The sequence below is a fragment of the Herbaspirillum rhizosphaerae genome (assembly GCF_001189965.1).
In the GTDB taxonomy this organism is placed as follows: domain Bacteria; phylum Pseudomonadota; class Gammaproteobacteria; order Burkholderiales; family Burkholderiaceae_D; genus Herbaspirillum; species Herbaspirillum rhizosphaerae.
Map to the genome: position 1 here is coordinate 1 of NZ_LFLU01000012.1, position 113,721 is coordinate 113,721.

General features: G+C 61.1%; 108 protein-coding genes (1 of these 108 only partly in view). 49 read left to right on the top strand and 59 right to left on the bottom strand.

Going from position 1 to position 113,721, the window contains the following annotated elements:
• Both AKL25_RS16040 and AKL25_RS16045 read right to left on the bottom strand, forming a co-directional pair.
• Positions 1-951 (bottom strand): aromatic amino acid ammonia-lyase (locus tag AKL25_RS16040; RefSeq protein ID WP_167541895.1); only part of this gene is annotated, 951 nt, incomplete at its 3' end.
• A gap of 44 nt (positions 952-995) precedes the next feature.
• Positions 996-2,249 carry an allantoate amidohydrolase gene (locus AKL25_RS16045; RefSeq protein WP_050478709.1) on the bottom strand — a complete coding sequence of 418 codons (1,254 nt, stop codon included), beginning with the start codon at positions 2,247-2,249 and terminating at the stop codon, positions 996-998.
• Between the two features lie 233 nt (positions 2,250-2,482).
• Between AKL25_RS16045 and AKL25_RS16050 the strand changes: the two genes are divergently transcribed.
• Both AKL25_RS16050 and AKL25_RS16055 read left to right on the top strand, forming a co-directional pair.
• Positions 2,483-3,763 carry a C4-dicarboxylate transporter DctA gene (locus AKL25_RS16050; RefSeq protein WP_050478710.1) on the top strand — a complete coding sequence of 427 codons (1,281 nt, stop codon included), beginning with the start codon at positions 2,483-2,485 and terminating at the stop codon, positions 3,761-3,763.
• Positions 3,764-3,997: 234 nt separating this feature from the next.
• The gene (locus AKL25_RS16055; protein ID WP_050478711.1) at positions 3,998-4,684 is read left to right on the top strand and encodes a GntR family transcriptional regulator; all 687 of its coding nucleotides are present in this window, start codon (positions 3,998-4,000) and stop codon (positions 4,682-4,684) included.
• Positions 4,685-4,745: 61 nt separating this feature from the next.
• Here the strand turns inward: AKL25_RS16055 and AKL25_RS16060 are convergent, their stop codons facing one another.
• The 5 genes from AKL25_RS16060 to AKL25_RS16080 form a co-directional block, all read right to left on the bottom strand.
• The gene (locus AKL25_RS16060; RefSeq protein ID WP_050478712.1) at positions 4,746-5,762 is read right to left on the bottom strand and encodes a 2-hydroxyacid dehydrogenase; all 1,017 of its coding nucleotides are present in this window, start codon (positions 5,760-5,762) and stop codon (positions 4,746-4,748) included.
• Between the two features lie 96 nt (positions 5,763-5,858).
• The gene (locus tag AKL25_RS16065; RefSeq protein ID WP_050478713.1) at positions 5,859-6,071 is read right to left on the bottom strand and encodes a hypothetical protein; all 213 of its coding nucleotides are present in this window, start codon (positions 6,069-6,071) and stop codon (positions 5,859-5,861) included.
• A 105-nt stretch (positions 6,072-6,176) separates the two neighbouring features.
• Entirely contained in the window at positions 6,177-6,392 is a 216-nt protein-coding gene (locus AKL25_RS16070; RefSeq protein ID WP_050478714.1) for a DUF2970 domain-containing protein, read from the bottom strand.
• Positions 6,393-6,428: 36 nt separating this feature from the next.
• Positions 6,429-8,024, bottom strand: coding sequence for an MFS transporter (locus AKL25_RS16075; protein WP_083444740.1), 1,596 nt, complete (start codon positions 8,022-8,024; stop codon positions 6,429-6,431).
• Positions 8,025-8,042: 18 nt separating this feature from the next.
• Positions 8,043-8,558, bottom strand: a complete 516-nt coding sequence (locus AKL25_RS16080; protein WP_083444741.1) for a GlcG/HbpS family heme-binding protein — start codon at positions 8,556-8,558, stop codon at positions 8,043-8,045.
• Between the two features lie 135 nt (positions 8,559-8,693).
• Between AKL25_RS16080 and AKL25_RS16085 the strand changes: the two genes are divergently transcribed.
• Entirely contained in the window at positions 8,694-9,581 is an 888-nt protein-coding gene (locus tag AKL25_RS16085) for a LysR family transcriptional regulator (protein WP_050478715.1), read from the top strand.
• On the opposite strand, the gene AKL25_RS16090 is transcribed toward AKL25_RS16085, so the two are convergent.
• Positions 9,566-11,134, bottom strand: a complete 1,569-nt coding sequence (locus AKL25_RS16090; RefSeq protein ID WP_240475762.1) for a GGDEF domain-containing protein — start codon at positions 11,132-11,134, stop codon at positions 9,566-9,568. The genes AKL25_RS16085 and AKL25_RS16090 overlap by 16 nt on opposite strands.
• Positions 11,135-11,685: 551 nt before the next feature.
• Positions 11,686-11,967 (bottom strand): hypothetical protein, encoded by a 282-nt coding sequence (locus tag AKL25_RS16095; RefSeq protein ID WP_050478716.1) that lies wholly within the window; start codon positions 11,965-11,967, stop codon positions 11,686-11,688.
• 431 nt (positions 11,968-12,398) lie between these two features.
• Here AKL25_RS16095 and AKL25_RS16100 point away from each other — a divergent pair, with 431 nt between their 5' ends.
• The 3 genes from AKL25_RS16100 (at position 12,399) to AKL25_RS16110 (ending at position 16,039) form a co-directional block, all read left to right on the top strand.
• Positions 12,399-13,244 (top strand): CPBP family intramembrane glutamic endopeptidase, encoded by an 846-nt coding sequence (locus AKL25_RS16100; RefSeq protein WP_050478717.1) that lies wholly within the window; start codon positions 12,399-12,401, stop codon positions 13,242-13,244.
• A gap of 272 nt (positions 13,245-13,516) precedes the next feature.
• Positions 13,517-15,592: an ATP-dependent helicase gene (locus tag AKL25_RS16105; RefSeq protein WP_050478718.1), complete on the top strand. Its 2,076-nt coding sequence runs from the start codon at positions 13,517-13,519 to the stop codon at positions 15,590-15,592.
• Positions 15,593-15,649: 57 nt separating this feature from the next.
• Positions 15,650-16,039: an NUDIX hydrolase gene (locus AKL25_RS16110; protein ID WP_050478719.1), complete on the top strand. Its 390-nt coding sequence runs from the start codon at positions 15,650-15,652 to the stop codon at positions 16,037-16,039.
• A gap of 231 nt (positions 16,040-16,270) precedes the next feature.
• Here the strand turns inward: AKL25_RS16110 and gcvH are convergent, their stop codons facing one another.
• The 11 genes from gcvH to AKL25_RS16165 form a co-directional block, all read right to left on the bottom strand.
• A complete protein-coding gene (gene gcvH, locus AKL25_RS16115; protein WP_050478720.1) occupies positions 16,271-16,648 on the bottom strand; it encodes a glycine cleavage system protein GcvH in 378 nt (125 codons plus the stop codon).
• A gap of 29 nt (positions 16,649-16,677) precedes the next feature.
• Positions 16,678-17,268: a peroxidase-related enzyme gene (locus tag AKL25_RS16120; RefSeq protein ID WP_050478721.1), complete on the bottom strand. Its 591-nt coding sequence runs from the start codon at positions 17,266-17,268 to the stop codon at positions 16,678-16,680.
• A 13-nt stretch (positions 17,269-17,281) separates the two neighbouring features.
• Positions 17,282-17,803, bottom strand: a complete 522-nt coding sequence (locus tag AKL25_RS16125; protein ID WP_050478722.1) for a CMD domain protein — start codon at positions 17,801-17,803, stop codon at positions 17,282-17,284.
• Positions 17,800-19,146 carry an acyl-CoA thioesterase/bile acid-CoA:amino acid N-acyltransferase family protein gene (locus AKL25_RS16130; RefSeq protein ID WP_050478723.1) on the bottom strand — a complete coding sequence of 449 codons (1,347 nt, stop codon included), beginning with the start codon at positions 19,144-19,146 and terminating at the stop codon, positions 17,800-17,802. Before AKL25_RS16130 ends, AKL25_RS16125 begins: the two co-directional genes overlap by 4 nt.
• A gap of 43 nt (positions 19,147-19,189) precedes the next feature.
• Positions 19,190-20,770: an ABC transporter substrate-binding protein gene (locus tag AKL25_RS16135; protein ID WP_050478844.1), complete on the bottom strand. Its 1,581-nt coding sequence runs from the start codon at positions 20,768-20,770 to the stop codon at positions 19,190-19,192.
• 62 nt (positions 20,771-20,832) lie between these two features.
• Entirely contained in the window at positions 20,833-21,837 is a 1,005-nt protein-coding gene (locus AKL25_RS16140) for an ABC transporter ATP-binding protein (protein ID WP_050478724.1), read from the bottom strand.
• 16 nt (positions 21,838-21,853) lie between these two features.
• On the bottom strand, positions 21,854-22,858 hold the full coding sequence (locus tag AKL25_RS16145) for an ABC transporter ATP-binding protein (protein WP_050478725.1): 1,005 nt from the start codon (positions 22,856-22,858) through the stop codon (positions 21,854-21,856).
• Positions 22,855-23,790 carry an ABC transporter permease gene (locus tag AKL25_RS16150; protein ID WP_050478845.1) on the bottom strand — a complete coding sequence of 312 codons (936 nt, stop codon included), beginning with the start codon at positions 23,788-23,790 and terminating at the stop codon, positions 22,855-22,857. Before AKL25_RS16150 ends, AKL25_RS16145 begins: the two co-directional genes overlap by 4 nt.
• A 38-nt stretch (positions 23,791-23,828) precedes the next feature.
• Positions 23,829-24,803: an ABC transporter permease gene (locus AKL25_RS16155; protein WP_050478726.1), complete on the bottom strand. Its 975-nt coding sequence runs from the start codon at positions 24,801-24,803 to the stop codon at positions 23,829-23,831.
• Entirely contained in the window at positions 24,800-26,293 is a 1,494-nt protein-coding gene (locus AKL25_RS16160) for an NAD(P)-binding domain-containing protein (protein ID WP_050478727.1), read from the bottom strand. Before AKL25_RS16160 ends, AKL25_RS16155 begins: the two co-directional genes overlap by 4 nt.
• A gap of 108 nt (positions 26,294-26,401) precedes the next feature.
• Complete coding sequence (locus AKL25_RS16165; protein ID WP_050478728.1) at positions 26,402-27,331, bottom strand: LysR family transcriptional regulator; 930 nt, start codon at positions 27,329-27,331, stop codon at positions 26,402-26,404.
• 267 nt (positions 27,332-27,598) lie between these two features.
• Between AKL25_RS16165 and AKL25_RS16170 the strand changes: the two genes are divergently transcribed.
• Positions 27,599-28,813: an IscS subfamily cysteine desulfurase gene (locus tag AKL25_RS16170; RefSeq protein WP_050478729.1), complete on the top strand. Its 1,215-nt coding sequence runs from the start codon at positions 27,599-27,601 to the stop codon at positions 28,811-28,813.
• A 125-nt stretch (positions 28,814-28,938) separates the two neighbouring features.
• Here AKL25_RS16170 and AKL25_RS16175 read toward each other — a convergent pair whose 3' ends face one another.
• From AKL25_RS16175 to AKL25_RS16195, 5 genes are all read right to left on the bottom strand, one after another.
• Positions 28,939-29,487 (bottom strand): DUF4118 domain-containing protein, encoded by a 549-nt coding sequence (locus AKL25_RS16175; RefSeq protein WP_050478730.1) that lies wholly within the window; start codon positions 29,485-29,487, stop codon positions 28,939-28,941.
• The gene (locus AKL25_RS16180) at positions 29,484-30,383 is read right to left on the bottom strand and encodes an alpha/beta hydrolase (RefSeq protein ID WP_050478846.1); all 900 of its coding nucleotides are present in this window, start codon (positions 30,381-30,383) and stop codon (positions 29,484-29,486) included. The genes AKL25_RS16175 and AKL25_RS16180 overlap by 4 nt, the downstream gene beginning before the upstream one ends.
• A gap of 103 nt (positions 30,384-30,486) precedes the next feature.
• Complete coding sequence (locus AKL25_RS16185) at positions 30,487-32,022, bottom strand: ATP-binding protein (RefSeq protein ID WP_157050669.1); 1,536 nt, start codon at positions 32,020-32,022, stop codon at positions 30,487-30,489.
• Positions 32,023-32,024: 2 nt separating this feature from the next.
• Entirely contained in the window at positions 32,025-32,738 is a 714-nt protein-coding gene (locus AKL25_RS16190) for a response regulator (protein ID WP_050478732.1), read from the bottom strand.
• A 21-nt stretch (positions 32,739-32,759) separates the two neighbouring features.
• The gene (locus AKL25_RS16195) at positions 32,760-34,103 is read right to left on the bottom strand and encodes an ABC transporter substrate-binding protein (protein WP_050478733.1); all 1,344 of its coding nucleotides are present in this window, start codon (positions 34,101-34,103) and stop codon (positions 32,760-32,762) included.
• A 434-nt stretch (positions 34,104-34,537) separates the two neighbouring features.
• Between AKL25_RS16195 and AKL25_RS16200 the strand changes: the two genes are divergently transcribed.
• From AKL25_RS16200 to AKL25_RS16230, 7 genes are all read left to right on the top strand, one after another.
• Positions 34,538-35,809: an ABC transporter substrate-binding protein gene (locus AKL25_RS16200; protein ID WP_050478734.1), complete on the top strand. Its 1,272-nt coding sequence runs from the start codon at positions 34,538-34,540 to the stop codon at positions 35,807-35,809.
• A gap of 109 nt (positions 35,810-35,918) precedes the next feature.
• Positions 35,919-36,833: a carbohydrate ABC transporter permease gene (locus AKL25_RS16205; protein WP_050478735.1), complete on the top strand. Its 915-nt coding sequence runs from the start codon at positions 35,919-35,921 to the stop codon at positions 36,831-36,833.
• 9 nt (positions 36,834-36,842) lie between these two features.
• Complete coding sequence (locus AKL25_RS16210) at positions 36,843-37,778, top strand: carbohydrate ABC transporter permease (protein ID WP_083444743.1); 936 nt, start codon at positions 36,843-36,845, stop codon at positions 37,776-37,778.
• Between the two features lie 31 nt (positions 37,779-37,809).
• Positions 37,810-38,955, top strand: a complete 1,146-nt coding sequence (locus AKL25_RS16215; protein WP_050478736.1) for an ABC transporter ATP-binding protein — start codon at positions 37,810-37,812, stop codon at positions 38,953-38,955.
• 28 nt (positions 38,956-38,983) lie between these two features.
• Positions 38,984-39,895 carry a glucosamine kinase nucleotide-binding domain-containing protein gene (locus AKL25_RS16220; protein ID WP_050478737.1) on the top strand — a complete coding sequence of 304 codons (912 nt, stop codon included), beginning with the start codon at positions 38,984-38,986 and terminating at the stop codon, positions 39,893-39,895.
• A 12-nt stretch (positions 39,896-39,907) separates the two neighbouring features.
• Positions 39,908-41,047 (top strand): N-acetylglucosamine-6-phosphate deacetylase, encoded by a 1,140-nt coding sequence (gene nagA, locus AKL25_RS16225; protein WP_050478738.1) that lies wholly within the window; start codon positions 39,908-39,910, stop codon positions 41,045-41,047.
• On the top strand, positions 41,040-42,050 hold the full coding sequence (locus AKL25_RS16230; protein ID WP_050478848.1) for an SIS domain-containing protein: 1,011 nt from the start codon (positions 41,040-41,042) through the stop codon (positions 42,048-42,050). Before nagA ends, AKL25_RS16230 begins: the two co-directional genes overlap by 8 nt.
• 97 nt (positions 42,051-42,147) lie before the next feature.
• Here AKL25_RS16230 and AKL25_RS16235 read toward each other — a convergent pair whose 3' ends face one another.
• A complete protein-coding gene (locus AKL25_RS16235) occupies positions 42,148-43,059 on the bottom strand; it encodes a LysR family transcriptional regulator (protein WP_050478739.1) in 912 nt (303 codons plus the stop codon).
• Positions 43,060-43,315: 256 nt separating this feature from the next.
• On the opposite strand from AKL25_RS16235, the gene AKL25_RS16240 reads away from it, so the two are divergent.
• A complete protein-coding gene (locus AKL25_RS16240; RefSeq protein ID WP_050478849.1) occupies positions 43,316-44,098 on the top strand; it encodes a substrate-binding domain-containing protein in 783 nt (260 codons plus the stop codon).
• Between the two features lie 161 nt (positions 44,099-44,259).
• Positions 44,260-45,549: an MFS transporter gene (gene tcuC, locus AKL25_RS16245; RefSeq protein ID WP_050478740.1), complete on the top strand. Its 1,290-nt coding sequence runs from the start codon at positions 44,260-44,262 to the stop codon at positions 45,547-45,549.
• A 91-nt stretch (positions 45,550-45,640) separates the two neighbouring features.
• On the opposite strand, the gene AKL25_RS16250 is transcribed toward tcuC, so the two are convergent.
• The 7 genes from AKL25_RS16250 to AKL25_RS16280 all read right to left on the bottom strand — a co-directional run bounded on the left by AKL25_RS16250 (position 45,641) and on the right by AKL25_RS16280 (position 51,199).
• The gene (locus tag AKL25_RS16250) at positions 45,641-45,853 is read right to left on the bottom strand and encodes a hypothetical protein (protein WP_050478741.1); all 213 of its coding nucleotides are present in this window, start codon (positions 45,851-45,853) and stop codon (positions 45,641-45,643) included.
• Between the two features lie 44 nt (positions 45,854-45,897).
• On the bottom strand, positions 45,898-46,386 hold the full coding sequence (locus tag AKL25_RS16255; RefSeq protein WP_050478742.1) for a hypothetical protein: 489 nt from the start codon (positions 46,384-46,386) through the stop codon (positions 45,898-45,900).
• 134 nt (positions 46,387-46,520) lie between these two features.
• Positions 46,521-47,105, bottom strand: coding sequence for a TetR/AcrR family transcriptional regulator (locus AKL25_RS16260; RefSeq protein ID WP_050478743.1), 585 nt, complete (start codon positions 47,103-47,105; stop codon positions 46,521-46,523).
• A gap of 108 nt (positions 47,106-47,213) precedes the next feature.
• Positions 47,214-47,792 carry an HD domain-containing protein gene (locus AKL25_RS16265; protein WP_050478744.1) on the bottom strand — a complete coding sequence of 193 codons (579 nt, stop codon included), beginning with the start codon at positions 47,790-47,792 and terminating at the stop codon, positions 47,214-47,216.
• Positions 47,793-47,831: 39 nt separating this feature from the next.
• Positions 47,832-48,755 (bottom strand): aromatic amino acid DMT transporter YddG, encoded by a 924-nt coding sequence (gene yddG, locus AKL25_RS16270; RefSeq protein ID WP_050478745.1) that lies wholly within the window; start codon positions 48,753-48,755, stop codon positions 47,832-47,834.
• A gap of 301 nt (positions 48,756-49,056) precedes the next feature.
• On the bottom strand, positions 49,057-49,971 hold the full coding sequence (locus AKL25_RS16275; protein WP_050478746.1) for a glycerophosphodiester phosphodiesterase family protein: 915 nt from the start codon (positions 49,969-49,971) through the stop codon (positions 49,057-49,059).
• A 28-nt stretch (positions 49,972-49,999) separates the two neighbouring features.
• Complete coding sequence (locus AKL25_RS16280) at positions 50,000-51,199, bottom strand: porin (RefSeq protein ID WP_050478747.1); 1,200 nt, start codon at positions 51,197-51,199, stop codon at positions 50,000-50,002.
• A gap of 209 nt (positions 51,200-51,408) precedes the next feature.
• On the opposite strand from AKL25_RS16280, the gene AKL25_RS16285 reads away from it, so the two are divergent.
• The 8 genes from AKL25_RS16285 to AKL25_RS16320 all read left to right on the top strand — a co-directional run bounded on the left by AKL25_RS16285 (position 51,409) and on the right by AKL25_RS16320 (position 59,191).
• Complete coding sequence (locus AKL25_RS16285) at positions 51,409-52,281, top strand: DeoR/GlpR family DNA-binding transcription regulator (protein WP_050478748.1); 873 nt, start codon at positions 51,409-51,411, stop codon at positions 52,279-52,281.
• Between the two features lie 2 nt (positions 52,282-52,283).
• On the top strand, positions 52,284-53,405 hold the full coding sequence (locus AKL25_RS16290) for an ABC transporter ATP-binding protein (RefSeq protein WP_338034497.1): 1,122 nt from the start codon (positions 52,284-52,286) through the stop codon (positions 53,403-53,405).
• Positions 53,406-53,468: 63 nt separating this feature from the next.
• Positions 53,469-54,743, top strand: coding sequence for an ABC transporter substrate-binding protein (locus AKL25_RS16295; RefSeq protein ID WP_050478750.1), 1,275 nt, complete (start codon positions 53,469-53,471; stop codon positions 54,741-54,743).
• Between the two features lie 143 nt (positions 54,744-54,886).
• Entirely contained in the window at positions 54,887-55,798 is a 912-nt protein-coding gene (locus AKL25_RS16300) for a carbohydrate ABC transporter permease (protein WP_050478751.1), read from the top strand.
• Between the two features lie 10 nt (positions 55,799-55,808).
• Positions 55,809-56,687 carry a carbohydrate ABC transporter permease gene (locus AKL25_RS16305; protein ID WP_240475764.1) on the top strand — a complete coding sequence of 293 codons (879 nt, stop codon included), beginning with the start codon at positions 55,809-55,811 and terminating at the stop codon, positions 56,685-56,687.
• 32 nt (positions 56,688-56,719) lie between these two features.
• The gene (locus tag AKL25_RS16310) at positions 56,720-57,508 is read left to right on the top strand and encodes a phosphodiesterase (RefSeq protein ID WP_050478752.1); all 789 of its coding nucleotides are present in this window, start codon (positions 56,720-56,722) and stop codon (positions 57,506-57,508) included.
• Positions 57,465-57,992: a hypothetical protein gene (locus tag AKL25_RS24685; protein WP_240475765.1), complete on the top strand. Its 528-nt coding sequence runs from the start codon at positions 57,465-57,467 to the stop codon at positions 57,990-57,992. The genes AKL25_RS16310 and AKL25_RS24685 overlap by 44 nt, the downstream gene beginning before the upstream one ends.
• Before the next feature lie 20 nt (positions 57,993-58,012).
• The gene (locus AKL25_RS16320; RefSeq protein ID WP_167541896.1) at positions 58,013-59,191 is read left to right on the top strand and encodes an MFS transporter; all 1,179 of its coding nucleotides are present in this window, start codon (positions 58,013-58,015) and stop codon (positions 59,189-59,191) included.
• 47 nt (positions 59,192-59,238) lie between these two features.
• Here the strand turns inward: AKL25_RS16320 and AKL25_RS16325 are convergent, their stop codons facing one another.
• The 3 genes from AKL25_RS16325 to AKL25_RS16335 are packed head-to-tail and all read right to left on the bottom strand — an operon-like array spanning position 59,239 to position 62,026.
• A complete protein-coding gene (locus tag AKL25_RS16325; protein ID WP_050478755.1) occupies positions 59,239-60,261 on the bottom strand; it encodes an ABC transporter substrate-binding protein in 1,023 nt (340 codons plus the stop codon).
• 43 nt (positions 60,262-60,304) lie between these two features.
• Complete coding sequence (locus tag AKL25_RS16330; protein ID WP_050478756.1) at positions 60,305-61,177, bottom strand: ABC transporter permease; 873 nt, start codon at positions 61,175-61,177, stop codon at positions 60,305-60,307.
• A gap of 45 nt (positions 61,178-61,222) precedes the next feature.
• A complete protein-coding gene (locus AKL25_RS16335) occupies positions 61,223-62,026 on the bottom strand; it encodes an ABC transporter ATP-binding protein (protein WP_050478757.1) in 804 nt (267 codons plus the stop codon).
• 147 nt (positions 62,027-62,173) lie between these two features.
• Between AKL25_RS16335 and AKL25_RS16340 the strand changes: the two genes are divergently transcribed.
• Complete coding sequence (locus AKL25_RS16340) at positions 62,174-62,875, top strand: response regulator transcription factor (protein ID WP_050478758.1); 702 nt, start codon at positions 62,174-62,176, stop codon at positions 62,873-62,875.
• Between the two features lie 7 nt (positions 62,876-62,882).
• The gene (locus AKL25_RS16345; protein WP_050478759.1) at positions 62,883-64,262 is read left to right on the top strand and encodes a sensor histidine kinase; all 1,380 of its coding nucleotides are present in this window, start codon (positions 62,883-62,885) and stop codon (positions 64,260-64,262) included.
• Between the two features lie 123 nt (positions 64,263-64,385).
• On the opposite strand, the gene AKL25_RS16350 is transcribed toward AKL25_RS16345, so the two are convergent.
• Complete coding sequence (locus AKL25_RS16350) at positions 64,386-64,787, bottom strand: hypothetical protein (protein WP_050478760.1); 402 nt, start codon at positions 64,785-64,787, stop codon at positions 64,386-64,388.
• Between the two features lie 50 nt (positions 64,788-64,837).
• Positions 64,838-66,040 (bottom strand): methyltransferase, encoded by a 1,203-nt coding sequence (locus AKL25_RS16355; RefSeq protein WP_050478761.1) that lies wholly within the window; start codon positions 66,038-66,040, stop codon positions 64,838-64,840.
• 210 nt (positions 66,041-66,250) lie between these two features.
• Here AKL25_RS16355 and AKL25_RS16360 point away from each other — a divergent pair, with 210 nt between their 5' ends.
• Entirely contained in the window at positions 66,251-66,553 is a 303-nt protein-coding gene (locus tag AKL25_RS16360) for a hypothetical protein (protein ID WP_050478762.1), read from the top strand.
• Between the two features lie 39 nt (positions 66,554-66,592).
• Positions 66,593-67,051, top strand: a complete 459-nt coding sequence (locus AKL25_RS16365) for a universal stress protein (protein WP_050478763.1) — start codon at positions 66,593-66,595, stop codon at positions 67,049-67,051.
• Between the two features lie 121 nt (positions 67,052-67,172).
• On the opposite strand, the gene AKL25_RS16370 is transcribed toward AKL25_RS16365, so the two are convergent.
• The 3 genes from AKL25_RS16370 to AKL25_RS16380 all read right to left on the bottom strand — a co-directional run bounded on the left by AKL25_RS16370 (position 67,173) and on the right by AKL25_RS16380 (position 69,522).
• The gene (locus AKL25_RS16370; RefSeq protein ID WP_050478764.1) at positions 67,173-68,051 is read right to left on the bottom strand and encodes a pirin family protein; all 879 of its coding nucleotides are present in this window, start codon (positions 68,049-68,051) and stop codon (positions 67,173-67,175) included.
• A gap of 128 nt (positions 68,052-68,179) precedes the next feature.
• Positions 68,180-69,031: a pirin family protein gene (locus AKL25_RS16375; protein ID WP_050478765.1), complete on the bottom strand. Its 852-nt coding sequence runs from the start codon at positions 69,029-69,031 to the stop codon at positions 68,180-68,182.
• 110 nt (positions 69,032-69,141) lie between these two features.
• Entirely contained in the window at positions 69,142-69,522 is a 381-nt protein-coding gene (locus AKL25_RS16380; RefSeq protein WP_050478766.1) for a DoxX family protein, read from the bottom strand.
• A gap of 181 nt (positions 69,523-69,703) precedes the next feature.
• Here AKL25_RS16380 and AKL25_RS16385 point away from each other — a divergent pair, with 181 nt between their 5' ends.
• Positions 69,704-70,627 carry a LysR family transcriptional regulator gene (locus AKL25_RS16385; RefSeq protein ID WP_050478767.1) on the top strand — a complete coding sequence of 308 codons (924 nt, stop codon included), beginning with the start codon at positions 69,704-69,706 and terminating at the stop codon, positions 70,625-70,627.
• A 12-nt stretch (positions 70,628-70,639) separates the two neighbouring features.
• Here AKL25_RS16385 and AKL25_RS16390 read toward each other — a convergent pair whose 3' ends face one another.
• From AKL25_RS16390 to AKL25_RS24460, 3 genes are all read right to left on the bottom strand, one after another.
• A complete protein-coding gene (locus tag AKL25_RS16390) occupies positions 70,640-71,614 on the bottom strand; it encodes a GlxA family transcriptional regulator (protein WP_420840716.1) in 975 nt (324 codons plus the stop codon).
• A gap of 56 nt (positions 71,615-71,670) precedes the next feature.
• Entirely contained in the window at positions 71,671-72,852 is a 1,182-nt protein-coding gene (locus tag AKL25_RS16395) for an MFS transporter (RefSeq protein ID WP_420840717.1), read from the bottom strand.
• Between the two features lie 67 nt (positions 72,853-72,919).
• Positions 72,920-73,123 (bottom strand): hypothetical protein, encoded by a 204-nt coding sequence (locus AKL25_RS24460; protein WP_167541897.1) that lies wholly within the window; start codon positions 73,121-73,123, stop codon positions 72,920-72,922.
• 9 nt (positions 73,124-73,132) lie between these two features.
• On the opposite strand from AKL25_RS24460, the gene AKL25_RS16400 reads away from it, so the two are divergent.
• The 5 genes from AKL25_RS16400 (at position 73,133) to AKL25_RS16420 (ending at position 77,051) form a co-directional block, all read left to right on the top strand.
• A complete protein-coding gene (locus AKL25_RS16400; RefSeq protein WP_050478770.1) occupies positions 73,133-73,663 on the top strand; it encodes an isochorismatase family protein in 531 nt (176 codons plus the stop codon).
• 77 nt (positions 73,664-73,740) lie between these two features.
• Positions 73,741-74,514: a fumarate/nitrate reduction transcriptional regulator Fnr gene (gene fnr, locus AKL25_RS16405; RefSeq protein WP_050478771.1), complete on the top strand. Its 774-nt coding sequence runs from the start codon at positions 73,741-73,743 to the stop codon at positions 74,512-74,514.
• A 39-nt stretch (positions 74,515-74,553) separates the two neighbouring features.
• Positions 74,554-75,270: a phosphatase PAP2 family protein gene (locus AKL25_RS16410; RefSeq protein ID WP_050478772.1), complete on the top strand. Its 717-nt coding sequence runs from the start codon at positions 74,554-74,556 to the stop codon at positions 75,268-75,270.
• Positions 75,271-75,291: 21 nt separating this feature from the next.
• Positions 75,292-76,239, top strand: a complete 948-nt coding sequence (locus AKL25_RS16415; RefSeq protein WP_050478773.1) for a diacylglycerol/lipid kinase family protein — start codon at positions 75,292-75,294, stop codon at positions 76,237-76,239.
• Between the two features lie 2 nt (positions 76,240-76,241).
• Positions 76,242-77,051: a metallophosphoesterase family protein gene (locus tag AKL25_RS16420; RefSeq protein ID WP_050478774.1), complete on the top strand. Its 810-nt coding sequence runs from the start codon at positions 76,242-76,244 to the stop codon at positions 77,049-77,051.
• Positions 77,052-77,140: 89 nt separating this feature from the next.
• Here the strand turns inward: AKL25_RS16420 and AKL25_RS16425 are convergent, their stop codons facing one another.
• The 5 genes from AKL25_RS16425 to AKL25_RS16445 form a co-directional block, all read right to left on the bottom strand.
• A complete protein-coding gene (locus tag AKL25_RS16425) occupies positions 77,141-77,431 on the bottom strand; it encodes a hypothetical protein (RefSeq protein WP_050478775.1) in 291 nt (96 codons plus the stop codon).
• 162 nt (positions 77,432-77,593) lie between these two features.
• Positions 77,594-77,995 (bottom strand): nuclear transport factor 2 family protein, encoded by a 402-nt coding sequence (locus AKL25_RS16430; protein WP_050478776.1) that lies wholly within the window; start codon positions 77,993-77,995, stop codon positions 77,594-77,596.
• A 24-nt stretch (positions 77,996-78,019) separates the two neighbouring features.
• Entirely contained in the window at positions 78,020-78,913 is an 894-nt protein-coding gene (locus AKL25_RS16435; protein WP_050478777.1) for an alpha/beta hydrolase, read from the bottom strand.
• Between the two features lie 65 nt (positions 78,914-78,978).
• Entirely contained in the window at positions 78,979-79,989 is a 1,011-nt protein-coding gene (locus AKL25_RS16440) for an AraC family transcriptional regulator (RefSeq protein ID WP_240475766.1), read from the bottom strand.
• A complete protein-coding gene (locus tag AKL25_RS16445) occupies positions 79,986-80,948 on the bottom strand; it encodes a LysR family transcriptional regulator (RefSeq protein ID WP_050478779.1) in 963 nt (320 codons plus the stop codon). The genes AKL25_RS16440 and AKL25_RS16445 overlap by 4 nt, the downstream gene beginning before the upstream one ends.
• 130 nt (positions 80,949-81,078) lie before the next feature.
• Here AKL25_RS16445 and AKL25_RS16450 point away from each other — a divergent pair, with 130 nt between their 5' ends.
• Positions 81,079-82,098 carry a zinc-dependent alcohol dehydrogenase family protein gene (locus AKL25_RS16450; RefSeq protein ID WP_050478780.1) on the top strand — a complete coding sequence of 340 codons (1,020 nt, stop codon included), beginning with the start codon at positions 81,079-81,081 and terminating at the stop codon, positions 82,096-82,098.
• Between the two features lie 37 nt (positions 82,099-82,135).
• Here AKL25_RS16450 and AKL25_RS16455 read toward each other — a convergent pair whose 3' ends face one another.
• The gene (locus tag AKL25_RS16455; RefSeq protein WP_050478781.1) at positions 82,136-84,559 is read right to left on the bottom strand and encodes a DNA polymerase II; all 2,424 of its coding nucleotides are present in this window, start codon (positions 84,557-84,559) and stop codon (positions 82,136-82,138) included.
• A 236-nt stretch (positions 84,560-84,795) separates the two neighbouring features.
• Here AKL25_RS16455 and AKL25_RS16460 point away from each other — a divergent pair, with 236 nt between their 5' ends.
• Positions 84,796-85,335, top strand: a complete 540-nt coding sequence (locus AKL25_RS16460) for a hypothetical protein (RefSeq protein ID WP_050478782.1) — start codon at positions 84,796-84,798, stop codon at positions 85,333-85,335.
• A gap of 19 nt (positions 85,336-85,354) precedes the next feature.
• On the opposite strand, the gene AKL25_RS16465 is transcribed toward AKL25_RS16460, so the two are convergent.
• The 4 genes from AKL25_RS16465 to AKL25_RS16480 all read right to left on the bottom strand — a co-directional run bounded on the left by AKL25_RS16465 (position 85,355) and on the right by AKL25_RS16480 (position 92,713).
• On the bottom strand, positions 85,355-86,500 hold the full coding sequence (locus AKL25_RS16465) for a mechanosensitive ion channel family protein (protein ID WP_157050670.1): 1,146 nt from the start codon (positions 86,498-86,500) through the stop codon (positions 85,355-85,357).
• Positions 86,501-86,853: 353 nt separating this feature from the next.
• The gene (locus tag AKL25_RS16470) at positions 86,854-87,636 is read right to left on the bottom strand and encodes an enoyl-CoA hydratase (RefSeq protein ID WP_050478783.1); all 783 of its coding nucleotides are present in this window, start codon (positions 87,634-87,636) and stop codon (positions 86,854-86,856) included.
• Complete coding sequence (locus AKL25_RS16475) at positions 87,633-88,793, bottom strand: acyl-CoA dehydrogenase family protein (protein ID WP_050478784.1); 1,161 nt, start codon at positions 88,791-88,793, stop codon at positions 87,633-87,635. The genes AKL25_RS16470 and AKL25_RS16475 overlap by 4 nt, the downstream gene beginning before the upstream one ends.
• A 260-nt stretch (positions 88,794-89,053) precedes the next feature.
• The gene (locus AKL25_RS16480) at positions 89,054-92,713 is read right to left on the bottom strand and encodes an indolepyruvate ferredoxin oxidoreductase family protein (protein WP_240475767.1); all 3,660 of its coding nucleotides are present in this window, start codon (positions 92,711-92,713) and stop codon (positions 89,054-89,056) included.
• A 338-nt stretch (positions 92,714-93,051) separates the two neighbouring features.
• On the opposite strand from AKL25_RS16480, the gene AKL25_RS24465 reads away from it, so the two are divergent.
• From AKL25_RS24465 to AKL25_RS16515, 8 genes are all read left to right on the top strand, one after another.
• Positions 93,052-93,207, top strand: coding sequence for a hypothetical protein (locus AKL25_RS24465; protein WP_167541898.1), 156 nt, complete (start codon positions 93,052-93,054; stop codon positions 93,205-93,207).
• A gap of 55 nt (positions 93,208-93,262) precedes the next feature.
• Positions 93,263-93,931: a hypothetical protein gene (locus AKL25_RS16485; RefSeq protein ID WP_050478785.1), complete on the top strand. Its 669-nt coding sequence runs from the start codon at positions 93,263-93,265 to the stop codon at positions 93,929-93,931.
• Between the two features lie 52 nt (positions 93,932-93,983).
• Positions 93,984-94,316, top strand: coding sequence for an antibiotic biosynthesis monooxygenase family protein (locus AKL25_RS16490; RefSeq protein ID WP_050478853.1), 333 nt, complete (start codon positions 93,984-93,986; stop codon positions 94,314-94,316).
• A 104-nt stretch (positions 94,317-94,420) separates the two neighbouring features.
• Positions 94,421-95,365: an alpha/beta hydrolase gene (locus AKL25_RS16495; RefSeq protein ID WP_050478786.1), complete on the top strand. Its 945-nt coding sequence runs from the start codon at positions 94,421-94,423 to the stop codon at positions 95,363-95,365.
• A 436-nt stretch (positions 95,366-95,801) separates the two neighbouring features.
• The gene (locus AKL25_RS16500; RefSeq protein WP_050478787.1) at positions 95,802-96,452 is read left to right on the top strand and encodes a sugar dehydrogenase complex small subunit; all 651 of its coding nucleotides are present in this window, start codon (positions 95,802-95,804) and stop codon (positions 96,450-96,452) included.
• The gene (locus tag AKL25_RS16505; protein ID WP_050478788.1) at positions 96,449-98,101 is read left to right on the top strand and encodes a GMC family oxidoreductase; all 1,653 of its coding nucleotides are present in this window, start codon (positions 96,449-96,451) and stop codon (positions 98,099-98,101) included. Before AKL25_RS16500 ends, AKL25_RS16505 begins: the two co-directional genes overlap by 4 nt.
• A gap of 2 nt (positions 98,102-98,103) precedes the next feature.
• Positions 98,104-99,630, top strand: coding sequence for a c-type cytochrome (locus tag AKL25_RS16510; protein WP_083444747.1), 1,527 nt, complete (start codon positions 98,104-98,106; stop codon positions 99,628-99,630).
• A gap of 233 nt (positions 99,631-99,863) precedes the next feature.
• Positions 99,864-100,808 carry a GGDEF domain-containing protein gene (locus tag AKL25_RS16515; protein WP_240475768.1) on the top strand — a complete coding sequence of 315 codons (945 nt, stop codon included), beginning with the start codon at positions 99,864-99,866 and terminating at the stop codon, positions 100,806-100,808.
• A gap of 15 nt (positions 100,809-100,823) precedes the next feature.
• On the opposite strand, the gene AKL25_RS16520 is transcribed toward AKL25_RS16515, so the two are convergent.
• Entirely contained in the window at positions 100,824-102,548 is a 1,725-nt protein-coding gene (locus tag AKL25_RS16520) for an NAD(P)H dependent flavin oxidoreductase family protein (protein ID WP_050478789.1), read from the bottom strand.
• A 124-nt stretch (positions 102,549-102,672) separates the two neighbouring features.
• Here AKL25_RS16520 and pdxR point away from each other — a divergent pair, with 124 nt between their 5' ends.
• Positions 102,673-104,184 (top strand): MocR-like pyridoxine biosynthesis transcription factor PdxR, encoded by a 1,512-nt coding sequence (gene pdxR / locus AKL25_RS16525; RefSeq protein WP_205627263.1) that lies wholly within the window; start codon positions 102,673-102,675, stop codon positions 104,182-104,184.
• Between the two features lie 28 nt (positions 104,185-104,212).
• Here pdxR and blaOXA read toward each other — a convergent pair whose 3' ends face one another.
• From blaOXA to AKL25_RS16540, 3 genes are all read right to left on the bottom strand, one after another.
• Positions 104,213-105,049, bottom strand: a complete 837-nt coding sequence (gene blaOXA / locus AKL25_RS16530) for a class D beta-lactamase (RefSeq protein ID WP_050478791.1) — start codon at positions 105,047-105,049, stop codon at positions 104,213-104,215.
• Between the two features lie 303 nt (positions 105,050-105,352).
• Positions 105,353-106,474, bottom strand: a complete 1,122-nt coding sequence (locus tag AKL25_RS16535; RefSeq protein WP_050478792.1) for a sterol desaturase family protein — start codon at positions 106,472-106,474, stop codon at positions 105,353-105,355.
• A 198-nt stretch (positions 106,475-106,672) separates the two neighbouring features.
• Positions 106,673-107,152 (bottom strand): energy transducer TonB family protein, encoded by a 480-nt coding sequence (locus AKL25_RS16540; RefSeq protein WP_420840718.1) that lies wholly within the window; start codon positions 107,150-107,152, stop codon positions 106,673-106,675.
• Positions 107,153-107,486: 334 nt separating this feature from the next.
• On the opposite strand from AKL25_RS16540, the gene AKL25_RS16545 reads away from it, so the two are divergent.
• The 4 genes from AKL25_RS16545 to AKL25_RS16560 all read left to right on the top strand — a co-directional run bounded on the left by AKL25_RS16545 (position 107,487) and on the right by AKL25_RS16560 (position 112,842).
• Positions 107,487-108,641, top strand: coding sequence for a putative 2-aminoethylphosphonate ABC transporter ATP-binding protein (locus tag AKL25_RS16545; RefSeq protein ID WP_050478793.1), 1,155 nt, complete (start codon positions 107,487-107,489; stop codon positions 108,639-108,641).
• 5 nt (positions 108,642-108,646) lie between these two features.
• The gene (locus AKL25_RS16550; protein WP_050478794.1) at positions 108,647-110,413 is read left to right on the top strand and encodes a putative 2-aminoethylphosphonate ABC transporter permease subunit; all 1,767 of its coding nucleotides are present in this window, start codon (positions 108,647-108,649) and stop codon (positions 110,411-110,413) included.
• Positions 110,414-110,469: 56 nt separating this feature from the next.
• Positions 110,470-111,492 carry a putative 2-aminoethylphosphonate ABC transporter substrate-binding protein gene (locus AKL25_RS16555; RefSeq protein WP_050478795.1) on the top strand — a complete coding sequence of 341 codons (1,023 nt, stop codon included), beginning with the start codon at positions 110,470-110,472 and terminating at the stop codon, positions 111,490-111,492.
• Between the two features lie 177 nt (positions 111,493-111,669).
• Positions 111,670-112,842 (top strand): TIGR03364 family FAD-dependent oxidoreductase, encoded by a 1,173-nt coding sequence (locus AKL25_RS16560; protein ID WP_050478796.1) that lies wholly within the window; start codon positions 111,670-111,672, stop codon positions 112,840-112,842.
• A 138-nt stretch (positions 112,843-112,980) separates the two neighbouring features.
• On the opposite strand, the gene AKL25_RS16565 is transcribed toward AKL25_RS16560, so the two are convergent.
• Positions 112,981-113,721, bottom strand: the 3' portion of a protein-coding gene (locus AKL25_RS16565; protein WP_050478797.1) for a LysR substrate-binding domain-containing protein. The gene runs 213 nt beyond the window's last position; the window shows 741 of its 954 coding nt (coding positions 214-954); its start codon lies beyond the right edge, outside the window; the stop codon is at positions 112,981-112,983.

Below are 113,721 nucleotides of genomic sequence, written 5' to 3' on the forward strand. Positions count from 1 at the left end.
GACGGGGCCGTAGACTTGCGGGGCGCAGCGCAGCGAGTAGACGTCCTGGATGCGCGATGAGTAGGGAATGTCGGTGCGGCGCAGTTCGTCCGGCAGTTGCACCGAACGCGCTTCGTGGGTGGTGCGGGTGGAGCCCTTGAGCAAGCTGCGGATGACGGCGGCAGTCTTGATCTGGCCGGCATGCGGACGCGCTTGCTGGATACGCGGATCGAAGGCGGACATTTCGGCGCGCATGGCTTCCAGCGTGAGGCCGAGCGAGAGGCAGGCGTCGGTGAGCAGGTTGCGCGAGTCGTGGGCGGCCAGCACGGCCACGGCCAGCGAGGCGGTGCAGCCGTTGATGAGGGCCGAGGCGTCTTTGGCTTTGAGGTCGAATTTGACCGGGCCGATGTCGGCTTTGGTGATGGCTTCGGGCGCGCTCATGCGTTTGCCTTGGTACATGACTTCGGCTTCGTCGAAGCCGACGATGGCGGCGGCCAGGTAGGCCAGCGGCGCGAGGTCGCCGGAGGCGCCGACGGAGCCTTTCTGCGGCATGATGGGATGGATGCCGGCGTTGATGAAGGCGAGCAGGCGATCGACGACTTCCACGCGTGGTGCGGAGTAGTTGCTGGCGAAGGCGTTGGCGCGCAGCAGCATGGTGGCACGGCTGACTTCTTCGGAGAAGGGTTCGCCGATGCCGGCGCTGTGGGCCTTGATGAGCTGGGTCTGGAACAGTTCGATATGTTCGACCTTGATGCGGGTGTCTTTGAGCAGGCCGACGCCGGTGTTGAAGCTGTACATCATGGGCGCTTCGTCGTGCATCCAGGTGGATTCGATGAAGTCGCGGCTTTGCTTGAGGGCGGCGCGCGAGGATTCGGCGAGGGCGACTTTGGCGTAGGAGCCGTTCTTGGCGCGTGCGACGCTGACGACTTGTTCGGCGTTGAGCTTGAAACCGTCGATGGTGATGGTGGTCATGGGATTCCTTTGCAATGAAATAGAGAAGCGCGGCGGACTCGTCGTCAGGCCGCGAAGTTTTCAACGAAGCGGCTGAACACCTGCGCGGCGATCGCGGCGTCCTCCGGGGTCATGATTTCGTCCGGGTGATGACTGATGCCGCCGTTGCCGCAACGGACAAACAGCATGGCAACGTCGGCGATGGCGGCAAGCGCCATGGCGTCATGTCCGGCGCCTGACGGCAGATGGCGCAGCGGCAAGCCGCATGCCTCGATGGCGCTTGCCAGTTGCCGTTGCAGATGGGCGGCGCACGGGACGCTGCCGGCTTCATGGGTTTTGCGCAATCTGACGCCGACATTGCGGCGCGCGCAGATACGATCGATTTCGGAGATCACGTCTTCCACGGCGTCTTGCCGGATCTGGTCCTGCTCGGCGCGAATGTCGATGGAAAAGCGCGCGCTGCCCGGCACCACATTGGCGGCGCCGTTCGGCACTTCCATGATGCCCATGGTGCCAACCAGGCCGGCGCGGCCGCTGCAGCGCTGTTCGATGTACAGGCCGATCTCGGCCGCCGTCATCGCCGCATCGCGGCGCATGTGCATCGGCACCGTCCCGGCATGTCCGGCCAATCCTTGCAGCTCGCCCATGAAGCGCGTGGCGCCGGAAATCGCCGTCACCACGCCGACCGGCAGCGCTTCGTTGAGCAGCAACGGGCCTTGTTCGATATGCACCTCGACGAAGGCGGCGACCTCCGCAGCCGGCCATGCCGACGCATCCAGCCGGTCCGGATCGAAACCGGCGGCACGCATGACCTCGCGCATGCTGTTGCCTTGCTCGTCGAGGTTGTTCAGCACACTCTTGTCAAAGGTGCCGGCCACTGCACGGCTGCCGAGCAAGGTCGCCTTGAAGCGCACGCCCTCTTCTTCCGCGAAACCGATCACGTCGATAGGAAAGGGAAAACGCCGGCCGGCGCGATGCCACTCCGCAATGCACGACACCGGCAACAGGATGCCGAGGTTGCCGTCGTATTTGCCGCCGTTGCGCACCGTATCGAAGTGCGAGCCGGTGACCAGCGCCGCCGCCCCGGTACGGCCGGGAGCGGCCTCATAACGGCCGATCACGTTGCCGGCATGGTCGCGCCGGACCTGCATGCCGGCTGCCGTCATCCACTCGCTGAGTTGTTGCGCGGCGGCATGATGCATGGCCGTCAGGTAGGTGCGGGTCAGCATGCCCTCGGCCTCGGTGTGGACGGCAAGTGCATCGGCGCGCTGCATGATCTCTTGCCCGCAACGCTGGTATTGCTCTGGAACATTTTTCATGGCTGTCTCCTTGGTCTCGTCTGGATTGCATATTTTTATTGTATTCACATATTGTATGCAATATAGTGAGCTTGTTCCTGCGCGTCAAAAAATTTATTCAAATTAGTAAAGGAACAACAGCCGGAGGAGCGGCTGCGTTATTGAAAAAACACAAAAAGCTGAAACAGAGAAGCTGCACAGCGGACGCGCCATCGCTATGACGCGCCTATCCAGAACAACATCAGGAGACCAAGGTGAATCGATTTTTGAAATCTTTATTCGGGCAAGTCGTCGTCGCCCTCATTGCCGGTATCGTCGTCGGATTGTTTTATCCCGATTTTGCCCAAAGCCTCAAACCGCTCGGCGACGGCTTCATCAAGCTGATCAAGATGATCATCCCGGTGATCGTGTTTTGCGTCGTGGTGCAAGGCATTTGCGGCGCCAGCGACCTGAAGAAGGTCGGCAGCGTCGGCGTCAAGGCCATCATCTACTTTGAAATCGTGACGACCATCGCGCTCGTCCTCGGCCTGATCCTGGCCTTCGTGTTCCAGCCGGGCGCGGGGATGAACATCGATCCGACCAATCTCGACGCCAGCGGCCTGTCCAGCTATGTCGAGACGGCCAGCAAGGTCAAGGGCACCAGTTTCGCCGACTTCATCATGAAGCTGATTCCGAGCACAATCGTGAGCGCGTTCACCTCAGGCGACGTGCTGCAGGTCTTGCTGATTTCGGTCATCTTCGGCTGCGCCCTGCTGCTGATCGGCGACAAGGGCAAGCCGACGGCCGCCCTGATTTCTTCGCTGTCGGAAGCCTTCTTCAAGTGCATGTCTTTCATCATCCGCCTGGCGCCGCTGGGCGTGTTCGGCGCCATCGCCTTCACGGTCGGCCGCTACGGCGTCGGCTCGCTCAAGCAACTGGGCATGCTGGTGCTGCTGTTCTACGGCGCGGTGATCTTCTTCGTGGTGGTGGTGCTGGGCGCGATTCTGCGCACTTCCGGCCTGAGCATCTTCAAGCTGATGGCTTACCTGCGTGAAGAGCTGATTGTGGTGCTGGCGACCGCCTCATCCGACAGCGTGCTGCCGCAAATCATGAAGAAGCTCGAACATATGGGCATCAAGAAATCAACCGTCGGCCTGGTGATTCCGACCGGTTACTCGTTCAACCTTGATGCGTTTTCCATCTACCTCACCATGGCCGCAGTCTTCATCGCGCAAGCCACCAACACGCATCTGGCCATGGGCGACCTGCTGATGATCCTGGCGATTGCACTGATCACGTCCAAGGGCGCGCATGGCGTGCCGGGTTCCGCCATCGTGATCCTGGCGGCGACGCTGACGACGATTCCGGCGATTCCCGTGGTCGGCCTGGTGCTGGTGCTGTCGATCGACTGGTTCGTCGGCATCGCCCGCGCACTGGGCAATCTGCTCGGCAATTGCGTCGCTACCGTGGTAGTCGCGACATGGGAGAAAGACATCGACAAGACCCGCGCCCGCGCCGTGCTGAACGGTGAGATTCCAGCCGCGACGTTTGAATAGGAACCTGTTTGCGATCTGTAGCGAGAGGCCATCAGCCGGTGGCGGCCGGAGCGGACCTCAGTTGGAACTCTTGGAATGTACTTCAGTACATGAGGATTCGGAGCACCGCCCGACGCCGGATCATGGCCTCGCAGTAAGATCGCAGACAGGTTTCGGGATGGATAGCGCAAAATACAGGGGTACAATTCGGTGTCTCTCCAGAAACCACCTCATACAACAACGCCTGTCCATCCTATGACCGAAGCAGCTCTTCCCTCCGACAGCTCCGAAGCGATCGCGCGCGACATCACCATCGCCATCGCCGAACAGCGTCTTCCGCCCGGAGCAAAACTCCGCGAAGAAGCGCTGGCGCGCGTCTACCAGGTCAGCCGCACCAAGATCCGTGCAGCGCTGGTGATGCTGGCCAAGGACAAGCTGATCGACCTGATTCCGGACAAAGGCGCTTTCGTCAGCAAACCGACCGTGGAAGAAACACGCAACATCTTCTTCGTGCGCCGCACGCTTGAGGCCGCCATGGTCAGGGAATTCGTTGCGCGTGCGAGCGCCGACGACTACGCACGGCTGGAAGCGCATCTGCGCGAAGAACGCCGCGCCATCGAAGAGAACAATCCTCAGGTCCGGTCGACGCTGCTCAGCGACTTTCACATCTTGCTGGCCAATATCGTCGGCAATGAAGTGTTGACCGACATCCTGGTCAAACTGGCCGGCCGCAGCTCGCTGATCACCATGCTGTACCAATCCACGCGCGACGCGATCTGCTCGACGGAAGAGCATTGCGCCTTTATCGCTGCGGCGAAGGCTGGCAAGGCCGACGAAGCGGTTGAGCTGATGCTGCATCACTTGCATCATGTGGAGCAGGCATTGGAGTTCGACACGCCAAGCGATCCCAAGCGGGATCTGGCGAAGGAATTGTTGCTGTAGCTGCAGCTGTTGATCGGCACCAAGCCCGATCCGACGCGATGTCAGGATGGCGTTCGCATTTCTAACCCGCCGCGACTTCATTCGGACAGTTGCGCCCCTCCATATAGCATTGCAGGTTGCCCAGGGTAATAGCGGCGATTTCGCTCAATGCTTCTTTCGTGAAAAATCCCTGATGGCCGGTCACCAGCACGTTGGGAAACGTCATCAGTCGCTGGAACACGTCGTCGCCGATGATCTCGGACGAGTGATCGCGGAAGAACAATTCGCTCTCCTGCTCATAGACATCAATCGCCAATGCGCCCAGATGGCGCGACTTGAGCGCTTCAATCACCGCAGCGGTGTCGACGAGCGCGCCGCGCGACGTATTGACCAGCATCGCGCCCGGTTTCATCTTGCCTGCGCTCACGATGTTGATCAGATGATGTGTGGCCGGGCTCAGAGGACAATGCAGCGAAACGATGTCGGCGCGCGCCAGCAAGACGTCGAGATCGACGTACTCGCCGGTCTCCCGGAATGCCGCTGAAGGATAAGGATCGTGGCCCAGCACGATGCAACCGAAGCCTTTCAGAATGCGCGCCGTGGCCACGCCGATCTTGCCGGTGCCGACAATGCCGACGGTCTTGCCGTGCATGGTGTAGCCGAGCAGTCCGTCCAGCATGAAGTTGCCTTCGCGTACCCGATTGTAGGCGCGATGGGTATGGCGATTGAGCGTCATGATGAGCGCAATCGCATGTTCGGCAACGGCTTCGGGGGAATACGCCGGCACGCGCGCCACCTGCACACCCAGCCGGCGCGCCGCAGCGAGATCGACATTATTGAATCCGGCGCAACGCAGCAAGACCGTCTTCACGCCCAACCCAGCCAGTTGCGCCAGCACCTCGGCGTCGACCACGTCGTTGACGAACACACACACCGCAGCACAACCGTGCGCAAGGATTGCCGACTCTGCTGTCAATGCGACAGCCTGGTACGCAAGATGAAACTGCTGCCCGGCAAATTGCCGTGCATTGATGTCGTCGAAAAATTGCTGATCGTAGCGCTGTGCGCTGAACATCACGACCTTGACCGGATCCGGCATGTTTCGCTCCTCCAGGAGATCCGTGTCGCCGGTATCGGCAACGGGACAAATGAGGACGATCTTACCGCACGGCGAACCCGACAGGCATGCGCCAGATCAATAGGGCGTCACCGAGCACCAGGCGCAATTTGTGCCGAGCACGGCCATCATGTGCGTCATCGCAGCGTCCAGTTGCACCTCATGCGCAGAGAACGAGAACAGCAGCAAAGTCACCAGAATGAACGCACCGGCGCGCTGCCGATGATGCATGCCGTCCTGGCGATATCTTCCATAGGTCCGCAGGAATTGCCGCAAGTCTTGGGTAGCCATCTCAATTCTCCTATCAAGAAGACAACTGCATCATTGACGGCAGAACACGCAACATCCATGCCGGAAACCTTATGCAGCATGGCGAAACCGTAGTTTTACCGTACTTCAGCCGCTGACCGCCATGCGCACCGCGACCAGCAAAACCGCAATGAAAATGCCGACCGCAATCAATCCTGCTGCGATCACATAGAAAGGATTAAGCGAAGTCGCATCTTTTTCATAGTCGGCACGCCGGCGCAAACCGGCAAATGACCAGAATACCGCCGCCAGCGTGCTGAGAAAGGAGCGCTTCTGTGTCGCAAGGGATGGCAGCGGTTTCATGTTTGTTTCTCCGGATCGGTAGGTAGTTCGGATGACTCAGACAGCAACCGCGTCGGCTTGCGCCGTCCTGGCGCCGCTGCCCATCAGGCGGAACAGCAGCACGCCCGCGATCGCGGCAATCGCGGCGGCGGCCAGCATCAGCAGCGAAAACGCATGGGCAAAGCCGATCTGGCCCAGATGCAGCGCCTGCGCGCTGTTGTGCAACGCCGGCAATGCGGTCGCACTGTCGCCGGCGACGATGCGTCCGACCACATCATTGAGATCGGACGGTAACGGCAACCCGGCATGCCCCAAGGCATCTTTCAGGTAGCTGCCGGTGCGCACCGTCAATACGCAGCCGAGACACGCGATCGCCAGTACGATCGCCGAAAAGCGGGTCGTGGTGCTGATGCCAGAGGCCATGCCGGTACGCTCACGCGGTACGCAAAGCATGATGGCCTTTTGTGTGTTGCCGTTGAGCAGCCCCGCCCCGCTGCCGGTGACGATCATGCCGGCCAGTACCATCCAGTAGACAGCCTGGTACGCCGCAATCGCCACCAGCACGTTGCCGGCACAGACCAGCGCCATCCCCAGCCCCATCAGACCGTGCAAGGACATCCGCTGCGACAGCACGACGCCGACGCGTGGAAAAATCATCATCGCCAGCGCAAACGGCAACATCGCCAGTCCGGCCGCGATAGCCGAATACGAAAACGCATTCTGCAGGTACAAGGGAAGAAAGGTCATCATCACCTGCGCCGCGGCGGCGTAACCGAACATCGCCACTACCGCCCCGACGAAAGGCGGACGCCGGAACAGCCGCAGGTCGATCATCGGCCGCTGCTGCATCAATTCCACGGGAATGAACAAGGCCAGCAACACCAGCCCGCCGAAGACGCGCAGCATCGTGGCGTGGCTGCTCCATCCGGAAGCGTTGGCATTGATCAAGCCCCAGATCAGGAATGACAAACCGCCGCTGAGCAAGGCGCTGCCCCACAGGTCGAGACGCGCGGCGCCGGCATCGCCCGATTCGCCCACCTCGCGATATACCAGCGTGCCCAGGCACAGGCATACCGGCAAATTCAGCAGGAAGATCCAGCGCCAGCCGAGCAGTTGCGTGATCACGCCCCCCAGCAAAGGCGCCACCGTCATCGACACGCCCATGCAGGCGCCCCATACGGCCCAGGCGTGCGTGCGGTCTTTCTCGGTGTGAAAGACATGGCCGATCACGGCCAATGCCGACGTCAGCAACATCGCCGCGCCAACGCCCTTGAGCGCGCGCGACAGTTGCAGCACGTCCACCGACCACGCCAGCCCGCATCCCAGCGAAGCGATGCTGAACAAACCGAGTCCAAGCAGCATCATGCGCTTGCGGCCGAAGCGGTCGGCCAGGCTGCCGGCCGGCAACAGCAGCGACGCAAACGCCAGCATGTAAGCGCTGACGATCCATTCGATATCGCTGAAGTCGGCATGCAGCGAGCGCGCCACCGACGGCAGGGACACCGCCACGATATTGGTGTCGAGCACGATGAGGGCGCACACGCTGGAACAGATCAGCAGGATATTGCGTCCTTTGCGGCGCTCTGCGTCCGGACGCCCGCTGTCGTCAGTAGCGGCGGCGGCATGGCCGGGGATGGACGGATGCTTGCTCATGGCGGCGACTCCGAATGCTTATGGCTTCAACGATGGAAGCGCCGCCAGGCCGGCGCGCGCGATCAGGCTGTCGTGCACCTTGGTGTCGGCGCTGACGCCGATGGCGCCGACCACCTGGCCGTCCATCACAATCGGCAAGCCGCCTTCCATCATGACGAGGCCGGCGGTGATGGCTGCCGGGCGGCCGTTGTTGACGGCGTTTTCCAGATCGGCGGAGGGCCGTTTGAACAAGACGGCGGTGCGCGCCTTCTCCGTCGCCACGCCTGCGCCCAGCGTCGTCGCCGCATTGTCCATGCGCTCGGCGAGAATCAGCCAACCGCCGTCGTCCACCACGGCAATCGCACCGGGCCAGCCGTTCTTGCGTGCTTCTTCCTGCGCAGCAGCGACGATGGCTTTCGCCATATCGAGCGACAGTACGCGCTTGCTCGCGACAGCGCCCTCTTTTTGCTGAGCGGCGGCATTGCCGCTCAAGCTTGTCGACACCGCGCCCAGCAGGCACAGGGAGATTGCAGCAACAGTCCGGTTCAGACGCATGGTAATTCCTCGCAGGGAGAAGAGATGGAGAAGAAGATCGAGAAGAGATGCGGCTCATTCTAATCCTGCCTATAATTATCTTTATTACACATAAACTTCAATTTAATTTCTCTGTAGTTAATTAATGGAACCCTCATGGAACTGCGCCACTTCCGCTGTTTCGCCGCCGTTGCCGAGACCTTGCATTTCGCCCGCGCAGCGGAGCAACTCGGTATTTCGCCTCCGGCCTTGACCAAGCAGATCCAGGAAATCGAACGCCTGCTCGACGTGCGCCTGTTCCAGCGCACCAAGCGTTCGGTGCATCTGACCTCGGCCGGGGAAGTATTTCGCGAAGAGGTGTTGCGCACCCTGCATCAGGCGGCGCTGGCGGAAGACGCCGCGCGGCGCGCAGGCCGCGGTGAGATCGGGCGCATCGAGATCGGCTACATTGCCTCGGCGGCGTATTCAGGCTTGCTGCAAACCGAGGTGGCGCGCTTTCGCAGCACTTATCCGCTGGTCAAGCTGAATCTGATCGAAGCTCCGATGGACAGCCTCCCCGTCATGGTCAGCGACGGTCGCCTGGATCTGGCCTTCATTCGTCCACCCGTCGCCTGTCCGCCGGACGTCACGTTTCTGACGCTGCTGTACGATGATTTCGTCGCGGCGCTGCCGGCAGACTCGCCCCTGGCGCAGAAAAAAATCCTGCCGGCCGCCGATCTCGCCGCCGAACAATTCATCCTGCCGGAACAAGCCTCGGGAACCATGGAAGTCGGCCGGCGCGGACGCTTCGTACCGCGTACGGTTGCCAATCCCGGCGGCCTGGTGGCGGTCATTACCCTGGTGTCGCTGGGTCAAGGCGTTGCGATCGTGCCGGTATCGGTGATGCAGCGCGTGCATATGCCGGGCGTCGTATACCGGGAAATTGAAGGAAAGAGTATTCCCGGCGCCATTGCGTTGGCATCGCGCCGCCATGAGAAGTCGCCGGTGGTGCGCGCGTTTCTCAAACAGTTGAAATCGCGGCAGGCCGCTCAGGCGGACAAATAGCGCGTGCCGGCCGGCAGCCGGCTGACGTGTCCGCCGTGCATGCCCGAGTCGTGAAAGCGATAAGCGCCCTTGCCTGCTTTCTTGGCGACGTACATGGCCGTGTCGGCCTTGGAGAGAAGTTCGTCGACGGTATGGCCGTCGTCGGGGAAAAGCGCGATGCCGATGCTCAGGCTGGTGCACACCTCGTGTCCGGCAATATTGAGAAAAGGCGCGCCGACAGTCTTGACCAGCTTGTCGGCGATATCCGCAATCTGGCTCTGGTACTTGATATCCGAGAGCAGGACAACGAATTCGTCGCCGCCCAGTCGCGCCACCAGATCGTATTCGCGCAAGCTGGCGCACAGGCGCTGCGCGACCGATTGCAGCAAGAGATCGCCGACGGCGTGACCGAGCGTGTCGTTGATCGGTTTGAAGCCGTCCAGATCGATGAAGAACAGGGCGTAAAGATTCGGACTGCGTTTGGCGCGCGACAATTCAGCCGCAGCAAGTTCGTTGAACAGCATGCGGTTGGGAATACCGGTCAGATAGTCGTGCGAGGCCAGTTGATAGGCGCGGGTCTTCTCTTTTTCCAGCTGTTCGATGAGGCAGATTTTTTCCCGCTCGGAGCGTTCCAGGCGCTGGTACAGTTTTTTGCGGTGATAAGAAATGCCGATCAGGATCAGCGTCAGCGAGATGACGGCGATTGAAATGACAATCGCATAGCGCACATATTCGTAGTGCGATTGCGTCAGATCGGCGACGATGAAATCAGGGTCCAGGCTGACCGTGATGATCAGAGGATAACCAGCAAGCTTTCGATAATTGCTGACGCCCGGCGCACTCTGGGCGCTCCGGATATCGTCGTTGCCGTTGAATTTGTTGACCATGCCTCTCGCGCTGCCGCCGCTCAGCTTGCCGTCGCTGAGCACCACCAGCGGCGCACCCGATGCGCTATCCACCGAGACCCGATACCCGTCGCCGATCTGTTGATAGTCGGTAAGGAAGCGGCCGAGATCAAGCACCGCCACAAAGAATCCGTGCACGTTGTTCCTGGGACTGTTCAAGGGCAGCAGCAAGGGAATCCGCCAGGCGTAACCGTCTGCTTTGCCGAGCACGATGGCGCCGACCTGGGGCGCTGCGCCGTCGACGTTCGCAACTGCGGCAGGATGCGTTTGCCGGATCAGATCGGCAAAACCGCTCTCGGTCGGCGAGCCGCTCGATGAATAGCGCAGTTTCATATCGGCGTCGAAGACCGCCGAGCGGACATAGGCGGTATCGCCGTTGAAGAGCAAATTCAGGTAGTCGGCAGCACCGGCGTCGCCGTCCAGCACCTTGTTGGCGACGCTTCCGTACAGCATCGCGCGATCCAGTCTGTCGTTGAGATTGGAAGCCATGATCGCCGCCATGTTCTTGCTTTCGCCGGAGGCGCTCTCCATGGCCAGCTTCTTTTCGCTGGATACATGCATCATCGTGATGCCCCAGATCACCACCAGCACCAGCGACGACAGCAGCACGAAACAAACGGACAGACCCCATCCATCCTGGATCAGGGCGCGGGGCCATTTTGCTTTCAATGAAAATCCGGATCGCAATTTAACTCCCTGGCAACAGGGTATGTACATCGAGGAACATGTGTAGACATGCCGCGGACCGATGCCTATGCATAAGCAATATATCTGCCGGGTCCATTGTAGACACAAAGTTACGCGTGGTCTGTCACTCAAATGAACTACGTGACGCTTTTAGGAGTGCCTTGCAGCAACAATGTTCCGCGATTGCCGGCATGAATTTCGACGCGCCGGGATTTTCTTGTCGGCCCTGCCCGATTTTTATTCCCGGCTGCGACGGAGACAATGAGGTTCTTATTTCAGATCGACAACAAAAAGGACGCCATGCATTTTCAGTGACGGCGTGCGGCAAACGAAAGATGATCGCAGAACGAAAGGTCCAGACAGCAGCAACATGCGCGGTATATGCGACATATTGGTTATCAGCTGCACAAAGTTTGTCAGGCGCCATCGACGGGTCGCGTGTTTTGGTGCGCCGGCGGAAGACGAGAATCCATCGATCGTCCGGACACCCGGTCCGCAATCACCGTTCAGGCGATGCGGACCGGGTGGCGGGATCAGATGCTGTAAGCGACGGAAGGAAGCTGCTGTTTGCCGATCGGCATGACCGTCTGCAAGGCATCAAACTCGGCAAGGATCAGCTCCGCCTGATAGCAATGCGTGTTGGCCGATTTCAGCGCGTTGCGAAACGCTTTCAGGGTAGCCGGCTTGGGGACATCGCCCTTGCCTTTGTTCGCGCGGACCGCGTCGGCGACGATATCGGAGAGCAAGGCGTCTGCGCAACTTTGCGCCTCCTTGAGTTGGGCCAAACAGTCGAGCAATGCGAGAGTCTTGTTCATAGCCACACCTCTATATGGAGTTGTCGGAAGGAAATTCTACCCAGAGATCACTGCCGAGCACAAGCGCCCGGACGGTTTTTCGCAAAGAAAATCAAACTGTTTTCAACTCTTCCCGGTAGGTTGCTCCGGGCCGCCAAACCGCGCCGGATCTGGCGTTGCAGCATACGACGATTTTCATTTGCCAATTTATCATCAAGGCATCACCGCAGTATAGACAGCTGTCCGGCAAAATCCATTGACGGTTTTTCATCGGCGGCAAATGTATTTGCAGCGACATTCCCGGCAACGACGCGATGGCGTTCGCGGCGATATGCAACGGACCTGATGACCGTATAAAACAATAGGCCATCCACTTAGTTCCATCAAATGACATTGTTTCCAAAAGGCAATATATGCTAGCCTAAGAACTCAATTTTTATGGGACGTACGCAATGTTTGTAATACAGTGGACCGCCATTTTTCTTGCTGCTTTTGTGACATCGTTATGCAATTTTCGGTTATTGAGTCTGGCGCTGTTGCTAACCGCTTATGGCGTCGCGCTGCTTGATGGGCAACTCAGCATAACGGCTATCCTGCCCGTCATTTTGTTGCTCTTAGCGGCGGCCGCCGTAACAGAGCAGCGCCATCGGCTTTGGCAATATTTCGGACATGCCTTATTTATTGTGCTCGCCCTGGCACTTAGCCTTCATTTATTCCCTGGTTTTCACAACCCCAAGGTTTTTGGACCAGAACGCATCACAGCGGATGCAGTCCCCTTTACTATGTACCTCAACCTGGATAAGCCTCTGGTTGGCTTCTGGCTGGTGCTACTGTTTCCATGGATTCGGCCGTCGCGCGACCTGCGGGCAGCGCTCATTGCAGGCGTAAGCACCGCGCTGATTGCGACAGCTGCCTGCATGGCGCTGGCAGTCGTGCTGGGAATGGTTGCGTGGATTCCCAAATTTCCTGCGGTCAGCTGGTTGTGGATGCTCAACAATCTGTTGCTCGTCTCTTTTGCCGAAGAAGCGTTTTTTCGCGGCTACTTGCAAGGCGGCATCAGCCGCATGCTGAAGCAATACCCATATAAAGACGCGTTAGCGATTGGTGTCGTGGCGCTCTTCTTCGGTTTGTCACATGCAGCAGGTGGTTGGCAATTGATGGTGCTGGCCAGTATCGCTGGCGTCGGCTACGGATTGGCCTATCGCTTTGGCGGATTTCAGGCTGCGGTCCTGAGTCATTTTTTCTTGAACTCCGCGCATTTTTTTCTCTTTACCTACCCGGCGTTGCAGCCGATTTAACGACTTTCACTGGCAATTTTTTATTTGCTTTTCTTGAAATATATCTTGAAATGTGGCCTCGCGTATCAGAACAAACCATGACGGTACGATGCTGTTCGCAACCAAGATCTTGAAGATCTTCGGCAGGCTGCAGAGCCATTCGTATGAAGTGGATAGACCATATAAAACAACAGTAAAATAAGCGATTCGCCTGCATGTTGTCCGGCCGTGTCTCATGCGGCACGGCCGCATCCCGAATCCATACATCAGCCGCTGCACCCGCCAAGCAAAGAATGACCGTCGACTATCTGGAAAAACTCAACGCCGAACAACGCCAGGCGGTGGAATTCGGCATCCTCCCCGGACAAGGCGATGTTGCGTCTGCCCGCCCGTTGCTGGTGATCGCCGGCGCCGGTTCCGGCAAGACCAATACCCTGGCGCACCGCGTTGCGCACCAGATCGTCAACGGCGCCGATCCGCGCCGTATTCTGCTCATGACATTTTCGCGCCGCGCGGCCGTCGAGATGGCGCGCCGCGTGCAGCGCATCTGCGGCGAAGCAATGGGCGCCAACGGCCGCATCATGGCCGATGCGCTGTCGTGGGCCGGCACCTTCCACGGCATCGGCGCCCGACTGCTGCGCGAATACGCCGACCAGATCGGCCTCGATCCCAGTTTTTCCATCCATGACCGAGAAGATTCCGCCGACCTGATGAACCTGGTGCGGCATGAACTGGGCCTGTCCAAAACGGAAAAACGCTTTCCGCTCAAAGCCACCTGCCTCGCTATTTACTCGCGCGTCGTGAATTCGGAAGCCCCGCTCGACAGTATCCTGCACAAGGTCTTCCCCTGGTGCGCCGAATGGGAAGCGCAATTGCGCACGCTCTTCGGCGCCTACGTCGAAGCCAAGCAGGCGCACAACGTGCTCGACTACGACGACCTGCTGCTGTACTGGGCGCAGACCATCGAAGACCCCGTGCTGGCCGGCGACATCGGCGCCCGCTTCGACCATGTGCTGGTGGATGAATATCAGGACACCAACCGGCTGCAGTCGTCCATCCTGCTGGCGCTGAAGCCGGACGGCCGCGGCCTGACCGTGGTCGGCGACGATGCGCAGGCGATCTACTCTTTCCGCGCGGCGACCGTGCGTAACATCCTCGATTTTCCACACGCCTTCGATCCGCCGGCCGACATCGTCACGCTCGATCGCAACTATCGTTCGACGCAAGCCATTCTTGCCGCCGCCAACAGCGTCATCGACAAGGCGCTGGAGCGTTTCACCAAAAATCTCTGGACCGAGCGCAGCTCCGGCGACAAGCCGCATCTGGTATCGGTACGCGACGAAGCCGAGCAGGCGCGCTACATCGTCGAGCGTGTGCTGGAAAATCGCGAAGCCGGCAGTACGCTCAAAGAACAGGCCGTGCTGTTCCGCGCCTCCGATCACAGCGGCCCGCTGGAAATCGAACTGGTGCGCCGGAACATTCCCTTCGTCAAATTCGGCGGACTCAAATTCCTCGACAGCGCCCACGTCAAGGACATGCTGGCGATGCTGCGCTTCGTGCAGAATCCGCGCGACCGCGTGGCGGGCTTCCGCCTGATGCAATTGCTGCCTGGTGTGGGCCCCGGCGCCGCGCAAAAGGCGCTCGACGCCATGTCGACGCAGGCCGACCCGATTGCCGCCTTGTCCACCCTGCCTGCCCCGCCGCGCGCCGGCGACGACTGGCGCACCTTCGTCGAAGTGCTGCAATTCATGGCGCAAGGCAAAACCGGCTGGCCCGCTGAAATCGCCCACGCGCGCAGCTGGTATGCACCGCATCTGGAACGCAAGCACGAAGACGCCGCCACGCGCCAGGCCGATCTGCTGCAGCTGGAACAGATCGCCTCGGGCTATCCGTCGCGCGAGCGTTTTCTTACCGAGCTGACGCTGGATCCGCCGGATGCCACCAGCGACCAGTCCGGCATTCCCCTGCTCGATGAAGACTATCTGATTCTCTCCACCATTCACTCCTCCAAGGGACAGGAATGGAAATCGGTCTATGTGCTCAACGTGGTCGACGGCTGTATCCCCGCCGACCTGGCCACCGGCAGCACCGACGAAATCGAAGAAGAACGCCGGCTCCTGTACGTCGCCATGACGCGCGCCAGGGACGACCTGCACTTGATGGTGCCGCAGAAATTCTTCACCGGCGGCCAGCATGCGCAAGGCGACCGTCACGTCTATGCATCGCGCACGCGTTTCATCCCGCCGGGCATATTGCAGCACTTTTCCAGCAGCGCATGGCCGGTGGTTGCGGTCGGCCCGAGCGGACGACCCGACGCAAAACAGATGCGCGTCGACGTCGCGGCGCGCATGCGCGGCATGTGGAAATAGCACGTCAAGAAGCAGCCCTGCAATCATATCGACAGCATCAGCACTCAGGAACACACCATGTACCCGGTATCCATCAAAGGCGTCTTGCATACCCCCGACGGCGAAGTCGTGCTGCTTCTCAATGAACGCGAAGAGTGGGAACTCCCTGGCGGGCGCATCGAAGCCGGCGAGTCTTCCGCCGAATGCCTGGCGCGCGAAATCCGCGAAGAACTCAACCTTGAAGTCGTCGTCGGCGCACTGCTGGATACCTATTTGTTTGAAGTGATTCCGTCCAGACACGTTTTCATCGCGACCTATAACTGTACGCTGACCGGCCCCTTCACACCGTCAGTCAGCCATGAACACAAACGCATCGGATTGTTTGCTCCGGACGCGCTGCCAGCCAATTTGCCGGATGGCTACCGGCAGTCGATTCAACGCATTTGCAAAACATCGCCAGGAAAGTAAGCATGCCAAATGCAGCCGACATCCAGATCAGCACTCAACGAATATCCAGCGCGACAACGAGACATCGCTACGAGCCCATGCCAGGATAGGCATGCGCGAGATTGCGTCGTTTCAGTTCAATGGCGCCGATTTTTTGTCTTTTTCCATATCGGATGAATCCACGCCCTGTCTTTGCTAGCGTAATAAAAAAGTCCTATCCTATACGCGGCTTTTTCTAAAACAGACAAGACATCAGCCTATCATCTTCGTATAGGCCGCGGCATCGAGAAACGCCGATTCGTCGAACGGCGACATCGGCCGCAGCTTGAAAATCCATTGCTCGTACGGCGCCGCATTAATCGCTTCCGGCGTATTGCCAAGCGTCGTGTTGATCGCCACGACTTCGCCGTCGACCGGCGCGTGCACATCGGAGGCGGTCTTGTTGGACTCCACCACGCCGGCATCGGCGCCGCGCTTGAGTACGTTGCCGACCTCCGGCGTCTGCACATACACCAGCGGCCCCAGCTGGTCCTGGCCGAAATCGGTGATGCCTATCGTCAGCGTGCCGTCGTCTTCCTGCCGGATCCACTCATGGGTGTCGGCGTAGACCAGATTGTCGGGTATCAGCATGTCTGTCTCCTGTTGTGATGTGCTTCAGCTTATGCCGAAGCCGGAAAAACCGGTTCGCCCAGATTCAGCATCAGACGGTTGGCCCAGGCGAAGATCGCGACCGAATGGATCAGGTCGAGAATCTCTTGCTCGTTCAGACCGACGTCCTTGAGCGCCTGGATGCCGGCGGCATTGACGTCGTTGGGATTTTTGGTCAGATCGATGGAAAACTGCGAGATCGCTTTTTCACGCGCATCGGTGCCGGCGGTATAGGGATCGTCGAATACTTGCTGCACGGTGTCGTTGCGCTTGGCCAGTTGTTCGAAGCGCTGCGCATGCACCGAGGCGCAGTAGACACAACCGTTGATGCGCGACACCACCATAGAACCGAGTTCGCGCTCGGCGCGCGACATGCCGCCCGGCGCGTACATGATGGCGTTGAACGCCGCGGAACGCTGGCGCAGGATTTCCGGCTGATGGCCGAGGAACAGGTAGTAATCCGAGGTCTTGGCCTTGGGATGGCTTTCCTCAAGAACCTTGATCTGGTCTTCGCTGGCTTTGTCGATATCGATCACATCGAGCCAGGCCTGCCATTCCAGCGATTCGTTGGTGAAGCCGTGCGATTTGATGATGGTGCTCATGATTTCTCCGCTCTCAATTACTTGCCAGTTTCATCGCCTTCAGACCGGCGACGACGCGGATCTGATAGGAAACGAAGGCGATCAGTTGCGACAAGGCCACCACGGCCGGCGTGCTGATGCCGGCGGCAGGCAGCGTATGCAGCGCAGCCTTGTCGCCTTCGACCGGACGTTCGGTCAAAGCGCGGGTAAAGATCAGCATCGCACGCAAGCGGCCTGCAGGCAGTTGCTCCGGTTCGCCGGAGGCTGCGACAGTCAGTTGTACGGCATCGGCGGGCAAGGCATCCAGACGCGCGCGGTAATGCGCCGCCACGTCCGTCGCGCCGGCCAGACGGCAGGCATACAGCGCCACCAGCAGGCGCTCGTCGAGGCCGATGCCTTCCAGCGCCGGATCGAACAGCGTGTCGTAGCTGCCCTGGGTCGCCACGGCGACTTTCTCGCGCTGGTGGCGCAAGGCGTGCAGACTGCTGCCGGCCTGCAAGCCGACCAGCTTGTCGATGACATCGTTGTCGATGTTGTATTCCACTTGCGTCGTCATGAAACTTCCTTTCGAGTGAGAGATGCCTGCTCCTGCTTTCTGGCAATGGCATTCTTTAAAAATTGCTGCGCGTGCTGCCATGAATGATGATCGGCATGCGCGTTGGCGGCAGGCTGTCCGCCGCCGGTGCTGATGCGTTTGGAAACCGGATGGGCGTAGCTGATCTGCGTCGTCGGCACATAGGGAAACAGAATCGCGTGGCCGGCGTCCTGGTAGTCGTGCCACTCCACCGCATGGGGATGCGCGACTTCTTCCAGCTTGTCGCTGACCATCCTCGAATACACACTGGACGGCCACGAGCCGTCGTCGGTCGCCGAGAACAGCAGCACCGGCGCCTGGATTTTTTCCACGTGAATACGCGCCCTTGCGACAGCGTCCTTGTCCTGCAATGCGGTCAGCATGGCCAGTGCATGTCGATGCGGCGGCGGGCCCTGGTCAAACGGCGCCCAGCTGGCGTGACGATTGTTTTCCCATTGATGCGTCAAGGGCTTGCCGTCCAGCAGCCAGGTCGGCCCTTCCCGGCCGATGGCCGGATCGCAGGCGTTCTGGCCGCTGTGCACCAGCGCGCTCGGCACATAGGCCAGCACGGCCGAGACTTTTTCCGGGAAGGTGGCCCCCAGCAACAGCACCAGTTCGCCGCCGCGCGACTGGCCGCTGACGGCGACGAAATCGTGCAGCGGCCTGAGGGTGGCGCGCAGCCAGTCCAGGCCTTGTTCAAAATATTCCAGCGGCGTGTTGGAAATGTAATCCGACAGCCCCGGCGCCTTGAAATACGCCAGCGCAAAAGCGGCGTAACCGTGCGACGCATACAAAGCGGCGCGCGGTTCGTTGATGCCGCCGCCGGAACCGTTGAGGATCATCACCGCCGGATGCGGTCCGGCGCCGTGTGATGCAGGCGGCAAGAACAACGTGCCCACCAGGCCTTGCTCGCGCACTTCCCTGCGGATCACGCCGTCGGCAGACAAGCGTTGCACCAGTTCAGCCTCGGCCTCGCCGCCTGCGGCCTGAACCCGCAAGGTCGTCGCCAAAGGCTGCTGCACATCCGCATGAAACAGCTCGCGCCGGCCTTCCTGCTCCGGCGTTTGCGACCACAGCAGGCCCATTGCAGAAATGCCCTGGTAGTCGCCCTCAACCGCGGGCGCCAGCGATAAGTCGACATGGCCGGCGGCGTCCGCCACAAAGCGTGCGTTGCTTTGCCACGCCGCACCGGCGCGCAGCGTGCGGCTGGATACCTGCACCAGCTCGCCCGGCGCAGCGCCGGTGACGACAATGCGACGCGGCACATCGATCAGGCCGTCGGCCGGCACGACGGTGATCATCAGCATGGAATCAGGCGTAGTCATATTGCAGCCCTCCTCATCGACCAGTTAAGCAATAGTTGAGCAATTACTTCTTGTCCTGCGTCACCATCATCGCGGTGGTGCGGTCGCTGCTGGCCGGCGTCACCTTCAGGCCTTTTTTGGCGGCCCAGATGTTCTGATAGTGATACAGCGGAATGACGCCGGCATCGTCGGAGACGATCTTGGCTGCATTGCGCAGGATCGCTTCACGCTTGGCGGCGTCGAATTCGGCAGTCGAATCGGCCAGCGCCTTGTCGATAGCCGGATTGCTGTAGTGGTTCCAGTTGGAAGCGCCCAGGCCCTTCTTGGCGTCGACGGTTGCCAGCACATTGACCAGCGCATAGCTGGCTTCGCCGGTGCCGTTGCCCCATGCCAGCACGCTGACGGCAAACTCATTCTTGTTGGCGCGTGCGGCGTACGACGCCCATGGCAACACTTCCACCTGCGTCTTCACGCCGATGCGGGTCCAGAACTGCGCCACGGCCTGCATGGTTTCCGGCGCTTGCGGATAGCGGTCGTTCGGCACGTGGATGGTCAGCTTGAAGCCTTGCGGGAAGCCGGCGTCGGCCAGCAGCTTCTTGGCCTGGTTCACGTCGTTCGGGATGTTCTTGATGTCAGGGTTGTAGCCGAAGGTGTCGGCCGGCATCCATTGGTTGGCTTCGGTTGCGGCGCCCTGCAGGATACGGTCGACCAGCGCCTTGCGGTTGATCGCCAGCGACAGGGCTTTGCGCACGCGCGCATCGAGCAGCGGGTTCTTGTCGAGCTGCTTGCCGTTGTTGTCGGTGATGAACGGGCTCGGGCCTTCATGGAAACTCGGTTGCAGCAGCAACACGCGCAGGCCGTTGTACGGGAACACCTTGACGTTCGGCGACTGCTTCAGCTTGGCCAGATCCGACACCGACACCTTGTCGATCACGTCGACATCGCCCGACAGCAATGCTGCCGTACGCGCAGCGGCGTTGTTGATGTAGCGGTAATTGACCTTTTCCCAGAGTTGCTTCTGGCCCCAGTAGTCGTTGTTGCGTTCCATGATGACGCGGTCGCCCGGCGTGTAGGAAACGTATTTGTACGGACCGCTGCCGACCATGGCCGCGCCGCTGTTGTAGTTTTCGGTCTGCGATTTTTCGCCGACATGCTTGCTGACGATATGCACCGATGCCAGGTTCAGCGGCAAGTCAGGATTGGCGATATTGGTCTTGATGATCAGCGTCAGCGGATCCTTGGCAGTCACCGATTCCACTGTGCGCAAATAGCCGGCGAAGGTCGCCACGCTGCCCGGCACGGCGCGTGCGCGCTGGTACGAGAAGATCACGTCATCGGCGGTAAAGGGCTTGCCGTCCTGCCACTTGACGTTGGGACGCAGCTTGAATTCCCAGGTTTTCGGATCGATGTTTTTCCAGCTGGCAGCCAGGCCCGGTTGCAGCTTGTTGTAATTGTTCTCGACCAGCAGATCCCAGAAGTGCAGGTCGACGGAACGGTCGCCGGCGTGGTTGTTCAGTTGCGGATCAAGCGACGACAGCGGATCGGCAAATGCAATGTTCAGCGTTTGCGCGCCGGCCGAAGTGGCGGCGGCTGCGGCACCCAGCAGCGCAACGGCCAGCAGGCGGGAAAGTACGGTTTTCTTCATGTTCATCATCCTCGGTAGTGGTGGATAGAGATTGTTTTATATCGATGCTGCCTGCTGCAATGCTACTGATCGTTCAAATGACACGCGCTCATGTGGCCCGGTGCGACTTCCTTGAGCGCCGGCGCCTCCTGCCGGCAGCGCGGCATGGCGTGCGGACAGCGCGGATGGAAGTGGCAACCCGGCGGCGGATTCAGCGGACTCGGAATCTCGCCCTTGATCGCCGTGAACGACTTGTTGCGCGCCTGCAGGCGCGGCACTTCGGCCAGCAAGGCCTGCGTATAGGGATGATTCGGCCGCGCGAACAATTCTTCGACGCCGGCGCTCTCGACGATGCGTCCCAGATACATGATCACCACGCGATCCGACACATGTTCGACCACGCCCAGATCGTGACTGATGAACAGATAGGTCAGGCCAAGCTGCTGGCGCAGGTCGCTGAACAGGTTGAGGATCTGCGCCTGAATCGACACATCCAGCGCCGCCACCGCCTCGTCCGCCACCAGCATCTGCGGTTGCACCGCCAGCGCGCGGGCGATGCCGATACGCTGGCGCTGGCCGCCGCTGAACTGATGCGGATAGCGGTCGCGCAGTTCCGGATCGAGTCCGGCGCGCAGCAGTTGCGCGCTGACGTAGTCGTCGAGACCGGCCTTGTCGGTCATGCCGTGAATCAGCGCGGCTTCGCCGACGATTTCGTCGACGCGCAGGCGCGGATTGAGGCTGGCGTAAGGATTCTGGAAAATCATCTGCACCTTGCGGCGCGTGGCGTGCTGTTCGCGTGCGCTGAGCCGGTTGCGGTCGACGCCATCGACCAGCACCTGTCCCGATGAGGGCGACAGCAGCCCGCTGACGATGCGTCCCAGCGTCGACTTGCCGCAACCGGATTCACCCACCAGCCCGACCACTTCGCCGGGCATGACGTGCAGGTCGACCGCATCGAGCGCCTGCGTGACCGCCGCCGGACGCATCCAGCCGCGCGCGATCAGCTGCGATTCGAACGGCCGCGGCTTGCGCTCGCCGAAACGCTTGCCGACCTCCCGAACCTCCACCAGCGGAGTCACTTTTTCCATTGTTTGTCGTGCTGCCTTATCCATGGCGCAGCTCCCCAGTGTTCGCAGCATCCAGCCCCATGGCCGGATGGAAGCAACGCACGAAATGCGCCTCCAGCGGCTCCGTGATTTCCGGACGCGTGAGGCATTGTTCGCTGACACGCTCGCAACGCGCGGCGAAGGCGCAGGTCGGCGGCAGATGCAGCAGGTTCGGCGTCAGGCCGGGGATCTGGCGCAGGCGTTCGCCACGCCGGTTGTTGCTCGGCAGGCTGCCGATCAGGCCTTGCGTATAAGGGTGCAGCGGCCGGTCGAGCACCTCGGACACTTTGCCCTGCTCGACGATGCGCCCCGAATACATCACTGCCACATCATCGGCCAGCCCCGCCACCACCGACAGGTCGTGCGTGATCCAGATCAGCGCGGTGCCATGCTGGCGCGCCAGCTTTTGCACCTCGGACAGAATCTGCGCCTGGATGGTCACGTCGAGCGCGGTGGTCGGCTCGTCGGCGATGATCAGGTCCGGCTTGTGCAGCATGGCGATGGCAATCGCCACGCGCTGGCGCATGCCGCCGGACAATTGATGCGGATAGGCCTGCAGCCGCTCGTCCGGGCTGGCGATGCCCATCATGCCCAGCGTATCGCGCGCCAGCCGGCGTGCTTCGTCGCGGCTGACCTTGCTGTGCGCGAGCACGGCGTCGATCATCTGCGCTTCGACGCGCAGGACCGGATTCAGGGTCATCATCGGATCCTGGAAAATCATCGCAATGCGGTTGCCCTGCAGGCTGCGCAGCGACTTCTTGTCCAGCGTCACCAGATCCTGCCCCTTGAACAGAATCTGTCCGCCGACGATGCGGCCCGGCGCATCCAGCAAACCGAGGATAGAGAAACCGGTCACGGTCTTGCCCGATCCGGATTCTCCGACCAGGCCGAGGATGCGGCCGCGCTCCAGCGTCAGCGAGACGTCGTCCACCGCCGGCAGCACGCCGCCGGGTGTGAAAAAGTGCGTGCGCAGATTGCGTACTTCAAGTGTCGGCGCACTCATTTTTGCCACCTCGGATTCATGACGTCGCGCAGGCGATCGCCGACCATGTTGATCGCCACGATCACCACCAGCAAGGCGATGCCGGGATAGAAGCTGATCCAGTATTCGCCGGACAGCATGTATTGATAGCCATTGGAAATCAGCAAGCCCAGCGACGGTTCCGTGATCGGCACGCCGAGGCCGAGGAAACTCAAGGTCGCTTCCAGCGTGATGGCGCGCGCAATCTGCAGCGTGCCGATGACGATCAGCGGCGGCAGGCAGTTGGGCAGGATGTGGCGCACCATGATGCGCCAGCCGGACACGCCGAGTCCGCGTGCGGCTTCGACATATTCCTTCTGCCGCTCGACCAACGCCTGGCCGCGCGCGGTGCGGGCGTAGTAAGCCCACTCCAGCACCACCAGCGTCGCCATGACGTTGAAGATGCCCTTGCCCAGGTAGGCCAGGATCAGCATCGACACCAGGATCGACGGAAACGACAGCACCAGATCCGCCAGGCGCATCAGCAGCGCATCGACCTTGCCGCCGGCATACGCCGCCAGCAAACCGATCAGCGTGCCGATCACGCCGGCCAGCAAGGCCGAACCGACGCCGATGCCGACGCTGATGCGCAAGCCGTACAGAATCGCGGAATACAGATCGCGCCCCTGCCCGTCCGTGCCCAGCCAGTAGGTGAACGTGCCGAGACCGTTGGCGCTGCCAGGATGCAGGCGTGCGTCGAGCACGTCCAGCTGCATCAGGTCGTAAGGGTTTTGCGGCGTCAGCCAGGGCGCCGCCAGGGCAGCGACCATCAGCAGGACGGCGACCGCCAGGCCGAACATGGCCGTCTTCGACGCCAGGAAGCCGCGCATCACGCGGCGCCAAGGCGACTCGCGGCGCGGCGTCTGGAATGCCGACAAGGCGGCCACTCTGGCGCGCACTTCTTCCTGCGTCATCGGCGCTGCCGGCTCCGGCTTGGGAGCAACAATCTCGCTCATGCCTTGACCTCCACCCGCACGCGCGGATCCAGTACTTTATAGAGGACGTCGACGATCAGGTTCAGCGTCACGAACAGGCACACGATCACCATCATGTACGCCACGATCACCGGACGGTCCAGCGCATTGATGCTGTCGAGGATCAGCTTGCCGGCGCCGGGCCAGGCGAAGATGCTTTCGGTGACGACCGCGAAGGCGATAGTGGAGCCGAACTCCAGCCCGAGGATCGTCACCAGCGGAATCAGCGTATTGCGCAACACATACATCAGCACCACACGCAGCGGCGCCAGGCCTTTGGCGCGCGCGAACTTGACGAAATCCATCGGCAGCACTTCACGCACATTGGCGCGGGTGAGACGGATCACCAGCGAAATCTTGAACAGCGACAGGTTCAGCGCCGGCAGGATCAGGTGACGCAAACCGTCTGCCGTCAGCCACGACCACTGGATGCCGAACAAGCCCGCCGTCTGGCCGCGTCCGCCCGACGGCAGCCAGCCCAGCGACACGCTGAAGGCCATGATCAGCATCAGGCCGATCCAGAAGGTCGGCAGCGAAAAGCCGAGGATGCTGCCGGTCATGATCATGCGCGAGAAGAGGTTGTCCGGAAACAGCCCGGCCAGCAAGCCCAGCGGAATCCCCACCAGCACGGCCAGGATCAGCGCCGCAAACGCCAGTTCCAGCGTGGCCGGCAGGCGTTGGAAGATCAGCTTGATGGCCGGCTCGTTGTAGACGAAGCTGTTGCCCAGGTTGCCGTGCAGCGCACCGTTGAGGAAGGCCAGGTATTGCCGCCAGATCGGCTGGTCCAGACCGAGCTCCTTGATGATGCGCAGGCGGTCGACCTGGTCGACGTCCTGACCGATCAGGATATCGACCGGATTGCCGATCATGTGCAGGCCGAAGAAGACGATCACCGTCATCAGCAGCAGCACCGCAAGCGCCTGCAAGACGCTGCGCAGAATGGCTCCGCTCATCGGCTGGCTCCCCGACGTTCTTGCTCGGTCGGCTCGGAAGGCGTCCATTCGTCGCCGATCAGCTCCGGCTCTTCATAGGCCTGGATGTTCTTGTAATGCGTGTCGACATCCTCGCCGTAGAGCAAGGACGCAATGCCCTGCGCCAGCCGTTGCGCGCCGTCGCTGATGGCCGGGATGTCGCCCGACAGCGTGCCGTGGGTCAAGGCCGCCGGGTAGCAGAAGCAATGCACGCGCTCCAGGCCCGGCAAGCCGCCCGGATGCTTTTGCTGGAACTCGAATGCCGGACCGAGATCGGGCGAATCGGACAATTCCATGTCTTCGTCGCCGACCGGCGGCATGTAGCGCGAACGCCAGTTGCGGATATGCGGCGCAATGGCGGCGAACTCCGGACGCACGGTCCAATCGATGCGAAAGCCGGTCGAGAAAATCAGGAAATCGATCTCGAAGGCGCCGCGCGGCGTAACGATACGCAGGCTGTCGCCGGCCACCTCGACCTTGTCGATGGAGGCGCCGAACAGGAAACGCGCATTGGCGAACTTCGACACGCGCTGCACGCTGCCGCTCGGCGGCGGCGTCTGCTGCACGTTGATGTAATGGCGGATGCGCCACTTCCACTCATCGGGCAGATTGATGTGGCCGTTGGTGAGGCCCGGGCTGCCCGCGCCCTTGCCTTTGTTGATGCGGGGCAGTTCCTTGCGGCGGATCAGCAGGTCGACGCGTTCGGCGCCGGACTCCAGCGCAGTTGCGGCGCTGTCCATGGACGATGCGCCGGCGCCGATGACGCCGACACGCTTGCCGGCCAGCTTGCTGTAATCCATGTCGTCCGACGAATGCGCCCACAGCGCGCGCGGCAGGCTCTCGGCCAGCGGCGGCAAGTAAGCGCCGCCGAGGCCGTCGCGGCCGGTGGCCAGTACGACACGGCGCGCCAGCACCACCGACTTGCCCGCCGGCGCATCGACATGCAGCTCCACGACGCCGTCGGCGCGCGGCAGGATGGCGTCGATGCGATGCTCGTTGCGGATGTCCAGCGCCATGACCTTGCGGTACCAGCGCAGATAATCCATCCATTGCAGGCGCGGGATTTTATCGAGCGCTTCCCAGGCTTCCAGCCCGAATTGCGCTTCAAACCAGGCGCGGAAGGTCAGCGCAGCAAAGCCCAGCGCAGGGCCAGTCAGTTTCTTGGGCGAGCGCAGGGTTTCCATGCGCGCGGTGGTCGCCCACGGACCTTCAAAACCCGCCGGCGACTGATCGTAAATGACGACGTTGATGCCCAGGTGCAGCAGCGACACCGCAGCCGCCATTCCGGCCTGGCCGCCGCCGATGACGGCGACATCCAGCACCTCCCGGTCATCCACGGTCTTGGGCGGCACCCAGGATTTGGCCGGCAGCTCCAGCCATGCAAGGTCTTGCTGCAGACGCGCTTCCAGTGCGGCCAGACCGCTTGCGCCGGCGCCTGCAACTGCATTCGCGGCATGTGTGGTTTCACTCACGATGAGCGCCCCTTCCCTGTCGGCTGAATATAAAAATCATGTACATGCCTGCTGCTTCATTCCGTTGTTCAATCCATGTTCCGGCATCGTCGGATGCCGTCCACTGCGTTACAGCAAATCGTCGTGATCGCCGGCGTCGCGTTTGACGAAGCCGTGCAGGATGTTCCTGGCTGCTGTTTCGATGGCGCCGATCAGGGCTTGCGTGATGCTGTCGACCGGTTTGCCGAAGGGCGTGACGACGCCGAAATAAAAAGGGATGTTCTCCGCCAGCGGACGCACCGCCAGCCCTTCGATCGGCATGCCCAGCGCGGTGATCGGTTCCACCAGCGCCACGCCGAGACCGGCGTGCGCCGCCATGATGGCGTTAAACGAGGTATTGGTTTCGATCGCCACGTTCAACGGCTTGTCGTGACCGAGCGCCATGTCGATGCGCTGGCGCAAGCGGTAACGGTTGGACATGGTGATCACGCGCTCATGGCGCAAGGCATCGACCGTCACCACATCGGCTTTGGCTAGCGGGCTGTCGGCGCGCAGCACCGCCACGCAGGGCGCCTGGCCGATCCAGTGCAGATCGAGGCCGCGATGCGCCACCGGCAAGCTGGTAAGGCCGAGGCTGACAGTGCGATGCAGCACCGAGTGCACGACCTGCTCCGCCGAGGCGCTGCGCAGATGGATATGTTCGGGCAAGCCGTGTTTTTCAACCAGCTTGAGCGCCGCCGGCGCGATGGTCGACGCCAGCGCCGGCGTTGCCACCAGGTGGATAGGCTGCAACTCTTCGCGGCCGATTTCCAGCGCGCGTTCGCGAATGGTGCGCAAGCCGACCAGCGAGCGCTCGACTTCTTCATATAAGAGGAAAGCCTTGTCGGTCGGCGTCACGCGCGGGCCGTTACGGTCGAACAAGGGGTAACCGAGCTCACCTTCCAGATCCTGGATCGCCTTGCTGACGGCCGGCTGCGAACGGCCAAGGCTGCGCCCGGCCCCGGTCACGCTACCGATCGTCATTACCGCCGAAAAAGCTTCCAGTTGGTTCAGGTCCATATTATTATGGTTTATATGATTTTCGGATTATAAGCATACGTTAATTCGATTTAAGTATAATCATTTTGCATAAGTTAATACGAAAAAACTGCATAAGCCGGCATGAGCGCCGTTGCCAGCCTGTTTGGACGGCCTGACGCCATGCGCGCCGTTTTATGCGGCTTTTCACAATTGCTCACAAATTGCATATTGAAATACATTTATATTCGTTTTTCATCTATTGATTTCATCGTAACGTAAGCACCTCTCTATTACGGATTCATTGCCATGAATGCTTCCTCCGCCTGTGATTCTTCCGCCAGCCCCGTCGTCGACAAGGCTGCGCTGCAATTTCCCATTTATCTGGACTATTCGGCGACCACACCGGTCGATCCGGCGGTGGCCGTCAAAATGTGCGCCTACCTGACCGAGAAATTCGGCAATCCGGCCAGCAGTTCGCACTCTTTCGGCTGGGAAGCGAAGGCAGCGGTGGAAAAGGCGCGCAAGCAGGTTGCCGCACTGGTGGGCGCGAAGGCGGCGGAGATCGTGTGGACTTCCGGCGCCACCGAATCCAACAACCTGGCGCTCAAAGGCGCCGCGCACGTCCTGCGCGAAGCCGGCCGCGGCAAGCATCTGATTACGGTCGCCACCGAACACAAGGCGGTGCTGGACACCATGCACACGCTGGAGCGTGCCGGCTTCGACGTGACTTTCCTGCAGCCGCAATCCAACGGCCTGATCACGGTCGAGCAATTCAAGGCGGCACTGCGCCCGGACACCATCCTGGCGTCGGTCATGATGGTCAACAATGAAATCGGCGTGATCCAGCCGATCGCGGAGCTGGGCGAGATCTGCGCCGGGCGCGGCATCGTCTTCCACGTCGACGCCGTGCAAGCGGTCGGCAAGATCGCCATCGACCTGCAGACGCTGAAAGTCGACCTGATGTCCTTCAGCGCGCACAAGATCTACGGCCCCAAGGGGATCGGCGCCCTGTTCGTACGCCACAATCCCGAACTGAAACTGGAAGCCCAGATCGACGGCGGCGGACACGAGAACGGCATGCGTTCCGGCACGCTGGCGACTCACCAGATCGTCGGCATGGGCGAAGCCTTCGCCCTGGCGGCGCAATTGCAGGAAGAAGAAAGCGTGCGCATCCGCGCCTTGCGCGACCGCCTGTGGAACGGCTTGCGGGTATTGCCCGGCGTGGTCATGAACGGCTGCGAGCAGGCGCGCATTCCGCATAACCTGAATGTGAGTTTCGATCTGGGTGGAGAAGTATCGGTGGCGGGACAACTGCTGGACATCGCCGTGTCGGCGGGCTCGGCCTGCAACTCGGCCAATGCGGCGCCATCCTACGTGCTGTCGGCAATCGGCCGCCCGGATGCGCTGGCGCGCAGTGCAATTCGTTTTTCCTTGGGACGTTATACGACGGCAGCGGAAATCGACTACACCATCGAGACCTTGCGGCAGCTGCTGCAGAACCAGACTGCCGCCACGCACTGAGCCGCCGTCCGGTCGGCGCTCCATCGGCCATTCATCAGTTATCAATCAACAACAATGCGGGCCCTTGCGGCCTGCATGACCCTGCCTCGTCCGCAACGCAGTAAAACCCGTGCAGCGCCTTGGCGTTACTGAGGAATTGCGCTGGCGCTCGTTGCCGTCGCTTCTTCGCTCTGGCGCTTGCTCACGGCAGCGAAATGCTCGGCATATTCGGCCCGGCGCGCCTGATCCGATTCGATCAGCATCTGATAGCGCGTCTCCGACACGCGCTGCTGCAACACGGCGGAATAGCGCTCACGCTGCAACCATTCGATGATCACCGATGCCAGCATGACGATCGTACCGTAGACCACGATCAGGAAAATGTCCTTGCTGCCCAGTCCGTCCATCATGAAATACGGCTTGCGGAAGAAAAACAGCGCCGTCGGGATACTGACAATGAGCAGGATCAGCGACTGCACGTAGCCGAACAGATAGCTCATCACGATGCAATTGAGCGCAAAGAACAGCATCGACATCGATTCATCGACGACCGGGCTCAGGACGTAACGCATCCCGAACGCAACCAGAAAGCCGAACATGCACACCAGTGTGGGATTGAGATTGACTGCCTTCCAGCGCTTCGCATTTCGCAATTTGATGAAGTTCACGAGAAGCTCCTTATTCATCATGGTCATGATGCGGATACCGTTCTGCGGTCTTTCAGCGGCGAGTTGTGCAAGAGATACTTGAGCGAAATGTCGTTGCTGTGCATGTCGATATTACGCTTGATGAACTGCACCGCCTCGTTGGTCACGATCTCGCGCTCGTTGTCGACGGTGATGATATGGTAGCAGTCGCCCAGCCAGATGACTTTGCGGACTTCCGACTTGATGTTTTCCAGGATCATCTCGGCGTTGAGCGGCGCAGCGGTTTCGTCGTCGATGGAGTGAATCACCAGCGTGCTGGCGCGCACCAGCGGCAAGGATTGGCGCACATAGGCCATCAGCTTTTGCGCGGCCCACAGATGGCGCGCCGGGATCGCTGCAGCGCCGACCGCCGCTACGCCGTCTTTTTTGAGAGCATTGGCCACGCGGCGGCGCATTTCGAAGTTCTTGATGCCGTAGGGATCGCTTTCCTTGTACGTCCAGTTGCGATAACCGAGCATGTACGGCAGGTTCATCCAGCGGTGATACCAGGGAATCGACCAGCCGTCATACTTCAGGACCGGCGACAACAGCACCACGCTCAGGATTTCACGGCTGAAGCTCGCCACCGCCAGCGCCAGCGTCGCGCCCATGCTCAGACCGCACAGCGAGACGGTCTTGTGCTCTTCCTTGAGCTTGACGATCTTGCTTTCGACCATCGCGCACCAGTCCATCCAATTGGGCGTGACGGTGGGATCGGTCAATGCGGCGGAGTAATTGGGGATCTGCATCTCGACGACGGTGCAGTTGGCTTTTTTCAGAGCTTTGGGAATGGTGCCCAGTTCAAGACTCGAGCCGCACAGTCCATGCAACAAAATGACGGCATGATCCCGCTGCCGTTCTTGCTGCCTTTCCTGTAAATGTTCGGTGCGTGCGCTCTGGTCCATGCGATACAAATTTACGATGATGTCGAATAGTCAGCATTGTAGACCTCTATTGACATTTCTTCACAGGGATTTGCGAAAGGTTCTCAATAACGACACGGACCGTTCACTTTGCCGGAAGAATGATGGTGGCGATCAAGCCGCCCTGGGGATGATTGCGCAACAACAATTCGCCGCCGTGCGCCTGCACGATATTGCGCGCAATGCCAAGCCCCAGCCCCATTCCGCCGCTGTTCAGGGTGCGTCCATGCTCCAGTCGCAGATAGGGTTGAAACAGGCTTCCCATGGCGTCCTCCGGTACACCGGGCCCGTGGTCGCGCAATTCGATCTCGACCATGTCGCCGTCAACACCCGGCGACTGCCTGGTCGCGATTTCCACCTTCTGCCCATAAAACAACGCATTGTCGAACAGGTTGCCGATAGCGCGTTTCAAGGCCAGCGGCTTGGCCATGACGCTGATGCCGGACGGTTCGAACGCCACCTCGTGCCCCGCCATGCTGGCATCGCGGATCATCCTCGCAATCAGTGCATCGAGCCGGACTTCGGTGCGATTTTCGTGGATATCGCTGTCTTTGACCGATTGCAATGCGCCCTTCACCATCATGTCCAGCTCGTCCAGGTCGTCGTGGAATTCGGTGCGCATGTCGTCGTCGTCGAGCAATTCGGTGCGCAGCTTGAGGCGCGTGATGGGAGTGCGCAAGTCATGCGAAATCGAGACGAACAGGCGCTCGCGGTCTTCCAGGTAGCGCTTGATGCGCTCGCGCATGCCGCTGAAGGCGCGCGCGGTCTTGACGAATTCGCGGCTGCCGGTCTCGGGCAGTTCGGGCACGGTCTCGCCCTTGCCGAAGGCTTCGGCGGCATCCGACAGCGCCGCCAGCGGCCGCGTAGTCCAGCGCACCACCAGAATGCTCAGCAGCAGAATCGCCGCCAGCGACAAGCCTTGCAAGACCACGCGATCCAGCGACAGCGGATTGCTGCTGTCGAGGAAATACGGATTGGGCATCAGCGCCGCCAGGTAGAGCCACTTGCCGGATTCGATCTGCGTCTGGATCACCAGCACCGGCGCCGGATTCGGCTTGATCAGCAGGATGTGCTGCACCCAGCTGTCGGGCAGGTCGCCGATCTTCAGGCCATCGTCGGACACCGGCAGATTGTCCGGCCAGGCGAAAGCCAGGCGAAACTCCGGCAGAAACGGCAGATCGGACTTCAGCGCTTCTTCAGCGGATGCGACGGCAATATCCGCCAGCGAATTCCGCGCAATCGGCTGGATCGGCACCAGCGCGGTGTTGGCGTTGACGAAGAAACGCGTGCCGCCCATCTCGCGCAATTGCTGGATCATGATCGGCCGGTAGTTTGACGGCAGGCTCATGAAATAACGGATCGCCCCCGAAGCGCTGTGCGCCAGATGCTGCGCGGCGATACGGGTTTCCGCCTCGGACTTGGTGCGCAATTGCGCGGCCCAGATCAGGCCGCCGGCCAGTTGCGTCACCAGTACGCCGAAGATCATCACCACCGACAAGCGGCCCAGCAACGAATTCGGCAGCAGCCAGTCCAGCACCTGCGCCACCGCAGGAAAGTACTGCCGGCGCAAGGCCTTACGTGGCGCCGGCGCCGGTGATACGGGAGACGGAACGCCCGACATCGTCAGACCGACGCCGCCGTCACGTCGGCCGAAAACACATAGCCTGCGCCGCGCACCGTCTTGATCAGGTGCGGCTGCTTGCCGCCGTCGTTCAGGCGCAGGCGCAGCTTGCTGATCTGCACGTCAAGCGAACGGTCCAGCGGACCGGAGTCGCGGCCGCGGGTTTCTTCGCTGAGCACATTGCGGTCCAGCACGTCGCCCGGATGTTCAACGAAATACTTCAGCAACTGATAATCCATGCCGGTGAGTGCCACCACTTGCCCTTCGCTGTCGAGCAAGGTGCGTTCCACGGTATCGAGCGTGAAGCCGACGAAGCGGTAGAAGCGCGGCGCGGCGGCGTTGTCGATGCCGGTGCGGCGATGGATGGCCTTGATGCGCGCCAGCAGTTCGCGCGGGCTGTAGGGCTTGGCGATGTAGTCGTCGGCGCCCAGCTCCAGGCCGACCACGCGGTCGGTTTCGTCCGAGCTGGCGGTCAGCATGATGATCGGCACATTCGATTTGCGCCGCACGATCTTGCACAGCGCAAAGCCGTCGGTGTCCGGCAGCATGACGTCGAGGATCACCAGCGACAATTCGTCGGCGTAGCGCTGGAACTCGGCCAGGAAGGCTTCGCCGTTATGCGCCAGGCGCACTTCGTACTGGTTCTTCTCCAGATAGGTTTTCAGGAGTGTCCGGGTTTTCTGGTCGTCGTCGACGATGAGGATTTTGCGGGTCATTGTTTCGCTTGTTTCGATTGCCTATTCCACTTTGCCGGTGCGCGACAGCGCCCGTGCGATGGCGGCCAGCTTGCGCTGCACCTCGGCTTCGGGCATCTGGTCGTCGACAAAGAATCGCCGCAGTTCGGCGACGATGGCGTCCTTGGTGGTTTCATCGGTCGCCATGCGGTGCACCAGGCTCGGCGCCTGAAACGCCGCGCCCTTGCCGAACGTGCGCCACGAATTGAGCGAGCAGCTGTCCATCTTGCTGGTGTCCGGCGCCCGCCACACGGGGATCGCGCCTTTGAATTTATTGTAGTCGGATTGCACCGCCGGCGACATCGCAATTTGCGCCAGCACTTCCTGCGCCGGCTGGTGCGAATAATCGTCGGCGAACATCGCCAGCGTATCGATGCTATATAAATGGTAATCGGCCGTTCCCGGCACGGCGGCGCAACCGAATTGCTGATCGGCGTTCAGGCCCCAGGCGTTGAAGTCCCCCTTGGCCCAGTCGCCCATGACGAACATGCCGGCCTCGCCGTCGGCCAGTTGATGCGCCACTTCAGTCCACGGACGTTCCTTCACCGGCAGCTGCATGACCTGCTTGAGGCTGCGCAAACGTTTCAAGGCATGCAGCAGGCGCGCATCGGCGAAGGCGCGCGGGCTGAGGTCGACGAACAATTCACGGTAATACGCCGGTCCGCTTTCCGCCAGCACCAGCGTCTCGAACAGGGTGGCGACCTGCCAGGATTCGCTGCTCTGCGCCAGCGGCGTGATGCCGGCCTGCTTCAGCTTGACGGCAACCTGTTCGAACTCGTCCCACGTGCGCGGCGCGCGCAAGCCAAGCCGGTTGAAAATCGCGATGTTGTAATAGAGGTTATTAATGCGATGGATGCCCAGCGGCGCGGCGACGACGTGGCCGTGATTGTTCAGCAGCGACCACGCGGTCGGGAACAACAGCTTTTGCCAGTTGCCCTGGACAGCCACGTTGTCCAACTCCAGCAGCAGACCGAGATCGGCCCACTCGCCGAAGATCACGCCGTTGAGCTGCGTCACTTCCGGCGCATGCCCGGCCAGCACCATGCTCTTCAAGACCTTGCCGGCGCCGATGCCGGCGCCGCCCGGAATGGCGAAGTCGCGCCACTGGATATTCTGTTCAGCCAGCTTATTGATCAGCACGCCGACGGCCTTGCGTTCGCCGGCGGATGTCCACCAGTGCAGCACTTGCAGCGAGGGGCCGGTGTTGCCGGCGGCAGATGCAACAGATGCAACAGATGCGGCGGGCGTGGCGGGCGCGACAGGCGGCGCAGCAAAAGCCGGCGACAGCAATGCCAGCGCCAGGACGTAGACGACGCCCGCCGCGCGCAGCTTTACCTCTCCGATCATGAGCCTTGTCATTTTTTTCATTGTGTTTTCTTGCGTCTCCAGAGCGCGTGTGACTATAGCCCAAGTCACCGTCACCACGCGATAAGAACATTAATTGAATTCTCGTTTTGTAAAGAAATGTAATGTTTTATTGAGTTATCTGTTTACCGCTCCGCTGCCCTTACACAGCCCCTTCCCACATCGCCATTGGCGCCATCCAAAAATGCACCGATTGCTCTGTAAATATATGTAATCGGCAGCTGTTGTCATTTTTATCATTACCCAATTAAATCAATCACTTAACAAGCAATTCCCACGCCAATCACAAATACTCGCATCACATATTCTCCGGTGCTACTGTCGCGTCGCTGGCTCTGCAATTGCGGACTTTTTTGGGGAAGCTCAGAGCGGCCAACTCCCACCATCAATGCAAGAACACCATTAGGAGACCTTTGATGCAAACTGTTAAAAAAGCCCTCGCTCTCGCCACCCTCAGCAGCGCCGTGCTGCTCGCACTGGCAGGCGGCAACGCGCAGGCCGGCACGCTGACCATTGAAAGCTGGCGCGTCGACGATCTGGCCCTCTGGGAAAACGTCCTGATCCCGGCCTTCCAGAAAAAGAATCCCGGCATCACCGTCAAATTCTCGCCGACCGCACCGACCGAATACGACTCCAGCCTGACCGCGCGCCTGGCCGGCGGCACCGCAGGCGATCTGGTCGCCTGCCGTCCATTCGACGTCTCGCTGTCGCTGTACAACAAGGGCCATCTGGAAAAACTCGACGGCAAGCCAGGCATGGAATCCTTCCCGGCATCGTCCAAGGTGGCGTGGCAGACCGACGACGGCAAGGACACCTTCTGTATGCCGATCGCGTCCGTGATGCACGGCTTCCTGTACAACCAGAAAATCTTCAAGGAAATGAACCTGCAACCGCCAAAGACGGAAGCTGAATTCCTGAAGCTGCTGGAAACCGTCAAGGCCGGCGGCAAGTACACCCCGCTGGTGCTCGGCACTGCCGATCAATGGGAAGCGCATCAGGTACTGTTTACCGGCGTAGGCCCCAACTACTGGAAAGGCGAAACCGGCCGCAAGGCGCTGATCGCCGGCAAGGCCAAGTTTACCGATCCGCAATTCCTGGCAGCCTGGGAATATGAAGCCAAGCTCGGCAAATACCTGTCCAAGGGCGCATCGGCGCAAACCTACGGCGACAGCCAGAACATGTTCGCCCTGGGCCAGGGCGCGGTGTACGCAGCCGGTTCGTGGGACATCGCCTACTTCAACGCCAATGCCAACGCCAAGCTGGAGCTGGGCGTGTTCCCGCCGCCGGTGCCGAAGGCCGGCGATGCCTGCTACATCTCGGATCACAACGACATCGGCATGGGCGTGAACAAGAAATCCAAGAACAAGGAAGACGCCTACAAATTCCTGGCATGGCTGGGTTCGCAAGAATTTGCCGACATCTATACCAACAAGGTCACCGGTTTCTTCTCGCTGTCGAATCACCTGATCTCGGTCAAGGATCCGATCGCCAAGCAGATGATCGACTGGCGCAAGTCGTGCTCTTCCACCATCCGCGTCAATTCGCAGATCCTGAACCGCGGCACGCCGAGCATGGAAAACGAAATGTGGAACGTCAACGCGCAGGTGTTGAACGGCAAGATGACGCCGAAGGATGCCGCGACCAAAATCCAGACCGGCTTCTCGAAGTGGTACAAGCCGCAACAATAATAAAAAACAGTAGCACCGTGTAGCGATCCCGGCGCAGTTCAATCTGCGCCGGTTGTTCCCTGCCCGTAGTCTCAACTCAAGTCTTTCAGTCTTCACTTCCGGAGTCATAGTGAAAACAGCTCGTCCGTGGCACATCGTCGTCTTCCTGGCGCCGGCGGTCATCATCTATTCCATGTTCAGCGCGCTGCCCCTGCTCGATACGCTGCGCCTGGGCTTTTACAGCATCAGCGACGCCGGCGTGCACAGTTTCGTCGGCCTCGACAACTATCGCACCATCCTGTTCGATTCGGACTGGTCGACGGCGTTCTGGAACGCCATGTGGAACAACGTCAAGTTCTTCTGCATCCACATGCTGCTGCAAAACCCGATCGGCCTGCTGCTGGCGACCCTGTTCAGCCTCAAGGGCCTGCGCGGTGCGCGCACCTACCGCACGTTGATTTTCTTGCCGACCCTGTTGTCGGTGGTGATCATCGGCTTCATCTGGCAACTGATCATCTCACCCTTGTGGGGCGTCGGTGAAAAGCTCATGACGCTGGTCGGCCTGGGCGACTACTTCGCGCCCTTTCTCGGCCAGGAATCCACCGCGCTGTTCACGCTCTCGCTGATCTCGGTATGGCAATACATCGGCATCCCGATGATGCTGATCTACGCCGCCCTGCTGGCCGTGCCGGAAGAAGTCCTGGAAGCGGCCTATGCCGAAGGCGCCGGCCCCATGCGCATCTTCTGGCAGATCAAGCTGCCGCTGATCTGGCCGACCCTGGGGCTGGTCACGATTCTGACCTTCGTCGCCAACTTCAATGCCTTCGACCTGATCTATTCGGTCAAGGGCGCGCTGGCCGGGCCGAATTATTCGAGCGACCTGCTCGGCACCTTCTTCTACCGCACCTTCTTCGGCTACCAGGCGCAGGTCGGCAGCCCGACCATGGGCGCGGCGGTGGCGACGCTGATGTTCCTGGTGATCCTGGCCGGCGTCGGTACGTATTTTTATCTGGTGCAGCGCAAGCTGACCCGTTACGAGCTTTAAGGACACGCGATGACTTCTGCTTCTTCTTCCATCGCCCCGGCAACCGACAACCTGGACGGCGCCGATAGCAAAACCGGCAAGGTGGCGACCAAAGGCGGCCCTTCGCTGATCCAGCGCAGCTTCGGCCCGGCCGGCCACCTCTGGGTGCACTTCGTGCTGTGTCTGTACGCCGTGATCGCGCTGTTTCCGATCGTGCTGATCCTGATGAATTCGGTCAAATCGCGGCAAGCGATCTTCGATAACCCGATGGCGTTTCCGACAGCGGAGAGCTTCTCGCTGATCGGCTTCCACAAGGTGCTGTCGAACACCAACTTCCTGCTCTACTTCGGCAACAGCCTGATCGTCACGCTGGCCTCGCTGGTGCTGATCGTACTGTTCGGCGCCATGGCCGGCTGGGCGCTGTCGGAATACAAGTTCCGCGGCAACCGCCTGATGACGCTGTTCATGGCCATCGGCATCATGATCCCGATCCGGCTCGGCACGGTCTCCATCCTGCAGCTCGTGGTGGCGCTGGATCTGATCAACACCCGCACCGCGCTGATCCTGGTCTATACGGCGCAAGGGCTGCCGCTGGCGGTGATGATTTTGTCCGAATTCATCCGCCAGATTCCGACCGAATTGAAGGATGCGGCGCGCTGCGACGGCGTCGGCGAATTCAAGATTTTCTTCCAGGTGATCCTGCCGCTGATCCGCCCCGCCATCGCCACCGTGGCGGTGTTCACCATGATCCCGGCGTGGAACGATTTGTGGTTCCCGCTGATCCTGGCGCCCGGCGACCAGACCAAGACTGTCACGCTGGGCGTGCAGCAGTTCATCGGCCAGTACGCCACCGACTGGAATTCGGTGCTGGCGGCGCTGTCGATGGCGGTGATCCCGATCCTGATTCTGTACACGCTGTTCTCGCGCCAGCTGATCCGCGGCCTGACCGCCGGCGCAGTGAAGTAAGCGCAGTGACGACATTCCTACAAGGCACATCATGGCAAACGTAAGCATCAAAGACTTGAAGAAATCCTACGACGGCAAGCAGAACGTGCTGGCCGGCCTCAACCTCGACATCCGCGACGGCGAATTCTGCGTACTGGTGGGCCCGTCCGGTTGCGGCAAGTCGACCTTGCTGCGCATGCTGTGCGGCCTCGAAGACATCAGCGGCGGCGAGCTGGCCATCGGCGGCGACATCGTCAACCACCTGCCGCCGGCCAAGCGCGGCATTGCGATGGTCTTTCAAAGTTACGCGTTGTATCCGCACATGAACGTCTACAAGAACATGGCCTTCGGCCTCAAGATCGCCGGCAGCAACAAGGCCGACATCGACGAACGCATCCGCCACGCCGCCGGCATCCTCAAGATCGACCACCTGCTCGAACGCCTGCCGCGCGAACTGTCCGGCGGCCAGCGCCAGCGCGTCGCCATCGGCCGCGCCATCGTGCGCAAGCCGCGCCTGTTCCTGTTCGACGAACCGCTGTCCAATCTCGACGCCGCCCTGCGCGTACAGACCCGTCTCGAAATCGCCAAGCTGCACAAGCAACTGGCGGCCACCATCGTCTACGTCACCCACGACCAGGTCGAAGCGATGACGCTGGGCGACAAGATCGTGGTGATGCACGACGGCCATATCCAGCAAGCCGGCACGCCGCTGGAGCTGTACCAGCATCCGCAGAACCTGTTCGTGGCCGGCTTCATCGGCTCGCCCAAGATGAACCTGCTGCCCGGCCTGGTGTCTGCCGTAGGCGAAGACTGCCTGCACGTCGCCATCGTCGGCGGCCAGCAGGTGCGCGTCGATATCGCGCCGGGCGCCGCCCGGATCGGCGACAAGGTCACGCTGGGTCTGCGCGCCGAACATATCCATGAAGACGGCTACAGCGGCGCGGCCGGCTCGGAGCGTTTCAGCGGCACGGTCAATCTGGTGGAACATCTGGGCGAAGCCAATTTCATCTACGTCACGCTCTCCAGCGGGCAAGACATCGTGGTGCGCGGCGACGGCAACCGCAATGTGGAAATCGGCGAACGCATCGAGCTGTCCGCGGGCAGCCACGCTTTCCATCTGTTCGATGCCGACGGCAAGGCCTTGCGCCGCCTGAAGCCGGGCAACCTGCTGTCGTCGCGGCAGCCGACGCAGCATTGATCGCGCAAAACCAACAACGGAGCAAGGCATGGACCAGGCGTATGACTATCTGATCGGCGTGGACGGCGGCGGCACCAAGACACTGGTGCGCGTGGTCCGGGCCGACGGCAGCCTGCTGGGCGAAGCCGTCGGCGCCGGGGCGGCCTTGCGCAACGGCGCGGCGGCAGCCTGGGATGCGATCCTGACGACGCTGCAAAGAGCCTTCGCCAATGCGGGCGTCGCCATGCCGCCCTTGAGCAAACTGGCCGCCGGCGTGGGCGTCGCCGGATTCAACGTGGCGCAGTGGGCGGCGGATTTCCGCGAGAAGGCGCCGGCGTTCGGCATGCTTGAGCTGGCCACCGACGCCACGACCACCTTGCTCGGCGCGCATCAGGGCAAGACCGGCGCCATCATCGCGGTCGGCACCGGCACCATCGGCGTGGCGCTCTATGCAGACGGCAGCGAACGCGTGGTCGACGGCTGGGGCTTTCCGTCCGGCGACGACGCCAGCGGCGCATGGATGGGCCTGCGCGCCATCAACCATGTCCAGCACGTAGTCGACGGCCGTGCGCCGCATGGCGCATTGTCGGCGGCGACAGTGGCGTTTTGCGAAACCGACGGCGCGACCAACACGCCCGGCCGCGCAGAACGCGATGTCGTGCTCGACTGGCTGTCGCAAGCCGATCAGGCAGCCTTCGCCCGGCTGGCACGGCTGGTGATTGCACACGCCGGCGACGATCCCGCTGCGCGCAACATCCTGACGCAAGCCGCCGCAGAACTCGAACTGATGGCCGATACGCTCGATCCCGACAAGCAATTGCGGCTGGCATTGTGCGGCGGCCTGGCCGGCGCTTTGCAAGCTTATTTTTCAGCGGCGCTGCAGCAGCGCATCACGCCAGCGCTGGCCGATTCCGCCGACGGCGCCCTGCTGCTGGTGCGCAAGAGCCTGCTACTTTCTTAACGGAGAAAACCCATGTCCTCCATCATCCAGGTCCGCGGCAATGTGCTGACGCCGCAAGGCTGGGTCAACGGCGCCATCAGCTTCGGCGACCTGATCTGCAACATCGACGGCCACCAGCTCGACCATGAACCGGCCGACGGTTCGCCGCACGCCAACAACGGCGACTACATCCTGCCCGGCTTCATCGACCTGCATGTCCACGGCGGCGGCGGCAAGGACATCATGGAAGGCGGCGACGCGGTCGACGTCATCGCTCGCCTGCATGCGCGCCATGGCACCACCAGTTTGCTGGCCACCACCATGACCGCCCCGCTGGAAGAACTGGAAGTCGCGCTCAAGGCCATCGGCAGCGCCAGCCGCAAACGAGAATCCGGCCGCGCGCGCATCCTCGGCGTGCATCTGGAAGGCCCTTACATCAACCCCGGCAAGCTCGGCGCGCAACCCGACTTCGCCGTCGAAGCCACGCTGGAGCAGGTCGACTGGCTGGCCAGCTTTGCCCCGATCAAGCTGATCACCATCGCGCCCGAAGTCGACGGCCATCTGGAACTGGTGCGCACGCTGACGACCGGCGGCATGGTGGTGCAGATCGGCCATACGCTGGGCACCTACGACGACGGCGTCGCCGCATTGAAAAACGGCGCCGCCGGTTTCACCCATCTGTTCAACGCCATGAGCGGCTTCCATCATCGCGAACCCGGCATGGCCGGCGCCGCGTTGGCGCATGCCGAATACGCCGAGCTGATCCCCGACATGCTGCACGTGCATCCGGGCGCCATCCGCGCCGCCTTGCGCGCGATTCCGCGCCTGTATTGCGTGACCGATTCCACCGCCGCCGCCGGCATGCCCGACGGCGACTACACGCTGGGCCGCCAGGTGGTGCACAAATGTGCCGGCGGCGTGCGCCTGGCCGACGGCACGCTGGCCGGCAGCACGCTGACCATGGACCAGGCGCTGCGCAATCTGATCGCCATGGGTCTCGACATTGCCGATGCCTCGCGGCGCACTTCGACCTATCCGGCCGACTACCTTGGCGTCAAGGAACGCGGCCGTCTCAAAGCCGGCTGTTTTGCCGACATCCTGGTGTTCGATCGCCATTTCAGATTAAAAGAAGTTTACGTAGAAGGAGAAAAGATTGACCTCGCTCATGCTTAAGGAGGCGCGTTCGGCCGGCACCCATGTGGCCGACCAGCTCGCGCAAGACCACGCCCGCTATGCCGAACTGGGCCGCTGGCTGCGCGCCGCGCCGCCGGCCGGCATCGTCACGGTGGCGCGCGGCAGTTCCGACCATGCCGCCAGCTATTGCGCCTATCTCACCATGGCGCGCCTGGGCCACATCGTCGCCTCGCTGCCGATGTCGCTGGTGACGCTCAACAAGGCGCCGCTGATTGCGCGCGACCGCCTCGCCATCGCCATTTCGCAGTCCGGCCAAAGCCCCGACGTGATCGAGCCGATCCGCTATTTTCGCGACGGCGGCGCCACCACGCTGGCGCTGGTCAACGACGCCGAGTCGCCGCTGGCCAAGGCTGCCGAGTGGTCGATCCCGCTGCGCGCCGGTCCCGAGCTCAGCGTCGCCGCGACCAAGAGCTTCATCGCCAGCCTGGTTGCCGGCGCCTTGTTCGCCGGTCACTGGCAAGACGACCCCGGCTTCCTGCACTCGCTGGAAAGCCTGCCGGATTCGCTGCAGCACGCCGCCGACAGCGACTGGTCCAAAGCCATCGACGTGCTGGCGCCGGCCGGCAACATCATGGTCGTCGGCCGCGGCATCGGTTTTCCGCTGGCGCTGGAAGCGGCCTTGAAATTCAAGGAAACCTCCGCCATCCAGGCCGAGGCGTTCAGCGGCGCGGAAATCAAGCACGGCCCGATGGCGCTGATCAACGAAGGCTATCCGCTGCTGATGTTCGCCACGCGCGGTCCGACCCAGGCCGGCATGCTGCAGCTGGCCGCCGAAATGCGCCAGCGCGGCGCCAAGGTCTTGCTGGCGGCGCCGGAAGACATCGCCGAACGCGACCTGACCTTGCCGACCGCCCTCACGCCGGACCTCGATCCTATCGTGGCGATCCAGGCGTTCTACGTCATGGCCGCGCAACTGGCGGTAGCGCGCGGCATGGATCCGGACAAGCCGCGCCATCTGAGCAAGGTGACCAAGACCAGCTGAGCAAGCAAGTTAAACGAGGCCGAAGAGACAGACAAAGCCCGAACAGGAACTCAATTCGCAGATAAAAACAGTTCTTCCCCCGTGGTATTTTTGCCGCCTATGCCTGAAAAGGCCTGGGCGGTTTATTTTTGAGCGCGTCATAAAGATGTTGTGCGCTCGAAGACAGCTTGCGGCCCTTCTTGCGGATCAGCCCGAGCGTGCGCTCAACCTTTGGCTCTACCAGCGGGATGGCAATCAAAGGTGAGCCGTCCTGCGTCGGCATGGCCAAATGCGGCACGGCGGCGATACCCAGTCCGGCTGCGACCCACGCCAACGAGGTAGCGACGTGACGCACTTCATAGACCGCGCTCGGACGCACTTCGGCCGTCGCCAACGCCTGATCCAGCACCAGACGATTGCCGCTGGAGCGTGCCACCGCCACATAGGGATATTTGTCGATCTCACGCCATTTCACGGAGCGCCGTTGCGCCAGCGGATGATCATCCAGACAAGCCAGCACAAAACGCTCGCTCATGATTTTTTCAAAATCGATATCAGCCTGTTGTGCGCCGATGAAGTTGATCCCGAAATCGGCTTCACCGCGCAAAACACCGTTAAGCACTTCGTTGGCCCCTTCATCAATCACTTTGATGCGAATGTTCGGATAGATCGCATTGAACTGCCGGATCACCGGCGGCAAATAGTGATATGCCACCGACGGCACGCAAGCAATGGTCACTTCGCCGCCGGAACTGGCGGCAATGTCGCTGATGCTCAATAAGGAGCTTTCAACATTGGCGAGAATTTCCTGCGCCTTGGCATAAAACTCACGCCCCACGACCGTCAACGCGACGCGGCGTGTGGTGCGTTCGAACAGCCTGACATTAAGCGCTTCTTCCAGCTTGTCGATGCGGCGTGACAAGGCCGGCTGCGATAAATTGATGGCGCTCGCAGCAGCGCGAAAACCTCCACGGTCCACCACTGCCACCATGGCTTGCAAATCGGCGATGTCGAAGCGGAGTTGTTTCATGCGTGACCTTGAATAAAAAATACAATCTTATTGATGCCTTTAACGAATCAATCTTACTAAATTATGCATTTTACTTTATCAATTCTATTTGCAAGAATCGCGCTCTTGATTCCTGCTCCGACGTGAAAAGTCGGGAAAGATCGGGAATACTCAACACTATTCACTGGCACGGCGCTGCACTGCACTGCAGGCTGCTCAAAAAACAATAACGACCAGAGACAACACTTCAACCGGGATAGAGAAGCTCATGCTGATCATGCGTCGTACATTTATCATTTCCTGCCTGACAATTATCGTCAGCACTTTGTCAGCAAATGGCTGGACTGCAGAACTGAAGGTCATGAATTCCGGCGGCTTTACCGCAGCATATAAAGCGCTGGCGCCCAAGTTCGAGCAAGCCACCGGCAATACATTGTCGACTGCCTGGGGCCCTTCCATGGGCGCGGCGCCAGAAGCCATTCCCAATCGCCTGCAACGCGGCGAACCAGCCGACGTCGTAATCATGGTTGGCTATGCGCTCGACGACCTGATCAAACAAGGCAAGGTGATCCCAACCAGCCGAACCGCGCTGGCTGATTCGCGCATCGGCATGGTCGTGCGCAGCGGCAGCGCCAAGCCGGATATCAGCACCCCGGATGCCTTGAAACAAGCCTTGCTTCATGCCAAATCTATCGCCTATTCGGACAGCGCCAGCGGTGTTTATATAGAGCGTGAACTGTTCAAAAAACTCGGCATCGAGGAACAAGTCAAGGGCAAGGCGAAGATGATCCCCAAGATTCCCGTCGCCAGTGTGGTCGCCAACGGCGACTATGAGCTTGGCTTCCAGCAAGTCAGTGAGCTGCTCCCGGTAACGGGCGCCGACTTTGCCGGCAAAATTCCGGAGTCGCTGCAGAGCGTCACCTTGTTTGCCGCAGGCATCCCCACAGGCGCCCGACATCCCGACGAAGCGCGGCAGCTGATCCGCTTCCTGAGTTCGCCCGAAGCGGCGCCCGAGGTCAATAGAAGTGGTCTGGACGCCTTGCCTGCCTTATCCAAATAGCAATGTGCAAAATAAACGCAACATGAAAGCTGTTAGAAAGCTATGCTTGCTTAGGTTGGGATAGACTGCGCTCCGCCAACGCTCAATAACAAAAAATCCGCGTCGCACGTATTGTTCAGAAAACACATAACCTGATCACCTCGGGTAGAGAGAGACAAATCATGACATCTCAAACATCTGCATCGTCCTCAAAGTTCGTCACTGTGCTGCGCGTCACCAGTGGCAATTTCATGGAAATGTTCGACTTTTTCCTCTTCGGTTTTTACGCCAGCTATATCTCGAAGGCCTTTTTCCCGGCCGGCGACGAATTCGCTTCGCTGATGCTGACCTTCATGACCTTCGGCGCAGGCTTCCTGATGCGTCCGCTGGGCGCCATCATCCTCGGCGCTTATGTCGACCGCGTCGGCCGCCGCCAGGGCCTGATCGTGACGCTGGCGCTGATGGCCGTCGGCACCATGCTCATCGCTTTCGTTCCCGGCTATGCATCCATCGGCCTGCTGGCGCCGGCGCTGGTGTTGATCGGCCGTCTGCTGCAAGGCTTCTCGGCAGGCGTCGAGCTGGGCGGCGTATCGGTTTATCTGGCTGAAATGGCGACGCCGGGCCGCAAGGGTTTCTATGTGAGCTGGCAGTCCGCCAGCCAGCAAGTCGCCATCATCGTTGCAGCCGCGATCGGCTACGGCCTGAACATGTGGCTGACCAAGGACCAGGTCGGCGACTGGGGCTGGCGCGTGCCGTTCTTCATCGGCTGCCTGATCGTGCCGGTGCTGTTCGTCATCCGTCGCTCGCTGCAAGAGACTGACGAGTTTCTGGCGCGCAAACGCAAGCCGAACCTGAGCGAAATCTTCCGTTCGATGCTGGAAAACTGGAAACTGGTCGTCGCCGGCATGATGCTGGTGTCGATGACCACGGTCTCGTTCTACCTGATCACGGTCTACACCCCGACCTTCGGCAAGAACGTGCTCAAGCTGAGCACCGAAAGCGCGCTGATCGTCACCTTCTGCGTCGGCATTTCCAACTTCATCTGGCTGCCGGTGATGGGCGCCTTGTCTGACCGTATCGGCCGCCGTCCGCTGCTGCTGGTGTTCACCGTGCTGACCATCCTGACCGCGTATCCGGCCATGACCTGGCTGGTCGGCGACGCCACCTTCGGCAAGATGCTGGTCGTGGAACTGTGGCTGTCCTTCCTCTACGCCAGCTACAACGGCGCAATGGTGGTGGCGCTGACGGAAGTGATGCCGGTTGACGTCCGCACCGCCGGTTTCTCGCTGGCGTACAGCCTGGCGACAGCGATCTTCGGCGGCTTCACGCCGGCGATCGCCACCGGCCTGATCGAACTGACGCACGACAAGGCAGCGCCTGGCCTGTGGATGAGCTTCGCCGCCGTCTGCGGCCTGATCGCTACGCTGATCCTGTATCGCAAGAAAGCAGCGCCGGTTGCCGTTGCGGCCTAGTTATTGCGGCCTGGTTGCGGCCTGATTGAAACGCACATGAAAAAGCGGGAAGCGGCGCAAGCCCTTCCCGCTTTTTTTACGTCTGCTGCTGTTATTTCAGGTCCGGAAATCCCGCATCGGACAAGGCACGGAGGAAATCGGCATCGCGGGCGCGCGGTTCTTTCGCCCGCCGGGCGGCGGCATTGACTTCGGAAGTGATGCGCCACAGCTCCAGATGGCGATAGTAGGTCGAACCGCTATCCACCGGCCGTGCACTGACAACGGCGTCGACGGGACGAACAGGTGTTACCGGATTGCGCGCCATACTGTCTCTCCTGGAAAATCCTTACGCGAAACTGGAAATGCGTTTTAAACGATTGCGGCTTTGCCCTTCCTGCGCAAATACAGGATCTGGATGCTCAGTCCGACAATCAGCATGACGACAAGCCCTCCCTGAAATCCGAGCAGCAGCGGCGATTTCAGATCGGTGACGAACGGATGGCCATCCGGCACGCGGCGCAGGGTTTCGGAGACGGTCGGCACCATCAGCAAAAACGCGGTCATCGTGAGGAAGACTGTTTCCACATAGCTGGCCGCACTCCCGGTCTTCAAAAACCTTCCGACGCCATAACCCACAAGAAGAAAGAACAAGGTCGCCACTGCGATGCCGTAGCTGACCGGCTGGTGCGCCACGAGAAACACACTGACGGCGCCGATCAGCATCGACACCAGATAGACGCTGCCGGCGGTCGAGCGCGGCACGATCCGTCCGTAGCGCACAAACATATACACAGCCGCTGGAATAGCCGGCAAGCTGCCTAGCGTATGAACCCAACCGAGGGGAGAAATTCCAAACATGGAGCCATCCTTTTATCAAAAAATGAAACATTCAAAGAAAACACCGTCCCTGATTGCGGACGAACGATTTACACAATAAGCTACCTACTAATCGGTAGGTAAAATAGGCGAGCTTTGTCGCAACTATCCCGCCCTTATCCTTGACGAGCGATCCGCGCCAGAACCGGATTGACTATGGCCCCGAACATCCTGGCGTCGCCGTACGCGCGTGCGGAGAGCATGGCGCCGTGAACCGCCGCCATGAATATTTCAGCTTCCATCGCGGCCGGCTCGGTCAGCGAAAGCCGGCCCTGTTCTTCACCGCGAGCGAAAACCGCCGCCAGCCAGGCCGATAGCGCGCGAAAATGCGCCCTGACTTCCAGCGCGATCTCTTCGGGAAGAATCGGCATCTCACTCGCCAGCAAGGCGCACACGCAGAATGAAGAAGATGCGTCGGCGATGCAGCCCTCCCAGAATTTGGCATAAGCGCGAAGCTGCTCAAGCGGATCGGCAACATGCTGCTCCAGCCTGGCGACGCCGTCCTGCATCTCCTCGCGATAGCGCGCCACCAGCGTGCGGACCAGCATGGCTTTGCTGGGAAAATGGTGATGAATGCTGGCGTTGCGGATCCCGATGACCTTCGCTATGTCGGCGTAGCTGAAACCGTTGTAGCCGCCGGCGATGATCAGCGTTTGCGCGCACCGCAAGATGCTGTCGGATGTGTTGGATGAGTCGACCATGGACTTAGCCTACCTTTTAGTAGGTAGCCAGTCAAGCGATATTTATTTCCTGTCCGGCAACACACGTACGCTCAACAGATGAAGGGCATGCAGCGTCGCCGATCCACATCACTGCGCGAAATGCTGCGTGACCCATTGCTCACACGCACTCCACAGCAGCGGCGCGCCTCGTTGGATCACGGGGCCGTAGCGGGAAAAGACCTGCTCCATTGACACACCGTTCTCCGTCCAGGTGCCGCCGCCGGTATGTATGTTGATGAGGAGAGGCTGAAAGCGGTCCAGCGCCTTGGCGAACTTCGCGTCCTCCGTTTCTCCGCATTCAAACTCCTGCCACAACGCCAGCAGTTCATCGCCCTGAGGCTGGGGCAACAGGCCAAACAGCCGCACCGCCGCCCTCGCCTCTTGTTCCGCATGCACTTCCTTCGACGATCCGCCATGGATAGGAAAATCGCCGACATCGATCTCGACGATGTCATGCAGCAGCAGCATCTGCATCACGCGATGTGCATTCACGGGTCCGCAGGCATATTCGCTCAGCAGCAAGGCATACATGGCCAGATGCCAGGAATGCTCGGCGGAGTTTTCTTTCCGGCTTTTGTCGAGCAGCGGCGATTGCCGTACAACGCTCTTGAGCCTGTCGATTTCTCTCAGAAAACTCAGTTGCTTTTCCAGTTTCGCTAATTCCATCGCTTTCGCACCTCCAATAACAAGTTCACGGCTGAGCGCCTACAAACAGTCCGCCACCGCATCTTCTTGCGCGGCCGAAGCGCGCCTGGCCCTGGTTGCCAGCCAGCACAGTATCGAACCGGCGCATACCAGCGACGCCCCCACCCAAAACGATCGCGGCAACGGCGCATGCAACACCATCGCGGACAACGCCGCCGAAAAAACCGGGATAAAGTACGACACGCCCGCCAGCACGGTCACGTTACCGTGCAAGATCCCGACATTCCATGCCGCATAGCCGAAGCCCATCGCGGCCGCCGCCAGGAGCAGGTAGACAATTGCCGGCAGGCTGAAAGACATCGGGCGGTGATCGCCGAAGAAAAACTTCACCCAGAGCGTCAATGCCACAAGAATGAAGAACAGCGTCACTCCGTTCTTCCCCTTCGCGAGGCGGGCCGTCACAGTGCAATAGGCGGCCCAGATCACGGCGCCCAAAAAAGCCAGCCCATAACTGAGCGGATTGTCCTGCACGTTGCCAAGCATGCCCGCCAGGTCCAGCCCCTGGTCACCGCCCAGCACCCAGCAGATACCGATAATCGAGAGGATGAATCCGGGCACCACCATCCAGTTCGCTCTCTGCCGGTTGAATGCAATGGCGGCGATGAGCGTGAATGCCGGCCACAGATAGTTGACCATGCTGACTTCGATTGCTTGCCTGCCTGTATTGGCATAACCGATGGAGAGCGACAGGCAGAGTTCGTAGGACACAAACAGCAGGCTGCCCCACAAGAGGTATTTTTTCGGAAAGGAACCCAGTTTCGGGAAACCGACCGACAACAGCAGAAACAGCGAGGCAACGCTATACATCATCGCCGCGCCCCCGGTAGCGCCGAGATGTTCGCTGACGCCGCGAATCAATCCGACAATGGAACTCCAGAGGACCACTGCAGTAAGTCCGATCAGCGTGGCCTTCTTGCTATTCATTTATAAGGTTCAAGTTATGGTTGCAGGTTGCGGGGACAGGATGCGCTCAGCGCTCGTCTCTTATAAGACAGCTCATGCGCTTCACTGGCGGCAAGCGGAAAAATCTGGTTTACCGATGGAGAGTATTAAGGTTGCAAGCAACGATTCAGAGGCTGCAATCAGTCCTGTCAATGCGCCGGCAGATGCGGCCTTATTGCCAAGGTCCCGAGCGCCGCTATCTTATCATTTTCACGCTGGAATCCAGACCAAAGAAAAAGCCCGCGCGAGCGGGCTTTCTCCGTGCACAAGTCTGCCGGTTGCATTACCTGCCTGATTCGCGCAATGTCTTCATCTTCAACGGCGAATCCGTCATCACCACATCCACACCCAGCTGCTGCGCGCTGCGATACGCCGCCGCCGAATCGACGCCGAACACCATGACCCTGGTGCCGGGATGGCTCTTGAAGCATTTCATCGCCGCCGGGGTCCACCAGTGCGCCACCACTTCCGAGACGCCCTCGCCCAGCGTGAATTTTTCGACCACGCTGACTTTGCGCTCCAGCTCGATGCCCGACCACGTACCCGCCGCCGGCGCCGCATCGCAGGCGCCGCCATTGAGCGCAATGCGCGCCAGGCGATCGCGCGTGGCGTCGCGCGATTCGAATACCTGCGCCTTCGGCTGCTTTGCCATCAAGGCAATCACGTCGGCATCGGTGGAATAGAAACGCACGCGTTGCCACGCGTTTTCTTCCTCGATGACTTTGGCGACTGCATTGACCAGCACGTCGGCAGGCAACTGCTTCATGTCGATCATGATCGGCACCGATGCCGGCACGGCGCGCAGTGCGTCGCGCAAGGTCGGTATTTGCACCGGCTGCCGGCGATAGGGATAGCTTTTGTTACCGGAACCATCCGTCACGCTGTACATGTAGCCGGCATTGAGCGCAGTCAGTTGCGCCGCCGTCAAGGTGTTGACCACTCCTTTGCCATCGGTCAGCGCCGAGACATCGGCCGGACGATACAGCACCGGCACGCCGTCGCTGGATACCTGCACCGTCATCCACAGGATATCCGCGCCGTGCCTGAGCGAATTCTGCAGCGTCGGGATGGTGTTTTCCGGACCGTCGCCGGTGCCGCCGCGGTGCGCGGCGATCAACGGGTCGGCGCCGGCCGCCAGCGACACGCTCAGGAGCGCGGCGCAGACGGCCAGCCGCAAGCCGTTCTTAACTATGTTCATCTGTTTCTCCTTGCAGGGAATACGCCGATCAGAATTTATGACGGATACCGGCGGTCAGGACGTTCTGTGTATTGCTGCCGCCCGGTGCGACGTACAAGCCCGGATTGAACATGTCCGACGAACGGATGTTGGCGTAGAACAGATACACATCGGTACGCTTGGACAGGAAATAGTCCACGCCCAGCGACACCTGCGAAGCCTTGCCGTCCTTGGCGCCGACGAATTTGGAACGGGTGCCGACAAAGTTGGCGAGCAGTTGCGTGCTCGGCGTGACGTTGTAGTTGACGCCGAAGTCGATGAGGTCGACCTTGCTGTTGTTGACGCCGCCGAAGGTAAAGGCCGCGCCGGCGGTGCCGGTGAAACCGGTCATTGCCGTACCGGCGGCAACCGCCAGCGGTTGCTTGACCTGCGAGTACGAACCGTACATGCGCACGTCGCCCAGTTTGTAGGAACCGCCGACCAGGAAAGTCTTCAGCGAGGTGCTGGCAATGCTGCCGGTGGTGGCACCCGGGGCAATGCCGGAGTCGCTGGAACCGGTAAAGGTATTGTTGGCCGTCAGCTTGTTCTGGAAATACGCCGCGCCGAACGACAGCGGACCGTTGTTGTAGCTGCCGCCCACGCCGAAGGACTGGCCAGCGCCGGTCGACCCGGCCTGTTCGCCGAAACCGTACAGCGCGCTCAGCGTCACGCCGCCCATCACCGGCGAGTTGTAGCGCACCGAGTTGTTGACGCGCGATCCTTGCGTGCGATCCAGGTTCAGCGCGTGGATGTTGTTGACCAGGCTGCCGAAATCGAGCGCGCCGTTGTACGGCGCCAGATCATCGATGTAATCCTTCTGGCGGCCGAGATACACAGTACCGCCCTTGCCCGACAGGCCGATGATCGCGGTGCGGCCGAAGAACAGGCCGCCCTGCGCCAGCTGGCCGGTGTCGGCGTTGAAACCGTTCTCCAGCGTGAACAGCGCTTTCAATCCATCGCCCAGGTCTTCCACGCCCTTGAAGCCGATGCGCGAACCTTGCGCAACGGCAGTGTCCATGCTTAGACGCGAACCGGTGCCGGTCGGATTGCCTGGCGTAACGTTGGCGACCTTGTCGGTATAGGTCAGGCTGGGATTGATGATCCCGTAGATGGTGACGCCCGATGAGGCGACGTTGGTTTGCGCGTATGCGCCTCCGAAAACGGACATGCCGGCGGCGGAGAGCGAAATGGCGAGAGCATATTTTTTCATGAATGGTTTTCAGGAAAGTTGAAAAGGGAATTGCGAGCAGTGGTGAAACGCTGCGAACTATGCCCTCGATATATGACATCGCCATGACGTCATGATTATTTGAAAGACAAATAATGTTCACATGAACATTAATAACGTCACGGTCCGGTAACAATCGCCCGATAACATTCATCACGTTTTCAAATGAACGAGAGAATGGATAAGTGAACATGTCGGCGAATCCTGCAAGCAATCTCACCAACAAACCGGAAGGCAAGCCCGTCCTCAAGCCTGCTTCATTGCGGCACAACGAAATCATTGCGTTGTTCCGCCAGCACGGCTTCATGACCATGGAGGCCCTGGCCGAGCATTTCGCCGTCACGACGCAGACCATACGCCGCGATATCAACGCCCTGTGCGACGCCGACATCCTGCGCCGGCGGCATGGCGGCGCCGAGCTGATCCTGTCGGCGCGCAACCAGCCCTACGACATGCGCCGCATCAACAATCTCGAACAGAAAGCGGAGATCGGCGCCGCGGTCGCCAGACTGATTCCCAACGCGTGCAGCGTGCTGATCGGCATCGGCACCACGCCCGAACAAGTTGCGCTGGCATTGGCCAAGCATGATCACCTCACCGTCATCACCAACAACCTGCGCGCGGCGCTGGCGCTGTCGACCAACCAGAACAACCAGGTCATCGTGCCGGGCGGCACCCTGCGTTTTCCCAATCCGGAAATCCTCGGCAACGATGCCGACAAACTGTTCCGCAACTTCCGCGCGGACTTCGGCATTTACGGCGTCGGCGGCGTCGACACCGACGGCACGCTGCTCGACTTCGATCGCATGGAATCGAGCTCGCGCCAGGCCTTGCGCGAGAGCTGCCGCACCCAGATCCTGGTCACCGACAACTCCAAGTTCGGCCGTCAGGCGCCGGTGCGCGGCGGTCATCTTTCCGACCCCGACATCCTGGTCACCGACAGCCCGCTGAACCCGACGCTGGCCGCCATGCTGGCAGGGAATACGCGCGTGGTGGTGACTTCGCAAGCCGACGCCGGCGCAGACGAAGAACACGAAACAGCCGCCATCGCAGCAGGAAAATGAATATGCAAAACGACATCGCCATCCGCCTCTCCGGCATCAGCAAATCCTGGGGAGCGCACCAGGTCATCAAGTCGCTCGACCTTGAATTCGGGCGCGGCCAGCTGGTCGCCCTGCTCGGCCCTTCCGGCTGCGGCAAATCGACCTTGCTGCGCCTGCTGGCCGGACTGGAAACGCCCGACAGCGGCCGCGTGGAGATCGACGGCAAGGACGTCACGACTGCCACGCCCTCGGCGCGCGGGCTGTCGATGGTGTTCCAGTCGTATGCGCTGTTTCCGCATCTGAGCGTGGCGGAAAACATCTGCTTCGGCATGCAGGTGCGCGGCGTGCATGCGGCAGAACGCCGCCAGCGTTTGCAGGACGCATTGGCGCTGACCAATCTGCAGGGACTGGAACAACGCAAGCCGGCGCAACTTTCCGGCGGCCAGCGTCAGCGCGTGGCGCTGGCGCGCGCGGTCGTGGCAGGCCATTCGATCTGCCTGATGGACGAGCCCTTGTCCAACCTCGACGCCAAGCTGCGCCACTCGGTCCGCCATGAAATCCGCGCCTTGCAGCAACGCCTGAACATGACGGTCGTCTACGTCACCCACGACCAGACCGAAGCCATGGGCATGGCCGACAAGATCGTGCTGATGAATGCCGGCAGCATCGTGCAAAGCGGTACGCCTGCCGAGCTGTATGAAACGCCGTCGAGCGCTTTCTCCGCCGCATTCATCGGCAGCCCGCCGATGATGCTGATGGATGCCGGAAAACTGCCTGCGGCACTGCGCGCCAGCGTCATGCCGGTCGGCGCGGCCGACCAGAAACAGCTGATCGGCGTGCGTCCGGAACATTTCCGCATCGTCGCGCCCTCGTCCACCGAACTGTTCGGCACCGTGACCGGCGTCGAATTCCAGGGCGCGGAATCCTACATCTATCTCGACCTGCCGGGCGGCGACGCCATCATCGTGCGCAGTCCCGAAAAGAGCCTGCTGAAACTCGGCGACCGCGTCGGCCTCGGCTGGGATCCGGTGGACGCGCATGTCTTCGCCGCCGATGATGGCCGCCGCTTGTCGCCCATGCCGTCTCCGCTGCATCCGGACGCCCCGGAGATCCACCTCCGGCCGGCGCTGAGCGTCGTGCAGTAAGCGGCATTTCACAGAATTCACCCCGTGCTTTTCAACATGAACCTCCCCCACAAAGGAACCCCGATGCTGAGCAAACTCATCAGAAAAACAACCTTGGCGGCACTCTTCGCAAGCGCCCTGACAGCCTCCTCGCTGGCCAGCGCCGCCACCGACCTGACCATGTACTACCCGATCGCCGTCGGCGGCCCGCTGACCGATGTGATCGACGGCATGATCAACGACTTCCAGAAGGCCAATCCGGACATCAAGGTCAAGGCGGTCTACTCCGGCAATTACGACGAAACACGCGTGCGCGCCCTGTCGGCCATCAAGGGCGGCCAGCCTGCGCAACTGTCGGTGCTGGGTGCGCTCGACACCTATGACCTGATCGACCAGAACCTGATCGAGCCTTTCGACAAGGTCGCCACCAGCGCCGAAGACAAGGCCTGGCTGCAAAGTTTCTACCCAGGCCTGATGGCCAACGGCACCATCGGCGGCCACGTCTGGGGCATTCCGTTCCAGCGTTCGACCATCGTCATGTTCTACAACAAGGACATGTTCCGCGCCGCCGGCCTGAACCCGGACGCGCCGCCGAAGACCTGGAAGGAAATGCTGGCCGCCGCCACCAAGCTCACCGGCAAGGACAAGTTCGGCCTGATGGTGCCGTCGACCGGCTATCCGTACTGGATGTTCCAGGCGTTCGCGATCCAGAACGGCGTCTCGCTGATGAACAAGGAAGGCACACAGGTCTACTTCAACACCCCGGCAGCCGTCGAGGCGTTGGAATTCTGGCGCTCGCTGGCGGCAACCCACAAGGTCAGCCCGGCCGGCGCGATTGAATGGGGCACGCTGCGCCAGGCGTTCGTGCAAGGCCAGACGGCCATGATGTGGCACACCACCGGCAACCTGACTGCGGTCAAGAAGGAAGCCAAGTTCGACTTCGGCGTCGCCATGCTGCCGGCCAACAAGCAACCGGGTTCGCCGGTCGGCGGCGGCAACTTCTACCTGTTCAAGGGTTCAACGCCTGCACAGCAAGCCGCTTCGGTCACCTTCGTACGCTGGATGACGGCGCCGGAACGCGCTGCACAATGGTCGATCGCCACCGGCTATGTCGGCACCAGCCCGGCGTCGTACAACACGCCAGCCCTGCGCGACTACGCCAAGACCTTCCCGCAAGCGCTGGTCGCCCGCGATCAGCTGGCGGTAGCGATTCCGGAGTTCTCGACCGAGCAGACTGCCCGCGTGCGTGAAGCCCTGTCGAACGCTGTCCAGGCTGCACTGACCGGCACCAAGACATCCAAGCAGGCATTGGATGAAGCACAGGCGACTGCGGAACGTTTGCTCAAGCCTTACCGTTAATCGCCGGAACGCTGCACACCTTTTGTATCGCTGTCGTCCTGATGAAAGTCAGGACCCAGTGTCGTATCGACGATGATCACGACACTGGGTCCCAGCGTGTGCTGGGACGACTGCAAAAAATCTGATCACTGGATAACATCCTGATGAACCAAGCAACAAACCTGGCGCCGGCCAATCCCGCCGAGCGCCGCCTGCACAACCTGTTCGGCTGGGGATTGCTGACGCCGTCGCTGATCCTGCTGACGCTGTTCGCCTTCTTCCCGATGCTGGCGACCTTGTGGGCCAGCTTCTTCTCGCGCGGCACGGCGCGCCGTCCCAGTGTCTTCAACGGCATCGACAACTACCGCGACCTGCTGGCCGATCCGGCCTTCTGGCAAGTGGTCGGCAACAACCTGCTGTACGCGGGCGTGACCGTCCCGGTGTCGATTGCGCTGGCGCTGGGCATGGCGCTGTGGGCCAATGCGCGCATCGGCGGCCGCGGCCTGGTGCGCACCGCCTTCTTCACACCGACCATGCTGCCGATGATTGCGGCGGCCAACCTGTGGCTGTTCTTCTATACCCCCGGCCTCGGCCTGCTCGATCACATCACGGCGCTGTTCGGCATCGGCCCGACCAACTGGCTCGGCCAGCCGGGCACCGCCTTGTGGTCGGTGATGGCGGTGACGATCTGGAAAGAGTCCGGTTTCTTCATGATCTTCTATCTCGCTGCGTTGCAAGCGATCCCGCCGGACCTGCGCGAAGCCGCCCGCATCGAAGGCGCCGGGCGCTGGGCGTATACGCGCCGCGTGGTGTTGCCGCTGCTGATGCCGACCACGCTGTTTGTGACGATCAATGCGCTGATCAATTCGGTGCGCCTGATCGACCATCTGTTCATCCTGACCAAGGGCGGCCCCGACAATGCCTCCAAGCTGATCCTGTACTGGATCTGGGAAATGGCCTTCGCCTATCTCGACCAGTCCGGCGCCGCCGTGATGACCGTGATGGTGCTCGCTGCCCTGGGCCTGATCGCCGCGCTGCAATTCCTGTTCTTTGACCGCCGCATCCATTACCGCTAAAAACCAGTCGATGAATACCGCCACCATCAACGCATCATCCGCCGCCAACAGTGCAACGCCGGCAACGCCGTCGGCCCCCGGCGAACGGTTCTGGACTATCGTCGACACCGCCGGCGCCTGGGCGCTGGCGCTGCTGTGGATCGCCCCGCTGCTGTTCGCGCTGTGGGCGGCCTTCCATACTTCCCACGCAGCGCTGGCGTTCGACTGGCGCGCACCGCTGGTGCTGCAGAATTTCCGGGACGCCTGGCAGTCAGCGCCGTGGCTGCGCTATTTCTTCAATACCTTCGTACTGGTCAGCCTGATCCTGGTCGGCCAGTTCACGCTGTGCACGCTGGCCGGTTTTGCGTTCGCGCGCTTCCAGTTCGTCGGCAAGAACCTGCTGTTCGTGCTGGTGCTGCTGCAATTGTTCGTGCTGCCGGAAATCCTGATCGTCGAGAACTACGCCATGGTGACGCGCCTGGGCATGTTCGACACGCCGCTGGGCATGGCCGTGCCTTACATGGCCAGCGCCTTCGGCATCTTCTTGCTGCGCCAGGCTTTCATGCAGATTCCGCGCGAGCTGGAAGAAGCGGCGCGCATCGAGGGCTGCGGCTGGTTCGGCGTGCTGTGGCGCGTGTATGTGCCGGCCGCCAAGCCGGTCTACCTGGCCTACGCGCTGGTGTCGGTGGCGACGCACTGGAACAATTTCCTGTGGCCGCTGATCGTGACCAACTCGCCGATGACGCGTCCGCTGACGGTCGGCCTGTCCTTGTTCGGCGCGCCGGAAAGCGGCGTCAACATCTCCATCATCAGCGCCGCCACGCTGGTGGCGATTGCGCCGCTGATGATCGGCTTCCTTGTATTCCAGCGTCAGTTCATCCAGGCCTTCCTGCGCGCCGGCATTCGATAAATCCTTTAATTCAACACCAACAACACATCCTGATGAAAGTCATACAAATTACCGACATCCACCTGGTGCCGGATGGGAATCTCTTGTTCGGCGAAGATTCGGTAGCGCGTTTTCGCACCTGCATCGCTCACGTCAATGAACATCATCCCGACGCCGACCTGTGCGTCATCACCGGCGACCTCACCCACGACGGCGACGAAGCTTCGTACCGCATCCTGGCCGACTGCCTGAAACAACTGAAACTGCCGGTGCGTCTGCTGCTGGGCAATCACGATGAACGGCCGGTGTTCCGCAGCGTGTTTCCCGACATGCCGGTGGACGGCAGAGGTTTCGTCCAAGGCATACACGATACCGATACGGCGCGCCTGGTCTTCCTCGACACCAAGGAAGCCGGCACCCACGAAGGCCGCCTCTGCGCCGACCGGCTGGCCTGGCTGGACCGCATGCTGGCCGATGCCGGCGAGCGTCAGGTCTATCTGTTCTCGCACCATCCGCCCTTCGAACTCGACCTGCCGTCGATGGACTGGATCCGCCTGCGCGAAGAAGCCGACCTGCGCGCGCTGGTCAAGAAACACGGCAACGTGCGCTACATGTTTTCCGGCCACGTGCACCGTCCCTCCGGCGGCACCTGGTACGGCACGCCGTTCGCCACCGTGCCCGGCACCAACCACCAGCACGCGCTCGACTTCGCCCTGACCGGCCCGGCGACGACTTCGATGGAGCCACCCGCCTACGCCGTGCTGAGCCTGCGTGAAGCGGGTGTGGTAGTGCATTACCATGCGTTCATGGATCGGTCGCAGCAGTTTCCGTATTACGGCTGAAACGATATCGCCTTCGAAACTCACGTCGGGATCTTGGCTCTTTTTGATAGAGAACCGCCACGATCCTGACTCTTGTGAGGACGGCGGACAGCACGAAACTCTCTGCTTTCTCGAATTCGCGCTATTCCATCTTCTTGATGGTCTTCCTATGTTGTTAGTACCACCAGCGCCGGATCAAGGTGGTGATCAGCATCTTTCCCCACACAATGAGATCCTTATGGGCATTCGCCTTCAGAATTTCAACATATTTTGTGACTACGCAACTCCAGAAAAACATACTGCACTGGAGCTTCATATGGAATTGCCGATTCCTCATCAAGATATTCAAAAAGTCCAAGGCTGGCTGGGTCGCGGAGATTGGGCTGCAAGTGAAGAATATCTCGCTGAAAAATATCCGCAACATCGCACATTGATCCGCGAATGGCTGCGCGCCAGCAAATCGCGCAGCGAAGGAAACCTGAGGCCAATGGGCGTGGCTGCCTGAGCTCCCGGTCATCAGGCAACGTGAAAATCAGTCTGACCAGTCTCACTTGGGCGGCCATCGGACGCTTTGTTGTGGTCGCCCTTTTTTTCGATGCACTTGCGCCCTTGTTGCCGGCCATGGCAAACAGCAACCAGCTTTCTACGCAACAGTTTCAACTTCTTCTTGGCGTCTGTTACATCGCTTTCTCCTTGTCACAGCTGGCGTCTGTCCCGATCATTGCGATGCTTGGCGTATATCGCCCGGCAGCCCTCTCCTGCATTCTTTTGGGCATCGCCGGCCTGACGCTTTGCGCTGCAAACGATGCAGTCCTGTTTTCCATGGCTTTTCTTGCGATGTTCGCCGTCAACGGCATCGGCGCCAACGCCACTCGTGTGGCCTTGCGTGAGGCAAATTCCGATCAAGGGTTCAAACGGATTCTTGCGTGGGCCAGCGGTATCGTTGAAGTCAAGCAGATTGCGATGCCGGCGCTGGTCGGCATTGTTGCCGCAACATTCGGATGGCGATGGGCATTGGTGATGCTGGTGCTCCCGGTGCTGATGATCGGCCTCTGGCTCAGCCTGGCACAACGCGGTCAGCGCACGGACACGACGGCCAAAGTTGCACAAGCGTCGAATTGGCGAAACATCATGATGACGCCGGCATTCTTCATGCCGACGTTGAGCGCGGCATCCTTTCAGGTCAGCTTTGCGCCGGCTGCAGCGAGGTTACCGTTTTTTCTTTCGGACACGACAGGGTTCGATCCGGTTTCCGCCGGATTGACGCTGTCCTGCGCCAGTGGATTGGTTGCAGCCGGGATGTTTCTGAGCGGCTGCCTCGCACCGCGTCGTTCCAGCCGCAACCTGATCGGAATCGGCATCATGGTGGTCTTTGCGGGATTGTCCTGCATGCTCGCAGGAACATACTTTGGTACGCCCTATGCAATAGCCGGCTTGATCCTCGTCCAAGCTGCATTCGGTTTCATCATCATTCCCTGCTCGGCAGATGCCATCGATGCGACGCCATCGGAACGAGTCAAGGCTTCCGCGCTGTTCGGATTCATCCAGCCCATAGTCGGCGGCCTCGCGGTTGCGCTTGCCGGCCGCATACCGGGTACTGAAGTATTCATCTCGGCGACGATGACGTTCACTTCGTTGTGCCTGCTTGTTTTCCTGCTGGGCTGCCATGTACGAATGTCAAGAAGGTTCCAACCGTCGACATGACTGAAAAAGGAGCGCAGTATGCGCTCCCATTTTTTCAAGCCCGGATATCAGCTACCCTTGCGCGTCTTGAACACCGGCACAAACAAATCCGACCACACCGCGGGTTTGGTCTTGATGGTGCCGGCCTTGTCCATGAACACCACGTATTGCATGATGTCTTCCGGCGTGGTCGTGAATTGCGTATCCGGATCGGCCAGCATCTTCTCGACTTCATCCTGCGTCAGTTTCATCTTCGACACGCGCAGGAAAGTCTCTGCCGCGCCCTTGCGGTTCTTGGCGATGTAGGCGTTGGCTTCTTCCTGGGCTTCCATGAAGGCCTGGGTCAGCTTGGGATTCTTGTCGGTGAACTGCTTGAGCGCGAACACGACGTCGATCGTGATGTGGCCCAGCACGTCGGAAGAATTCAGCACGCGCTTGATCTTCGGATCCTTGACTTCCTGATACGAAAACGGCGGCGAGGTGAAATGCGCGGTGATTTCCGTCTTGCCGGACAGCAGCGAACCCAGCGCTTCCGGATGGCTCAGGCTGACGGTCAGCGAATCGAGCTTGGCGTAGTTGTCGATGCCGAAGGTCTTGGCGGCAGCCATTTGCAGCAGCACGGCCGACAGCGAAGTCTTGATGCCGGGGATCGCGATCTTGTCCTTGGCGGTGAAATCCTTGAGCGACTTGACGTTCGGGTTATTGGTGTTGAGCCACAGCGGCGAGGTACTCAGTGCGCCGAGGCCGATGACTTCCGAACGTGGAATGCCGTGCGCCTTCGACCACAAGGTGATGAAACCCGGCGCGCCGGTGCCGGCGATGTCGAGGTTACCCGACAGCATGGCGTCGTTGATCACGTTGCCGCCGTCGAGCAGCACCCAGTTGGTCTTGACGTCGCCCAGGCCGAGCGCCTTGGCGTGCTTCTCGATCAGACCCTGATCGCGGATCACCATCAGCGGCAGATACAGCAGGCCGTAACCGTGCGACAAGCGCACCACCGGCGCTTCGGCGCGCGCCGGCACACTGGCAGCCAGCATGGACAAACCGAGCGTTGCGGCCATCATCAGTTTTGAGAAATTTCTGCGTTTCATTTGGTCTCCTGGAAAGGTATCGATTTATATCGTTTTTTAAGAATTAGTGTTGCATGCCCCAGCGGCGGATAGTCCGTTTTTCGATTTGCGCGAAAATCATGTTCTCGACAAACAAGCCGATCATGATCACGAAGAACAGGCCCGAGAATACATTTGCGGTTTCGAGCTGATTGCGGTTTTCGAAGATGTACCAGCCCAGGCCGCCGGTGCCGGACGACACGCCGAACACCAGCTCGGCCGCGATCAGCGTGCGCCAGGCGAAGGCCCAGCCGATCTTGAGGCCGGTCAGGATGCTGGGGAAAGCTGCCGGGATCAGCACCGAACGCACCAGCGAAAAACGCTTCAGGCCGTAGTTCTGGCCCACCATGCGCAAAGTATTCGACACCGAGCGGAAACCGGCGTGCGTGTTCAGCGCCACCGCCCACAAGACCGAGTGCACCAGCACGAAGATGATGCTGCCGGTGCCGAGGCCGAACCAGATCAGCGCCAGCGGCAGCAAGGCAATCGCCGGCAGCGGGTTGAACATGGAGGTCAGCGTTTCCAGGAAATCGTTGCCGATGCGCGAACTGATCGCCAGCGTGGTCAGCAAGCCTGCCAGCAGGATGCCGAGGCCGTAGCCGATCAGCAAAGTCTCCAGCGAGACCGCGGCGCGTTGCAGCAGCACGCCGCTGCTGATGCCGCTCATGAAGGCGTGCAGCGTTTCGCTGAAGCTGGGGAACAGCAGCGAATTATCCAGCCAGCGGCCGTAGATTTCCCAGACCAGCGCCAGCACCAGCAGGATGGCGGTCTTGCGGATCCAGCTGATGCGGTAGATAGCCTCGAAGGCCGACAGCGGACGCTGGACTTCGGCGACGGCGTTGCGGTTCGGCTCGACGATGATTTCCGGACGCACGAAGAGTGTGTTGTTGTTGCTCATGGCTTGTCTCTCTTTTCTGCTTATTTTCAGGTTCGTTCAGCTTGCTCAGTGCGCGAACAGCATGTCGTTGATGCGCTGTTCCAGCTGCGCCTGGCTGGCGGTTCCCATTTCTTCCGGCGGGATGCTGTTGAGCTCCGCCCTGACCTGGCCCGGATGCGGCGACAGCAGCAGGATGCGGGTGCCGATGCGGATCGCTTCTTCGATCGAGTGCGTGACGAACAGCACCGTGAAATTGGTGTCGTCCCACAGGCGCAGCAGCTCGTCCTGCATCTTGCGGCGCGTCAGCGCGTCGAGGGCGGCGAAGGGTTCGTCCATCAAGAGCACGTCCGGCTCCATCGCCATGCCGCGCGCAATCGAGACGCGCTGCTTCATGCCGCCGGACAGCGTGTGCGGATAACTGTCGATGAATTTGGCGAGGCCGACTTTTTCGATGTAATAGGCGGCGCGATCCGAAGCTTCCTTGCCCTGCAGGCGACCGCTGGCGTGCAGCGCGAACTCGACGTTCTGGCGCACGGTCTTCCACGGCAACAGCTGGTCGAACTCCTGGAACACCATCATGCGATCGGGACCGGGCTGGCTGACTTCCTTGCCCTTGAGCCGGATCTTGCCGCCGGTCGGCTGCAAATAGCCGCCGATGGCCTTGAGCAGCGTCGACTTGCCGCAGCCGGAGGGGCCGAGCAAGATGTAGCGATCGGACGGGTGCACGTTGAAGCTGACTTGCTGCGTCGCGGTAACGAGCGAGTCGGAAGTCTTGTACTGCAGAGTGACGTTCTCGATTTCCAGCAGAGGAACGGACGGATCCACAGGCGTGGAGGAAGACTGCGGCGCTGCCGCAAAATCGTTTTTCACAAAATCTCCTTAAGACTTTTATAAGTTCTGTGAAGGATGCTAATCTCGGAAGCTGTAATGAAACTGACATACCGCTGAACACGGTTTCCGATATGTTGCGGATATGTCAGCATCCCGGAATCAAGACACACCCACCACGGAATCATCATGCGCATCCTCCTGGTCGAAGACACGGCCGACGTCGCCGAAGCGATCATCGCCCACCTGTCGCGCATCGGTCACACAGTCGACTGGCAAAGCAAGGGCAACGAGGCTGCCAAGCTGGTCACCGATCCCTACGACCTGCTGATCCTCGACGTCATGCTGCCGCAGCAGGACGGCTTTTCGCTGCTCACGCGCGTGCGCGAAAAAGGCCTGACCACGCCGGTCATGATGCTGACCGCCTGTGCTGAAATCGAAGAACGCGTGCGTGCGCTCGACCTCGGCGCCGACGACTATCTGATCAAACCCTTCGACTTCCGCGAACTGGATGCCCGCATCCGCGTGCTGCTCCGTCGCAGCGGCGGCGAAGCCACCAACCTGTTGAGCTGCGCCAATCTCACCATCGACCGCAAGAGCCGCACCGCCTCGCTCGACGGCATGCCGCTGGAGCTCACACGACGCGAAGTGACGCTGCTGGAAATCATCGCCGCGCGGCCGGGCCGCATCTTCGGCAAGGACGAACTGATCGACCGCCTGTTCAGCGTCGACGATACGCCCAACGCCAACACTGTCGAGCAATACATCGGCCGCCTGCGCAAGAAACTGGCCGGCGCCGGTTTCGAAATCCGCACCCTGCGCGGCCTCGGCTACCAGTTGGTGCTGCTGCCGTCCGGTACGCCATCGCCGTCTTCGGCGGCCGCGCACTGAGGCCGGCATGATCGTCGCCGGACGTTCGCTCTACACGCGCCTGGTGATGCGCGTCGGGCTGGTGCTGTCGATCAGCTCCATCGCCCTGCTGATCGCCATCTGGATCTCGACCCAGCTGGCCGCCAACGAGGCCTACGACCGCATCCTCACCGGCAGCGCGCTGCAAATTGCGGAAAACACCTGGTACCAGAACGGCGCCGTGAACGTCGACGTGCCGCTGGCGGCTTTTTCCATGCTGACGGCGGGTGACCAGGTGTTCTATGTGGTGGTCGATCCGGACGGCCGCACGATTGCCGGCGATCCCGATTTCAAACCCGAGATTCCGTGGAAAAAATTGAAAGACGGCCCGCTGCTGCAGGACGGCGCTTATCTGGATACGCCGGTGCGCATGGCCATCGTCGGCCGCCGCATGCCGGTCGCCGGAGAGCATCCGTGGGCGGTCATCGTGCTGGCGCAGACCAACAATGCGCGTCTCTCGTTCGCCAAGAGCGTCGGCACGCGCGCCCTGCTGGTGATTCTGGCGATGGGCGTGCTGACCCTGGTGGCGGCGATGTTCACGCTGTACCAGGCCTTGTCGCCGCTGAAGAAGATTGAAGCCGCCATCCGCGAGCGCGACCTCAACGACCTGTCTCCGCTGTCGATCACGGTGCCGGTGGAAACCCACGCGCTGGTGAGTTCGATCAACGCCTTCATGCAGCGACTGGCGGTGCACCGTTCCACTATGCGGCGCGTCATCGGCGACGCCGCGCATCAGCTGCGCACGCCGGTGACGGCCCTGATCTCGCAGATGGAATTGCTCTCCGCGCAGCATGACGACGCCGGCCGCCGCCATCATCTCGACCGCCTGCGCGAGCGCACCCGCCACCTCGGCGCGCTGGTCAATCAACTGATCAACCACGCCATGGTGCAGCACCGCAGCGACACCGCCGCCTTCGAGAAGATCGACCTGGGCGAACTGGTGCGCCGGGAAATGGCCGACATGCTCTCGCATCAGGAACGCCAGCTCGACCTCGCCATGGAAGCGCCGGAGCAACCCTGCCTGATCATGGGCGACGCCATCAGCCTGCGCGAAGCGATCAAGAACGTGCTCGGCAACGCGCTGCAATACGGCGCGGTGAGCTTCCTCCATGTGCAGCTGGAACCAGTGGAAAACCTGTTCGAGCTGCGCGTCATCGACGACGGCCCCGGCATCCCGGAAAACGATTGGGAACGCATCCGCAAACCCTTCGCTCCACGCAGCGGCGAACGCGTCGGCGCCAGTCTCGGCCTGTCGATTGTGGAAGAAGTCATGCGCACGCATGGCGGCCAGCTGCGATTTGGTTACAGCGGCGCGGGGAGCTTCATGGTGGTGTTGAGTTTTCCGGCGGAAGCGCCAGCTGCGGCATGAGGAAGGTATGACCACGCCTGGCGATGGCGCGTCCCGGTTTTCGCCGGGATCGCAGCGTCTTGCGAACTGTTCAGAGCAGCAAAATCACATCAAATCAAACAACTGGAATCTGAGCCGCAGAAATCATTTCCACTCCAGGATGGCGTTTTTCTTGTCCAGCCAATGCACCTTCACAGTCGACGCATTGACCTTGCGGCCGGCGCAGGCGCTGGCCGCCAACGCGAACGGCGTGTCGTAGTAGCGGCCGTCGTTGGAGGAGCGCAAGCGCGTCTGCGGCGCGTTCTGGGCGAGCCAGTCGGCGGCGTTGGTGCGCATATAGATCATGCAGGCGCTGCCGCTGGTGTCGGCCACTTCGCACTTGCAGGTATTAGCGCTGGTGGTCACCACCGGCTTGTCAGGCGCCGGCGGCGGATAAGCGAAAGGATGCCGCTCTATCAGTTGGGCCGACGCCGGGCCGGCCCAAAGCGTCGCCAGCAAGGCCATTGCGCCGAAAGACGAAAAGACAGACGAAACAGATGATTTCATGAACCCACCTTTTGCATAGCTCCAGTTGCTTCTCAAACAGTTCAAGCTGCTCAAGCCTTCTTCACCTTCAGCTTCCACAGCGACGTTACTTCCTTCATGCGTGCAGCCGACAAGGGATCTTCCGCGTCGTTGGAACGGGGATGACGCGGCTTGATGTCGGTCTTGCCGACCACTTGCAAACCCGCCTTGTCGATCATCGCCTGAATTTCTCCGCGGGGCCGCAGACCCAGATGTTCGGCGAAGTCGGACATGATCAGCCAGCCCTCGCCGCCCGGCGTCAGATGCTCGGACAGGCCGTCGATGAAGCCGCGCAGCATGCGGCTGTCGGGATCGTAGACTGCCGCCTCGATGGCCGAGCTCGGCTTGGCCGGCACCCAGGGCGGATTGCACACCACCAGCGGCGCGCGTCCTTCCGGAAACAGATCGGCGCTCATCAGCTCGACCTGCTTGTTCACGCCCAGGCGTTTCAGGTTTTCGGCGGCGCAGTCCAGCGCGCGTTCGCTCTGGTCGGTCGCGACGATGCGTTTGACGCCGCGCCTGGCCAGCAGCGCCGCCAGCACACCGGTACCGGTGCCGATGTCGAAGGCCAGGTCGACCGTCGGCAACACCGCCTGCGCGATCAGGTCGACGTATTCGCCGCGCACCGGCGAGAACACGCCGTAGTAAGGATGGATGCTGCCGCCCAGTGCGGGAATCGGCACGCCCTTCTTGCGCCACTCGTGCGCGCCCACCAGGCCCAGCACTTCGCGCATCGATACGACGCTGGCTTCTTCGCCGGGACCGTACACTTCCGTGCAGGCCTGTACCAGGTCGGGCGCACGGCGCAAGGGAATGCTGTAATCGGCTTCCAGCGGCAGCAGCAGCATGCCGAGGATGCGCGCGCGTTGCGCCTGCGCCTGGCGATGCAGGTGGAATGCCTGGGTGATGGAGATTGCCGGTTGGGCAGCGGTCTTGACGGCGCTTTTACCGGCGGCTTTGTCGGCCGCAGCTTTATCGGCCGCCTTGCCGCTCTTGCGCTCGGATTTCTTGTCGATGCGGCGGGCCAGGGCTTGCAGCAATTGGCGGGCGTTTTGATAATCGCCGCGCCACAGCAGGCCGGTGCCTTCGCAGACCAGCTTGTAGGCGACGTCGGCCGGCATGCGGTCGTCCGCCACGGCGACGGTTTTGGGAGGCGGATTGCCGGCTTCGGAACGCCAGCGGGCGGAACGAATTTCCCCTGCTTCGGTCCAGCTTATAAGGGGGTGATCGCTCATACTGCTACTTTCGGAATGGGTTTGCATGGCGCAGTGTAACAAAATGTCCGTAGCAGCCCCCTGCACAAGATCGAAACTTCTCTTATGATGAGGGTGTTATATTGGATACAACAGCAGTGAATACAACAGCAGCAACCACAGCAGCAGAAACCTCAGCATTCGCCCAAGCGGCAATGCTGGTCGCCGATTCCCCTAACCGCTGGAGCCGATATGTCTGATCCCATCCTGCGTCAAGACGATTCCCACCACGTTCGCCTGAAACAGATCCTGGCCGAACTGGAGCTGGAAATCCAGAACATCGACGTCGACACCCCCGAAGCAAAAACGTTGAAGAACGATTTCGCCGTCCTGAAAAGTCACCTGAGCACACCCGAAGTCGAAGCCGGCGTCCTGCGCGAGCATATCGGCAAGACCCAGAGTTCCGCCATGAACCTGATGGATTCGGTGGAAGGCGCGATTCTCAAGGACAGCCCCTACGTCGCCGAGCTCGGCCGCATCCTCGGCATGATTTGATTCATTGACAACCTGACTGTCTCATCAAGGGATACCGGCATGTACGCAAAGATTCTCGTCCCCGTCGACGGCAGCCCCACCGCCAACCAGGCGCTGGACGAAGCCATCCGTCTGGCGAAAACGCTGGGCAGCAAGATCGAGGTCGTCCACGTCGTCGACAACAGCTACATCCTCTACGACACCGGCTACCAGCCGCCTGCCGGTTTGCACAAAGACTTCATCGGCGCCGGACAAAACATCCTCGACGATGCCAAAAAACGTGTGGAAGCCGCCGGCCTGCCCGGCAACACGCGCATCATCGAAAGTCCGATCGCGCCGGGCGACATTCCCGGCACCATCCTGCGCGCAGCCAAGGAAAGCAGCGCCGAGCTGGTGGTCATCGGCTCGCACGGGCAAAAGGGATTCCGCAAGATGGTGCTCGGCAGCGTGGCAGAAAAAGTCATGCATCAATGTCCGCTACCGGTCTGGATTATCCGCGGCACGCAAGCGGCCGAATAGCAGCACGGATCTTTCCGTTTCGCATCCATGAAAGCAAAAGGCCCGATGTTTCCATCGGGCCTTTTTGCTTTCATGCGAATAAGCGGATAAGTAAGCAGATAAGTAAGCGAACTTCAGCCTTTCACTTCTCCGGCAGCGGAATCCACTCGACTTCACCGGGAATCGCCGGAAACACCGATCGATCCTGCGCCCGCCATGACAGCTTGGCGCTTTCGATCATTTCCTTGCTGCTGGCCACGAAATTCCACCAGACGAAGCGCGGGCCGTCGATAGGCTCGCCGCCCAGCAGCATGAACAGCGTATCGCTCTGCGCCGTCAGCTTAACTTCGCCGCCCGGCTCCAGCACCGCCAGCACACCGGCTTCCAGCGCTTCGCCGTCGAGCGAAGCGGCGCCGGTCACCACATACACGGCGCGCTCGCTGTAGTCCGCCGGCAGGGTCAGCGTGGCGCCGGCCTTGATGCGGCCCGACAAATACAACGTCGGGCTGGATGTCCTGACCGGCGACTGCTGTCCGTAGGCTTTGCCGGCCAGCAGGTGCAGGCTGGCGCCGTTGAGCTCAATGCGCGGCATGTCGGTTTCCGGATAGTGATGGAAACTGGCGTCGCCCTGCTCCTGATCCTTGGGCAAGGCCACCCACATCTGCAAGCCGTGCACCGGCACCTTGTCGTTGCGGATGTCTTCCGGGATACGCTCCGAATGCACGATACCGCGCCCGGCCGCCATCCAGTTGACGGCGCCCGGCGTGATGCGCTGCACGACGCCGAGGCTGTCGCGATGCATCATCGCGCCGGAGAACAGATACGTCACCGTCGCCAGGCCGATATGCGGATGCGGACGAACGTCGCCCTCGGTGGTGGCGCTGTCGAATTCCACCGGTCCCATGTGATCGAAGAACACGAAGGGGCCGACGGTGCGGACGGCAGCCGCCGGCAACAGGCGGCGCACCGGGAAGCCGATGTCGCGCACCAGGCCGTGGATCAGATGACGAATGCTGCTCATGGCGGTCCTTTTTTTATCAAATGGTGATGAGTCGCTAACAAAATGCCGGTGGCAAGGCGCGCCGACGCAGACAGTGCACATGCACGGCAAGGAGAAGCAACGCCGCCAGCGGTGTTTTGTTAGTGACTCTAAAAGCGTCCGGCGCGGAAATCGTCGATAGCCTGCTCGACCTCTTCCCGCGTATTCATGACAAACGGCCCCCACTGCGCAATCGGCTCATTCAACGGCTGGCCGGAGATCAGCAGAAAACGGCTGTCCTTGCTGGCATGGATTTCCACACCCTCGGCGCCCGGCGTATTGCTCAGGATCGCCATGCGGCCTGCGCCTGCCACGCGTTTGTCCTGACCGATTTGCAACTCGCCCTCGTACACATACAGGAAGGCATTATGCGTCGCCGGAATCGGCAAGGCTACCTGTTTGTCGGCCTCCAGGTGCAGGTCCAGATACAGCGGCGCCGTGGTCGGACGCTCTACCGCACCCTTGGTGCCGAAGGCTTCACCTGCCAATACACGGACGTGCAAGCCATCCTGCGGCGAGACTTCAGGGATGCCGGCCGACGGAATGTCGCTATACGACGGCGTCGTCATCTTGTCGCGCCCTGCCAGGTTCACCCACAGCTGAAAGCCGCTCATGAGCCCGTCTTCCTGTTCCGGCAATTCCGAATGCACCAGGCCGCGGCCGGCGGTCATCCATTGCATGCCGCCCGGTTCCAGCAAACCTTCGTTGCCGGCGTTGTCGCGGTGACGCATGCGTCCTTGCAGCATGTAGGTCACGGTTTCAAAGCCGCGGTGCGGATGGTCGGGAAAACCGGCCAGGTAGTCGTCCGGCTTGTCCGAGTGAAAAGCATCCAGCATCAGGAAAGGATCCAGGCGGCGTTGCAAATCATGGGTCAGCACGCGGGTAAGGCTGACACCTGCGCCATCCTGGGTCGGGATGCCGTTGACCAGCCGTTCCAGCTGGCGGGTAAAAGTGGTGCTCATGGTGTTTCTCCTGTTGTGACTACTGCGGCCAGGATGGGCCGCAGCAGCCTGATGCTTCAGATAAACGCTGTAGATTGATGCATTTGTTGCTTATTCAACTACAACCGCGATTACTCGGTTGGCTTGACCGACCAGAACACCAGCAGACCGCCGATGATGGACAGGTTCTTCAGGAAGTTGGTCAGCTGGCCTTGCATGGCGGCTGGGTCAACAGCCCAGAAGCGGTGCGCTGCCAGCGTTGCGCCAACGGTAAAGATGGCGATCAGCAAGGCTGCCGGACGCGCCAGGCGGCTGCCGCTCATCAGTGCGAGGCCGGCGCCGACTTCGACGAAGATCGTGACGATAACGGCCAGTGTCGGCACCGGCAGGCCAAGGCTTGCCATGAAACCGACCGTGCCGGTAAAGCCGATGATCTTGAAGATGCCGGACACGACGAACAGCGAAGCCAGCAGGATGCGGCCGAAGGTATAAGCGGATTTGGAAATGGTCATGATGAAACTCCCTAAAAATTGTTTTGGATAAAGTACAAGTGTTTGATTGGTGACGCTGAACTCTTAAAACTCTGAAATCGAGATGAATCAGAAAGCAGGGTCAGAATAATGCGAATAAGCACAACAAGAAATTGATTATTTTTCTATAATCAATATCTAATAAATAGATATTGTTGCCATCATGAACATAGAACGCTTCTCCCTCGACCAGCTGCGCGTGTTTGTCCAGGTTGCCGACAGCGGCAGCTTCCTGGCGGCGTCGCGCATCCTCGCCCGTGCGCAGTCGGCGGTCAGCTACGCCATCGGCACGCTGGAAAGCCAGCTCAACGTCCCCCTGTTCGACCGCAGCGGCTACCGCCCGCAACTCACCGATGCGGGCGAAGCCTTGCTGCGCGACGCGCGCCAGGTGCTGGATCAGGTGGATTCGCTACAAGTGCGCGCCAACGCCTTTTCGCAAGGGCAAGAGCTGGAAGTGGCGCTGGCGGTAGACGTGTTCTTTCCTACCGATTGCCTGGTGGATCTGTTGCGGCGCTTCCGCGACGCCTTCCCGGCGGTGACGGTGCGGCTGGAAATCGAAGCGCTCGGTGCAGTGGCCGAACGCGTGCTCGACGGCCGCTCCATGCTCGGCATTCTCGGCACCCTGCCGACCACGCCGCCCAATCTCTTGCGCGTCAGCCTGCCGAGCGTGATGGTGGTCGGCGTCGTCTCGCCCCAGCATCCGCTGGCGGCGGTCAAAGGGAGGATTCCCGACAAGCTGCTGGCGCAACAGACGCAACTGGTGCTCAGCGACCGCAGCGAACTGACGGCGCGCCAGGATTTTTCGGTGCACTCGCGCCTGTCCTGGCGCATGAGCGACCTCGGCACCAAACACGCGCTGCTGCGCGCCGGCATGGGCTGGGGATACATGCCGCAGCATGTGGTGAAAGACGACCTGAAAAACGGCAAGCTGGTCAGGATCCTGACCTCGCAGCATGCGCCGGAAGGCATGGCATTGCCGATCCAGTGCGTCTACCGGCCGGACTATCGCGCGGGACCGGCCTTGTCGTGGTGGCTGGATTCGCTGGCGGCGCTGAAGACGCTGGATGGGATCAGCGTCATCGAATAGATATCGCCGGGATCAATGCGCCGAAAACCTGCTGCGATACTGCGCCGGGCTCACGCCCAGCTGGCGCTGGAACACGCGCCGCAGGTTCTGTTCTTCGCCGTGGCCAGTTTCGGTGGCGATGCTCTTGAGCGGCAGGTCGGTTTCTTCCAGCGCGCGGCAGGCGGCTTCCAGGCGCATCGCCTCCACCGTCTTGGCCGGCGTGCGTCCCTGCTCGGCGACATAAGTACGGGCGAAGGTGCGCGGACTCATATTGACGCGGCTGGCGAGATTCTCCACGCGCAGGTCGTTTTTCAGGTTGGAGGCAATCCAGGCGTGCAGCTCGGCGAAGCGCGCGTTTTCGGACGATTGCGACACCAGCGGCACGCTGAACTGCGACTGCCCGCCCGGCCGCTTGATGAACATCACCAGTTGCCGCGCCGTCGCGATGGCGACCTTGTGGCCGTAATCCTCTTCCACCAGCGCCAGCGACAGATCGATGCCCGCCGTGACGCCGGCCGAAGTCCAGACATCACCTGCGCGGATGAAGATCGGTTCGGGGTCGACGGTGATCTCCGGATATTGCTGCTGCAGCCGCAAGGCCCAGTCCCAGTGCGTGGTCACGCGCTTACCCTTGAGCAAGCCTGCGGCGGCGAGCAGGAAGGCGCCGGTGCACACCGAACACACCCGGCGCGCCTTGCCGGCATGGCGCGCTATCCATGCAACCAGGGCCGGATCGGCCTGAAAGGTGTCGCCGATGCTGCCGCCGGGCGCAATCAGGGTATCCATGCTTTGCCCTTCGAAGGCTTGCAGCGGCTCGGTCATCACGGTCAGGCCCGCGCCCGTCAGCAGCGGACCTCCTTGCGACGACAGCACATGGACTTCATACAGCGGCCGCGGCTCCATGATGCCTGCGGAGAGCGCGGTGCGGCTGGCCGTCACGAAGGTTTGCAGCGGACCGCTCAGGTCGATCAGGTTCATGCCCGGATAGGCCAACAAGACGATGCGCAAGGTCTTACCGTGTTTCATGAGGCGTCCATGTTTCCGAAGTAAATGATGTTGCGCAATCAGGCCGCGATCGTTTTCGCGGCGCTTGCCGCCATCCAGCGCATGCTGAGAATCGCGCAGATCGCCAGCAGCGGCAGGATCGCGATATTGAGCGCCTGCCAGCCGTAATGCTCCAGCAGCGGCCCGGCAGCCAGCGTCGCCAGCGCGGTAGCAGCATAGCGCAAAAATTCCGACAAGCCCTGCGCCCTGGCGCGCTCATTGGGGCGATACGATTGCGCCAGCAAGGTGGTGCCGCCGACGAACATGAAGTTCCAGCCGACACCCAGGCACAGCAAGGCGACATAGAAAGCCGGCAGGCTGGTCGACGCCATCGCGATGACCGCGCAGGCCAGGTTCAGCATCACGCCGCAGAGCACGATAGTGCCCAGTCCGAAGCGTTTGATCAGGTGGCCGGCAAAGAAAGACGGCGCATACATCCCGACCAGATGCCACTGGATGATGTTGGCGCCGTCGTTGATGCTGTGACGGCAGGCCACTGCCGCCAGCGGCGCAGCGGTCATGATGAACATCATCACCATCGAGCCGACCACGTTGTTGGCCAGCGCCGCAATAAAGACAGGCTGGCGCGCGATCTCGCCGGTGGAACGGGGCGGCGCTTGCGGAGCGGACGCAACGATGTCGGCAGCGGCGTCCGTATTTTCCACGTCGCGGTAAAACGCCAGCAGCACGATCATCGACAGCAGGCTGAGCAAGGCCACCATCAGATACGCGCCGGAAAACAGGGCCGTCGGGAACAAGTCCTTGCTCCATGCCGCCAGGGCCGGTCCGAGCACCGCCGCAATCACACCGCCGGTCAGCACGGTGGAAATCGCCTTGCTCTTGAGTTCCGGCGCGACCGCATCGGCTGCGGCCAGCCGATAGTACTGGGCGAAAGCCTGGAACACGCCGACGCCCGCCGTGCCGATGCAGAAACTCCAGAAATGTCCGTGGAACACCGACCACACCGAAATCGCCCCGCCGACGGCTCCCGCCAGCGCACCCAGCGCAAAGCTGAGCCGCCGCCCCAGCCGCTGGATCAGGAAGGCGGCGAACCAGGTCACCACCGCACCGGCCACGGTGATCAGCGCAAACGGCAGGGTCGCCAGCGACTTGTCGGGAGCGAGCTGATAGCCGGTCAGCGCCGTCAGCGTCAGGTCGATCGAGATGGCGCAAGTGAACAAGCCCTGGCATATAGCCAAGATACGGGCATTGCGATACCCTGCTTTGAGCGCACCCGTTCCATAAGCCTCGGGTAAGGAAGACTGGCTATCATGTTGCTCTTGATGTGATTTTGGCAAGCTCACGCTCCATCCCTGTATTGAAATCTGCTGCAATCTGCGAACGCCGGCGCAACATCAGCCGACACGGACCTTCGGATGAAATTGTCGAACCCGCGCAAAATGTCGTCAATGACACAAAACTTTCAATTTCTGCCAACGCGTCCGGCGCGGCCATGCGGACCGGAATATTCAAGGAGTGCTTATGCTGATGAATGTCAACGAATCCGCCTTGCTGATCATCGATGTGCAGGAAAAGCTGATGCCGGCCATCCACGACGGCGCCACGGTGCTGGCGCAGAACATCCGCCTGGCCACCATCGCCAGCCTGCTCGGCCTGCCGGTCATTGCGACTGAACAGACGCCTGACAAGCTGGGCGCGAACCACCCCGACATCAAGCGCCTGTGCGACCGCACCCTGGTCAAGACGCATTTCGACGCCTGCGTCGACGGTCTGCCGGCGGCTTTTCTCTCGGCCTGCAAGGAAGTCGTCATCAGCGGCTGCGAGGCCCACGTCTGCATGCTGCAGACCGCCATGACGCTGCTGCAGAACGGTTATCGGGTGTGGGTGGTGACGGACGCCACGGGCTCGCGCAAGATCGCCGACCGCGACGCGGCGTTCACCCGCCTGGCGCAAGCCGGCGCGCATCTGGTGACGCTGGAGATGGTGGCGTTCGAGTGGATGCGCGACAGCCGTCATCCCTTGTTCCGGGAAGTACTCAAGCTAATCAAGTAAACTCTTACCGATATTGTGTAATTATTAAGTAAGCTACTCAAGCAAGTTACTCATCTTCCCCGGGAGCAAAAACCAGTATGTCCAGTTCCACCAACACCGCGCCTATACCCACCGCCACGACCGCCCCGATCCTTACCGTCCAGGCGCTCCAGGCCGGTTGCGCGGCATGCAGCATGCATCAGCTGTGTCTGCCCATGGGCCTGGATGAAGCCGACATGCTGCGCCTCGATCAGATCATCGGCCGCCGTCGCCGCGTCAAGCGCGACCAGAGCCTGTACCGCATGGGCGACACCTTCAACACGCTGTACGCAATTCGCCTGGGCCATTTCAAGACTTACCAGATGAACAGCAACGGCAGCCAGCAGATCACCGGCTTCCAGATGGCGGGCGAGCTGCTCGGCATGGACGCCATCGGCACCGGCCGTCACCAATGCGAAGCCGTGGCGCTGGAAGACAGCGAAGTCTGCGAAATCCCGTTCAGCCAGCTCGAAGAATTATTTCAGGACATGCCGGTATTGCTGCGCCAGTTCCACCGCATCATGAGCAAGGAAATCTCGCGCGAGCAAGGCGTCATGCTGGCGCTCAACAACATGAGCGCCCAGCAAAAGCTCGCCGCCTTCCTGGTCAACCTGTCGTCGCGCTATGTGACGCGGGGATATTCGGCCACGCGCTTCCAGCTGCGCATGACGCGCGAGGAAATCGGCAACTACCTCGGCCTGGCGGTCGAGAGCGTCAGCCGCCTGCTCTCCGGCTTCAAGAAAAACGGCATCGTCGACGTCAATCATCGCGATCTGGAACTGCTGGACTTGCCGGCGTTGCGCTCGATTGCGCTGGGCACGCCGGCCTGCTGAAAAGCATTCATCGGCAGCAAAGAACCCAAACACCAACGCATGGCGAACCAAGACACCATCAAACCATCCTTCCTGCAAGCGCGGCTGGCCCGCGACCATTACCTCGGCCTGCCGCTGACCACCGGCATCCTGGCCGCGCTCTGTACAGCGGCATTATTTGCACTGATCGCGTTGCACGCCCTTCGTCCCGGCGCCTTGCCCGATCTCGATCAGCAGATTGCCGACTGGTTTCATGTCCGCGCCTCGGGTGCGCTGACCACTGCCATGCTGGCCTTCACGCATGTGCACGGCACCATCGGCATTCTCGCCATGAGCGCCCTGCTGGCGTTGCGGCTGATACGCGACAAAGCCTGGACATGGTTGCTGACGCTGATCGTATCGGTGCCGGGCGGCATGCTGTTCAACTATGGATTGAAATTCATCTTCCAGCGCGTACGTCCGCAATTCGACCAGCCCATCCTGGTCTTGCACAGCTACAGCTTTCCCAGCGGGCACACGATCGGTGCAGCGCTGTTCTACAGCGTGCTGGCGGCGTGGCTCACGACGCGGCCGGCCGGTGCGCAACGGCGTCCGGCTATCGTGGCGGCCGCCGTCGTGTTGACAGCATTGACCGGGCTAAGCCGCATCTATCTGGGCGCGCATTTCTTCAGCGACGTCATTGCCGCCATGCTGGAGGGCTGGGGATGGTTTGCATTCTGGACAACAGTTATTTTTACAATACAGCGGCACCAATCGGCGCAAATGTCTTCAAACTGATTTGACCATTCCAAATCGCCCATGACAGTACAGCCCGAATCGTCCCGCAGCATTGCCGTCATCATCAACGCCCACGCCGGCGGCGGCCATGCACAAGAACTCGCACAACGCGTCGTCGACGGTTTCCTGAAGTACGGCATGCACGCGCAAGTCACGCTGGCCGAAGACGGCGCACAGCTCATCAGCGCAGCCGAAAACGCGGTACGGCAAGGCGCCGGCATCGTGGTCGCCGGCGGCGGCGACGGCAGCGTCAATGCGGTCGCCTCGATGGTCGTCGGCAGCAAGTCCGTCTTCGGCGTACTGCCGCTGGGCACGCTCAACCACTTCGCCAAGGATCTGCAGATCCCGCTGGTGCTGGAAGACGCCATCCGCACCATCGCCCAGGGCCGGCCGCTGGCAATCGACACCTGCGAAGTCAACGGCACGCTGTTCATCAACAACTCCAGCCTCGGCCTGTATCCGGATATCGTGCGCGACCGCGAAAAGCAGCAAAGCCGTCTCGGTCGCGGCAAGTGGCTGGCCTTCTGCCGGGCTGCGATGGAAGCGTTGCGGCGCTATCCCTTTCTGGACGTACGCTTGCGCATCGGCGACGTCGAGCATCGCCGGCGCACGCCCTTCGTCTTCATCGGCAACAACGAATACCTGATGGACGGCCTCAACATCGGCACCCGCAAGACGCTGTGCGACGGCAAGCTCAGTCTCTACGTCTGCCATCGCACCGGCAGGCTGGGCCTGGTGCGGCTGGCATTGCATGCGTTGTTCGGCAAGCTGAAAGAGGCGCGCGACTTCGACATCCTCAGCACCACTGAAATCGAGATCGAGACCCATCATCGCCGCGCCAAACGGCTGCGCGTCGCCACCGACGGCGAAGTCAACATCATGCAGACGCCGCTGCGCTATCGCATCCGCCCGGCGTCGCTGCAGGTGATGGTGCCGGCAGACAGCGTCAACACCGTTGAGGAGGCCTGATCATGCGCACCATCGTCCACCTCTCCGACCTGCATTTCGGCCGCATCGACGAGGCCCTGATCGCACCGATCATCGCCCAGATCTACGAGATCGCGCCGGACCTGATCGTCGTCTCCGGCGATCTCACGCAACGCGCGAAATCGGAACAGTTCCGCGAAGCGCGCCAATTCCTCGACGCCCTGCCGCAACCGCAGATCGTGGTGCCGGGCAACCACGACGTGCCGTTGTTCAACCTCATGGCGCGCTTCTTCCGTCCGCTGACGAAATACCGCCGCTACATCACGCCGCAGCTGCAGCCGATCTTCATCGATGAAGAAATCGCCGTGATCGGCATCAACACGGCACGCTCGCTGACCATCAAGGACGGCCGCGTCAACGATCGCCAGATCGAGCTGGCGCGCCGCGAACTGGCCGCGGTCGACGACCATGTCGTGAAGATCATCGTGACCCATCATCCCTTCGACCTGCCGCCCGGCCCGCAGCATCACGACCTGGTCGGCAAGGCCTTGCCGGCCATGCGCGCGTTCGCCATCTGCGGCGCCGACGTCCTGCTGGCCGGACACGTCCACACCAGTTCGGCCGGCAGCAGCGCCGGACGCTACGACATCGCCGGTTATTCCGCCCTGGTGGTGCAGGCCGGCACCGCCACCTCGACTCGCAGCCGCGGCGAGGTCAACTCTTTCAACATCCTGCGCGTGGAGCCGCATCGCATTGCGGTGGAACGCATGCACTGGCAAGCAGAAGAGGGAAAGTTCATGCAGACCGCCACGCAGGAATTCGAGCAGCGCGGCAACGAATGGTTTGCTGCCTGATGACGTCCGGATGAAATGAAAAAGGCGCCTGCAGTCAGGCGCCCTTTCTCATTTCTTCTTCATCTCTCCGTCATCTTTCATTCCGGATACTATTTCTTGTAACCCGGATTCCCCTTCATGTCAGTGCTATTGACGGGAATGCTCTTGTCGTCGCCGTCGCCACCGGAAGTCGGCGCCTTGGCGCCTGCTTCCGTAGCGCGTTTTTCCTTGCGCTCTGCCGCCTTGGTCGCGCGCGACTTGCCTTGGGCGTTATCGCGCACTTCGTTGGCGCTATTAGCGCCTGCACCGGCCTTGGTGTCGCCTTCGCCGCCTTTGGTCTGAGCGTGCGCGCCGACACTCAATGCGCCAGCCATCAACAACAGAGCGAGTTGCTTTTTCATGTGGATCTCCTTGAATTGGTGGTCGCCGCTGCAATGCGCCCGGCGATGACACCATCGTAGAAGCATCCGCACAGAAATGAAGTCGGACCGCTTCGCATGCGCGCGTCAGAGAAACCATTGCAAACGCGTCAGACGGTAAACCCGGATTTCCTGGAAAGCCGCTCAGCCTTGCGCTGGCGTACCCTGGTGATAGACGATCACCCAACCTGCCCCCTGCCGTCGCCACAAGCTCGTGCGCCGCGTGATCCGCACGCCCTGACTGAGCGTATAGGTGAGCAAGAAATGATCGGGCGCAATTTCCTGGCAATAAAAATCCGAGGTCTCCCATGAATCGCCATGCGCTTCTGCGCCCTGCCCTGCATGGCGCTCTGCCAGGGTATCGAGAATGAATTGCTTGCTGTAACGCCGGCCCGAAGCACCGGTTTCCCAAAACTCGTCCGCCATCATCGCTTCAAAAGCGTCCCGGGTCGCGCCGAAGTCCGGACGATGAAAAAGCGGTTCGCGCGCCATCAGCTGTTCCTGGATCGAGAGCAGGCGTTGGTCGGTTTTTCGCTCTGGCGTCATTGTCGGCGTCTCCGCATCGGGGTCTTATCTGGACGGTGTATTTTCGATGAAGCCCGCCACGCGGTCCAGCGTCGGCGCCAGCGTGCGGAACGGGCGCGACAGGCTCACGACCAGCGTCGCGTGCGTCGTGTTGTCGAAGTAGATTTCTTCCACGGGGACATGATGGTCGCGCAACAGCTGCGCCATGCCGCCCGTATTACGCACGGCATTGACGATCTTGTCCTTGTGCGAGGCAATCAGCAAAGCCGGCGGACTGGCATCGCCGACATGCCTGACGGGCTGTGAATCCGGCGGCGAATCGGGAAACCAGAATACGGGTTTGACATCCGCATTTTCAATCGGCAGAAAATCGTAAGGTCCGGCCAGGCCGATCCAGCCCTGCAATTGTTGCGGCGCTGCGCCGGCCTCTTTCAGCCAGCGTCCATCCAGCGCCACCATCGCCGCGTTGTAGGCGCCCGCACTGTGTCCCATGACGAAAACACGCTTAGGATCGCCGCCGTACTCCTGTATGTGCTGAAACGTCCAGGCCACGGCATGCGCGCTGTCTCTCAGGAATTCCGGATACTTCACCTCGGGATAGACCCGATAATCCGCCACCACCGCGACGAATCCGCGCGAACTCAGCGCCTCGCCGACAAAGGCGTAATCCTTGCGGCTGCCGTCATTCCAGCTGCCGCCGTAGAAAAACACCACCACCGGCCGACCGGCGGCCGGCGCAACTGCGGTCGTGGACGGCAGCGGCGCGTACACGTCAAGCTGCTGCCGCGGATTGTCGCCATAGCGCAGGTCGCCGGTCTTCGCATACGTTGATGTCGTCGTGACGGCATTGAGCGCCTTCAACGGCGAACAGGCGATCAATCCGCCACAGACCAAGACCACCAGACCAACCACTATCGCTATCTTGCCTAACAAACTCATGTTCGGGCTTTCACGGCAAAGAATGAAGAACCATTGTAAGCCCGCAGCGCAATCTCATCCTTTCATCATTCTATCGGCAGGAACAGATCGAGCATTGCCTCCCTCTCCGGCACGTCCGGGAAAAAGCGCACGCGTTGCACAAACAGCGGGAAATCGCGCAGCTCCTCTCCGCTTTGCGGCAACCATTGCAGATACAGAAAGCGTGCGGCCTGTTCCAGCATTTCTTCCGGCCCTGTCACACGCAGGACTGCGCAACGGCCTGCCGGAATCCGCTTTTCCACGATGCCCGCTGCATTCTCTTCGATGGCGCCCGTTGTCGCGGCGCAAATATCCAGGCGAAAATCCTGCGGATCAACGTCAGCGGGGTTGTCATGCAAAATGTTGAACGTCGCACTCAGCGAAGGCGGCAAACGCTGCTGCTTGCGCCAGTCGATGAACCGGCGCACGGAATCGCCGATGGTGCGCGGATCGCCCCGATGTTCGAGCGCGGCGACCCGCGTCTCCTTGAAATCGACCATCCTGACGTCGTCAATGCGGTAAGTATTTTTCATCATGCGGATCCGGCTCTCTCTCAAAGGTTGATAGATGGCATGCCAGGGATCCCACTGCGGCTGCTCGCGAAAACCGGACGGCGATTGACCGATTTCTTTTCGAAACGCGCGGGCAAACGATTCCGGTGTTTCATAACCGTTGGCCAGCGCAACGTCGATGACTTGATCGCCGCGAAACGCCAGCTGATACGATGCACGCCGCATGCGTCGCAATTGCACATAGCGATAGACGCCGACGCCGAACCATCCGGTGAACTGGCGATGAAAGTGAAATTTGGAGAACGACGCCACCTCGCTGAGCCGTTCCACCGACAGATCGCCATCCAGGTGATCGTCGATATAGTCGAGCACCTTGCAAAACCGGCTGCTGTAACGCTCTGCACTGCCGCTCTCGCGGCTGTCGCTTAATGGTTCGTCCATCTCTTCATTTCTCATCTCGTCTCTGTTCAAAACTTGCCCTGGCGATTGAGAGACTATCGACATATGCCGGCGGCGGCCTGACCGATCTTGCTCAATTTTTCTCAATTGCGTCCTGCCCCGAGTTGCTGCCGCGGCGCCGGATCCAGGACGTAGCCGTCTCCTTGCCCAAGCATTTGCGGCACTTCAGCGACCAATGCGTCGATCGCCGTCCGCACCTTCGATGGCAAATGGCGTGCATGCGGCCAGACGACGTGAATATCGGTCGCAACCAGTTGGTCGGCGCCCATGACCAGCGACAGCCGTTCGTTGTGCAGCTCGTGCCAGATCATCCAGCACGGCAACCAGGCCAGGCCTGCGCCGGCAACCGTCGCATCGGTGATGGCTTGCAGGTCGTCCAGCAAGAGTCGGCAATCGACCTTGATTTCTTCCTTCTGCCCGGAGACGCCTTGCAGTTGCCACGGTGCGACGCGGCCGGCGCTGCTGTAGGCGATACCGGTGTGCCGTGCAAAATCCTCCCTGTGGCTGGGGAAGCCGTGCCGCGCCAGATAGTCCGGCGACGCGCAGATGCCCATGCGCTGTACGCCGAGTCTGCGTGCGACCAGCTTGCCGGTGTCCGGCAAGGTGCCGATGCGCACGGCGAGGTCATATCCCTCTTCAAGCAGATCGGCGACGCGATCATTGAACGACATCTCGATCTGCAGCGACGGAAAACGCTGCATCAGCCGCAACATCACCGGCGCAATGCAGTGCCGTCCAAACAGGACAGGCACGCTGATGCGCAAGCGTCCCGACGGTTCGCGCTTGCCGCCCTCAAACGCTTCTTCCGCCGCCTCCAGTTCCGCCAACGCACGCAAGCAACGCTCGTAGTAGATCTGACCGTCTTCCGTCAGGTTGTGCCGCCGTGTGGTGCGCACAAAAAGCCGCACTCCCAGACGCTGCTCCAGGCGGGCGATGATCTTGCCCACCGCAGAGCGGGTGACGCCCAGACGCTGCGCCGCCAGCGCAAAACTGCCGGCCTCGGCGACGTCAACGAATACAGAAATGCCATCCAGCCGCTCGTTCATATTGGTTCCAAATCAGATTCAATGGTGATCATCAGATTACCCAATGGTGCGGATAATTCTCTTATATCGTAGCCGTTCGGTGAAAACCTTGCACCGGACTACTTTTATTTCTCCCTGATTGGAAGCCACGATGAAAACCTACCAAATGCGCCTGGGCGCCGGCGTCTCCGGCCTGACGGCAGCACAGATCGCCACGCCGACACCGCAAGCCCATGAAGTCCTGATCAAGACCCACGCCGCGTCGCTCAATTACCGCGACCTGATGTTTGCGCGCGGCAACTACCTCAGCAAAGCCGACCGTCCCCTGGTTGCACTCGGCGACGGCGCAGGGGAAATCGTCGCGGTCGGCGCCAACGTGACGCGCTTCCGGAACGGCGATCGCGTCACCCACAGCTATTTCCCCAAATGGATCGACGGCGCACCCGATCCTGAAAAAACCTCGCTCTCTTTCGGCGCCGCCATTGACGGCACGCTGGCCGAATACTTCGTCGCGCCGGAAGACTCACTGGTGACGATTCCCGCGCACTTGTCGTACACGGAGGCGGCAACGCTATCCTGCGTCGGCACGACTACATGGAACACCTTGTTCTCAGATGGCGCGCTGTTGCCCGGCGCGACGGTGCTGTTGCTGGGTACCGGCGGCATGTCGGTGTTTTCGCTCCAGGTGGCGAAAGCGGCCGGCATGCGCGCCATCATCACCTCGTCCAGCGACGAGAAGCTTGAACGCGCCCGTGCACTGGGCGCCGACGCTACCGTCAATTACCTCAAGACGCCCGAGTGGCAGGAAGAAGTCTTGCGCCTCACCGACGGCCGCGGCGTCGATCTGACGGTGGAAGTCGGTGGCGAAGGTACGCTGGCCCGTTCCCTGCAGGCGACGCGCATGGGCGGCATCGTATCGGTGATCGGCGGCGTCAGCGGATTCGGCGGCACGGTCATCGATCCGCTGGCCGTCATCGGCGGCGCGAAACGGCTCCATGGCATTTTTGTCGGCAGCCGCGTCATGCTGGAGGAACTGAATCATTTCGTCTCGGCGACGAAACTGCGCCCGGTCATCGACTCCGTCTTCAGCTTCGACGAAGCGCCGCAAGCCTATCGGTATCTGGAATCGGGCAAGCAATTCGGCAAGGTGGTGATTCGCATCGCCGACTGAGTCCGGCGCCGGCCAGGCACGCCACGCCGGCGACAGGTCAGAACAACTCTTTCTGCCCTGTCACCAGCGCCGCAAAATCATCCTGCAAGAACGGCAGGATGGCGTCCGCCACCGGTTGCAGCTGGCGCGTGACGTAGTGATCGTAGTCGATCGCCGAACGGCGCGTTTCCAGCGGTTCCGGCCCGGCGGTGGTCATGACGTAGCTGATCCAGCCGCGGTTCTGGTATTGCAGCGGCCGTCCCTGCTCGCGGTTGAACTCGTCCGCCATGCGCGCCGCCCGCACGTGCGGCGGCACGTTGCGCTCGTAGGCGTCCAGCGGCCGCCGCAGGCGCTTGCGATACACCAGGGCGTCGTCGCGTTCGCCGCGCAGCGTACTGGCCACATAGTCCCGTACATAGGCCTGGTAAGGCTCGCGCCGGAAGATGCGCTGATACAGCTCCTGCTGAAACTGCTGCGCCAGCGGGGTCCAGTCGGTGCGCACGGTTTCCAGTCCTTTGTAGACCATTTCCTCGCTGCCGTCCGGCTTGACGATCATGCCGGCGTAGCGCTTCTTGCTGCCGAAATCGGTGCCGCGCACGTTGGGCATGAGGAAGCGGCGGTAATGCGTTTCGTATTCCAGTTCCAGCGCATTTTCCAGCCCGTATTGCTCCTGCAGGTGAACGCGCCACCAGTCGTTGACGTGCTTCACCAGCGCATTGCCGATGGCGTCGGCCTCCTGTTCGCCGTGCGCCGATTTCAACCAGACGAAGGTGGAATCGGTGTCGCCGTAAATCACCTGATAGCCCTGTGCCTCGATCAGCTCGCGGGTGCGATGCATGATCTCGTGGCCGCGCATGGTGATCGACGACGCCAGCCGCGCATCGAAGAAACGGCAGATGGTGGCGCCGAGCACGCCGTAGAGCGAGTTCATGATGATCTTCAGCGCCTGCGACAAAGGCTTGTTCTGCTGGCGCTTGGCGACTTCGCGGCCTTGCCAGATCTTGGCGATGATGGCCGGCAGGCTGTGCTTGGTGCGCGAGAAGCGCGCGCCGCGAAACCCCGGCACGGAATCGGCATCGTCCGGATGCGCCAGCCCCTCGACCAAGCCGACCGGATCGATCAGGAAGGTGCGGATGATGGACGGATACAGGCTCTTGTAATCCAGCACCAGCACCGAGTCGTACAAGCCCGCCTGCGAATCCATGACGAAGCCGCCCGGGCTGGACTCCGGCGGCGTGTCGCCCAGGTTCGGCGCGACGAAACCCTGGCGGTGCATATGCGGGATGTACAGATGGCTGAACGCCGCCACCGAGCCGCCGGTGCGATCGGCCGGCAAGCCGGTCACCGAGGCGCGTTCAAGCATGAAGTCCAGCAACTGCGTCTTGGCAAAAATGCGCGTGACCAGTTCGCAATCTTTGAGGTTGTAGGTCGCCAGCGCCGGCTTGTCTTCGGCAAAACGGCGGTCGATCTCATCCATACGCTGATAGGCGTTAGTAATCGCCTTGCCCTCGCCGAGCAAGGTCTGCGCCACCGACTCCAGACTGAAGGAGGGAAAATTCCAGGTCGCCGCACGCAGGGATTCAATGCCGTCGATGATCAGGCGGCCCGCGGCGGAAGCGAAATAGTGATTCTCGTTGTAGCCGTGCTCGCGCCACTCCAGCTCGCTGCCGTCGCGGCCGAAGCGCAGCGGCGTCTTGAGGCGCTCGGCATGTTCCCGCAATACGCGCAGGTCGAACTGCACCACGTTCCAGCCGATGATGACGTCGGGATCGTGCTGCGCTATCCATTGATTGAGCTTTTCCAGCATCAGCTGGCGGCTGTCGCAATATTCCATGTCGAAGTCGATGCCCGAGGCGTCGCCGTTCGGCGGGCCGAGCATGTAGACCTGCCGCTGCCCGCAGCCTTCCAGCGCGATCGAGTAGAGATCGCCGTGCATGGTCGTCTCAATGTCCAGCGACACCAGTTTCAGCTGCGGACGATACCCGGGCGCGGGTTTGAGCTGGACATTGAGCAAGGGCTCATTGGCGCCGCCAGCTACGCTGCCGGCTACATTGCTGATTGTGCCGCTGAACTGCACCGGCGCCGTGATGAAGCGCTCCATCAGATAACGTTCCGGCGGACGGATGTCGGCTTCGTAGATGCTGATGCCGTATTCCCTGAGCAGCTTGTCGATCTTCATCAGCTGCCGATGTTGCTCGCAGTACAAGCCGAGTATCGGCCGATGCTGGAAATCCGTCAGCTGCAGCGGCCGCAATTCGTAGTTGCGCTCATTGCGCAAGACCTGTTCGGCCTGCTCGCGCTGCTCCGCCGGGATGAACGCCACCGATTTTTGCAGCGGCAAGCGCACCAGCCGCGGCCCCTCGTCCGTCGCCAGCCAGAACTCGACCTCCGTCCCGGCCGGCGTGTCGCGCCAGTGCCGGGTCAGGAGGAAGCCCTGCGGCAAGCTGGATTTGCTGGATTGATCTGGTGAAGGTTGCAGCATCGGGTTTTCTTTACGCGCGTCGGACTGCCGGCGCGGAGGTTCTTTGCATTATTTTACGAAGCCGCAAAGTATAGGTGATTCGCGCCGGATTCACCTGAAGCAGCGCGCCGTACGGCCCATCAAAGCGCGAGAAAACACTGTTGCGCGCAGGATAAAACGATATTGCGCCCGGTGAAGCGCCGACGTTATATTATTCCCACCACTTCCTGCTTCCGCTCCTGCTTTCTACTGTCGCCATGATGAAAACTCCGCCTCTCCGCCTGCTGCTCGGCTTGTCACTCAGCGTGTCATTCATGTTGTCGCTGCCGCTCTCTGCCGCCCATGCGCAAGAAGCCTGCGCCAGCCCCAACCCGGTGATCGGCGCCATGCAGGCGCAATGGAACAACGCCCGCACCGAAACCGCCGCCGCATTCAGCGACGGCTTCGTGCCTGTCACGCTCGTGCTGTTGCCGCTGCCTGAAGCCGAAACCAGATACGGCAAGCTGGCGATCAAATCGAAGAAGCCGATGCGCTTCACCAACCGCTATAGCTGGCGCATCGAGACCGAAGGCGACTACTGGATCGCCGCCGATTCGCCGGCATGGATGGATGTGATCTACGACACCAACGGCAAGGCCGCGCTGGAACCGCTCACCTTCAATCACGGGCTGCGCTGCGCCGGGATTCACAAGGCCCTGAAATTCCACCTCCGCGCCGGCGCCTACACCTTGCTGATCGCATCGGAAGACCTGGACAAGGTCAAGGTTTCCGCCGGACGCGAGGTGCTATCGGAGTAAGCGCCGCCGGCGTGGCGGATCACGCCTGACGGGGGGCGCCGTCGATGATTTCATCGGCGCGATCGGCAAGGCTCGCATCGCGACCGGACGTCGCGCCGATCTCCACCGGATCGATGGCGGAGCGCAATCTCGGCAAGGCTTGCGGATAATCGCGCGCGATGAAGCCGATCATCGATTCACGAATCGCGCAGCGCAAGTCGAACGCGTCGCCCGAACTCTGCGCGCTGACCAGCATGCGAATCTGCATTGCGCGGTCGCTGGCGTCGGTGATCTGCAAGACGCAGACACGGCCGTCCCATTGCGGCGCCTGCTTGCAGACACGTTCGAATTCGGCGCGCAGCTTGTCGACCGGCAGGCAAAAATCCAGCCACAGGAAGACCGTGCCGAGGATGGTCGAGGAGGTATGCGTCCAGTTCTCAAACGGGTTTTCGATAAACCACTGCAGCGGTACAATCATGCGCCGCTCGTCCCAGATCCGCACCACGACAAAGGTGCCGGTGATCTCCTCCACCCTTCCCCATTCGCCGTTGACGATCAGCACATCGTCGAGGCGTATCGGCTGCGAGAAGGCGATCTGCAAGCCTGCGATGAAATTCCCCAGCACCGGCCGCGCCGCGATACCGGCGACCAGCCCGGCCACACCCGCCGATGCCAGCAGACTCGCGCCGAACTGGCGCGCGCCCGGCAAGGTCAGCAGCACGAACGACAAGCCCAGCAAGCCAACGATGAAATAGGCGCTGCGCGTCAGCACGCGCGTCTGCGTGAGGATGCGGCGCGCCTTGAGATTGTCGGCGACATCGTAGGGATTGAGCTGGATCACCGTCGCGCTGACCGACGCGATGCCTTTCATGACGAACCAGGTCAGCCCCAGGATCAGCCCGACGGTGCACAGGTAGGACAAGGATCGCAAGCCCGGCGTATCGTCAGGCGCTGCAGTCAGCACGACGCGGACGGCAAACAAGGCGATACACACCTGGCTGGCGCGAAACGCGATGCGTGTGAGATTGGTGGTGTAAGGCCGGTTGCGCACCAGTTTGCGCAACAACAGGATGCCGATGCTATGCAAGATCATCGCGATCATGACCGCGACGACGGCAGCGATAGCAACAATCAGCCCCGACTGCAAAGGCCCCGGCTCCACACCGTTCAGAAAAGGCAACTCCATCGGCAACTCCTGTTTATTCATGTTGTAACAAACAAGATGATTGCCATTGTGGGGCCACAGTTCCCCGGCTTGATTTTTTAACAAGCAACGAATCGCCGCCGATAGGACTAATTCCGTTCAGTTAAGCTTAAAAATCGCAATTCACCATGACTGTCGTCCTGACGAAAGTCAGGACCCAGTGGCGTATTGACCGTCTTCACAACACTGGGTCCCAGCGTTCGCTGGGACGACCGCGTTAGGGAAATGGTCTTAACTGAACGGTATTACGCCGATAAACCCCGGCGGCAATAAAAAAGCCGGAAGTTTTGCTTCCGGCTTTGCTGCTCCGACGATCTGGCGCGTCGCTTCAGAACTCAGGCATTCTTCCATTCGGCTGCACGCTTTTGCAGGAAGGCATTCACACCCTCTTTCTGGTCCTGCGTATCGAACAGATCGATGAACAGTTCGCGCTCGACCGGCAGGGTCGTTGCCAACGGATTGTGGCGCGCACCCTGGATCAGCTTCTTGCTCGCCGTCACGCTGGACGGACTTTGCTTGTCGACCTGCTTTGCCAGTTCCAGTGCGCGTTGCTTCGCTTGCCCCTGGGCCACGACTTCTTCCACCAGCCCGATGCGCAACGCCGTCTCGGCATTGACGCGCTCGCCGCACAGGATCATGCGCTTGGCCCAACCTTCGCCGACCAGCCACGGCAGCAACTGCGTGCCGCCGGCGCACGGCAGTAAACCGACCGAGGCTTCCGGCAAGGCCATCTGCGCTTGAGTCTCAGCGATGCGGATGTCGCAGGCCAAGGCGCATTCAAGCCCGCCGCCCATGGCGTAGCCGTTGATGGCGGCAATCGACACGCCGCGAAACTGGCTCAATGTCTCAAATGCTTCGCCGAAACGGCGCGCCATCTCGCGCGCCACGGCCTTGTCGCCGTCGGCAAACAGTTTCAGGTCGGCGCCGGCGGAGAAAAATTTCTCGCCTTCGCCGGTGACCACCATGCTGTAGATGTTGCGGTCATTGTTGAGATCGGTGACGAGACGCTTGAGGTCGATCAGACCTTCGCGCGTCCAGGTGTTGGCGGGCGGATTGGCAAGCATGACGACGGCGGTATGGCCGACAACTTCAAGACGCAAATTGGTATAACTGGTCATCGAATATCCTCGTTGGATTCGTTGTTGAGCAGATGACGTGCGATGATCACCCGCATGATTTCATTGGTGCCTTCCAGGATCTGGTGCACGCGCACGTCGCGGAAATAGCGTTCCAGCGGATACTCGCGGATGTAGCCATAGCCGCCGTGGATTTGCAGCGCCTCGTTGCAGATCTTGAAGCCGAGATCGGTGGCGAAACGTTTTGCCATCGCGCAGTAGGTGGTGGCGTTGGGCGACTTGGAGTCGAGCTTGACGGCGGCCAGGCGCACCATCTGGCGTGCGGCGACCAGCTCGGTCTGCATGTCGGCCAGTTTGAATTGCAGCGCCTGGAAGTCGGCGATCGGACGGCCGAACTGCTTGCGCTCCTTCATGTAGGCATGCGCGGCATCGAGCGCTGCCTGCGCTGCGCCGACCGAACAGGTGGCGATGTTGATGCGGCCGCCGTCGAGTCCCTTCATGGCGAACTTGAAGCCTTCGCCCTCTTGTCCCAGCAGATGATTGGCCGGCACCTTGACGTTGTCGAAGCTGATGGTGCGCGTGGGCTGGCTGTTCCACCCCATCTTGACTTCTTTCTTGCCGTAGCTGATGCCGGGCGTATTGGCGGGCAAGACCAGCGCCGAAACACCCTTGGCGCCGTCACCGCCGGTGCGCGCCATCACGACCAGTACGTCAGTCGCACCAGCGCCCGAGATAAAGGCTTTGGAACCATTCACGATGTAATGACCGTCGACCAGCTTGGCGGTGGTCTTGAGCGATGCAGCGTCGGAACCGGAACCAGGCTCGGTCAGGCAGTAAGAACCGATCTTCTTGCCCACGGCCAGGTCGCCGCACCAGGTCGCCTTGATTTCCGGCGTGGCCCACGAGGCGATCATCCAGCTCACCATATTGTGAATCGTCAGGAAGGCTGCGGTCGACGGACAGGCATGCGCCAATTCCTCGAACACCACGGTCGCATCGAGACGCGTCAGGCCGAGACCGCCGACTTCTTCCGGCGTGTACAGGCCGCAGAAGCCGAGCTCGCCGGCCTTGGCGATGACGTCGACGGGAAAATGCGATTCTTCATCCCATCGCGCCGCATGCGGGGCCATCTCGCCGGCAGCGAAGTCGCGTGCGCTGGCCTGGAAGGCCAGTTGGTCTTCGTTCAGTTCAAAATCCATGCTTGTCTCCTGAGATCTGTTTTGTGTTTGGCAAAAGACTAACGCAAAAGCGCGGGTGAAGGTGTCGCCGGGATGACATTGCTTGCCCTCAACAATTGCGGTCTATCTTGCCACGTTGGGAATAATGGCGTCGTCCTGACGAAAGTCAGGACCCAGTGGCGTGTTCAGTAACGCTGGCATGAGCGTCACATCGAACGTCTTGACGACACTGGGTCCCAGCGTTCGCTGGGACGACGGCATTTATTGATTGAGGTCCTGTGTCATGCAGCCACCTGCGCCATATTGACCTTCTGCGCCAGACCACCCGGTGCACGATAGCGCGCCAGCAATTCTTCCTGCTTGCCGCGTGCCTGCGCGAGCGCCTTGTCCTTGACGTGACCGTAGCCGCGGATCTGCTCCGGCAGCTGTGCGATCTCGACCGCCAGCGCCAGCTTGTCCGCGCTCAGGCCGTCCAGCAACGACGTCACCGTCGCACGATACTCTGCGATCAGACTACGCTCGGTCTTGCGCTCCTCGGTGTAACCGAAGATGTCGAACGCGCCGCCGCGCAAGCCCTTGAACTTCGCCAGCAGCCTGAACGCCGTCATCATCCATGCACCGTACTTCGCCTTGACCAGACGGCCTTGCGCATCCTTCTTCGAGAACATCGGCGGCGCCAGGTTGAAGCTCAGCGAGAAGTCGCCTTCGAACTGCTGCTTCAGCTGTTCCATGAAACGGCCGTCGGTGTACAGGCGCGCGACTTCGTATTCGTCCTTGTAGGCCATCAGCTTGGACAGATTGCGTGCGACCGCCATCGTCAGTTTGTCGCCGAGATTCAGCGCAGCTTCCTTCTCGCGCACCTGCTCCACAAAACCTGCAAACGATTCGGCATAAGCCGCATCCTGGTAGTCGGTCAGGAAAGCGACGCGGCGCTTGATCAGCTTGTCCAGCGTTTCCGGCATACGGATCACCACCGGTTGCGCCGGTACGGCGATGCGTTCGACCCGCGCCAGGTCGACGGCGGCGCGGCGGCCCCACAGGAAACTGGTCTTGTTGGACTCGATGGCGACGCCGTTCATTTCGATGGCGCGCAGCAAGGCGGCCTCGCTCAACGGCAGCTCACCGCGCTGATAGGCATAGCCGAGCATGAACAGGTTGGTCGCAATCGAATCGCCCATCAAGGCCGTCGCCAGACGTGTCGCATCGATGAAATCGGCCTGGTTGTCGACCGATTCCTGAATCAGCGCCTTGACGTCTTCAAACGGGAATTGCCAGTCAGGATTTTTCGCAAACTGTCCCGGCGGTTGCTGATGCACGTTGACGACCGCACGCGTGCGGCCCGGACGCATCTTGGAAATGGCGTCGTGCGAACCGGCAGTCAGCATATCGCAACCGAGGATCAGGTCGGCTTCGCCGGTGGCGATGCGCTGGGCGCGGATGGCTTGCGGCGTACGCGCGATGCGCACGTGCGAGGTGACCGAACCGTTCTTTTGCGACATGCCGGTCATGTCCAGCACCGACGCGCCCTTGCCTTCCAGATGCGCAGCCATGCCCATCAGCGCGCCGATGGTGATGACGCCGGTGCCGCCGATGCCGTTGATGAGGATGTTGAACGGCGTGTCGCAGGATGGGATGCTCGGTTCCGGCAACATGCCGAAATCGTCTGCGCTATCTTTCTTGATGACGCCGGTTTTGGATTTCTTCAGCTTGCCGCCGCTGACGGTGACAAAGCTCGGGCAGAAACCTTTGACGCAGGAGTAATCCTTGTTGCACGAGGATTGATCGATGGCGCGCTTGCGGCCGAACTCGGTTTCCAACGGCAAAATCGACGTGCAGTTCGATTGCACGCCGCAGTCGCCACAGCCTTCGCAGACCGCTTCGTTGATGAACAGCCGCTGGTCGGGGTCGGGATATTCGCCTTTTTTGCGGCGGCGACGCTTCTCGGCGGCGCAAGTCTGGTCGTAGATGATCACGGTCACGCCGGGCAGTTCGCGCAGTTCGCGCTGCACGGTATCCATGTCCTTGCGGTCGTGGATGGTCGCCAGCGCCGGCAAGTTGGAACGATCGGCGTAGCGGCTGATGTCTTCGCTCACCAGCGCGATGCGCTTGATGCCTTCGGCTGCCATCTGCTGCGCAATCATCGGCACCGAGGTCGTGCCGTCAACCGGCTGGCCGCCAGTCATGGCCACCGCATCGTTGTAGAGAATCTTGTAGGTCATGTTGACGTTGGCCGCCACCGCAGCGCGAATCGCCAGATAACCCGAATGGAAATAGGTGCCGTCGCCAAGGTTGGCGAACACGTGCGGCACCTGCGAAAACGGCGCCTGCCCGATCCACGGCCCGCCCTCGCCGCCCATATGCGTGGTCAGTTTGTTGAACTCGGGATAGATCGCCGTCGCCATCACGTGACAGCCGATGCCGGCCAGCGCAAAACTGCCCTCAGGCACCTTGGTTGAGGTGTTGTGCGGGCAACCCGAACAGTAATACGCCGGACGCGGCGGTGTGCTGACGGCCTTGTTGAGCACCGCATCCTTGGCATCGAGGAAGGCCAACCGCGCCTTGATCAGGTCGCTGGTGTGGAAACGCGCAATGCGCGCCGCAATCACGCGCGCGATCTGCGCAACGGAAAAATCCGCCTTGGAGGTCAGCAGCCACTCGCCGCGCGGCGCCACCCATTCGCCCTTTTCATCGAACTTGCCGATCACGCGCGGACGCACGTCGTCGCGCCAGTTGTAGAGCTGCTCCTTAAGCTGGTACTCGACCATCTGGCGTTTTTCTTCGACCACCAGGATTTCGTCCAGACCTTGCGCGAATTCGCGCACGCCTTCCGGCTCCAGCGGCCACGGCATCGACACCTTGAACAGGCGCAGGCCGATCTCGGCGGCGAAGTCTTCATCGATGCCCAGTTCGCTCAGGGCTTCCAGCACATCGAGATAAGACTTGCCCGAGGCGATGATGCCCAGCCGCGCCTTGGGGCTGTCGATCATCACGCGGTTGAGCTTGTTCGCGCGCGCGTAGGCCAGCGCGGCGTAGATCTTGTAATCCTGCATCAGCGCTTCCTGCTTGCGCGCCTGCACGCCCAGCGTGTCGGTCGACAAACGGGCATTGAGGCCGCCTTCGGGCATGACGAAGTCGGCCGGGTATTTGATCTCGACGCGGAACGGATCGGCGTCTACCGACGCGCTCGATTCCACCGTATCGGCCAGCGCCTTGAAGCCGACCGTGCAGCCGGAAAAGCGCGACATCGCCCAGCCGTGCAGGCCGAGGTCGAGGTATTCCTGCACGTTGCAGGGATACAGCATCGGAATCATCGATGCCGAGAAAATGTGATCGGACTGATGCGGCAACGTCGACGAATACGCACCGTGATCGTCGCCCGCCACCAGCAGCACGCCGCCTTTGGCGGAAGTGCCGGCATGGTTCATGTGCTTGAGCACATCGCCGCAACGGTCCACGCCGGGGCCTTTGCCATACCACATGGCGAACACACCCTCGACCTTGGCCGGCCCGATCAGGTCGACCTGCTGCGTACCCCAGACGGCGGTGGCGGCCATGTCTTCATTGGTGCCGGGCTGGAACCTGACCTTGTGCGCTTCCAGATGCGGCTTGGCCTTCCACAAGGCCTCGTCGAGACCGCCCAGCGGCGAGCCGCGATATCCGGAAATGAAGCCTGCGGTACTGAGCCCGGCCTTCTGATCACGCAAATATTGCAATAAAGGCAAGCGCACCAGCGCCTGGATGCCCGACAGGAAGATGGAACCGGAAGTGGCCGCATATTTGTCGTCCAGACTGACCGGCGCCAGTGCGGCTGCGGGAGAAGCAGGAGAAGCGGAAAAGGATGCTGCTGTGGGAGTATGAGTTGCTGGCTCCTGGACTGTCTGTCCTGCCACGTCTGGCAGGATCGACAATCCAGCAAGCCCGGCTGCCGAACGGGATTCCATGTCTGTCTCCAAAATGTTTATTCAGATATCGCCTGCCGTTACCGCACCGGGTACGATGCGTTACTGCCAGACAAAATGACCGTGGTAGCGGTCTTCACAACAATCCGTTCACCGAAACTGCTGTGACTGAAGTCTATGCTTTTGGAAGAAGAACAAGGAAATACTGATTGAGGATGGGGGTATAAGTTATAAATATACCCCCTGCGCCTTAGCCCCGTCGCCGGCGATCTCCCGGTAGCGCCTTGTCCTCAATAAATGGTAGGATCGCTGCGTTCGCCCGGCATGGCTGGCATGGCTGAATCGGTCGGCGTCTTCATCCAACACCAACAACATCATTCATGAAACGAGTCATCACCAGCATCCTCATCGGCGTCGTGCTCTACTTCCTGCTGCCGTTCATCACCAAATTCATCCCGCAATACCGCCTGGCGGTCTGGTCGATCACGTCTGCCATCGTGGCGTTTGTGGTGTCGGCTGGGATGGACAAGGTCTGACGCTGTCCAGTCATTGCAACCATCCTGTCCTTACAACATTTTCTGGAGTGCAAGTATGCGCCGCTACGGCATCTCTCTTTTCTTAGGCTTGGCGACGCTGCTGCTGGCCAGTTGTGCCACGACGATTCAAGCACCTCCGCCATTGAAAATTACCCAGGACGAAAAGGTTTACCTGAAAATCGTTCCGGCACCAAACGCCTTTGGCCTTGGCATGACTATGATCTCGCTCGGAGGGGCAGCTTTCGGTGCCGTCGATATGACGCCGAAATCGAAGTCTCCCGAGTTCCGGGAGATTGCCGGTGAGAATCGCATACAGGCCTGGCAAAAACATCTACTGGATCAGATCATCGCAGACGCCGGAAAAAGCGGCCTCATCGTCATGGACGCTGCTGAACTGAATGGACGTCCACTGCAAAAAAATGAACAGTTGATCACTCTGCGTAGTTTCGGGGCCCTGTATATTGCAAAGACCATCGCGCACAGCTACCAGCTACGTGCCTTCGCGCTGATTGACTCATCGCAGGACGGTCCCCTTCCCGAGGGACAACGACGATATGCCCGAGATACCAGAGTCGTCCTTGAGAACGACAAATACGAGTTTGCCACGTCGGCCGCCGTGCTCCAGCAAAGTGATCTGGCAATGCAAGGTATCGACATTGTCATCGACATGTTTGCCAGGCACGTCGCCCAGCAACTGCTTGCCGCAAGAGACAGCGGCAAATAAACGAACAGTCCGTTTACAAGACTGCGCGTCTTTTCGATCAGGATTTCAAATGATCAATCCACTTTTTGCAAAACTTCCACCGCCGCCGTATTACTCCGTCATTTTTTCATCGCAACGCACCGAAGGCGACAATGACTACGGACAGATGGCTGATCGCATGGTTGAGCTGGCCTCGGAGCAACCCGGCTATCTCGGCGTGGAAAGCGCCCGCGGAGACGACGGCTTCGGCATCACCGTCTCCTACTGGAGCAGCATGGAAGCCATCGCCGCATGGAAGGCGGTGGCGGAACACAGGATTGCGCAGGAGACCGGGAAAGCGCGCTGGTACGAACACTATGAAGTACGCATTGCTCGGGTAGAGCGCGCATACGCAAAGCGGCCCTGATCGAAAGCATCACGTCCTGATCGCCTCATCAGGCTCTGACTCTCGCATTCTTACCCGATCATCAATATCGACGATTCAGTTGAATCGTCAATTCAAACATCTGCATGCCCGAGGCAACCTACAACACCGCCACCTACTGGCAGCAGTACCAGCCCTTCTTCCCTGAGGAAGCGCGTGTCTCCTACAACAACGCTCCCGCCGAAGAATGGTTTGCCTGGAGCGGCTCTGCCATCCACCTCGATCGCTTTGCATCGCCCGCAGCGCCGCTGACCGTCATCGTGGTGCATGGCGGTGGCGGCTACGGGCGCATGTTCGCGCCGCTGGGCCGTCTGCTGCATGAGGCCGGTTACGAAGTCCTTGCACCGGATTTGCCCGGCTATGGCTTGAGCAAGGCCGATGCGTCGATGATCAGCTACCAAGCATGGATCGAGGTTCTCTGCGATCTCGCGAAAGCCGAATATCGCCGCAATGGAAAACGCATCGTGTTTTTCGGCGGCAGCCTGGGCGGCTATCTGGCGTATCTGTGCGCGGCGCGTCTGGGCAAAGAGATGGTTGCCGGCGTCATCGCCACCACGCTGGCCGATCCGCGTTCGCCGCTGGTGCGGCGGCAGTTTGCGGGCAATGCGCTGGTGCTGCATGGGATGATGCCTTTGATGCCCTGGTGCGCGGCCCTGTTCGGTAAGATCAGGTTGCCCGTGAAGTGGTTTACCAAGATGCACGCCATGTCGAACGATCCGGCGCTGAACCGGCTGGTTGCCAACGATCCGTTTGGCGGCGGCGTATGCGTTCCGATCAGCTTCATGCACTCGATCTTCACCGTGCGCCCGGACATCGAGCCGGAAGACTTCGACCTCTGTCCGGTGTTGCTAGCGCATCCGGCCGATGATCGCTGGACCGGCATCGCGTCGAGTCGTCCATTTTTTGATCGGATCAAGGGCGAGAAGACTTTGGTCATGCTGGAAAACTGCGGACACTTTCCCGTGGAAGAACCCGGCATCACGCAACTTCGGCTGGCGGCGCTGGCGTTTCTGTCGAAAATCGCGGGATGACGCGCGCGGATTATTTCTCTACAGCTCATATTGCAACAGCAAAGCGCATCTCCTTCCGCACGGGATGATGCGCCCGCTTTCACGAAGCGAGCAGCACGACGGCCTCGCATTTCATGCGTCAAAACCAGATATCGGCGCTCGCAAAACGCATGCGTGTTAGCGCTAACATTGTTATCATTGAGGCTCGTCGTTCCCGGATTTTTATTCTTTCTGCGACAGGATTTCATCGGTCCCGGCAGGAAGACGCTGCAAAGAATCACGTTTTTGCATTGCCAGGACTGTTTTTCAGCGCTGCGCGGATCGCGCCCGTGTCATCATGCATTTGTATTGATTGTCATGAACTACTGATCCGCCAGACGTTCTCACGCTTTCAACAAGCCACCGCAGGAGTTTGCACAATGCGCCAGGTCACCATACCCAGCATCGAGGTCGCTTCATGAAGCCACCCGTCCCCGCTCCCAAGAAAGCTCCAGGCTTCAAACTCACCGGCGGCATCAGCCGGCGCCACATGCTCATCGGACTGGCCGCATTGGTCGCCGAAGCCGGCTTCTGGAGCAACCCGCTGTTCAGCAATGCCCAGACCGCTCCTGTCCCCACCGCACCGCCGCAACCAAGTCCCGAAGCAACTGCCTTCCTGAGTTTCTCCAAACGCATCACCGGCCATGCCGATCTCAAGCTCGAGACCGCCAGCCGGATGGAAGCCGCGATGCGCAAGACCTATCCCGATTTTGCTGCACAGTCGCCCAAGCTGGCCGCGCTGCTGCAGAACGAGCAGGATCCGAAAGCCTTGCTGGCGGCAGCCACCGACGCCGGTCTACGCGAGCTGACGCTGGCGATTGTCGCTGCCTGGTACACCGGCACCATCGGCAAAGGCCAGCAGGCGATTGTCGTCTCGTACGCCGAAGCCCTGATGTACCAGCCTGTCGCCGACGGCCAGACCGTGCCGACCTATTGCAACTACGGTCCGCTGTGGTGGACCAAGGCGCCGCCGGAGATTCGCGTGTCCGCGCCCGTCGAACCTGCTGCGGCCCCCGTGCCTGCCCCTGCCACCACCGGCACTCCCGAACCTAAAGCAAAAATACTATGAAACTCCCTATCTTTAGCGCCGAGGGCGATGCCACGGCCGATGTCGTGATCGTCGGTTCCGGCGTGGTCGGCGCCATGATTGCCGATCAACTCGTAAGCCAGGGTTACTCGGTCCTGATGCTGGAAGCCGGCTTGCGCATCGAACGCGCGCAAGCCGTCGAGAACTGGCGCAACATGCCGTTCGAAAGCCGCGTCGGCTCCGACTTCCAGGGCTTGTATCCGCAGGCGCCCAATGCGCCGGCGCCGCTGTACTTCCCGAAGAACAATTACATCGCGCTGTCCGGCCCCGACGGCAACGGCTTCCAGCAAGGCTATCTGCGTACGGTCGGCGGCACCACCTGGCACTGGGCGGCGTCCTGCTGGCGCCACTTGCCGGTGGACCTCAAGATGAAATCGACCTATGGCGTCGGCCGCGACTGGCCGATTTCCTATGAAGAGCTGGAGCCGTACTACTGCCGCGCCGAAGAAGAAATGGGCGTGGCCGGACCGAACGATGCGAGCATGCAATCGCCCAGCGAGCGCAGCAAACCGTATCCGATGGACATGGTGCCGTGGGGTTACGGCGACAAGCGTTTTGCCGAAGTGGTCAATGCCCACGGCTACAACTCGGTGCCGATTCCGCAGGGACGCAGCACGCGGCCGTGGCAAGGCCGCCCGACCTGCTGCGGCAACAACAATTGCCAGCCGATCTGCCCGATCGGCGCGATGTACAACGGCATCCACCACGTCCAGCGCGCCGAGATGAAAGGCGCCAAGGTGCTGGCTGAAGCCGTTGTCTACAAAGTCGACACCGATCAGAACAACCGCATCACCGCCGCCTACTGGTACGACGCCGGCAAGCAATCGCACAAGGCGACGGCGCGTGCTTTCGTGTTCGCCTGCAACGGTATCGAAACGCCGCGCCTGTTGTTGCTGGCCGCGAATGCCGCCAACCCGAACGGCCTCGCCAACTCGTCGGATCAGGTCGGCCGCAACATGATGGATCACTCTGGCTTCCACTGCACCTTCCTCGCCAATGAGCCGATCTGGACCGGTCGCGGCCCGGCGCAAAGCAGTTGCCTGGTCGGCCCGCGCGATGGCGCGTTCCGCTCCGAGTATTCGTCCAACAAGATGATCCTCAACAACATCACGCGCGTCGGTCCCGCCACGCAACAAGCGTTGAAACTGGGTCTGGTCGGCCAGGAACTCGACGATGAAATCCGCCGCCGCGCCGCCTTCGGCGTTGACCTGTCGATCAGCCTGGAACCGCTGCCGGAAGCCAACAATCGCCTGACCCTGAGCAAGACCCGCAAGGACCCGCTGGGCCTGGCCTGCCCGGACATCTATTACGACGTCGGCGAATATGTGCGCAAAGGCGCCGAAGCGGCGCACAAGCAACTGGAGCATATCGGCCAGTTGTTCGGCGCGGTGGAGTTCAACATCACCACCAGCCTCAACGCCAATAATCACGTGATGGGCGGCGTCATCATGGGCAGCGATCCCAAGGACTCGGTGGTCAACGGCAATTGCCGCGCCCACGATCACGCCAACCTGTGGCTGCCGGGCGGCGGTGCGATGCCGTCGGCCAGCGTGGTCAACAGCACGCTGAGCATGGCGGCGCTGGGCTTGCGCGCTGCCGACGACATCAGCAAAACACTGGCGAAGGGATGATCATGACGCATTTGCCACGTCGCCTGTCGACGCATCTGTCCCGACGCAGCGCCGTCATCGTGCTGAGCGCCTTGCTGTACGTAGCAGGCGCCGCCAGCGTCCACGCACAGGAACAATCGCTGGAGAAACCGCCTGCGCCGCCGGCTGCAGTTGCGCCCACAGCACCCGCCGCCGCCTCTGCCGATCCCGCCAAGGCGGACATCGAAAGCGGCCGCTATCTCGCCATCGCGGCCGACTGCATGGCCTGCCACACCGCGCCTGCCGGCAAGCCCTACGCCGGCGGCTACGCCATCGAGTCGCCGCTGGGCACGATCTACGCAACCAACATCACGCCATCCAAAACCGCAGGCATCGGCAACTACAGCGAAGCGCAGTTCGCCCGCGCGCTGCGTGAAGGCGTGCGCGCCGACGGCAGCCATCTGTATCCGGCCATGCCGTACACCAGCTACGCCATGCTGACCGACAGCGACGTGCACAAGCTGTACAGCTATTTCATGAACGCGGTGGCGCCGGTCAACGAGCCGGCCGGCAGCCAGACCAAACTGCCCTTCCCGTTCAACGTGCGGATGTCGATGACGGCGTGGAATGCGATCTTCCTCGACACCCAACGCTTCGTACCGGATGCGTCGAAGTCGCAACAGATCAATCGCGGCAAATATCTCGCCGAGGGCCTGGCGCATTGCAGCACCTGCCACACGCCGCGCAATTTCCTGATGGGTGAAAAAGGCGGTTCGGCGCTGGCCGGTGCGCCGCTGGGTCCATGGCATGCGCCCAACATCACCTCCGACAAGGTCAGCGGCGTCGGCGGCTGGAGCGATGCCGAGCTGGTGCAGTATCTGAAAACCGGCCACGTCGAAGGCAAAGGCCAGGCCGGCGGCGCGATGGCGGAAGCCGTCACCAACAGCTTCCAGCATCTGCGCGACGACGACATCTCCGCCATCGTGGCTTACCTGCGCACGGTGCCGCCGGTACGCGACGCCACCCAGAGCAAGCCAGCCTACAGCTACGGCAAAGCCGTCAGCGACGAGTCGGCGCTGCGCGGCACGCGCGGCCCGAACGAGCACAACAGCCTCAACAGCGGCGCAGTGCTGTTCAGCGGTTATTGCGCCAGCTGCCACGCAGCATCCGGCGCCGGCAGCAACGGCCAGGATTATCCTTCGCTGTTCAACAACACCGCGACCGGCTCGCACAATCCGGCCAACCTGGTGTCGGCGATTCTGTACGGCGTGGAGCGCAAGGTCGGCGACAAGGAAATTATGATGCCGCGTTTTGATGCGCACTCCTACGTCAATCCGCTGACCGATCAGCAGATCGCCATGATCGCCAACTACGTGCTGAAGCAATACGGCAATCCGGAAGTGCAAGTCACTGAAGCCTATGTTGCACAAGCGCGCAAAGGCGGCGAACAGCCGGTTCTCGCCAAACTGCAGCCGTACATCGCACCGGCCATCGGCGTCGCCATTGTGCTGCTGTTGCTGATCGCGATTGCCGTGATCTCGGTGCGCCGGCGTCGCCGCATACCGTTCTGAGCGTCGTTGATGTGATCGCCATCAAAGCCGGTAGCCGCCATGGTTGCCGGCTTTTTTCGTGGTTGATCCGGCCCCCGGTTCGTCGGCTCGCATGGCGATTTCACACGGTCGAAACTCGTTCGGGTTATCCTTGCGCAGTTATTTCTTGCGACGACTCGCTTTAGATTCCGCATGGAAATAAAACGAAGACAGGCAAGGCATCACCCCTCATCTACGAATCGCCACAGCTATCCATGACAGAACAGATTCAGAAACAAATGGAACCCGACAGCACCGTCTACAAGACGCTGCTGGAATCGACCAAAGCCATCCCCTGGAAGATCGACTGGAGCACGATGAAATTCGCCTACGTCGGCCCGCAGATCCAGGAACTGCTGGGCTGGTCGCCCGAGAGCTGGGTCTCGGTGGAAGACTGGGCCATGCGTATCCATGCGGAAGACCGCGAAGGCGTGGTGAATTTTTGCGTGGCGCAATCCAAGGCCGGCGTCGACCACGAAGCCGATTACCGCGCCATCACGCGCGACGGCGAGCACGTCTGGATCCGCGATGTGGTGCATGTGGTGCGCAAGCCGGACGGCGAAGTCGACTCGCTGATCGGCTTCATGTTCGACATCACCGAACGCAAGAAAACCGAGGCGCGCCTGGTCGAGTTGCAGAAAGAGTTGGAAGCATTGTCTTATCGCGACGGACTGACCAACGTCGCCAACCGCCGCATGTTCGATTCCGCGCTGGAGTTGGAATGGGCCAACGCCGTCAAGAACCGCACGCCGCTGTCGGTGATCATGCTCGACATCGACTATTTCAAGCAATACAACGACCACTACGGCCATATTCGCGGCGATGCCTGCCTCAAGCAGATCGCCACCGTACTGAGCGGCGCGGCGACACGTACCCGCGATTTCTTTGCGCGCTACGGCGGCGAAGAGTTCGTGTTGATCCTGCCGGAGGCCGACCGTGCGTCCGCACTGAAGGTGGCGCAGCGTTGCCGCAAGCTGGTGTTGAAGGAAAAGATCCCGCACGACAAATCGCAGGTGGAAAAAGTCGTCACCATCAGCCTGGGCCTGAACACCATCATCCCGTCGACGCAAGACCACCGCATCAACTTCATGGAGTCGGTCGACAAGCGACTGTACATGGCCAAGCAACGCGGCCGCAACTGCATCGTCGCCGACGACTGAGTCCTTCGATTATTCTCACGCCGCGACCGGATTCTTCGCCTCATCTCCGGTCGCCGGCTTGACTGCCTTTGACGGCGTGCCGATCAGAATATCTTCATAGAACGCGCCGATCGCTTCTGTCGGATGGCGCAGTTGCACCTCCAGCACCCAGACCGCGTCGCTGGGCACGATATCCATTTCGGCCAGCTTGGCCGGACCGAACAGCGCATGCGGAAAATCTGCAACGCGATGCCCGGCCAGATTGCGCTCCAGCAGCCAGCCGCCTTGTGCCGCCACGCGTTCGGCGAAGTCGTAAAGTTCGCGCCCGGTCATTCCGGTAAGCCAGGCTTCCTTGCTGGCGCTGAAGACGTCGCGCGCCGCCTGCGCACACGCGCTGTAGAGCGCATGCCGGCCGAACACAATGGTGTCGCCGAAGTCGCCCTCATAGCCATCCCACACCGGGCCGAGATCGACCACGGCGATGTCCGTGGCTTGCAGCCGGCGCTCTTTGTCCACGCCCTGCCGCGGCGTCCTCACGGTATCGTCGCCGAAGCGGATGTAGGTCGGATGCCAGGTATGCGAAGAACCCATCTGGCGCAAATGCTCGTTGGCCATCTCTACTGCTTCGCCGGTGGTCATGCCGACGCGCAGCTTGCCGACGATTTGCGCCAGGGCGCGTATCGATTGTTCGCGTGCCGCCAGCATGCCGTCCAGCGAATACTTCGGCCCGACGCGTTCCCACACCGGATCGAAGCTGCCGCGCGCCAGCGCCACGTCGCTGGCGCCCGACGGCACGAAGGCCTCGGCGACGAAGTGATGCGCTTCCAGACCCAAGGCGATGCAACGCTGACGCGCGTCCTGCACCATCCGCGGATTGCCGCAGGCGTAGACCAAGGCCTTGCTCCAGTCATAGGCATGAGTCGCAGCGAGGTCCTGCACGTTAGCTTGTCCGACGCAGAACCAGCGGAAGCGCTTGTCTTGTTCTGCCAAAATATCCAGAAAAGCGCGGTCATAAAAATCGCTGCTGTTTGTGCCGCCCCAATACAGCGTCACCGGCGTGTCTCCGGCTTCGGCCAGCGCTGCCAGCAAGATCGGTTTGATGCCTGCGTAACCAGTGCCGGTCGCCAGCAGGATCAATGCCTCGTGCGCGCCCGGCTGCCAGGTGCAGGCGCCGAACGGGCCTTCAATGCTGACGACATCGCCTGTTGCCAGGCGGTCCAGCATGTCTTGCGAAAACTTGCCGCCCTTGACGCGGCGGATATGGAACACCAGTTCGCCACCATCGTCCGCCGGCAGATTGGCGACGGAAAAACAGCGGCTGCTGCCGTCGTCGAGGAAGAACTTGACGTACTGCCCCGGACGTACCTGTACCTGCATGGCGGCACCGCCCTGCGGCTTGAGCACCAGCTTCGTCACATCGGGAGCCACGGCATGCTTCGCCAGGATCGCCGCTTCCAGCCGTAAGGCCTGCGCATGCGGCGACCAGCCTGGGATGTCGATGCACATGTCGCCGCAGGCGTGGCTCTGGCACAGCAGCATCTCGTCCGGCGCCAGCGCATAAGGCGTGCCGGCGGCGACGTAAGGATTGCTTTCATGAGCGCCGCTGAGCACCTTCACCTTGCACGAACCGCACTCGCCGCGGCGGCAGGAAAACGGTATGGAGATGCCTGCGGCCAGCGCCGAATCCAGCAGCAGTGCCTGGTCGTCTGCGGCAAAGGTCTTGCCGGAGCCGGCCAGTTCGATGGTGTGGGTGTTGTGCATGACGGTCTTTTCTTGTCTGGATGGCTGGGTTCGGTGAATCGCATCAAATGCGTCCGTGAACAGTATTGTCAGGCTAGAATAGGACCATTGAAACCTCCAGATTTGAATATTCCAGATGGTCCAGATGAGAACATGGCGGCTGCTGCTCGATCTCGATGCCTCGCCGATGAAGGCTTCCTACCGCAAGATCGTCGACGGCCTGGCAAGCGCCATCCGGAGCGGTCGGCTGGAACCCGGCGCGGCGCTGCCAGGTACGCGCGAACTGGCGGAAATCCTCGACGTCAATCGCAAGACGGTGATGCTGGCCTATGAAGAAGCCATCGTCAAAGGCTGGCTGGTGAGCGAACCACGGCGCGGGACCTTCGTCAACGCCTCGCTGGAATCGCCGCAAACGATGTCGCAAACGGCGCAGGCCAACCGCAAAACGGCGCAGACGGAATCGTTTGCGCCGGAAGTCATCTCGCCCGCGTTGCCACCCTATTTCGACGATCTGCACCTGCCGTCGGTGCGCGCCGACAGGAACGGCGATTCCATGTACTTCGACAACGGCGCACCGGATCACCGGCTGCTGCCGCAGGCGGTATTGCATCGCTATTACCGCAACGCGATGAAGACCGCTTTCAAATCCAACTGGGTCAAATACGGCAATCTGGAATCCGCCGGAAAGCTGCGCACGGCGCTGGCCGACATGCTGCGCACCACGCGCAACCTGGCCGTCACCAGCGACAACATCTGCCTCACGCAAGGTACGCAGATGGCCCTGCACCTGGCAGCCAGCGCGCTGATCCGTCCGGGCGACGTAGTGTTGGTGGAGCGGCTCAGTTATCCGCCGGCGTGGGCGATTTTTCGTGCGCTGGGGGCGCGAATTGAGGTGGTCGACATCGATCAGGACGGCTGCAAGACCGATCATGTCGAAGCGCTGTGCAAGACCCATCCGGTGAGGCTGATCTATGTCACGCCGCATCATCAGTTTCCGACCACGGTCAGCATGCGCGCCGACCGCCGGCAAAAGCTGTTGCTGCTGGCGGCGCGCCATCATTTCACCGTGATAGAAGAAGACTACGACCACGAGTATCACTTCGAAGGCCGGCCTTACCTGCCGCTGGCCAGCGATCCGCAGCAGCGCAACGTGATCTACATCGGCTCGCTGTCCAAATTGCTCGGCTCATCCTTCCGCTGCGGTTTCATTGCGGCGCCGGTGAATCTGATTGAGGTCCTCAACCGCAATCTGCTGCTGATGTCGACGCAAAGCGACGCCGTCATGCAAAAGATGCTAGCCGACCTGATCGGCGACGGCGAATTGAGAAAACATCTGCGGCGCGCCTCCAAGCTCTACCGGCTGCGCAAGGAAGCGCTGCAGGACGGCTTGCACACGGCGTTCGGGGAGGAGATCAGCGTGCGCAATCCGGAAGGCGGGCTGGCGCTCTGGGTCGAATTCGACAAGCGCATTCGCGTCGATACGCTGGCAAAACATGCTGCGGACAAAAAACTTTTCATCCGCAGCGGCCGCCAGTTCTCGCCGCAAGACAGCGCCGTGAATGCGGTGCGGCTGGGCTTTGCTTCCATGAATCCGGACGAGATCGGCATCGCCGTCAAACGTCTGCATGAGGCGTCGCGGCTGGCGGTGAAGAAATAGCCGGAGCAATCTCCGGCCTTCGGAGTCTCTAGTTCTTGTCCAGCAGCGCCGGCAGCTCTTTGAGGAAGGCATCCCTGTTGCGGATGCCGGCACTGATTTTTTCTTCTTGCTCTTCCTGGATCAGGCGCACGAACACGCGGGTGCGATCACCCTTGCTCGCCCAGCCGATAAACCAGCCGTAAAAATGCGCCAGGTCGTAACTGCCATCCGCACGCTGCGGCGCTGCTGCGCCGGTCTTGCCGTAGAGTTGCCAGCCATCTTGCGCTCCCTCCGGCAGCATGCCGATTTTCATGATGCTGGTTGTCATGTCGATGGCGTGCGCGTCGACCGGCAGTTGCCGCTTGACGATCTTCGCCAGGAACTGCGCCTGCTCCTGCGGCGAAATCTTCAGCGATGAGCTGATCCAGGCGCGATCCAGGGCGTTGTTCTTGCCCGCATCTCCAGAGAGATCCTGATTGCCGTAGTGGAAAGCATCCACGTATTTCTGCAGGCCGGCCGCGCCGATGCCGTGCGTGATCTGCTGCGAATACCAGACCACCGAATACTTCATCCACGCCGCCGGGTCGGTCGGCTGGCGCCAGGCCGGATTGCCCCAGTAGGTATAGCCTTCGCGAAACGGAATCGACGGTGCATGTTCATCTTTCAAAAAGCGCGCATCAAAGCCGATCAGGCTGAGGGCGACCTTGAAGGTGGATGCCGGCGTCACGCGTTCGCTGCAATTGCCTTGCTGCAGAACCGGCGCGGCGATGCCGGCCTCACTGATGTGCGACGCGTCGGCGACAATGGTGCAGATGGTTTTGGCTTCCGTGTCGGCGACGAAAAGCGATGCGCCGATGGCAAAGACGGCTGCGATCACGTAAAACATGATGTTCCTTTGGCTGATGCTGAGAGTATGTCTGCCCCGGACATGCGTCGCACCGTGTGAAGATGCGTGCCATGTCAGGCGGCTGCCAGTGTACTGATTCAGTACGGCAAGAACAAACCAGCTTTCGTGAGACCTGGCCTCAGTATTTCTTGGGTCTGATTGGAGAGATTTCCGGAGGACCGCGATTGATAACGCCGTCGTCCCGGCGAAGGCTGGGAACCGGGGTCTTCAAAACGGCCGATACGACACCGGGTCCTGACTTTCGTCAGGACGACAGCTATCTGGCGACGGTAAAGAGGACTTTTACCAGAGAACGTAAAAAGCAACGGCGCCGGCGATAACGTCGATCGCGATCACGGCAATACCGGACAGGCGTTTTTCGAGGAAGACACCCAACGCCCAGAACGCGACGAGGAATGCGGTACAAACCGCCAGCAGGCGCAGATAGGAAACATCGTCGGCAACCCACAACAGGACCGCCGTCGCCACCAGCAGCAGCAAGAACTGCAGCCCGGCGAAAATATTGGCCTTCAGCGGCAGCGGCGGATCGTAACGACGCGCAGCCTGCTCCAGATCGAAGGCCGGTCCGCTCGCCTGCGCGTAGTCGGGCAGCCAACCCGGCGCCTTGAACCAGACGCGCAGCTTGTCTTGCCAGTGCGGCAGCGTCGCGGCGGTCTTCGCCAGTTGCCAGTAGCCGCCGACCACGGCCCAGACCGGATCCCAGCTTTGCAGCTGTGTGCGCGTGCCGTAGACGCACTTCTCTTTTTCTTCTGCAAAGGTGCCGAACATGCGGTCCCAGATCACCAGCATGCCGCCGTAGTTCTTGTCCAGATACTGGTCGTTGACGGCGTGATGGACGCGGTGATTCGAAGGTGACGAAAACACGCGGTCGAACCAGCCCAGCTTGCCGACATGTTCGGTGTGAATCCAGAACTGGTAGATCAGCACGATCAGGCCGGCGATGCCGAACTGTTCCGGCGACACGCCCAAGACCGCCATCGGCAGATAAAACAGCCAGCCGATGAAGACCACGGTGCTTTCCTGGCGCAAGGCGGTGGACAAATTGAAGTCCTGGCTCTGATGATGAACCGAATGCGCGGCCCACATCACGGCGCTTTCATGGCCCATGCGATGCAGCCAGTAATCGAAGAAGTCGAACAGCACCACCGCCGCCACCCAGCCAAGCGTGGTCTGCCAGAAGCGCGCATGCGGAAAGATCGCCACGAAGCGATACACGATCGAATACATGCCGATCTGGAACAGTTGAGTAACCAGCGCCACCAACTGGCTGATCAGGCCCTGGCTCAGGCTGCTGATGGCGTCGTTCAGGCGATAGGTATTGCGCCGGCGGATATAGCCGTAGGCGAACTCCACCCCGATGAGCACAAAAAACAGCGGGATGACGTAGACGATGATCTTTTCCATGAGGGTATCTGCAAGTGCCGCAAAGCAAGAATGCGCGCAAAAACAGGCGCAGAGCGACGGCGATAGGATACCCGGTATTAGAATATGTTGCAGCGCGCAACGTAAATGCGCTAGTTGGTTTTAGTAATTGTGGGAGACGAACAACGTATCAGGAGGGAAATACGATCCGCCGGGCAATACCGTGAATTGCTCCGGATGCTATTCGCCCTTTTGCGGCTGCGCGATGGTGCGCAGTTGGAAACGACCGTCGTTATTGAACAACCAGGTCTCGGACAACTCGATGCGACCGTTGCTCAGCAAGGCGACCGGCGGCTTGGGGAAAGGCGCGGTATTGCGCAAGGTCGCCAGCGCGGTGGCTTCCGTGGTCTTGTCCTTGTTGGTGCGGATGATCTCGCTGCGCACCAGGTTGCCGTCCTTGTCGACCACATACTTGATCACGATCACCGAGCGCAGCAGCGCCTGCGGCCTTTCGATGTGCACCTTGGTGGAATTGACGCGCGAGATGCGCTGGGCCAGATCGGTCTTGTAATCGTCCAGCGAATTGGCCGTCGAGGTGCCGTCGGGCGTGGTCTTGACCTGCTCGATGATGTCTTTGGCGGTGGCGTCGCGGTTGGCTTGCGTATCGGGCTTTTGCACCGTGCAGGCAGCCACCAGCCCGGCGCCGAGCGCCGCTGCAATCCTGATCGCTGTTTTGCCTGTTCTGTTCAAGAGGGCCGCCTGTCGAATAAGCTGAAAGTCACGTTTCCTCGACATTAGACCATACAGGACGCGCAATTCGTTCCGGTATATTTGCAAACGATTGTTGCCGGCAATTTGCCCTGCAATATTGCCGGCGAAACATCTCCGGAAGCACCTGCGGATACTTGGCAAACTGACCTCATCCATAACCTGATCCTATAGGTGGAATCCACTCCATATATAACACCGCAAGTGTCATCCAGCTGTCATATTTGCTACGTAATATCCGCTCACTTTCTGGCCGAACCCGGCATAGTCTCCACGAAAGAATGTGATGCCTACTTCGTTACCGCGCTCCGCCGCTTCTGCCGACGCCGCAGCCGCCGGCTCTTCTGCGAACCCTTCCGCCGACGCTTTCCTGTCGATCCGTACGATACAAAAACGCTTCGGCGCGTTCACCGCGCTGGACCATGTATCGCTCGACGTCAGGCAAGGTGAAATGGTCTGCCTGCTGGGCCCGTCCGGCTGCGGCAAGACCACCCTGCTGCGCACCATCGCCGGCCTGGAAAAGCAGGATAGCGGCAGCATCCATGCTCACGGTCACGACATCTCTCATCTGCCGCCGCAGTCGCGCGACTATGGCATCCTGTTCCAGTCGTATGCGCTGTTCCCCAATCTGACGGTCGCGCAAAACGTCGCTTACGGCCTCAACAGCCGCCGCATGAACCGCGCCCAGATGCAGCAGCGCGTGACGGAAATGCTGGACATGATCGGCCTGGCCGGCAGCGAAAAGAAATTCCCCGGCCAGCTCTCCGGCGGCCAGCAGCAGCGCGTGGCGCTGGCGCGCGCACTGGCGCCCTCGCCGTCGCTGTTGCTGCTGGACGAGCCGCTGTCGGCGCTGGACGCGCAAGTACGCGAACACCTGCAACTGGAAATCCGCCGCCTGCAAAAGCAATTCAATATCACCACGCTGATGGTCACGCATGACCAGGAAGAAGCGATGGTCATGTCGGATCGCATCGCCATCATGCACCACGGCCGCATCGAACAATTCGACACGCCGGACCGCATCTACCGCCATCCGGCCACGCCCTTCGTCGCAGACTTCATCGGCCAGGCCAACTGGCTGCCGTTCCAGCGCCTGTCGGCGCACCAGGTCAGCGTCGGCGCATTGACCCTCAGCATTGACGAAGCATCGCGCCAGGGCAATGCCGGCGTCAGCATGGAAAACGGCGCCGGCCGCCTGTTCTGCCGTCCGGAAGCCATCGACGTGCAACCGGCGGCCGATGCCTCGAACCGCTTTTCGGCGCGCGTGGTCGACCAGATCTATCTCGGCAACCGCTACCGCATGATGCTGGAACTGGATGAATTGCCGGGCCAGCGCCTGATGGCCGACGTCGCCGACGAAGTCCGCTCCCGCCTGCCGGACGTCGCCGCAGAGAGAATGTGGATCGCCCTGCCGCAACGCGCCTTGCATCTGTTTTCCTGAGCCGCATGAGCACCTCCATCCAGACCACCGCGCTGCCCGAGCCCGCCATGACGACGACGCCCGCAGCCGCCAATTCCACCGCCGCCACAGCGAAGCCGCTGAAGGCGCTCAATCTCGATGCCCTGACGTCGGGCGGCCTGAAGTATTTTCTGCTGGCGCTGCTGATGCTCGCCCTGGCGCTGCCGCTGGCGGCAGTGCTGGGACAGGCCCTGTTCGATCACGGCGGCGCCTGGGCCGGCATGGCGCCCTGGAGCAAGCTGGTCGCCAATCCCAACTTCTTCCCCATGGTAGCGCGCAGCGTCGGCGTGTCTGCCGCGACGGCGTTGCTGGTGGTGCCGCTGGCCTATCTGTTCGCCTACGGCCTGCAACGCACCCTGGCGCCGTTCAAGGGCCTGTGGCGCGCCATCGCCCTGCTGCCGCTGCTGGCGCCCTCGCTGCTGCCCGGCATTGCGCTGATCTACCTGTTCGGCAATCAGGGGCTGTTCAAGGAATGGATGAACGGCAGCATCTACGGTTTCTGGGGCATCCTGCTGGGCGAAGCCTTCTATACCTTCCCGCACGCCCTGATGATTCTGCTGTCGGCGCTGTCGCTGGCCGATGCGCGCCTGTACGACGCCGCCTCGGCGATGGGAGCCAACAGCTGGAAAACCTTCCGCACCGTGACCTTGCCGGCCACGCGCTACGGCATCTTCGGCGCCTTCTGCCTGGTCTTCACGCTGACCATCACCGACTTCGGCGTACCGAAGATCGTCGGCGGCGCCTTCAGCGTGCTGGCGGTGGAAGCCTACAAGGCGGTGGTCGGCCAGCAGCAGTTCGACCGCGGCGCGCTGATCGGTTTGCTGCTGCTGATTCCTGCATTGCTGACTTTCTTCATCGACGGCTGGCTGCAGAAACGCCAGCGCGCGCAAATGAGCAGCCGCGCCGAAGTGCTGGTGCCGCGCCGGCAATGGCGTCGCGATAGTGTCTACACGCTGATCCTCATCCTGATCAGCGGCGCGCTGCTGATGATGATCGCGGTGGCCGTCGGCGCCTCGCTGGTGAAGCTGTGGCCGTACAACCTGAAGCTGACGCTGATGCACTACGACTTCGACAACATGGACGGCGGCGGCTGGCTGGCCTACTGGAACAGTCTGCGCCTGGCCATCGGCACCAGCATCGTCGGCACCGCCGTCATTTTCACCGGCGCCTGGCTGATGGAAAAAACGCGTTCCAACCGCCTGCTGGACACCTCGCTGCGCTTTCTGGCCTTTCTGCCGATGGCGGTGCCGGGACTGGTGCTGGGGCTGGGCTTCGTGTTCTTCTTCAACCACCCGGCCAATCCGCTGAACTTCCTCTACGGCAGCATGACGATCCTGGTGCTGTGTTCGGTGATGCACTTCTACACCACTGCGCATCTGACCGCCGTCACGGCCTTGAAGCAGATCGATCCCGAATTCGAAGCCGCCTCGGCCTCGCTCAAGGTGCCGCTGCTGAAGACTTACCTGCGCATCACCGTGCCGCTGTGCCTGCCGGCCGCGCTGGAGATCTTCCGCTACCTGTTCGTGTCGTCGATGACGACGGTGTCGGCGGTGATTTTCCTCTACAGCCCGAATACTGTGCTAGCGGCGATCGCCGTGCTGAACATGGACGACGCCGGCGATGTCGGCCCCGCCGCCGCCATGTCGACGCTGATCCTGCTGACCTCGATTGCCGTGTCGCTGCTGATGCACTGGGGGCTCGGTTACTGGGTGCGGCGCGCCCAGGCCTGGCGCACCGCCGGCAAAAAGCATTAAAGAAGCACTGATTTTTTTCGTTCGTCGTTTTACTTTTCCACCACAAGAAAGCAACCATGAAACCTACAACCATTCTGAAACTGCTTGCTTCCGTTCTGGGTGCAGGCGCTCTGCTGTCCGCGCATGCAGCGACCACACTGACTGTCTACACGGCACTGGAAGCCGATCAGATCAAGGCTTATCAGGCCGAGTTCGAAAAGAGCAATCCGGACATCGAAATCAAATGGGTGCGCGATTCCACCGGCATCGTCACCGCCAAGCTGCTGGCTGAAAAGGCCAATCCTAAGGCTGACGTGATCTGGGGCCTGGCTGCTTCCAGCCTGGCGATCCTCGACAAGGAAGGCATGCTGACGCCTTACGCGCCGAAGAATCTGGCGGCGATCGAAGCCAAGTACCGCAGCCCAGCCAATCCGCCGGCATGGGTCGGCATGGACGTCTGGGGTTCGGCCATCTGCTTCAACACGGTCGAAGCGCAAAAGCAAGGCCTGCCGAAGCCGACTTCGTGGGCTGACCTGACCAAGCCGGTCTACGCAGGCAAGATCGTCATGCCGCATCCGGCCTCTTCCGGCACCGGCTACCTGGACGTCACGGCATGGATCCAGATGATGGGCGAAGACAAGGCATGGGCCTACATGGACGCGCTGCACAAGAATATCGGCCAGTACACCCACTCCGGCTCCAAGCCATGCAAACAAGCCGCCACCGGCGAATTCCCGATCGGCATCGCGTTTGAATACCGCGCCGTGAAGACCAAGAAGGAAGGCGCGCCTATCGACATCATCCTGCCGTCGGAAGGCCTGGGCTGGGATCTGGAAGCGACCGCCATCGTCAAGGGCACCAAGAACCTGGACGCCGCCAAGCGCCTGGCTGACTTCTCTGCCAGCAAGGACGCCATGATGCAATACGAAAAGAACTTCGCCGTTCTGGCCGTTCCCGGCATCGCCAAGCCTGATCCGCTGCTGCCGGCCGACTACGAAAAGCGCCTGACCAAGAACGACTTCGTCTGGACCAGCACCAACCGCGACCGCATCCTGACCGAGTGGAGCAAGCGTTACGAAAGCAAGGCTGAAAAGAAGTAATCAGCGGCAGTAAATTGCAGTAAGCGAAGCAAACGAGATGAAGCAGGACGGCAGGTTCGTCCGCTTCATCTCCCGATTGTTTTCATGAACACTCTCCTGCGCATTGATTTACGAGAGCGTTCATGCAAACAAACCGGTAACCCGGGTACATCACAGCAAGCGTATTGAGGACATCAGATGGGCAACACCAACAAGGATCATATCGACGTCGCCGTCGTCGGCTCGGGCATGCTCGGCCTGGCGCACGCCTTCGCCGCAGTCAAACGCGGCCTGCGCGTCGTGGTATTCGAACGCAGTTCGGCGCCGATCGGCGCATCGATCCGCAATTTCGGCATGGGCCTGGTCACCGGCCAGCCGCCGGGCGTCATGATCGGCCTGGCCAGGCAAAGCCGCGAACTGTGGCTGCACCTGGCGCAGCGCGCCAACTTTAGCGCGCGTGAAGCCGGCACCTTGCTGTTCGCCCGCACCGCGGCCGAACATGCGGTGCTGGAAGAATTCATGATCGTGCGTGCACGCCAGCACGGCTACGACGTCTCGCTGCTGGAAGGAGCGCAGCTCGAAGCGCTGTACGGCGGCCATTTCCGCCATCATCGCTCCGCCCTGCACGGCACCCAGGATTTGCAGCTGTATTCGCGCGAAGCGATACCGGCGCTGGTGTGCTATCTGCAATCGCAAGGCGTGCAATTCCATTTCAATACCCTGGTCAAGGAAGCGCGCGACGGCCATCTGTCGACGACCGCAGGCGAGTTCCGCGCCGAGCGCACCATCGTGTGTTCCGGCCACGATTACCAGACGCTGTTTGCGGACAAGCTAGGCGAACTGAATCTCAAGGTATGCCGCCTGCAGATGCTGCGCGCGGCATCGCAAGAACGCTTCCCGCTGACGCATGCCGTGCTGACCGGCTTGTCCTGCACGCATTACGGCGCCTTCTCCGATCTGCCGAGCGCAGCCGGCGTGAATGCTGAAATCGAAGCCAAGTATCCGGTGCTGAACCGTCACGGCATCCACCTGCTGGTCAGCCCGACGCCGTATCAGGAACTGATCATCGGCGACTCGCACTACTACGGCGTCGATGCGCCGCCGTTCAACAATGAAGAAATCGACAAGCTGATGATCGGCCTGGCGGAAGATACCCTGGGCGTGAAACTGAATGTGCTGGAACGCTGGCAAGGCGTGTACGGCAGCAAGGGACCGGGACCGTTCTCGGCAACGAAGATCGACGACAAGACGACGGTGGTGCTGATGCATACGGGCATCGGCATGAGCGTGGGATTGGGGTTGGGCGAGCGCGTCGTGAGCGCTTTGGTTGACGGCACGGCGTTGCCGGATCCTGCGGTCGATAAAAACTGACGCAACGAATCGCCAACGCAGTTCGCAATTGAAAATACTGTCGTCCTGACGAAAGTCAGGACCCAGCGTCGTATTGACCGTATTCACGACACTGGGTCCCAGCGTACGCTGAGACGACGGTCATCTTTGCCAGATGTCTCAGTCCCGCGCCAACGCCTCGGCATGCAACCACTTGCCCCTGCGGCACAAGTCATCAGTCACATCCAGCACCAGCCGCTCCACCGCCGCCGCTGCATTCGTCAGCGGAATATTCTTCGACGCGCATAAGGCCAGCGTGCGCACCATGCGTTCGCCGCTGATCGGGTAGGCGATCATGTCGCCGCGTTCGATCTCGGACAGCAAGGGCGCCACCGGCAAGATGGTCGCGCCGATATCGGCCAGGATTGCCGACTTCAGGATCGCCACCGAGTTGATCTCGATCACGTTTTCCAGCGACATGCCGTGCGAGCGCACCACGTTTTCGATGCGCGGCCGCACGCCGTGCTGCAAGCCCGGCAGGATCAGCGGCGCCTTGATGGCCTTGGCCAGCGTGACCGATTTGCTCTTGCCTTTTCCTTCCTTCACACCGTACTGCGAATCGGCGCGGGTGATGTACATCATCTCTTCTTCCACCATTGGCGTGCAGGCAAACGGCGACAGTTGGCCGTCGTCGAACAGCACCGCCAGATTGATGCGGCCCGACTTGAGCTGGACGATCAGGTTGCCGGTCAGCTCTTCGGTGAGCAGCAAGGTGATTTCCGGATAGGTGGCGCGAATCGCCGTCAGCAGCGGCAAGGCCAGCGCACCGGAGACGCTTTGCGGAATGCCCAGCGCGACCGTGCCGGAGGGCTTGTCGTTGGATTGCGCGACCGCCGACTTGGCGTCGATGACTTGCTTCAG

Coding starts and splice junctions, on each gene's coding strand:
- AKL25_RS16045 (WP_050478709.1), bottom strand. CDS start 2,249: ATGAAAAATGTTCCAGAGCAATACCAGCGTTGCGGGCAAGAGATCATG.
- AKL25_RS16055 (WP_050478711.1), top strand. CDS start 3,998: ATGACCGAAGCAGCTCTTCCCTCCGACAGCTCCGAAGCGATCGCGCGC.
- AKL25_RS16060 (WP_050478712.1), bottom strand. CDS start 5,762: ATGCCGGATCCGGTCAAGGTCGTGATGTTCAGCGCACAGCGCTACGAT.
- AKL25_RS16065 (WP_050478713.1), bottom strand. CDS start 6,071: ATGGCTACCCAAGACTTGCGGCAATTCCTGCGGACCTATGGAAGATAT.
- AKL25_RS16070 (WP_050478714.1), bottom strand. CDS start 6,392: ATGAAACCGCTGCCATCCCTTGCGACACAGAAGCGCTCCTTTCTCAGC.
- AKL25_RS16075 (WP_083444740.1), bottom strand. CDS start 8,024: ATGAGCAAGCATCCGTCCATCCCCGGCCATGCCGCCGCCGCTACTGAC.
- AKL25_RS16080 (WP_083444741.1), bottom strand. CDS start 8,558: ATGCGTCTGAACCGGACTGTTGCTGCAATCTCCCTGTGCCTGCTGGGC.
- AKL25_RS16085 (WP_050478715.1), top strand. CDS start 8,694: ATGGAACTGCGCCACTTCCGCTGTTTCGCCGCCGTTGCCGAGACCTTG.
- AKL25_RS16095 (WP_050478716.1), bottom strand. CDS start 11,967: ATGAACAAGACTCTCGCATTGCTCGACTGTTTGGCCCAACTCAAGGAG.
- AKL25_RS16100 (WP_050478717.1), top strand. CDS start 12,399: ATGTTTGTAATACAGTGGACCGCCATTTTTCTTGCTGCTTTTGTGACA.
- AKL25_RS16105 (WP_050478718.1), top strand. CDS start 13,517: ATGACCGTCGACTATCTGGAAAAACTCAACGCCGAACAACGCCAGGCG.
- AKL25_RS16110 (WP_050478719.1), top strand. CDS start 15,650: ATGTACCCGGTATCCATCAAAGGCGTCTTGCATACCCCCGACGGCGAA.
- gcvH (WP_050478720.1), bottom strand. CDS start 16,648: ATGCTGATACCCGACAATCTGGTCTACGCCGACACCCATGAGTGGATC.
- AKL25_RS16120 (WP_050478721.1), bottom strand. CDS start 17,268: ATGAGCACCATCATCAAATCGCACGGCTTCACCAACGAATCGCTGGAA.
- AKL25_RS16125 (WP_050478722.1), bottom strand. CDS start 17,803: ATGACGACGCAAGTGGAATACAACATCGACAACGATGTCATCGACAAG.
- AKL25_RS16130 (WP_050478723.1), bottom strand. CDS start 19,146: ATGACTACGCCTGATTCCATGCTGATGATCACCGTCGTGCCGGCCGAC.
- AKL25_RS16135 (WP_050478844.1), bottom strand. CDS start 20,770: ATGAAGAAAACCGTACTTTCCCGCCTGCTGGCCGTTGCGCTGCTGGGT.
- AKL25_RS16140 (WP_050478724.1), bottom strand. CDS start 21,837: ATGGAAAAAGTGACTCCGCTGGTGGAGGTTCGGGAGGTCGGCAAGCGT.
- AKL25_RS16145 (WP_050478725.1), bottom strand. CDS start 22,858: ATGAGTGCGCCGACACTTGAAGTACGCAATCTGCGCACGCACTTTTTC.
- AKL25_RS16150 (WP_050478845.1), bottom strand. CDS start 23,790: ATGACGCAGGAAGAAGTGCGCGCCAGAGTGGCCGCCTTGTCGGCATTC.
- AKL25_RS16155 (WP_050478726.1), bottom strand. CDS start 24,803: ATGAGCGGAGCCATTCTGCGCAGCGTCTTGCAGGCGCTTGCGGTGCTG.
- AKL25_RS16165 (WP_050478728.1), bottom strand. CDS start 27,331: ATGGACCTGAACCAACTGGAAGCTTTTTCGGCGGTAATGACGATCGGT.
- AKL25_RS16170 (WP_050478729.1), top strand. CDS start 27,599: ATGAATGCTTCCTCCGCCTGTGATTCTTCCGCCAGCCCCGTCGTCGAC.
- AKL25_RS16175 (WP_050478730.1), bottom strand. CDS start 29,487: ATGACCATGATGAATAAGGAGCTTCTCGTGAACTTCATCAAATTGCGA.
- AKL25_RS16180 (WP_050478846.1), bottom strand. CDS start 30,383: ATGGACCAGAGCGCACGCACCGAACATTTACAGGAAAGGCAGCAAGAA.
- AKL25_RS16185 (WP_157050669.1), bottom strand. CDS start 32,022: ATGTCGGGCGTTCCGTCTCCCGTATCACCGGCGCCGGCGCCACGTAAG.
- AKL25_RS16190 (WP_050478732.1), bottom strand. CDS start 32,738: ATGACCCGCAAAATCCTCATCGTCGACGACGACCAGAAAACCCGGACA.
- AKL25_RS16195 (WP_050478733.1), bottom strand. CDS start 34,103: ATGATCGGAGAGGTAAAGCTGCGCGCGGCGGGCGTCGTCTACGTCCTG.
- AKL25_RS16200 (WP_050478734.1), top strand. CDS start 34,538: ATGCAAACTGTTAAAAAAGCCCTCGCTCTCGCCACCCTCAGCAGCGCC.
- AKL25_RS16210 (WP_083444743.1), top strand. CDS start 36,843: ATGACTTCTGCTTCTTCTTCCATCGCCCCGGCAACCGACAACCTGGAC.
- AKL25_RS16215 (WP_050478736.1), top strand. CDS start 37,810: ATGGCAAACGTAAGCATCAAAGACTTGAAGAAATCCTACGACGGCAAG.
- AKL25_RS16220 (WP_050478737.1), top strand. CDS start 38,984: ATGGACCAGGCGTATGACTATCTGATCGGCGTGGACGGCGGCGGCACC.
- nagA (WP_050478738.1), top strand. CDS start 39,908: ATGTCCTCCATCATCCAGGTCCGCGGCAATGTGCTGACGCCGCAAGGC.
- AKL25_RS16230 (WP_050478848.1), top strand. CDS start 41,040: ATGCTTAAGGAGGCGCGTTCGGCCGGCACCCATGTGGCCGACCAGCTC.
- AKL25_RS16235 (WP_050478739.1), bottom strand. CDS start 43,059: ATGAAACAACTCCGCTTCGACATCGCCGATTTGCAAGCCATGGTGGCA.
- AKL25_RS16240 (WP_050478849.1), top strand. CDS start 43,316: ATGCGTCGTACATTTATCATTTCCTGCCTGACAATTATCGTCAGCACT.
- tcuC (WP_050478740.1), top strand. CDS start 44,260: ATGACATCTCAAACATCTGCATCGTCCTCAAAGTTCGTCACTGTGCTG.
- AKL25_RS16250 (WP_050478741.1), bottom strand. CDS start 45,853: ATGGCGCGCAATCCGGTAACACCTGTTCGTCCCGTCGACGCCGTTGTC.
- AKL25_RS16255 (WP_050478742.1), bottom strand. CDS start 46,386: ATGTTTGGAATTTCTCCCCTCGGTTGGGTTCATACGCTAGGCAGCTTG.
- AKL25_RS16260 (WP_050478743.1), bottom strand. CDS start 47,105: ATGGTCGACTCATCCAACACATCCGACAGCATCTTGCGGTGCGCGCAA.
- AKL25_RS16265 (WP_050478744.1), bottom strand. CDS start 47,792: ATGGAATTAGCGAAACTGGAAAAGCAACTGAGTTTTCTGAGAGAAATC.
- yddG (WP_050478745.1), bottom strand. CDS start 48,755: ATGAATAGCAAGAAGGCCACGCTGATCGGACTTACTGCAGTGGTCCTC.
- AKL25_RS16275 (WP_050478746.1), bottom strand. CDS start 49,971: ATGAACATAGTTAAGAACGGCTTGCGGCTGGCCGTCTGCGCCGCGCTC.
- AKL25_RS16280 (WP_050478747.1), bottom strand. CDS start 51,199: ATGAAAAAATATGCTCTCGCCATTTCGCTCTCCGCCGCCGGCATGTCC.
- AKL25_RS16285 (WP_050478748.1), top strand. CDS start 51,409: ATGTCGGCGAATCCTGCAAGCAATCTCACCAACAAACCGGAAGGCAAG.
- AKL25_RS16290 (WP_338034497.1), top strand. CDS start 52,284: ATGCAAAACGACATCGCCATCCGCCTCTCCGGCATCAGCAAATCCTGG.
- AKL25_RS16295 (WP_050478750.1), top strand. CDS start 53,469: ATGCTGAGCAAACTCATCAGAAAAACAACCTTGGCGGCACTCTTCGCA.
- AKL25_RS16300 (WP_050478751.1), top strand. CDS start 54,887: ATGAACCAAGCAACAAACCTGGCGCCGGCCAATCCCGCCGAGCGCCGC.
- AKL25_RS16305 (WP_240475764.1), top strand. CDS start 55,809: ATGAATACCGCCACCATCAACGCATCATCCGCCGCCAACAGTGCAACG.
- AKL25_RS16310 (WP_050478752.1), top strand. CDS start 56,720: ATGAAAGTCATACAAATTACCGACATCCACCTGGTGCCGGATGGGAAT.
- AKL25_RS24685 (WP_240475765.1), top strand. CDS start 57,465: ATGCGTTCATGGATCGGTCGCAGCAGTTTCCGTATTACGGCTGAAACG.
- AKL25_RS16325 (WP_050478755.1), bottom strand. CDS start 60,261: ATGAAACGCAGAAATTTCTCAAAACTGATGATGGCCGCAACGCTCGGT.
- AKL25_RS16330 (WP_050478756.1), bottom strand. CDS start 61,177: ATGAGCAACAACAACACACTCTTCGTGCGTCCGGAAATCATCGTCGAG.
- AKL25_RS16340 (WP_050478758.1), top strand. CDS start 62,174: ATGCGCATCCTCCTGGTCGAAGACACGGCCGACGTCGCCGAAGCGATC.
- AKL25_RS16345 (WP_050478759.1), top strand. CDS start 62,883: ATGATCGTCGCCGGACGTTCGCTCTACACGCGCCTGGTGATGCGCGTC.
- AKL25_RS16350 (WP_050478760.1), bottom strand. CDS start 64,787: ATGAAATCATCTGTTTCGTCTGTCTTTTCGTCTTTCGGCGCAATGGCC.
- AKL25_RS16355 (WP_050478761.1), bottom strand. CDS start 66,040: ATGAGCGATCACCCCCTTATAAGCTGGACCGAAGCAGGGGAAATTCGT.
- AKL25_RS16360 (WP_050478762.1), top strand. CDS start 66,251: ATGTCTGATCCCATCCTGCGTCAAGACGATTCCCACCACGTTCGCCTG.
- AKL25_RS16365 (WP_050478763.1), top strand. CDS start 66,593: ATGTACGCAAAGATTCTCGTCCCCGTCGACGGCAGCCCCACCGCCAAC.
- AKL25_RS16370 (WP_050478764.1), bottom strand. CDS start 68,051: ATGAGCAGCATTCGTCATCTGATCCACGGCCTGGTGCGCGACATCGGC.
- AKL25_RS16375 (WP_050478765.1), bottom strand. CDS start 69,031: ATGAGCACCACTTTTACCCGCCAGCTGGAACGGCTGGTCAACGGCATC.
- AKL25_RS16380 (WP_050478766.1), bottom strand. CDS start 69,522: ATGACCATTTCCAAATCCGCTTATACCTTCGGCCGCATCCTGCTGGCT.
- AKL25_RS16385 (WP_050478767.1), top strand. CDS start 69,704: ATGAACATAGAACGCTTCTCCCTCGACCAGCTGCGCGTGTTTGTCCAG.
- AKL25_RS16400 (WP_050478770.1), top strand. CDS start 73,133: ATGCTGATGAATGTCAACGAATCCGCCTTGCTGATCATCGATGTGCAG.
- fnr (WP_050478771.1), top strand. CDS start 73,741: ATGTCCAGTTCCACCAACACCGCGCCTATACCCACCGCCACGACCGCC.
- AKL25_RS16410 (WP_050478772.1), top strand. CDS start 74,554: ATGGCGAACCAAGACACCATCAAACCATCCTTCCTGCAAGCGCGGCTG.
- AKL25_RS16415 (WP_050478773.1), top strand. CDS start 75,292: ATGACAGTACAGCCCGAATCGTCCCGCAGCATTGCCGTCATCATCAAC.
- AKL25_RS16420 (WP_050478774.1), top strand. CDS start 76,242: ATGCGCACCATCGTCCACCTCTCCGACCTGCATTTCGGCCGCATCGAC.
- AKL25_RS16425 (WP_050478775.1), bottom strand. CDS start 77,431: ATGAAAAAGCAACTCGCTCTGTTGTTGATGGCTGGCGCATTGAGTGTC.
- AKL25_RS16430 (WP_050478776.1), bottom strand. CDS start 77,995: ATGACGCCAGAGCGAAAAACCGACCAACGCCTGCTCTCGATCCAGGAA.
- AKL25_RS16435 (WP_050478777.1), bottom strand. CDS start 78,913: ATGAGTTTGTTAGGCAAGATAGCGATAGTGGTTGGTCTGGTGGTCTTG.
- AKL25_RS16445 (WP_050478779.1), bottom strand. CDS start 80,948: ATGAACGAGCGGCTGGATGGCATTTCTGTATTCGTTGACGTCGCCGAG.
- AKL25_RS16450 (WP_050478780.1), top strand. CDS start 81,079: ATGAAAACCTACCAAATGCGCCTGGGCGCCGGCGTCTCCGGCCTGACG.
- AKL25_RS16455 (WP_050478781.1), bottom strand. CDS start 84,559: ATGCTGCAACCTTCACCAGATCAATCCAGCAAATCCAGCTTGCCGCAG.
- AKL25_RS16460 (WP_050478782.1), top strand. CDS start 84,796: ATGATGAAAACTCCGCCTCTCCGCCTGCTGCTCGGCTTGTCACTCAGC.
- AKL25_RS16465 (WP_157050670.1), bottom strand. CDS start 86,500: ATGGAGTTGCCTTTTCTGAACGGTGTGGAGCCGGGGCCTTTGCAGTCG.
- AKL25_RS16470 (WP_050478783.1), bottom strand. CDS start 87,636: ATGACCAGTTATACCAATTTGCGTCTTGAAGTTGTCGGCCATACCGCC.
- AKL25_RS16475 (WP_050478784.1), bottom strand. CDS start 88,793: ATGGATTTTGAACTGAACGAAGACCAACTGGCCTTCCAGGCCAGCGCA.
- AKL25_RS16480 (WP_240475767.1), bottom strand. CDS start 92,713: ATGGAATCCCGTTCGGCAGCCGGGCTTGCTGGATTGTCGATCCTGCCA.
- AKL25_RS24465 (WP_167541898.1), top strand. CDS start 93,052: ATGAAACGAGTCATCACCAGCATCCTCATCGGCGTCGTGCTCTACTTC.
- AKL25_RS16485 (WP_050478785.1), top strand. CDS start 93,263: ATGCGCCGCTACGGCATCTCTCTTTTCTTAGGCTTGGCGACGCTGCTG.
- AKL25_RS16495 (WP_050478786.1), top strand. CDS start 94,421: ATGCCCGAGGCAACCTACAACACCGCCACCTACTGGCAGCAGTACCAG.
- AKL25_RS16500 (WP_050478787.1), top strand. CDS start 95,802: ATGAAGCCACCCGTCCCCGCTCCCAAGAAAGCTCCAGGCTTCAAACTC.
- AKL25_RS16505 (WP_050478788.1), top strand. CDS start 96,449: ATGAAACTCCCTATCTTTAGCGCCGAGGGCGATGCCACGGCCGATGTC.
- AKL25_RS16510 (WP_083444747.1), top strand. CDS start 98,104: ATGACGCATTTGCCACGTCGCCTGTCGACGCATCTGTCCCGACGCAGC.
- AKL25_RS16515 (WP_240475768.1), top strand. CDS start 99,864: ATGACAGAACAGATTCAGAAACAAATGGAACCCGACAGCACCGTCTAC.
- AKL25_RS16520 (WP_050478789.1), bottom strand. CDS start 102,548: ATGCACAACACCCACACCATCGAACTGGCCGGCTCCGGCAAGACCTTT.
- pdxR (WP_205627263.1), top strand. CDS start 102,673: ATGAGAACATGGCGGCTGCTGCTCGATCTCGATGCCTCGCCGATGAAG.
- blaOXA (WP_050478791.1), bottom strand. CDS start 105,049: ATGTTTTACGTGATCGCAGCCGTCTTTGCCATCGGCGCATCGCTTTTC.
- AKL25_RS16535 (WP_050478792.1), bottom strand. CDS start 106,474: ATGGAAAAGATCATCGTCTACGTCATCCCGCTGTTTTTTGTGCTCATC.
- AKL25_RS16545 (WP_050478793.1), top strand. CDS start 107,487: ATGCCTACTTCGTTACCGCGCTCCGCCGCTTCTGCCGACGCCGCAGCC.
- AKL25_RS16550 (WP_050478794.1), top strand. CDS start 108,647: ATGAGCACCTCCATCCAGACCACCGCGCTGCCCGAGCCCGCCATGACG.
- AKL25_RS16555 (WP_050478795.1), top strand. CDS start 110,470: ATGAAACCTACAACCATTCTGAAACTGCTTGCTTCCGTTCTGGGTGCA.
- AKL25_RS16560 (WP_050478796.1), top strand. CDS start 111,670: ATGGGCAACACCAACAAGGATCATATCGACGTCGCCGTCGTCGGCTCG.